At 67.6% G+C, this 115,343-nt stretch carries 98 protein-coding genes and 7 pseudogenes; 36 read left to right on the top strand and 69 right to left on the bottom strand.

Annotated features, from left to right (window positions below; translation table 11 throughout):
* Positions 1-27: 27 nt before the first annotated feature.
* Positions 28-852: a helix-turn-helix domain-containing protein gene (locus tag EU555_RS11100; protein WP_048427923.1), complete on the bottom strand. Its 825-nt coding sequence runs from the start codon at positions 850-852 to the stop codon at positions 28-30.
* A 227-nt stretch (positions 853-1,079) separates the two neighbouring features.
* Here EU555_RS11100 and EU555_RS11095 point away from each other — a divergent pair, with 227 nt between their 5' ends.
* Complete coding sequence (locus EU555_RS11095) at positions 1,080-1,904, top strand: sterol desaturase family protein (RefSeq protein WP_048427922.1); 825 nt, start codon at positions 1,080-1,082, stop codon at positions 1,902-1,904.
* Between the two features lie 20 nt (positions 1,905-1,924).
* Here the strand turns inward: EU555_RS11095 and EU555_RS11090 are convergent, their stop codons facing one another.
* On the bottom strand, positions 1,925-3,640 hold the full coding sequence (locus EU555_RS11090) for a GMC family oxidoreductase (RefSeq protein ID WP_048427955.1): 1,716 nt from the start codon (positions 3,638-3,640) through the stop codon (positions 1,925-1,927).
* Between the two features lie 5 nt (positions 3,641-3,645).
* Positions 3,646-5,034: a UbiD family decarboxylase gene (locus EU555_RS11085; RefSeq protein WP_135414712.1), complete on the bottom strand. Its 1,389-nt coding sequence runs from the start codon at positions 5,032-5,034 to the stop codon at positions 3,646-3,648.
* A gap of 148 nt (positions 5,035-5,182) precedes the next feature.
* Here EU555_RS11085 and EU555_RS11080 point away from each other — a divergent pair, with 148 nt between their 5' ends.
* The 3 genes from EU555_RS11080 to EU555_RS11070 all read left to right on the top strand — a co-directional run bounded on the left by EU555_RS11080 (position 5,183) and on the right by EU555_RS11070 (position 8,326).
* Positions 5,183-6,166, top strand: coding sequence for a LysR family transcriptional regulator (locus tag EU555_RS11080; protein ID WP_244276326.1), 984 nt, complete (start codon positions 5,183-5,185; stop codon positions 6,164-6,166).
* A 133-nt stretch (positions 6,167-6,299) separates the two neighbouring features.
* Entirely contained in the window at positions 6,300-7,757 is a 1,458-nt protein-coding gene (locus EU555_RS11075; protein ID WP_135414711.1) for an aldehyde dehydrogenase family protein, read from the top strand.
* Positions 7,754-8,326 carry a UbiX family flavin prenyltransferase gene (locus tag EU555_RS11070; protein ID WP_060847218.1) on the top strand — a complete coding sequence of 191 codons (573 nt, stop codon included), beginning with the start codon at positions 7,754-7,756 and terminating at the stop codon, positions 8,324-8,326. Before EU555_RS11075 ends, EU555_RS11070 begins: the two co-directional genes overlap by 4 nt.
* 2 nt (positions 8,327-8,328) lie before the next feature.
* Here EU555_RS11070 and EU555_RS11065 read toward each other — a convergent pair whose 3' ends face one another.
* The 16 genes and pseudogenes from EU555_RS11065 to EU555_RS10995 all read right to left on the bottom strand — a co-directional run bounded on the left by EU555_RS11065 (position 8,329) and on the right by EU555_RS10995 (position 25,766).
* On the bottom strand, positions 8,329-8,811 hold the full coding sequence (locus tag EU555_RS11065) for a TIGR02444 family protein (RefSeq protein ID WP_048427917.1): 483 nt from the start codon (positions 8,809-8,811) through the stop codon (positions 8,329-8,331).
* A gap of 94 nt (positions 8,812-8,905) precedes the next feature.
* The gene (locus EU555_RS11060) at positions 8,906-10,252 is read right to left on the bottom strand and encodes an MFS transporter (protein WP_048427916.1); all 1,347 of its coding nucleotides are present in this window, start codon (positions 10,250-10,252) and stop codon (positions 8,906-8,908) included.
* A 139-nt stretch (positions 10,253-10,391) separates the two neighbouring features.
* A complete protein-coding gene (locus EU555_RS11055; RefSeq protein WP_048427915.1) occupies positions 10,392-11,183 on the bottom strand; it encodes an enoyl-CoA hydratase/isomerase family protein in 792 nt (263 codons plus the stop codon).
* Between the two features lie 56 nt (positions 11,184-11,239).
* Positions 11,240-12,790, bottom strand: a complete 1,551-nt coding sequence (locus EU555_RS11050; protein ID WP_048427914.1) for an AMP-binding protein — start codon at positions 12,788-12,790, stop codon at positions 11,240-11,242.
* Entirely contained in the window at positions 12,783-13,307 is a 525-nt protein-coding gene (locus EU555_RS11045; protein ID WP_048427913.1) for a (2Fe-2S)-binding protein, read from the bottom strand. The genes EU555_RS11050 and EU555_RS11045 overlap by 8 nt, the downstream gene beginning before the upstream one ends.
* Entirely contained in the window at positions 13,295-14,134 is an 840-nt protein-coding gene (locus tag EU555_RS11040; RefSeq protein WP_048427912.1) for an FAD binding domain-containing protein, read from the bottom strand. Before EU555_RS11040 ends, EU555_RS11045 begins: the two co-directional genes overlap by 13 nt.
* Positions 14,131-17,088 (bottom strand): xanthine dehydrogenase family protein molybdopterin-binding subunit, encoded by a 2,958-nt coding sequence (locus EU555_RS11035; RefSeq protein WP_135414710.1) that lies wholly within the window; start codon positions 17,086-17,088, stop codon positions 14,131-14,133. Before EU555_RS11035 ends, EU555_RS11040 begins: the two co-directional genes overlap by 4 nt.
* A 269-nt stretch (positions 17,089-17,357) precedes the next feature.
* Positions 17,358-18,215 (bottom strand): AraC family transcriptional regulator, encoded by an 858-nt coding sequence (locus tag EU555_RS11030; protein ID WP_048427910.1) that lies wholly within the window; start codon positions 18,213-18,215, stop codon positions 17,358-17,360.
* A gap of 60 nt (positions 18,216-18,275) precedes the next feature.
* The gene (locus tag EU555_RS36955) at positions 18,276-18,830 is read right to left on the bottom strand and encodes an SLC5/6 family protein (protein ID WP_245524269.1); all 555 of its coding nucleotides are present in this window, start codon (positions 18,828-18,830) and stop codon (positions 18,276-18,278) included.
* Between the two features lie 283 nt (positions 18,831-19,113).
* Positions 19,114-19,530 (bottom strand): annotated as a pseudogene (locus EU555_RS36950) (sodium:solute symporter family transporter); the annotation flags it as partial.
* A gap of 1,474 nt (positions 19,531-21,004) precedes the next feature.
* Positions 21,005-22,081 (bottom strand): adenylate/guanylate cyclase domain-containing protein, encoded by a 1,077-nt coding sequence (locus tag EU555_RS11020; protein WP_135414709.1) that lies wholly within the window; start codon positions 22,079-22,081, stop codon positions 21,005-21,007.
* 160 nt (positions 22,082-22,241) lie between these two features.
* Entirely contained in the window at positions 22,242-22,760 is a 519-nt protein-coding gene (locus EU555_RS11015; RefSeq protein ID WP_135414708.1) for a cytochrome P460 family protein, read from the bottom strand.
* Positions 22,750-23,784, bottom strand: a complete 1,035-nt coding sequence (locus EU555_RS11010) for an alpha/beta fold hydrolase (RefSeq protein ID WP_135414707.1) — start codon at positions 23,782-23,784, stop codon at positions 22,750-22,752. Before EU555_RS11010 ends, EU555_RS11015 begins: the two co-directional genes overlap by 11 nt.
* Before the next feature lie 54 nt (positions 23,785-23,838).
* A complete protein-coding gene (locus EU555_RS11005; protein ID WP_135414706.1) occupies positions 23,839-24,255 on the bottom strand; it encodes an organic hydroperoxide resistance protein in 417 nt (138 codons plus the stop codon).
* Positions 24,256-24,402: 147 nt separating this feature from the next.
* Positions 24,403-25,146 carry an SDR family NAD(P)-dependent oxidoreductase gene (locus tag EU555_RS11000; protein WP_425375106.1) on the bottom strand — a complete coding sequence of 248 codons (744 nt, stop codon included), beginning with the start codon at positions 25,144-25,146 and terminating at the stop codon, positions 24,403-24,405.
* A 53-nt stretch (positions 25,147-25,199) separates the two neighbouring features.
* Complete coding sequence (locus EU555_RS10995) at positions 25,200-25,766, bottom strand: TetR/AcrR family transcriptional regulator (RefSeq protein ID WP_135414705.1); 567 nt, start codon at positions 25,764-25,766, stop codon at positions 25,200-25,202.
* A 156-nt stretch (positions 25,767-25,922) separates the two neighbouring features.
* Here EU555_RS10995 and EU555_RS10990 point away from each other — a divergent pair, with 156 nt between their 5' ends.
* Positions 25,923-27,515: an ATP-binding cassette domain-containing protein gene (locus tag EU555_RS10990; RefSeq protein ID WP_135414704.1), complete on the top strand. Its 1,593-nt coding sequence runs from the start codon at positions 25,923-25,925 to the stop codon at positions 27,513-27,515.
* Between the two features lie 16 nt (positions 27,516-27,531).
* On the opposite strand, the pseudogene EU555_RS10985 reads toward EU555_RS10990, so the two are convergent.
* A pseudogene (locus EU555_RS10985) lies at positions 27,532-28,824 on the bottom strand (sensor histidine kinase).
* Positions 28,821-29,597 carry a response regulator gene (locus EU555_RS10980; protein WP_135414703.1) on the bottom strand — a complete coding sequence of 259 codons (777 nt, stop codon included), beginning with the start codon at positions 29,595-29,597 and terminating at the stop codon, positions 28,821-28,823. The pseudogene EU555_RS10985 and the gene EU555_RS10980 overlap by 4 nt, the downstream one beginning before the upstream one ends.
* A 211-nt stretch (positions 29,598-29,808) precedes the next feature.
* Here EU555_RS10980 and EU555_RS10975 point away from each other — a divergent pair, with 211 nt between their 5' ends.
* Both EU555_RS10975 and EU555_RS10970 read left to right on the top strand, forming a co-directional pair.
* A complete protein-coding gene (locus EU555_RS10975) occupies positions 29,809-31,548 on the top strand; it encodes a redoxin domain-containing protein (RefSeq protein ID WP_135414702.1) in 1,740 nt (579 codons plus the stop codon).
* 720 nt (positions 31,549-32,268) lie between these two features.
* Positions 32,269-32,898 (top strand): tyrosine-type recombinase/integrase, encoded by a 630-nt coding sequence (locus tag EU555_RS10970; protein ID WP_135414701.1) that lies wholly within the window; start codon positions 32,269-32,271, stop codon positions 32,896-32,898.
* A gap of 204 nt (positions 32,899-33,102) precedes the next feature.
* Here the strand turns inward: EU555_RS10970 and EU555_RS10965 are convergent, their stop codons facing one another.
* Positions 33,103-34,257 carry an epoxide hydrolase family protein gene (locus EU555_RS10965; protein WP_135414700.1) on the bottom strand — a complete coding sequence of 385 codons (1,155 nt, stop codon included), beginning with the start codon at positions 34,255-34,257 and terminating at the stop codon, positions 33,103-33,105.
* 161 nt (positions 34,258-34,418) lie between these two features.
* Here EU555_RS10965 and EU555_RS10960 point away from each other — a divergent pair, with 161 nt between their 5' ends.
* Both EU555_RS10960 and EU555_RS10955 read left to right on the top strand, forming a co-directional pair.
* Positions 34,419-35,309, top strand: a complete 891-nt coding sequence (locus tag EU555_RS10960) for a LysR family transcriptional regulator (protein WP_135414699.1) — start codon at positions 34,419-34,421, stop codon at positions 35,307-35,309.
* A 415-nt stretch (positions 35,310-35,724) separates the two neighbouring features.
* Positions 35,725-38,586 carry an ATP-binding protein gene (locus EU555_RS10955; RefSeq protein WP_135414698.1) on the top strand — a complete coding sequence of 954 codons (2,862 nt, stop codon included), beginning with the start codon at positions 35,725-35,727 and terminating at the stop codon, positions 38,584-38,586.
* Positions 38,587-38,598: 12 nt separating this feature from the next.
* Here EU555_RS10955 and EU555_RS10950 read toward each other — a convergent pair whose 3' ends face one another.
* From EU555_RS10950 to nac, 19 genes are all read right to left on the bottom strand, one after another.
* Positions 38,599-39,711 (bottom strand): alkene reductase, encoded by a 1,113-nt coding sequence (locus EU555_RS10950; RefSeq protein ID WP_135414697.1) that lies wholly within the window; start codon positions 39,709-39,711, stop codon positions 38,599-38,601.
* 141 nt (positions 39,712-39,852) lie between these two features.
* Positions 39,853-40,368 carry a VOC family protein gene (locus EU555_RS10945; RefSeq protein WP_135414696.1) on the bottom strand — a complete coding sequence of 172 codons (516 nt, stop codon included), beginning with the start codon at positions 40,366-40,368 and terminating at the stop codon, positions 39,853-39,855.
* A 23-nt stretch (positions 40,369-40,391) separates the two neighbouring features.
* Positions 40,392-42,605, bottom strand: a complete 2,214-nt coding sequence (gene paoC, locus EU555_RS10940; RefSeq protein ID WP_135414695.1) for an aldehyde oxidoreductase molybdenum-binding subunit PaoC — start codon at positions 42,603-42,605, stop codon at positions 40,392-40,394.
* 1 nt (position 42,606) lies between these two features.
* The gene (locus EU555_RS10935) at positions 42,607-43,557 is read right to left on the bottom strand and encodes an FAD binding domain-containing protein (RefSeq protein WP_135414694.1); all 951 of its coding nucleotides are present in this window, start codon (positions 43,555-43,557) and stop codon (positions 42,607-42,609) included.
* Complete coding sequence (paoA, locus tag EU555_RS10930; RefSeq protein ID WP_135414693.1) at positions 43,557-44,183, bottom strand: aldehyde dehydrogenase iron-sulfur subunit PaoA; 627 nt, start codon at positions 44,181-44,183, stop codon at positions 43,557-43,559. Before paoA ends, EU555_RS10935 begins: the two co-directional genes overlap by 1 nt.
* Before the next feature lie 338 nt (positions 44,184-44,521).
* Positions 44,522-45,358, bottom strand: coding sequence for a VOC family protein (locus EU555_RS10925; protein WP_245524245.1), 837 nt, complete (start codon positions 45,356-45,358; stop codon positions 44,522-44,524).
* A gap of 965 nt (positions 45,359-46,323) precedes the next feature.
* Positions 46,324-47,526, bottom strand: a complete 1,203-nt coding sequence (locus tag EU555_RS10920) for a pyridoxal phosphate-dependent aminotransferase (RefSeq protein ID WP_135414692.1) — start codon at positions 47,524-47,526, stop codon at positions 46,324-46,326.
* A gap of 26 nt (positions 47,527-47,552) precedes the next feature.
* Complete coding sequence (locus EU555_RS10915) at positions 47,553-48,401, bottom strand: ABC transporter substrate-binding protein (protein WP_135414691.1); 849 nt, start codon at positions 48,399-48,401, stop codon at positions 47,553-47,555.
* 53 nt (positions 48,402-48,454) lie between these two features.
* Complete coding sequence (locus EU555_RS10910; RefSeq protein WP_281041278.1) at positions 48,455-49,219, bottom strand: amino acid ABC transporter ATP-binding protein; 765 nt, start codon at positions 49,217-49,219, stop codon at positions 48,455-48,457.
* On the bottom strand, positions 49,216-49,965 hold the full coding sequence (locus EU555_RS10905) for an amino acid ABC transporter permease (RefSeq protein ID WP_135414690.1): 750 nt from the start codon (positions 49,963-49,965) through the stop codon (positions 49,216-49,218). Before EU555_RS10905 ends, EU555_RS10910 begins: the two co-directional genes overlap by 4 nt.
* 2 nt (positions 49,966-49,967) lie before the next feature.
* Positions 49,968-50,669, bottom strand: coding sequence for an amino acid ABC transporter permease (locus EU555_RS10900; RefSeq protein ID WP_135414689.1), 702 nt, complete (start codon positions 50,667-50,669; stop codon positions 49,968-49,970).
* A 4-nt stretch (positions 50,670-50,673) separates the two neighbouring features.
* Complete coding sequence (locus EU555_RS10895) at positions 50,674-51,426, bottom strand: SDR family oxidoreductase (protein WP_135414688.1); 753 nt, start codon at positions 51,424-51,426, stop codon at positions 50,674-50,676.
* Between the two features lie 84 nt (positions 51,427-51,510).
* On the bottom strand, positions 51,511-52,287 hold the full coding sequence (locus tag EU555_RS10890; protein ID WP_135414687.1) for a LamB/YcsF family protein: 777 nt from the start codon (positions 52,285-52,287) through the stop codon (positions 51,511-51,513).
* Positions 52,288-52,290: 3 nt separating this feature from the next.
* Entirely contained in the window at positions 52,291-52,695 is a 405-nt protein-coding gene (locus EU555_RS10885) for an acetyl-CoA carboxylase biotin carboxyl carrier protein (protein WP_135414686.1), read from the bottom strand.
* On the bottom strand, positions 52,692-53,678 hold the full coding sequence (locus tag EU555_RS10880; RefSeq protein ID WP_135414685.1) for a 5-oxoprolinase subunit C family protein: 987 nt from the start codon (positions 53,676-53,678) through the stop codon (positions 52,692-52,694). The genes EU555_RS10885 and EU555_RS10880 overlap by 4 nt, the downstream gene beginning before the upstream one ends.
* Positions 53,675-54,370 carry a 5-oxoprolinase subunit PxpB gene (pxpB, locus tag EU555_RS10875; protein WP_135414684.1) on the bottom strand — a complete coding sequence of 232 codons (696 nt, stop codon included), beginning with the start codon at positions 54,368-54,370 and terminating at the stop codon, positions 53,675-53,677. Before pxpB ends, EU555_RS10880 begins: the two co-directional genes overlap by 4 nt.
* A complete protein-coding gene (accC, locus tag EU555_RS10870; protein ID WP_135414683.1) occupies positions 54,367-55,713 on the bottom strand; it encodes an acetyl-CoA carboxylase biotin carboxylase subunit in 1,347 nt (448 codons plus the stop codon). The genes pxpB and accC overlap by 4 nt, the downstream gene beginning before the upstream one ends.
* Before the next feature lie 8 nt (positions 55,714-55,721).
* Positions 55,722-56,180 carry an acetyl-CoA carboxylase biotin carboxyl carrier protein gene (locus EU555_RS10865; protein WP_135414682.1) on the bottom strand — a complete coding sequence of 153 codons (459 nt, stop codon included), beginning with the start codon at positions 56,178-56,180 and terminating at the stop codon, positions 55,722-55,724.
* Between the two features lie 103 nt (positions 56,181-56,283).
* The gene (gene nac, locus EU555_RS10860; protein WP_135414681.1) at positions 56,284-57,219 is read right to left on the bottom strand and encodes a nitrogen assimilation transcriptional regulator NAC; all 936 of its coding nucleotides are present in this window, start codon (positions 57,217-57,219) and stop codon (positions 56,284-56,286) included.
* 211 nt (positions 57,220-57,430) lie between these two features.
* On the opposite strand from nac, the gene EU555_RS10855 reads away from it, so the two are divergent.
* Complete coding sequence (locus EU555_RS10855) at positions 57,431-58,321, top strand: isocitrate lyase/PEP mutase family protein (protein WP_205820882.1); 891 nt, start codon at positions 57,431-57,433, stop codon at positions 58,319-58,321.
* A 169-nt stretch (positions 58,322-58,490) separates the two neighbouring features.
* On the opposite strand, the gene EU555_RS37695 is transcribed toward EU555_RS10855, so the two are convergent.
* The 4 genes and pseudogenes from EU555_RS37695 to EU555_RS10840 all read right to left on the bottom strand — a co-directional run bounded on the left by EU555_RS37695 (position 58,491) and on the right by EU555_RS10840 (position 61,770).
* Positions 58,491-58,883, bottom strand: coding sequence for a lactonase family protein (locus EU555_RS37695; RefSeq protein ID WP_135414868.1), 393 nt, complete (start codon positions 58,881-58,883; stop codon positions 58,491-58,493).
* Between the two features lie 55 nt (positions 58,884-58,938).
* A pseudogene (locus EU555_RS10845) lies at positions 58,939-59,859 on the bottom strand (IS630 family transposase); the annotation flags it as partial.
* A 3-nt stretch (positions 59,860-59,862) separates the two neighbouring features.
* Positions 59,863-60,069 (bottom strand): annotated as a pseudogene (locus EU555_RS37690) (NAD-dependent dehydratase); the annotation flags it as partial.
* 516 nt (positions 60,070-60,585) lie between these two features.
* The gene (locus EU555_RS10840; RefSeq protein ID WP_135414680.1) at positions 60,586-61,770 is read right to left on the bottom strand and encodes an AAA family ATPase; all 1,185 of its coding nucleotides are present in this window, start codon (positions 61,768-61,770) and stop codon (positions 60,586-60,588) included.
* 1,361 nt (positions 61,771-63,131) lie between these two features.
* Here EU555_RS10840 and EU555_RS10835 point away from each other — a divergent pair.
* The 3 genes from EU555_RS10835 to EU555_RS10825 all read left to right on the top strand — a co-directional run bounded on the left by EU555_RS10835 (position 63,132) and on the right by EU555_RS10825 (position 66,939).
* Positions 63,132-64,231, top strand: a protein-coding gene (locus EU555_RS10835) for an IS3 family transposase (RefSeq protein ID WP_135414679.1) whose coding sequence is annotated in 2 segments (ribosomal slippage) — positions 63,132-63,384 and positions 63,384-64,231 — 1,101 coding nt in all. Because the reading frame shifts where the segments join, the coding sequence is not laid out codon by codon here.
* 409 nt (positions 64,232-64,640) lie between these two features.
* Positions 64,641-65,843, top strand: a complete 1,203-nt coding sequence (locus EU555_RS10830; RefSeq protein WP_135414678.1) for an alpha/beta hydrolase family protein — start codon at positions 64,641-64,643, stop codon at positions 65,841-65,843.
* Between the two features lie 247 nt (positions 65,844-66,090).
* Positions 66,091-66,939, top strand: a complete 849-nt coding sequence (locus tag EU555_RS10825; RefSeq protein WP_135414677.1) for an MBL fold metallo-hydrolase — start codon at positions 66,091-66,093, stop codon at positions 66,937-66,939.
* Between the two features lie 56 nt (positions 66,940-66,995).
* Here EU555_RS10825 and EU555_RS10820 read toward each other — a convergent pair whose 3' ends face one another.
* A complete protein-coding gene (locus EU555_RS10820; RefSeq protein WP_135414676.1) occupies positions 66,996-67,928 on the bottom strand; it encodes a LysR family transcriptional regulator in 933 nt (310 codons plus the stop codon).
* Between the two features lie 741 nt (positions 67,929-68,669).
* Here EU555_RS10820 and EU555_RS10815 point away from each other — a divergent pair.
* The 3 genes from EU555_RS10815 to EU555_RS36945 all read left to right on the top strand — a co-directional run bounded on the left by EU555_RS10815 (position 68,670) and on the right by EU555_RS36945 (position 71,400).
* Positions 68,670-70,364, top strand: a complete 1,695-nt coding sequence (locus EU555_RS10815) for a sensor histidine kinase (RefSeq protein ID WP_167858509.1) — start codon at positions 68,670-68,672, stop codon at positions 70,362-70,364.
* Positions 70,361-71,023: a response regulator transcription factor gene (locus EU555_RS10810; RefSeq protein WP_135414674.1), complete on the top strand. Its 663-nt coding sequence runs from the start codon at positions 70,361-70,363 to the stop codon at positions 71,021-71,023. The genes EU555_RS10815 and EU555_RS10810 overlap by 4 nt, the downstream gene beginning before the upstream one ends.
* 146 nt (positions 71,024-71,169) lie before the next feature.
* Positions 71,170-71,400: a response regulator gene (locus tag EU555_RS36945; protein WP_245524244.1), complete on the top strand. Its 231-nt coding sequence runs from the start codon at positions 71,170-71,172 to the stop codon at positions 71,398-71,400.
* 171 nt (positions 71,401-71,571) lie between these two features.
* Here EU555_RS36945 and gstA read toward each other — a convergent pair whose 3' ends face one another.
* Entirely contained in the window at positions 71,572-72,180 is a 609-nt protein-coding gene (gstA, locus tag EU555_RS10800; protein ID WP_135414673.1) for a glutathione transferase GstA, read from the bottom strand.
* A gap of 156 nt (positions 72,181-72,336) precedes the next feature.
* The gene (locus EU555_RS10795) at positions 72,337-73,047 is read right to left on the bottom strand and encodes a TetR/AcrR family transcriptional regulator (RefSeq protein WP_135414672.1); all 711 of its coding nucleotides are present in this window, start codon (positions 73,045-73,047) and stop codon (positions 72,337-72,339) included.
* A 126-nt stretch (positions 73,048-73,173) separates the two neighbouring features.
* Here EU555_RS10795 and EU555_RS10790 point away from each other — a divergent pair, with 126 nt between their 5' ends.
* The 4 genes from EU555_RS10790 (at position 73,174) to EU555_RS10775 (ending at position 77,183) form a co-directional block, all read left to right on the top strand.
* On the top strand, positions 73,174-74,598 hold the full coding sequence (locus tag EU555_RS10790; RefSeq protein ID WP_135414671.1) for an MFS transporter: 1,425 nt from the start codon (positions 73,174-73,176) through the stop codon (positions 74,596-74,598).
* Positions 74,599-74,619: 21 nt separating this feature from the next.
* A complete protein-coding gene (locus tag EU555_RS10785; protein WP_135414670.1) occupies positions 74,620-75,393 on the top strand; it encodes a cyclase family protein in 774 nt (257 codons plus the stop codon).
* Positions 75,394-75,470: 77 nt separating this feature from the next.
* The gene (locus tag EU555_RS10780) at positions 75,471-76,238 is read left to right on the top strand and encodes an SDR family NAD(P)-dependent oxidoreductase (RefSeq protein WP_135414669.1); all 768 of its coding nucleotides are present in this window, start codon (positions 75,471-75,473) and stop codon (positions 76,236-76,238) included.
* A gap of 288 nt (positions 76,239-76,526) precedes the next feature.
* Complete coding sequence (locus EU555_RS10775) at positions 76,527-77,183, top strand: response regulator transcription factor (RefSeq protein WP_135414668.1); 657 nt, start codon at positions 76,527-76,529, stop codon at positions 77,181-77,183.
* A gap of 99 nt (positions 77,184-77,282) precedes the next feature.
* Here the strand turns inward: EU555_RS10775 and EU555_RS10770 are convergent, their stop codons facing one another.
* The 5 genes from EU555_RS10770 to EU555_RS10750 form a co-directional block, all read right to left on the bottom strand.
* Positions 77,283-78,281, bottom strand: a complete 999-nt coding sequence (locus tag EU555_RS10770) for an HlyD family secretion protein (protein ID WP_245524243.1) — start codon at positions 78,279-78,281, stop codon at positions 77,283-77,285.
* Between the two features lie 4 nt (positions 78,282-78,285).
* Entirely contained in the window at positions 78,286-78,501 is a 216-nt protein-coding gene (locus EU555_RS10765) for a DUF1656 domain-containing protein (RefSeq protein ID WP_135414667.1), read from the bottom strand.
* A complete protein-coding gene (locus EU555_RS10760) occupies positions 78,501-80,402 on the bottom strand; it encodes an FUSC family protein (RefSeq protein WP_245524242.1) in 1,902 nt (633 codons plus the stop codon). The genes EU555_RS10765 and EU555_RS10760 overlap by 1 nt, the downstream gene beginning before the upstream one ends.
* Before the next feature lie 296 nt (positions 80,403-80,698).
* Positions 80,699-80,929 carry a hypothetical protein gene (locus EU555_RS36940; RefSeq protein ID WP_135414666.1) on the bottom strand — a complete coding sequence of 77 codons (231 nt, stop codon included), beginning with the start codon at positions 80,927-80,929 and terminating at the stop codon, positions 80,699-80,701.
* A gap of 235 nt (positions 80,930-81,164) precedes the next feature.
* Positions 81,165-81,638, bottom strand: a complete 474-nt coding sequence (locus tag EU555_RS10750; protein WP_135414665.1) for a nuclear transport factor 2 family protein — start codon at positions 81,636-81,638, stop codon at positions 81,165-81,167.
* A gap of 486 nt (positions 81,639-82,124) precedes the next feature.
* Here EU555_RS10750 and EU555_RS10745 point away from each other — a divergent pair, with 486 nt between their 5' ends.
* The 6 genes from EU555_RS10745 (at position 82,125) to EU555_RS10720 (ending at position 92,684) form a co-directional block, all read left to right on the top strand.
* Positions 82,125-83,381, top strand: coding sequence for a cupin domain-containing protein (locus EU555_RS10745; protein ID WP_135414664.1), 1,257 nt, complete (start codon positions 82,125-82,127; stop codon positions 83,379-83,381).
* Between the two features lie 69 nt (positions 83,382-83,450).
* A complete protein-coding gene (locus EU555_RS10740) occupies positions 83,451-85,739 on the top strand; it encodes an FdhF/YdeP family oxidoreductase (RefSeq protein ID WP_135414663.1) in 2,289 nt (762 codons plus the stop codon).
* Positions 85,740-85,741: 2 nt separating this feature from the next.
* The gene (locus EU555_RS10735; protein ID WP_135414662.1) at positions 85,742-87,160 is read left to right on the top strand and encodes a cytochrome ubiquinol oxidase subunit I; all 1,419 of its coding nucleotides are present in this window, start codon (positions 85,742-85,744) and stop codon (positions 87,158-87,160) included.
* A 2-nt stretch (positions 87,161-87,162) separates the two neighbouring features.
* Positions 87,163-88,227, top strand: coding sequence for a cytochrome d ubiquinol oxidase subunit II (gene cydB, locus EU555_RS10730; protein WP_135414661.1), 1,065 nt, complete (start codon positions 87,163-87,165; stop codon positions 88,225-88,227).
* Between the two features lie 171 nt (positions 88,228-88,398).
* Complete coding sequence (locus EU555_RS10725) at positions 88,399-89,574, top strand: efflux RND transporter periplasmic adaptor subunit (protein WP_245524241.1); 1,176 nt, start codon at positions 88,399-88,401, stop codon at positions 89,572-89,574.
* Positions 89,571-92,684, top strand: coding sequence for an efflux RND transporter permease subunit (locus EU555_RS10720; protein ID WP_135414660.1), 3,114 nt, complete (start codon positions 89,571-89,573; stop codon positions 92,682-92,684). The genes EU555_RS10725 and EU555_RS10720 overlap by 4 nt, the downstream gene beginning before the upstream one ends.
* A gap of 115 nt (positions 92,685-92,799) precedes the next feature.
* On the opposite strand, the gene EU555_RS10715 is transcribed toward EU555_RS10720, so the two are convergent.
* Positions 92,800-93,582 carry an SDR family NAD(P)-dependent oxidoreductase gene (locus EU555_RS10715; protein WP_135414659.1) on the bottom strand — a complete coding sequence of 261 codons (783 nt, stop codon included), beginning with the start codon at positions 93,580-93,582 and terminating at the stop codon, positions 92,800-92,802.
* Between the two features lie 100 nt (positions 93,583-93,682).
* On the opposite strand from EU555_RS10715, the gene EU555_RS10710 reads away from it, so the two are divergent.
* Positions 93,683-94,606, top strand: a complete 924-nt coding sequence (locus tag EU555_RS10710; RefSeq protein WP_135414658.1) for a LysR family transcriptional regulator — start codon at positions 93,683-93,685, stop codon at positions 94,604-94,606.
* 522 nt (positions 94,607-95,128) lie between these two features.
* On the opposite strand, the gene EU555_RS10705 is transcribed toward EU555_RS10710, so the two are convergent.
* A complete protein-coding gene (locus EU555_RS10705) occupies positions 95,129-96,400 on the bottom strand; it encodes an alpha/beta hydrolase family protein (RefSeq protein WP_135414657.1) in 1,272 nt (423 codons plus the stop codon).
* Between the two features lie 414 nt (positions 96,401-96,814).
* Here EU555_RS10705 and EU555_RS10700 point away from each other — a divergent pair, with 414 nt between their 5' ends.
* On the top strand, positions 96,815-97,699 hold the full coding sequence (locus EU555_RS10700) for a LysR family transcriptional regulator (RefSeq protein ID WP_167858508.1): 885 nt from the start codon (positions 96,815-96,817) through the stop codon (positions 97,697-97,699).
* A gap of 155 nt (positions 97,700-97,854) precedes the next feature.
* A pseudogene (locus EU555_RS36935) lies at positions 97,855-97,950 on the top strand (DUF4267 domain-containing protein); the annotation flags it as partial.
* A gap of 102 nt (positions 97,951-98,052) precedes the next feature.
* Here EU555_RS36935 and EU555_RS36930 read toward each other — a convergent pair.
* A pseudogene (locus EU555_RS36930) lies at positions 98,053-98,622 on the bottom strand (LysR family transcriptional regulator); the annotation flags it as partial.
* A gap of 160 nt (positions 98,623-98,782) precedes the next feature.
* Between EU555_RS36930 and EU555_RS10690 the strand changes: the two are divergent.
* Complete coding sequence (locus EU555_RS10690) at positions 98,783-99,439, top strand: NADPH-dependent F420 reductase (protein ID WP_135414654.1); 657 nt, start codon at positions 98,783-98,785, stop codon at positions 99,437-99,439.
* Between the two features lie 149 nt (positions 99,440-99,588).
* Positions 99,589-100,551, top strand: a complete 963-nt coding sequence (locus EU555_RS10685) for a DMT family transporter (RefSeq protein WP_135414653.1) — start codon at positions 99,589-99,591, stop codon at positions 100,549-100,551.
* A 389-nt stretch (positions 100,552-100,940) separates the two neighbouring features.
* Here EU555_RS10685 and EU555_RS10680 read toward each other — a convergent pair whose 3' ends face one another.
* A complete protein-coding gene (locus EU555_RS10680; protein WP_135414652.1) occupies positions 100,941-101,534 on the bottom strand; it encodes a TetR/AcrR family transcriptional regulator in 594 nt (197 codons plus the stop codon).
* Between the two features lie 73 nt (positions 101,535-101,607).
* Here EU555_RS10680 and bdcA point away from each other — a divergent pair, with 73 nt between their 5' ends.
* A complete protein-coding gene (bdcA, locus tag EU555_RS10675) occupies positions 101,608-102,321 on the top strand; it encodes an SDR family oxidoreductase (RefSeq protein ID WP_135414651.1) in 714 nt (237 codons plus the stop codon).
* Positions 102,322-102,378: 57 nt separating this feature from the next.
* On the opposite strand, the gene EU555_RS10670 is transcribed toward bdcA, so the two are convergent.
* Complete coding sequence (locus EU555_RS10670; protein WP_135414650.1) at positions 102,379-103,308, bottom strand: LysR family transcriptional regulator; 930 nt, start codon at positions 103,306-103,308, stop codon at positions 102,379-102,381.
* Between the two features lie 90 nt (positions 103,309-103,398).
* Here EU555_RS10670 and EU555_RS10665 point away from each other — a divergent pair, with 90 nt between their 5' ends.
* Both EU555_RS10665 and EU555_RS10660 read left to right on the top strand, forming a co-directional pair.
* Positions 103,399-104,415: an NADP-dependent oxidoreductase gene (locus tag EU555_RS10665; protein WP_135414649.1), complete on the top strand. Its 1,017-nt coding sequence runs from the start codon at positions 103,399-103,401 to the stop codon at positions 104,413-104,415.
* Between the two features lie 27 nt (positions 104,416-104,442).
* Positions 104,443-104,745 (top strand): putative quinol monooxygenase, encoded by a 303-nt coding sequence (locus EU555_RS10660; protein WP_135414648.1) that lies wholly within the window; start codon positions 104,443-104,445, stop codon positions 104,743-104,745.
* Positions 104,746-104,994: 249 nt separating this feature from the next.
* Here EU555_RS10660 and EU555_RS10655 read toward each other — a convergent pair whose 3' ends face one another.
* Genes EU555_RS10655 through EU555_RS10635 form a run of 5 tightly spaced genes read right to left on the bottom strand, consistent with a single transcriptional unit; the run spans position 104,995 to position 108,046 of the window.
* Positions 104,995-105,678 (bottom strand): class I SAM-dependent methyltransferase, encoded by a 684-nt coding sequence (locus EU555_RS10655; protein ID WP_245524240.1) that lies wholly within the window; start codon positions 105,676-105,678, stop codon positions 104,995-104,997.
* A 25-nt stretch (positions 105,679-105,703) separates the two neighbouring features.
* Positions 105,704-106,168, bottom strand: coding sequence for an Rrf2 family transcriptional regulator (locus EU555_RS10650; RefSeq protein ID WP_135414646.1), 465 nt, complete (start codon positions 106,166-106,168; stop codon positions 105,704-105,706).
* A gap of 49 nt (positions 106,169-106,217) precedes the next feature.
* Entirely contained in the window at positions 106,218-106,619 is a 402-nt protein-coding gene (locus tag EU555_RS10645; protein WP_135414645.1) for a nuclear transport factor 2 family protein, read from the bottom strand.
* A 36-nt stretch (positions 106,620-106,655) separates the two neighbouring features.
* Entirely contained in the window at positions 106,656-107,258 is a 603-nt protein-coding gene (locus EU555_RS10640; RefSeq protein ID WP_135414644.1) for an NADPH-dependent F420 reductase, read from the bottom strand.
* A 29-nt stretch (positions 107,259-107,287) separates the two neighbouring features.
* Complete coding sequence (locus EU555_RS10635; RefSeq protein ID WP_135414643.1) at positions 107,288-108,046, bottom strand: SDR family oxidoreductase; 759 nt, start codon at positions 108,044-108,046, stop codon at positions 107,288-107,290.
* Between the two features lie 109 nt (positions 108,047-108,155).
* Between EU555_RS10635 and EU555_RS10630 the strand changes: the two genes are divergently transcribed.
* Positions 108,156-109,085: a LysR family transcriptional regulator gene (locus EU555_RS10630; RefSeq protein ID WP_135414642.1), complete on the top strand. Its 930-nt coding sequence runs from the start codon at positions 108,156-108,158 to the stop codon at positions 109,083-109,085.
* A gap of 200 nt (positions 109,086-109,285) precedes the next feature.
* On the opposite strand, the pseudogene tehA reads toward EU555_RS10630, so the two are convergent.
* Positions 109,286-110,314, bottom strand: a pseudogene (tehA, locus tag EU555_RS10625) (dicarboxylate transporter/tellurite-resistance protein TehA).
* A 193-nt stretch (positions 110,315-110,507) separates the two neighbouring features.
* On the opposite strand from tehA, the gene EU555_RS10620 reads away from it, so the two are divergent.
* A complete protein-coding gene (locus EU555_RS10620) occupies positions 110,508-111,338 on the top strand; it encodes an oxidoreductase (RefSeq protein ID WP_135414641.1) in 831 nt (276 codons plus the stop codon).
* Positions 111,339-111,466: 128 nt separating this feature from the next.
* Here EU555_RS10620 and EU555_RS10615 read toward each other — a convergent pair whose 3' ends face one another.
* The 5 genes from EU555_RS10615 to EU555_RS10595 all read right to left on the bottom strand — a co-directional run.
* Entirely contained in the window at positions 111,467-112,432 is a 966-nt protein-coding gene (locus EU555_RS10615; RefSeq protein ID WP_135414640.1) for an alpha/beta fold hydrolase, read from the bottom strand.
* Between the two features lie 198 nt (positions 112,433-112,630).
* Positions 112,631-113,521 (bottom strand): LysR family transcriptional regulator, encoded by an 891-nt coding sequence (locus EU555_RS10610; RefSeq protein ID WP_135414639.1) that lies wholly within the window; start codon positions 113,519-113,521, stop codon positions 112,631-112,633.
* A gap of 118 nt (positions 113,522-113,639) precedes the next feature.
* The gene (locus EU555_RS10605; RefSeq protein WP_205820881.1) at positions 113,640-114,002 is read right to left on the bottom strand and encodes a hypothetical protein; all 363 of its coding nucleotides are present in this window, start codon (positions 114,000-114,002) and stop codon (positions 113,640-113,642) included.
* A 29-nt stretch (positions 114,003-114,031) separates the two neighbouring features.
* The gene (locus EU555_RS10600; RefSeq protein WP_135414638.1) at positions 114,032-114,496 is read right to left on the bottom strand and encodes a nuclear transport factor 2 family protein; all 465 of its coding nucleotides are present in this window, start codon (positions 114,494-114,496) and stop codon (positions 114,032-114,034) included.
* 92 nt (positions 114,497-114,588) lie between these two features.
* On the bottom strand, positions 114,589-115,343 hold a 755-nt coding region (locus tag EU555_RS10595), incomplete at its 5' end, for a flavin reductase family protein (RefSeq protein ID WP_135414637.1).

Below are 115,343 nucleotides of genomic sequence, written 5' to 3'. Positions count from 1 at the left end.
TCAATCGCGATTCTAACTCAATATCACTTACGGAAGCTCAGCGACGACACGCCTAAACTGACTGGGTATTGTACCGGTATGTTGCTGAAAGAAGCGGGTAAAGTTGGCTGGTGCGCTGAAGCCTAGGTCGTCAGAGACCACGGCAAGGGTCGTGGCGGGGTCTAGGATAGCCGCGACAGCAGCTTCGACGCGCACGGCGTTGGCGTAGACGGCCGGGCTCAGCCCCGTGCAGCGGCGGAAAAGCGTGTTGAAGTGCGGCCGCGATAGACCGGCCGACCTCGCAACGGTGTCGAGATCGCGGGGTACGGCACCCGATTCCCCCATAAGTTGAAGGGCCCGCCGGATGCGGTGATCGGTCAACAGTGCCACACGCGGGGGCTGCCGGTCTCCATAGCGATGCGCCAGGGCGATGATCAGGGCACGGATCCGGTCTTCGAGCGTTGCTGCGTCAGTATCGTGGCAACCTATGCGCCGTACAAGGTCCTCGCGCGCTCTCCACAGGGTGCCGTCGAGTGGCACGCAGGACCCTTCGAAGAAGCGGCCGGCGCCGCAGGGCCGGAACGCGCGATCAATCCCAGCGAGCCAAGCGGGCTCGATGTAAAGGGCGAGGAAGGCCGTCCGCTGCAGCCCACCCCGGTGCAGGTAGCGGTGCGGCTCCCAACTGTTGATCAAGATCGCGGTGTCGTCGCGCACGGGCAGCGCCCGGCCCGCGACGATAAAATCCTGGTCGGGGCCGCTCGCCTTCAGGATCACGTGGCAATGATGGTGCGCGTGATCAACGAGGGAGGTGTCCATGTCGAGGAGCGCCACCCGGCCGAACGCGCCGCGCAGGATTCCGAGAGCCTGGGTCACGATCCGCGATCACCTTCCCTGCCGGCCCGGGCCGGCATCACCATAGTTCCGATTGGGGAGATTAACCCATGCGCACGCCTACAACTCTGGTTGGGCGCGCGAAAAACATCCGGATTGATAAGTCAGCCTCCGGGGTGATCAGGGTTCTGCGCGCGAGCTGCGCCACACTCCACGTCTCGCAAGCAGGTTCCCCGTCCGAGAGGGAAAGCGAGACGAGGAGGAAGCCAATGACACCCGTCTTCCAAAGCCCGGAGCGCGACCGGCGCGAGCAGGAGCGCCAGAGCACTTTTCGCGAACGCTTCGTGGCCGAAACCCCGCCCTGGTACCACGGCGCGATCCATCTCGGCTTCACGCTGCTGATCACCGGCGGTACGGTCCTGTACTGTTGGAACCGAATCGAGGTCTCCTCGGCATGGGAGTGGCTGCTGGTCGTGCCGATCGTGCTTCTCGGCAATTGGTGCGAGTGGGCCGCGCACCGCTACGTGCTGCACCGCCCGGTGCCCGGGCTCACAATGATCTATAAGCGCCACTGCACAGTGCACCATCAGTTCTTCACGCACCATGACCTTGGCTACAGTGGCCACAAGGAATGGCGGGCTCTGCTGTTTCCGCCCTTCGCCCCGATCGGCTTCGTGCTCGCCGCCCTGCCGCCGGCGCTTCTGGCCGGCTGGCTGATCTCGTCGAATGCCGGGTACATCGTCGTGCTCACGATGGCCGCCTACTACCTGCTCTACGAGGGCCTGCACACGCTCTCACACCTCGATGACACGCGGCATCCTTACCTGCGGCACATCCCCCTGGTGAACACCGTGCGGCGAATGCACTACATTCATCACGTGCTCGGGTTCATGCAGACCCGCAACTTCAACCTCACATTCCCGATCTGCGACGCACTGTTCGGCACCAGCGACCTCGACCGATCCCTCGTCGGGACGCTGTTCAACGGCGCATCGCACGATCACATGCGGGCCGACATCCGGTCGGCGGATCCGGATCTGTCGGCGACAAGCATCGAGGAGGCCGAGCGGCGTACGCGGGCTCGCCTCGCCTGACGCCCCGGGTGCCGGCGGCCTCAGGCCCCGGCTCCCAGCTGCGCGACGAGGTGATCGGCGATCTTCTCGCCGATCATGATGGTCGGCACGTTGGTATTGGCACTCGGCAAGCTCGGCATTACCGAGGCGTCCGCGACGGAGAGCCCTTCGACGCCGATCACCCGCCCGGTCGGATCGACCACTGCACCCCTGTCGGTGGAATCGCCCATGCGGCAGGTGCCGCTCGCATGCCACACGCCGAAGACCGTCTCGCGCACGAAGTCCCGCAGGGCTGCGTCGTCGGCAGCGATCCGGCCGAGATCGACCCCGCCGGACACGGCGCGTAGCATCAGCCGGCGCAAGGGGGCAGGACCGTCGAGGAGCCGGGCCAGCAGGGCAGTGACGCGCCGGTTGCGAGGCGTAACCCGGCTGAGCCGCTTGATCGCAGGCGTGAAGCTCGCCGGGAAGATCGCCGCGGGATCCGGGTTGAGCTGCGGCGAGACCACGAGCGCAACGAGGTCGCGCAGGCCCGTCGCCAGCCGTTCGAGATCGCGCGGGTCCGACAGGAGGCCGAGGTCGACGTCCGGACGGCCCGCCGGATCGGCCGGGTCGAGGCGCAGCCGCCCGATCGAGTGCGGCTGGTTCACCCATAGGAAATAGAGGGCGAGGCTCGCCCCGAGCGCGTGCCAGCCGCCGCGGGCGGAGGCGGTGAGGTACATGTCGGAGGGTGTACCGCCCGGCAGGCCGGAGGAGGAGCGCAGGGCGACGAAGCTCGCCCGTCTGTAGCTCAGCGGCAGGCGAAGCCGACGGGGCAGGTACTGCGCGATGGTCAGGGCTGGGTGGTCGCGCAGGTTCTCGCCGACCCCGGGCCGGTCCGCGAGGACGGTCACGCCGCAGGTACGCAGGTGTTCTGCGGGTCCGATCCCGGCCCGCAGGAGCAGGACCGGCGATTGCAACGCGCCTGCGCAGACCACCACCTCCCGCGCCGCCACGCGCTGCTCGCGTCCGTCCGCTTGGCGCAGCTGCGCGCCGACGGCGCGCCGTCCGTCGAACACCAGGTCGGTGACCTGCGTGTGCGCGGCGATGACGAGGTTCCCGCGCGCCCGCGTGGGCGCGTCGAGATAGGCCGCGGCAGAGGAAACCCTGGCGTCATCCCGGTTGGAGAAGGCCGGCGGGAAGATCCCGTCCTCGAATTCGCCGTTCTGATCGAGGCGCCGCGGCAGGCCGGTCGCGTCGAGAGCCGTCGCAACCGCGTGTGCAAACGGCGGCCAGGCCGGTTCGAGGATGCGTCGGATCGGCAAGGGGCCGTCGCGCCCGTGCAGCGGGCCGTCGCAGTCGAGGTCGGTCTCGAGCTTGCGGAAGTAGGGCAGGACGTCGTCCCAGCCCCAGCCCCTCGCCCCGGCCGCCGCCCAGGCGTCGTAGTCGCGCGGGAGACCGCGGTTGGCCGCCTGCACGTTGATGCTCGACGAGCCGCCCATCACGCGGCCCTGCTCGTAGGCCCGGCGCCGGATCCGCCCATCGGCCCCGCGGGTGACGGCCGCGTCGAGGCCGGGCCAGATGTAGGTGTCGCCGAAGAACAGCGGCATCGGGTAGCTGTCGAGGATCTCGGCCGGCACCTGTCCTGGGGGCGTGTCGCAGCCGGCCTCGACGAGAAGCACCCGCCGGTTCGGATCGGCCGAGAGACGTTTGGCGAGGACGCAGCCGGCCGAGCCGCCGCCGACAACGAGCACATCGACCTCATGGGGCAGTTCGCTCATGCGCATCAGCCCCCGAGTACCGCGCGCCAGTCCGCATCCGGCACGACCACGGCCGCGAGGTCGATCTCGGCCTGGCCTGGCACGCAGATGCGGGTGAACTTCATCGGCGGCGCGTCCAGCGGTGCCGTGGCGTCGAGGCCCATCTTGGCGCCCACGCCCTCGCGCGCGGATGGGTCGAGCTTCGAGCCCTGCGAATGCGCGACCACCACGAGGTCGCGGTCGGCCTGGAAGCGGGTAGCGACCGCCCACTCGACCTCCTTCGGATCGTGGATGTCCACGTCCATATCGACGACGACCGCGTGCTTGATGTCGTAATGGGCCGCGAAGGCGCCAAGCAGGACGTTCTTGGCCTCGCCCTCCTGCGTCTTGCGCAGTTTCACGTAGAGATGGTAGCGGCCAACCCCGCCGAGGGAGAGATGGACGTCCTCGACCCCTGGGAAACTACGCTTGAGGGTTGCCAGGATCGTGGCTTCGCGGGGGATTGCCCCAAGCAGCAGGTGCTCGAGTCCGCCTCCGACGATCATGTGGAAGAGCGGCTGCTCGCGGTGGGTAACGGCGTCGACCTGCATGACGTGGCGCTCGGCCCGCTCGCCGTAATATTGCGGGAACTCGCCGAACGGCCCCTCCGGCTCGCGCAGCTCCGGCAGGATTCTCCCCTCGATCACGATCTCGGCTTCTGCCGGCACGCGCACGTCGTTCGTGAGGCACTTCACCACGTCGAGGGGAACGCCCGTGAGCGCACCGGCGATCTCGAGTTCGTCCTGGCCGAGCGGCACGATCGCCTGGGAGGCGAGCAGGCAGGCGGGATCGACGCCCACGACGAGCGCGACCTCCAGGCCGCGGCCGGCGGCTTCGGCGCGGCGGTAGAAATGATCGGTGTGGCGCGGCAGCACGAGAACGCCGATGCGGTCGGGCCCGTTGATCTGGCAGCGCAGGATGGCGACGTTCTGCGCGCCGGTCTCGGGATCGCGCGAGATCATCAGCCCCGCCGAGATGTAGGGACCTCCATCGTGCTCGTTGAGCGTCGGCACGGGCAACAGCCGCAGGAGATCGATGTCGGTGCGGTGGACGATGCTCTGGGCGGGCCCGGTCTCACGCTCGCGCCAGGGCAGCGGCGCCGCACAGGCCTGCTGGACATGCGCGACGAGGCGGTCCTCCGTCGTCCCGAGCGCTTCGGCCATCCAGGCCCGGCTGGAGACGAGGCCCGAGACGATGGTGCCGTCCTGACCGTCGGGGCGGGGAAACAGAGTGGCGCTGCGCCCGTCAAGCCGGTTCGCCACCGCCGCGGCCTCGTGGCGAAGCCCGATGCCCGGCCGTGTCACGCTGAGGCGCCCGCTCTGCCCGAGGCGAGCGAGCCAGTGGCGCAGGGATCGGGTTGGGGCCGGCACGCTCATGTTGTCCTCCCGGTCGCGGCCCGCGCGGGGCGCCGTCGTCCCGTCTCGTTAGGCTGCTGCGGCGACGGACTGAAATAAGGATTGCTGATGGGGCCGATCAGGCGGTCTGAATTGCCGTGGCAGCAGGCTTATGCTCCTGTGATACGGCGTGTTTTCGACGGCCGACCGCCGTACTGGAGCACCGCCGGAAGCCAGGATTCCGCACGTGGATTTGCGCCAGATCTCCTACTTCGTCGCTCTGTTCGAGGAAGGCAGCGTGACGCGCGCGGCGCAGCGGATGAACGTGGTGCAGCCAGCACTCAGCATGCAGATCGCCAAGCTCGAGCGCGAACTGGATCAGCGGCTCTTCGAGCGGCAACCTAAGGCAATGGTGCCGACCGCCGCAGGCCGGCTGCTGCACCGGCTCGTGCAGCCGATCCTACGCGACGTTGCCGAGGCCCGGGCCACGATGGCGCAGCTCTCCCAGAGCGTGTCGGGGCGGGTGACCGCAGGCATCCTGTCGTCGCTCTCGATGAGCGTGGTGCCGAGCGTGCTGGCGCGCTTCGCCGCCACCTACCCGCAGGTGGAACTGTCTCTGGCGGACGGCTATTCCTCGACCTTCATCGACGGCGTTGGCGACGGCAGCCTCGACCTGGCGGTAATCAACAAGCCCAACCGCCGCCTCGGCCTGATGATGGAGCCACTTCTCGATGAAGAGATGGTGGTGGTGGGCGGGAGCGCGACGCCGCTGCCGATCCCCATGCCGGTGCGCACGCGCGATCTCGTCGGACTCGACCTCGTCCTGCCCTCGGCCCGCCACGGTCTACGCCTGGAACTCGACCGGCGGGTCGGCGCGGAGGACATCACCTTGAGCCCCCAGATCGAACTCGACCTGCCCTCCGCGATCGCGGATTTCGTCGCGCGCTCGAACCGCTTCACGGTCCTTCCCAGCATCGCGGTGAGCCGGCAGCTCGTTGAGGGCTCGCTCAAGGCCTACCGCATCGTGGCGCCGCGGATCACCCGCCAGCTCGTCATCATCCATCACCCAAAATACCCGCTCACCCCCGCGGCGATGCGCTTCGTCGAGATCCTTGGCGAGGAGCTGTCGGCAGCAGCGGCCGCGCTCCAGGCCCATATCGTCACGGGTCCCTGACCGGCGAACCGACGTCCCGCTGATCGCCCGCATCATCCATCCTTATTCGACAGGAAAACACCCTCAACCCTACCATTCCGCCCCAACCCGGTGCCCAGGCCCGGGACGCACATCAGAGAGCGGGGAAGCAGGCATGGACGCGGTGGCACGCCACTGGATCGACGGGAAGGCCTACGGCCGGCCGGAGGCGGACAGCCTCGATCCGGCGAGCGGCGAGCGGGTCGGCTACCTCGCGCAGGGTGGCGCCCGGGAGGCTGAGGCAGCCGTCGCCGCCGCGCGACGGGCCTTCGACCGGGGCATCTGGGCGTCGTCGCCTCGGTTGCGGCAAACGGTGCTGCTGCACTGGGCGGCCGCGCTCGAAACCGGCAAGGAGCCCCTCGCCGAACTCCTGACCCGCGACAACGGCAAGCCGCTCGCGCAGGCGCGCGGGGAACTCGCGGGCGCGATTTCCGAGATTCTCTACTACGCGGGCCTCGCCCGCCACATACCGGGCCACGTGCTGGAACCCGAGCCCGGCGTGCTCTCGACCATGCAGCGCGAGCCGGCCGGCGTCGCCGGAATCATCGTGCCGTGGAACGCGCCCGCGGTGCTGCTCGTCCGCTCGCTCGCTCCGGCGCTGGCCGCGGGCTGCACCACCGTCGTCAAGCCCGCCGCGCAGACGGCAGTGTTCAACGCGGCCCTGATGGCGCCGCTCTTTACCGCCCCCGGGCTGCCGCCGGGCGTCGTCAACGTTGTGGTCGAGACCGGGCACGCAGGTGCCCAGCACCTGTCGGTGTCGCACGACGTCGACGTCCTGAGCTTCACCGGTTCGACGGCGACCGGCAAGGCGATCATGCGGGCCGCCGCCGACAGCATGAAGAAGCTCTCGCTGGAACTCGGGGGAAAATCCGCCTGCCTCGTTTTTCCCGACGCGGAGATCGGCGACGTCGCGCGCAAGCTTGCCGCCGCCGCGACGGTCATCTCGGGCCAGCAATGTACCGCTGCGCGGCGCGTCCTCGTCCACCGTGCGGGGCTGCCCGCGATGCGCGACGCTCTGACCGCTGCCCTGGCCGACCTGCGGGTCGGACCGGGCCTCGAGGCTGGCACGCAGATGGGCCCGCTGATCGACCGGGCGAGCCGCGACGCGGTCGCGGCCCGGATGGAGGCAGCCTGCGCAGCGGCCGACCGGGTGCTGCTGCGGGCCACGATTCCCGACGGGGCGCGGGCGCGCGGCGCCTTCCTCACGCCGGCCCTCGTCGCGCACGACGATCCGCATGCGGACTTCGTGCAGGAGGAGATCTTCGGGCCCTTTGTAGTGCTCGAAGCCTTCGACACCGAGGCCGAGGCGGTGGCGCGGGCGAACGATACCGTGTTCGGTCTCTCCGCCAGCGTCTGGACCCGCGACGGGGCGCGGGCGCTGCGGGTGGCCCGGGCGCTGCGCAACGGCACGGTCTGGATCAACGACCACAACAAGCTGTTCGCCGAAGCCGAAACCGGCGGTTACCGGCAGAGCGGCCTGGGGCGCCTGCACGGCTACGACGCAGTCCATGACTTCACGGAACTGAAGCATATCTATCAGGCGCCGGGCCTCGTCGAGGGTACAGTGCCGTGACGAACCTGCCCCTGGTGGTCGGCATCTCGGGGGCCTCGGGCGTGATCTATGGGATCCGCCTGCTGGAGATCCTGCGCGACCTCGACATTCCGGCACATCTCGTGATGTCGCGCTCGGCCGAGGTGACGCTCGCCCACGAGACCGACCTCAAGGTCTCAGAGGTGCGCGCACTGGCCGCCCGGACGTACGCGCAGGCCGATATTGGCGCGGCGATCTCCTCCGGTTCCTTCCGCACCCGCGGCATGGTCGTGGCGCCATGCTCGATGCGCAGTATGGCTGAGATCGCCACCGGCGTGACCTCTGGCCTGCTGACCCGGGCCGCGGACGTGGTGCTGAAGGAGCGGCGCCGTCTCGTCCTCATGGTGCGAGAGACCCCCCTGCATACTGGCCACCTGCGCACCATGACGGCCCTGTCGGAGATGGGGGCGATCATCGCGCCTCCGGTCCCTGCCTTCTACGCGCGGCCCGAGAGCCTCGCCGAGATGATCGACCACACGCTCGGCCGGGTACTCGACCTCTTCGAGATCGAATCCGGGCGGGTCCGGCGCTGGCGCGACGCCAGTTCTTGAGGTCATGCTTCTGCCAAAGCCCGGAGCAGCGCCTCGCGGGGGACTGGCGGCAGCGGCCGGCCGAGATGAACGGCGTAGAGGTCGAGGTATCGGTTTGCCGCTGCGAGGGGCTCGGGAGCGGACGGCTCCGGAGCGGGCGCGCCCACCGCGAGTATTACCAGGGCGAGGCGCTCCGCCTCGATTTCCGAGGCCTTGATCCTGTCCCGTAGCGACTCTGTCGCGAGGCCGGGCAGGAGGGGCGCCTTCATGGCCCTGCGCACGGCTCTGAGCGGTGCGACCACGGCTGCGCGCCACGGCGCGACGGCGGCGTCGGCCGACCGGACCGCTTCTGCATTGAGAGGCCGGCCAGTCTCCGCGCACCAGATCAGGTAGAGCACGAGTGTCACGTCCGCCGCCGCTTCGTCCTGGAGGGCGAGGCAGGCCGGCGCGGCCCCCGGACGGCCATAAAGAGCAAGGGCAAAGGCCCAGAGCGCGTGGGCGTCCATCGCACATACCTTCGGGAACGGGAGTGACCGGCCAGGTATGCCCTGGCCGGTCCCGGAATCAGCGGCAGGTACAAGTCTGCAGAGAAGGGAGCGCTCAGATGCGCTCGAGGTTGCCCCGCGTCTCCTCCGTCATGAAGGCGCCAACGAGGTAGACGGCGGTGACGGCGGTCGTGAAGATCGCGAGCATCATCGGGATCTGGCCGGGACCGTCGACCGCCAGCGACACCAGCGTCGGCAGCATGCCGCCCAGCGCGAAACCGACGTTCCAGGTCAGGCCGGTGCCGGTGGCGCGCAAAGCGGTCGGGAACTTCTCGTTGAGAAAGATCAGCAGCGGGCCGTAGCTCGCGTTGGCGATGAGGGACAGGAGCATGACGTAGACTGTGAGGAGCGCAGTGTCGGTGGTCTGGGCCATGGCGAGGAAGAGCGCCGGGAAGGCCACCAGTCGCACTGCGCCCATGAGCAGGAAGCTCGATCGGCGTCCGATGCGCTGGCTCAGTTCGCCGAGCGCGCAGGCGCCGAATGCGGCGGCGACGTTGGCGGCGATGAGCATCATCGACGCGGTCGCATTCGGAACGCCATTCACGAGCTTGAGGTAGGTCGGCAGGTAGCCGGAGGTGAGATAGTAGGCTGCGCCACCGCCGAACGAGATCAGGGTCGAGACCAGGAAGGCCCTGATGTACTCGGCCGAGAACAGGGCACGCACCGGCGAGGCGACCACGGGTGCCCCGGCGCGACGCGCCGACTTCTCCGCCTGGAGCTGTCGGAAGATCGGCGATTCCTCAAGGTTGCGGAACAGGACCAGGCCGACGGCCGAGGTCAGGAGCCCCGAGAAGAACATCGCCCGCCAGCCCCAGGAGGCGAAGGCCTCGCCGGGTGCCAGCAGGGAGATCACGTAGAAGACCAGCGAGGCCAGTAACCCGCCGATCGCCGCGCCGCCGCCGCCGACTGCGCCCGACATCAGGCCGCGCCACCGCTCGGGGACGGATTCGGTGCCGATCGTGTGCGAGGCCGCGACCACGCCGCCGACGAAGATGCCTTGGATCAGGCGGAATGCGAGGAAGATCGCCGTAGCGGCCCAGCCGATCTGGCCGACCGTGGGCAGGAGCCCAAAGGCCGCGGTCGAGACGCCGACCCCGACCACGGCGATCATCAGCGCGCGCCGCCGGCCGAGGCGATCGGCGTAGGACCCGAACAGGGCCGAGCCGAGGGGACGGATCAGCAGCGTGACGGCGAAGGATGCGTAGGCGCCCGCAAGCGACAGCATCGGCTTGTCGGCGGGGAAGAACAGCGTCCCGATGACGGGAGCAACGTAGAGCAGGATGAAAAGGTCGAACAGGTCGAGGCCCCATCCGAACAGCGAGGCCATGGCGGCGGTGGCGGTCTGGCGGGTCGTCGGCTTGGGCAAGGCCTCGGACACGGGAATCGTGGTGGCGGCGGACATCGGGTTTCCTCCTTTGGGCACGCGGCATCGTTGGCCCGGCCGGTGCGGCCGGGCCTTCCGATGGTCATGAGGGTCGATTTCGGGGCCGCCCGGCCGGCTCTTGGCGCTGGTTCTTGGCGCCGGCTCGGGCGGGGCAGCGCTACGAGCCGCGGAAGCTCGGCTTGCGCTTGGCGTGGAAGGCCTCGACGCCCTCGCGGAAGTCGTCGGACTGGCGCAGGCGGCTGTAGCAGTGGCCCTCGAGTTCGATGGCGATCGAGAGGGTCGAGTCCTCGGTGTCGTTGAGGAGCTTCTTGGCCGTGCGCTGGGCGATGGGCGAGAAGCCGCGCAGCTCCTCCACCAGCGCGTCGACGGCGGCTTCGAGTTCGCCGTCCGGCACGCACTCGGTGGCGATCCCCCATTCCAGCGCCTGCCGGCCGGGAATGCGCTTCGAGCGCATCACGATATCCTTGGTGCGGGTGATGCCGACGATCTTCTGCAGGCGGGCTGAGCCCCCGGAGCCTGGGATCTGGCCGAGCTTCTGCTCGGGCAACGCGTACCGGCAGGTCTCCGAGACGATGCGGAAGTCGCAGGCGAGCGAGATCTCGAAGCCAACGCCGAACGTATAGCCGCGGTTGGCCGCGATCACGGGCTTGGCACAGCGGGCCGGCGCCGCCATGTTCCAGGCGAGCTTGGAGACATGCTCGGGCGAGGCGTCGAGGAAGCCCTTGATGTAGCCGCCGGAGGAGAAGTGTTCGCCCTCGGCGCGCAGCACGATCACGCGGACGCGGTCATCTTCGTCGAGGGCCTCGAACACCTTCCGGATCTGGTCACGTTGGGGCATCTCGATCACGTTCATGGGCGGGCGGGCCAGGATGACGTCGGCGCGCTCGCGGGCGGGGTCGATTTCGACGCGGAAGCCGTCGAGGTTGGAAAGCCGGGGGTCGCTGGTCATAGGGTCACTCTCTCGTTGACCTTGGAGACAAGGCCTTTGGGGGGGAGGGAATTGCCTCAGGCGGCGGCGGAGGGGTCGCTCGCCGCCTCTGCCTCGTACGCGCCCGCGACGAGCTGGCGGCGCAGGAGCTTGCCGACCGGGGATTTCGGGATCGCGGCGACGAACACGTAGGCGCGTGGGAGCTTGTGGCTCGGCAGCCCGGCCGCGCGGCAATGCGCGTCGAGAGCGGCTTCGTCGACGGACGCACGGCGCTTGACGAAGGCGGTGACCACCTTCCCCCAGCGCTCGTCGGGCAGGCCGACCACGGCGATCTCCGAGACGGCCGGGTGCAGCGACAGGCAGCTCTCGATCTCGACCGGAGAGACGTTCTCCCCGCCCGTGATGATCATGTCGTCGACCCGGCCGGTCACGAACACGTCGCCATCGCCGTCCATGAAGCCGGTGTCGCCCGTGAAGTACCAGCCGTCGCGGAACGCCTTCGCGTCGGCCTCCGGGCGGCGCCAGTAGCCCTCGAAGGCCTCGTCGCCGCGCGCGATCACGGCGATCTCGCCCTCCTCGCCTGGGGCGGCGGCCGCGTGCGGATCGGTGGCCGCGAGCGGGACGATCCGCACCAGGGTGTTGAGGCCGGCCCGCCCCGCCGAGCCGGGCTTCACCGCGGCGTCCTGGTTGATCGTGAAGGTGTAGACCTCCGACGAGCCGTAATGGTTGACGAAGAGATCCGGCCGGAACGCCTCGGTCAGCCGGCCGAGGAGGCCGTCCGTCATCGGCGCGCCCGCGAAGCCGAGCTTGCGCACCGACGACGTGTCGGTCGCGGCGAAGTCCGGATGGTGGACGAGGTCGTGGTAGAGCGTCGGCACGAGGTAGAGGTTCGTCACCCGCTCGGCCGCGATCAGACGCAGCGCGCCCGCCACGTCGAAGCGCGGCAGGCACACGAAGGTGCCACCGATGAGCGACATGGCGAGCAGCGAGCGCACCCCCATCGTGTGGTAGAGCGGCATGACGCCGAGGGTCCGCTCGCCGCGGCCATAGAGGTTTTGGGCCACGTGGGCGAGGGCGGCGGCGCGCTCCGTGCGGTGGCGGCGCGGCACGCCCTTGGGTTTCGCCGTGGTGCCCGACGTGTAGAGCATCAGCGAGACCGCCTCGGCATCGGCCCGTGGCGCGACCGGCTCGGCCGGCACGGCGGCGAGGTCGGCAAAGCGCGTCTCGCTGGGCTCGGGCTCCACACCGACGACGATGCGCGGGCAGAGGCGGGCGGCGGCACTCGCCCGCACGCTCGCGGCCGAGACGCCCTCGTAGGCGACCGCCTTCGCCTCCGCGTTCTCGACCACGAAGTCGATCTCGTCGGGATTCGCCCGCCAGTTGACCGGCGTGAGCACAAGGCCGGCGAACTGGCAGGCCCAGTGGAGCGTCGCCGCTTCCAGGCGGTTCTGCAGCACCGTGACGAGGTGGTCGCCGGGCTTAAGGCCGAGCGCGTCGAGGCCCGCGACCACGGAGGAGATCAGCCCATACCACTCCGCGTAGGTGAGGCGGATCTCCCCGTCGACGATGGCGATGCCCCGCGGGTCGCGGGACACGCTCGCCAGGAAGCTAGTGCCAAGGTCAAGCATCGGATGGGGTCTCCTCGGTCGGTTCGCCGCGCAGCAGGGCGGCGGCCTCGACGGCGGCCGCGATGATCGGGGCGTAGCCGGTGCAGCGGCAGAGATGCCCGCCGATCACCTCGGTGAGCTCTCCCTGCGTCGCGTGCGGGCGGTGCCGCAGGTAGGCGTCGAGCGACATCAGGATGCCGGCGGTGCAGAAGCCGCATTGCAGGGCGTGGTGGCGCCGGAAGGCCGCCTGGAGCACGCCGAGCCGGCCGGGTTCCGGCGCCAGCCCTTCGACGGTGCGCACGTCGCTGCCCTCCACGGCGACGGCGAGCGTCAGGCAGGCGCGGGCGGGCAACCCGTCGATGGTGATCGTGCAGGCGCCGCAGACACCGTGCTCGCAGCCGACATGGGTGCCGGTCATTCCGAGGCCGTGGCGGAGCGCGTCGGTGAGCAGCGTCCGCGGTTCGACCTCGACCCGGGCGGGGGCGCCGTTCAGCGTGAAGGCGACCTCGTGGCGTCGCGTCGCGTCTAGCCGTGGCATCGGCGGGCCTCCTCTGCGGCCTGTTCGAGGACCTGGCGGCCGAGGCGGCGCACGAGGTTGCGGCGGTAGCGGGCAGTGGCGTGGACGTCGTCCCCTGCGCCGAGGTCCCAGGCGAGGGCGTTGAGGGCGTCGTCGAGGGCGGCGCCGTCTAGGAGCGGCCAGTCGCGGGCGGTCGGCCGGTCGGCGACGCCGCCCACCGCGAGGCGCATCCGCTGCCCGTCGACCACGGCCGCGCAGGCCACGATGGCGAAATCGCCGTGGCGCCGGGCCATCTCCGCGAAGGCGTAGCCGGAGCCCGGCCTGCGCACCGGCAGGGCGATCGCCTCGACGAGCTCGTCGTCGGCCCGGTCGGTCACCATCATCCCGACGAAGAAGTCGTCGGCACGCACCCGCCGCGCCCGCTTGGCGGAGCGCAGATGCACCTCGCCCTCGAGGGCGACGAGGCAGAGCGGGATCTCGGCGCTGGGGTCGGCATGGGCGACGGAGCCGCACAGGGTGCCCCGGGCCCGGGTCTGGACGTGGCCGACGAAGGGGAGGGCTGCGGCCAGGAGCGGCACCTCGTCAGCGAGGCCCGGCCGGTCGAGCAGGAGCGTCTGCCGCACGCCCGCCGGGATGACGAGGGCGCCGTTCTCGCGGCGGGGCGACCGCAGCGTCTCGATCCGCATGAGGTCGACGATCAGCGCGGGCTTCGTTAGTCGCATGTTCAGCATCGGCACGAGCGACTGGCCGCCCGCGACGATGCGGGCCTCGTCGCGATGGCGGGTCAGCGCCTCCAGAACCTCGTCGAGGCTCGCGGCGCGCAGGTAGTCGAAGCGGGCGGGCTTCATGCGGAGACCCCCAGGCGCGCGAGGAGCCGGCGCAGCAGGCCGGGCCGGGACTCGCCGCCGGCACGGCGCGCGAGGGCGGAGAAGAAGCCGCCGATGATCACCCGGGCCGCCCCGTCGAGGAGACGGCCACCCACCGCCGCGACCTTGCCGCCGACGGAGGCCTCATAGGCGTAGCCGATGCGCGTCCCGCCCCGGGCGTCCGGCGCCAGGGTGATCCGCCCGCTGCCGCCGCCATTGCCGAGCGCCCCCGTCACGGTGCCCGACAACGTCGCGGCCCGGGGCGGATCGAGATCCGAGAGCGTGATGTCGGCCTTGTAGCGGCCCTTCACGGGGCCGACGCCGAGGGTCACGTCGGCTCGGAAATGCGTCTCCGACAGCTTGCGCACGCCATACGCGCCCGGGATCACCGAGGTCAGCACGGCGGGGTCGAGCAGCATCGCCCAGACCGCCTCCGGGGCCGCCGCCACCCGGGCTTCACCCTCGCCGCGCATGGTCCGGTCGCCCGGGCGGGCCTGCGCCTGCACGGTGCGGCCCTGCGGGGGAGCCGGCTCGTCGCTGCGCTCGCTGAGCGCGGCGAGCTTGGCGGGCGTCAGCGGCAGGTCGATGGCGTCGATCCCGAGCGCGTCCGCCACCGCATTGGCGAGGCAGACCGGCGTCGACATGCAGTTGCCCTCGCCCACGCCCTTCGCTCCGAGGGGTGTGAAAGGAGAGGGACTCTCGAGATGCAGGACGACGAGGTCGGGGATCTCGGTTGCGGTCGGCAAGAGGTAATCGGCGAAGGTGCCTGACAGGAAGGCGCCGTCCTCGCCGTAGGCGAGCTCCTCGTACACGGCGGCGCCGAGCGCCTGGGCGAAGCCGCCGCGCACCTGGCCCTCGACCATGCCGGGGTGGAGGATCCGGCCGCAATCGTGCATCGAGACGTAGCGGTCGATGACGAGCTTGCCCGTCGCCCGATCCACCTCCACGCCGCAGAAATCGAAGATGAAGCCGTGACACAGCGAGGAGTTGACGGCATCGCCCTCGTCGGGTGCTGCCAGCTCCGGCGGCGTCCAGAACGCCGTCTCGCGGATGACGGAGCCGACCTCGTCGGGCACGAGGCCCGGCGACCAGTGGCTCGTCGCGGCGACGCGCGCGAAGGGCAGCGCGGCGTCCGGGTTCGTCCGCGACGCTACGCGGCCGCCCGCGAAGACGAGGTCGTCGGCCCGCACGTTGAGCTGGGCCGCCGCCACCTGGGCGAGCCGGTCGCGCAGGCGCGTGGCGGCCTGGTAGGCCACCCCGGCGACCGCGGCGGCGAAGCGGCTCGAATAATTGCCCGAGGCGATCGACCACGCGTCCTTGGCGGTGTCGAGATCCGTGGTCACCCGGACCTGATCGAGCGGGATGCCGAAGACGTCGGCCACGACCTGGGCGAGAACGGTGCGATGGCCCTGGCCCTGCGGCACCGAGGCGACCTGCACGGTCACCGAGCCGACCGGATCGAGAGTGACGGTGGCAGTGGCCTGCGCGCCGTTCTTCGGGCCGGCCTTGGCGCGCTCGGCGGCCGTCAGCACCGTGGTGATGTAGCCCATGTTCGAGACGCTGGGCTCGACCGCGGCCGTGAAGCCGATGCCGTAGAGCCGGCCCTCCGCCCGCGCCGCCTCGCGACGGCGGCGTAGAGCGTCGAGACCGCCATCGCGAACGGCCTCGTCGAGGGCGCGCTGGTAGTCGCCCGAGTCGTACAGTGCCCCGGTCGCGGTGCGGTACGGGAAGGCGTCCGCCGGGATCAGGTTCCGGCGGATCACGTCGAGCGGGTCGAGCCCGAGCGTCGCGGCGATGCGCTGCACGAGGCGCTCGAGAGGGTAGTAGACCTGCGGGCCGCCGAAGCCGCGCACGAGGCCGGTCGGCGTCTTGTTGGTGACCACCACCCGGTTGCGGATGCGCACGTGCCGGATCGCGTAGGCGCCGGTCATGTTGCCGTGCATCCGGTACAGGGTCGCCGGCTCCGGTGCGCGCAGGGTGGCGCCGCAATCCTCGACCTGGTCCCAGTCGAGGGCAGCGATGCGGCCCTCGCCGTCGAAGGCAGCCGTCAGGGTGGTGACGCGGTTCGTCGCCGAGACCGAGGCGGCGAGGTGCTCCATCCGGTCCTCGATCCACTTGACCGGGCGCCCGACCTTGCGGGCGGCGGCGCAGATCAGGACCGCGTAGGGGGCGACGCCCTGCTTCACGCCGAAGCTGCCGCCGGAATCCGGCGGCGTGCGCAGCCGCAGGCGGTTGCCCGGCACCTTGAGGGCGCGGGCCACCACGGCATGGATGCTGAAGGGGCCCTGGAAGTTCGCGAGGAGATCGTAGGAATCGTCGCTCGGGTCGTACTCGGCGACGACCCCGTAGGTCTCCATCGGCGAACCGGTGTTCCGGGGATAGCGGACCGTCACCGAGAGGGTGTGGCGGGCCTGCGCGAAGGCGGCGTCCGGGTCGCCGTACCGGAAGGCGCGGTCGCTGACGAGGTTCTGCCCGACGCCCTCGTGCAGGACGGGCGCGTCCTCGGCCAGCGCTGCCAGCGGATCGACCATCGCCGGGCGGGCGCGGTACTCGACCTCGATCAGGTCGCAGCCGTCCTCGGCGACGTAACGATCCTGCGCCACGACCACGGCGACCGGCTCGCCGACGTAGCGCACCCGGTCGACAGCGATCGCCCGTGCGTCCACGGCGGCGCGGAGCGCCGGGACGAGGGGACCGGCGACGTCGGCGAGATCGTGTCCGGTGAGCACCGCGACCACGCCCGGGAGCGCGCGGGCCGCGTCGGCGTCGAGGCCGAGGATGTCGGCGTGCGCGTGAGGGGAGCGCAGGATCGCCGCGTGCAGCGTACCGGGCTTGTGCCCGAGATCGTCGATGTAGCGTCCGCGTCCGGACAGCAGAGCGGCGTCCTCGACGCGCTCGACCGACTGCCCGACGAAACGGCTGTGCTCGATGCCCAATGCTCGCTTCCTCGTTCGAGGCTCTAGGGAGGCCTCGTGAGTGCAAACTGCATCGACCCCGCCGCGGGACGTGAGACGCCCCCGTCTCACAACTTACCGAAACGTCTCAAAATCCGCGGACCGGCATCGTGACGTCCGGGCGGGCTTGCTGGTGCAGGGGTGCGACCCTTGCTTCTCCGGCGCACGGGACAGGCGAGCGTCGCACCCCGTCCGGCAATGGGCGGCGGTCGTGCAGGCAGGGAGCAGCGCGTGAGTTGCGGCGGGTGGGATCAGGCCGCGAAGCCGGCCGAGCGGCGGACGATGCCGCGGAAGACGCTCGGGGGCACGCTGACGTGGTCGCGGAAGAAGCGCGAGAAATGCGCGGGTGCCGCGAAGCCGAGCTTCGTGCCGAGATCCGAAAGGCTCTCGTCGCCCGCGACGATCGCCTCGACGGCGCGCTCGATCCGGATCGAGTTGAGGAAGACGTGCGGCGAGGCGCCGGTCGTCTGCTCGAACAGGCGGTAGAAATGGGCGCGCGACAGGCCGGCTTCGCGGGCCAGGGCTTCGGCGCTGAGGCCGAGCCCGTCCTCGCCGCGCATCCGGGCCATGGCCCGCTGCACACGCCAGTCTCCCCGCGGGCGCCGCCCTGCTTCGCGCAGGGAGGTTCCGATCTCGCGCCACTTCGTGAACCGCTCGATCAGGGCGATCATCAGTCCCGGCAGCAGCTCGCCCCGGATGCGCGGTGAACCGGGGGTGTAGACCATCTCGGCGGCGAGATCCCGCACGAGACCGCGGATCACCGCGGTGATCAGCCCGGCGGGCTCGTCGAAGAAGCCCGGTGCGGCGCTCGCCGACCAATTGTGCCGGAAGGCGCCGAGCCATGCCGGCTCGATGTACAGCGCGAGGATCATCGACGGCTCGCGGCGCGGATCGTGGACGTAGGCGTGGGTCTCCCACGCGTTGACGAGGACCGCCTGGCTGTCGGTCAGGTTGACCACCCGGTCGCCGACCAGGAACTGCGTGTCGTCACCCTCGACCTTCAGCAGCACGTGGCAGTGCGGATGGGCGTGGCGAACCAACCCGCGATCCATGTCGAGCAGGGCAACGCGGCCGAAATCTCCGTACGTGATTTCGAGAGCATCAGACATGAGAACAGCCTAGCACCCGGTGCCGAACGCAGCCAGCCGTCGCCATGCCCAGCCTCGCTGCTACTTCTGTCGCAGGGATACCGGAACAGAGGCCGGGATGTCCGCGCCTGACCGCTTCAGCAGGTGATCCGTCCCCATCACGACCAGTGGGATGACCAGAGCCACGTAGGCATTGTTGATCCCGAATGGGTCGCCCGCCAGGAACCAGCCGATCGTCAGCACGAGGGACGCGACGATGCTGACGAATGCGGCCCGCGGCCGCGTCACGTGTGGCGCGTAGAAGGCGAACAGGACCAGGACCGCGAGAGTGGTGCGCAGGGACTTGGCGAGGAAGGTAACCTTCAGGATATCCGGCGCGTAGATCGCGAGCGGAATCGGCAGCAGCCCCACCGCGATCGTCGCCGCACGCACGAAGGCGAGCGAGCCGCGTCCTTCCACATCGCCGCGAAGGGGTATGTAGAAATCCTTGTAGAGGAGCGTCGCCGCACCGATGCTGAGCGCCGAGATCGTGCCGAACAGCGAACCGGCGAGGCCCGCGACCACGACCGCGGCAAGGACGTCGTCCATCCGGGCGATCAGCGCCGGCAGCACCCCGATCGGCGGCACGTTCGGCATCAAGGCGCCCGCGCACACGCCGACGAGGGCGGCCAGCAGGCCGAACGGAATCGAGAAGGATTGCGCACCAGAAGCTCGCGGCCTGGGCGGTGCGACCGTCCTCCACGGTGTTGATCGCCTGGATCACGTATTGTGTCGAGAAGACCGCGCCGATCCCGGCCACGAGCCAAGCCAGGATCTGGGACCAGCCGACGGTGTCGACGGCAAACATCCGGGCCGGAACCTGTGCCTGCAGGGACCCGAGGCCGCCGATTTGCGAGACGGCGAAGGCCGCTGCGACCAGGATGCCGACGTACTTGACGACGGCGTGCAGCACATTGGTGGTGATCACGGAGCGCATGCCGCCGATGCCGACGTAGAGCGTCGCCACCGCGCCGGTGATGACGATCGCCGTGGTGCGGTCCATCCCGAGCAGCCCCGCCAGGATGGAGCCGCCGCCCGCGTAGGTCGAGATCGCCACGATCTGCAGGGCGAAGATCATGATGACCGAGGTGGCGAGCTTGGTCGGGCGTCCATAGGCGCGGGCCAGCGCGCCCGAGAAGGTGTTCTCGCCGAGCGTCTTGAAGCGACGGGCCAGGAAGAAGGCGTACAGCATGAAGCCGATGCCGAGGGCCACGATGTTCCAGGCCGCCGAGAGGCCGACCTTCACGGCGGTCTGCGTCGTGCCGACGCTCGCCGCCGTACCGATGAACTCGGACATGAGCAGGAAGCCGATCAGGACTGCCGGGTAACGCGCTCCTCCCGACGTGAAGCTGCCGGCGCTCCTGGCGTGACGGCGCGCGACGACGCTGATCAACCCCATCGCTGCCAAGTAGGCCAACGTGAGCGACAGCACGACCCAGTTCGGCTGCATGATGCCGCTGTCCGTCAGACGTCAGCGAATGTGCACAGGTCGCGGTGATTGGGCATGATTCCTCCGGTTGTTCTTTCGGGCGACCGCGCGTGATGGCGTTCTTGTATGCGCCCAGTCGGAAGGATCGTGCGTGCAGAGCGGTTGTTCATCAAATAGAGAAAAATGATATAGGTGATCATCAGCCATGATGGCTCCGTCCTCCCAGACATGACCAGTCAGTGGCCGACGATACGTGGCGGGGCGCGGAACCGTTGCTGATCCTAAGACGATCGAAGTGGATAGGGATGCTGTCGCAGCGCCTGCGTGATTGGGAACATGTCAAGCATGTGCCGCCGGGCCGGCTGCAGGGGGCGAGCCGGGATCGGTGGAAGCGGGCGCCGCTGCCCTGGCGTAGATCGACTGCAACGACCCCGATGTCCCAGCAAGCCGGCAGCCGCCGCGCAAGCGACTGCGCAGCCCATGGAAACGCCGCCTCCACATGCGGATCGGGCAGTCTTGACAACGGGATAGAGCGCGTCGCCGTACCCGGCCTTGGTCGCACGTACCTTCGAGCGCCAGTGCGCTCGCTTTCGCTATGCCAATGTGAGGCCCCGATCCTTCCGCTGCGATTCCTGCCAAGCCCAATTCTGCAGCATTATAATCTAATCCTTGGCCATGAAGGCCGCTAAAATCGTTAGCTTAGTGGTCGCCGCCAAGAATGCGCCGCTATTTTATATTTGTCGACGACGAGCTATCGCGACCAACTGTTGATGGGGTTTTTCGATAATGGAACTCGCCGGCCTGCGAGAGGTCCGCTATCAGGTGACGAGCTGCCACTTCAGCTGAAGTGATTGAAGGTCGGAAATTGGCGCGAAGCCGAATAAGCGGGAGGAGGTGAACTCCTGACCCCAAGCGGACCCTCAATCCGCCACCACCGAAGGACCGCATGGGGTGGGTAGCGGCTGCTCAGAAGACAGGTGCCGAGCGGCAAGATCACCCCAGGAGCCATATCTGGTCGTTATTAGAAAAGCTGCCTTCGGCCTATCTCTGAATCAATCAAGCATGCCGTAGATTCATGGTTAAGTATCGAAATAACAGAATTTTATATAATAGCAGTTATTCATATTAATTGCTTAAAGCAAATTAGTGCCGCGACCATAGCTACGGCGAACAAATTACTATTCCTAGTCCGTGTCGTAGAAGCGTAACCTGCCCAGCAGGATGGCAGCTTCGAAGCCCAACATGGATACCCTATTTGACGTTGCGCTAGAAAGCCGTACCACCAGAAGCTTAGTGTGGTAAATCATAAATCACTCGGATCTTAACGTCGCTACGTCGAGGATTATGGGGCAATTTTTGCTGACTTGTGGACGTGGACTGCCGCGATCCGCAGCGACTCCTTGCGGCCCCGCAGGGCACGGACACCGAACTCGGATATGCGGATGTGCCCAGGGAGGTCCCCCAGGCGGTCGAGGAGGTCGCCCGAGACGACGATCTCAGCGCCGAGTTCCTTTGCCAGTCCTTCGAGCCGGCTTGTCGTGTTCAGGGTGTCACCGAAGTACGCGATCTTGCGCCGCTCGAGCCCGATCTCCGCCGTCACTACGGGACCGCAATGGAGCGCGGCGCGGAACCTCGGAACCTCGCCAAAGCGGGCGGTCCATCGCCCGGCATCGGCTTCTACGATACGTAGGACGTCGAACACGCATTCAAGGCAGGCCGCGTCGCGCAGACCGCGCTCCATCGACCAGCTCACCATAGCCATGTCGCCGATGTAGTCGTCGATCGAGCCGCTCGCGCGGCGGACCGGCAGAGCGAGCGCGTTGAAGATTGCCCCAAGCCAGGTCTGGGCGGCGAGGTCGCCGTGCTCCTCGGCAAAGCGCGTCGAGCCTGCCACGTCTAGGAAGAGGAAGATGCGCTCCTCGGTGATCGCTCGGTGGTAGCGCCCGACTAACAGGCTGGCAAAGACGCGCGGACCCATCAGGTCGCGCACGCGCAGGACGAAGGTGACCAGTGCCGAGATCCCGAGAGCGTAGGCAAAGCCAGTCTCCGACATCTTCATCGCAACGTGCGCGTTCGCCATGTAGCCGAAGCCGTGATGGAGGATCGTGCCGGCTACCGCGTTGCCGAACACGATCATCGCCACGTAGGTCGCGAGTGTCGCCAGTCCGAAGACCGGCGTCGCGGCGCGACGGCTCCAGTCGCGCCACCGCCGCATCAGCACGCCCCGCTCGTAGAGGAGGACGGGCGCGCCGATGAAGGCGCCGCGCAGGGCGGAGACGAGTGGTTCGATATCGGAGGCAAGACCGTAGATTAGGCCCGCCAGCGCCCCTACGGTAGGCGCCAGGATCCAGAGACCGGAGTGAGAGGATGGCTTCGTATATCGCAGCCCGCCCGATCCGGTTGTCGTACCATCGATCATCGATAACCTACCCCGGTTGCGTTCTCGGAGCCGGATCGGCTTCGGGGCATCCCACCAACTGATGGGTCGCAGGAAATTTCCCGCACGCAACCGTCCCATCGATTGGGGTCCGAGATGATGCTGCGATGCGCTGAGCCACCGCAGCCACGTCGCGCGAAGGTCAACGGGCGTAGCGGGTGAAGACGAAATCGCGCTCCTTCACCCGTGTTTCGTGGCAGGCAAAACAGGTCTGGTGCTGCGCCTCGTCGACCGGCTTGCCGTCGATGAAGCGGCCGAAGCCCCAGCCGCCCGATTGCGGGTAGCGCGCCGCGTCCTTGACCATGACTTGCACGGTCGTGGCGGGGCCCGGCACCGTCGCCGAATCGAACTCGGCGGAGGGCGTGCGCTTCCAGGCGAGCTTAACCAGGACACTGCCGTCCGGGAACGGCAGCGTGCCGGTCCGGTACGCCTGCACGGCGACGTCGTTGCCGAGCACCGCCCGCAGCTCGTTCAGCGGTGCATCCTCAAGGGCCGGGGCGATCAGGCGCCAATCGCGATATCCGTCAGGAACGGTGATGCCGTAGATCGGCGAGGCTGGCTTCGCCTCGTCTCCGAACGCCCGTACCGCGGCCAGGGCGAGGCCGGCGGCGGCACACAGGAGCAGGGCGCGCCGCCCGCTTGCGTGACGATCAAAAGCCATCGACGTCCACCACCGCTTGCGCGAAGGCCCGCGGCGCCTCCTGGGGAAGGTTATGCCCGATGCCGCCGGTGATCGTGCGGTGCTCGTAGCGCCCGGAGAACTTCCTGGCATAGGCCGCGGGCTCGGGATGGGGCGCGCCGTTCGCGTCGCCCTCAAGCGTGATCGTCGGAATTGCGATAGTTGGGAAGGCGGCGAGCTTGCGCTCGGTCTCGTCGAACCGAGCCTCGCCCTGTGCCAGCCCGAGCCGCCAACGGTAATTGTGGATCGAGACCGCGACGTGGTCGGGATTGTCGAAGGCCAGGGCCGAGCGGGCGAAGGTAGCGTCGTCGAACCGCCACTGCGGCGAGGCGAGCTCCCAGATCAGTCGGGCGAAGTCGCGGGTGTAGCGGGCGTAGCCCTCACGCCCCCGCTCGGTGGCGAAGTAGAACTGGTACCACCACTGCAGCTCGGCCTTCGGCGGCAGCGGCATTGCGTTGGCCTGCTGGCTGCCGATGAGATAGCCGCTTACCGAGACAAGCCCTTTACACCGGGCCGGCCACAGAGCCGCGAGGATGCAGGCGGTGCGCGCGCCCCAATCGCATCCCGCCACGAGCGTCCGCTCGATCTTCAGCGCGTCGAGGAAGGCGACCGCGTCGTGGGCGAGTGCAGCTTGCTGGCCGTTGCGCGGAGTCGCATCCGTGAGAAATCGGGTCGCGCCGTAGCCCCGCAGATACGGAATCAGCACGCGATAGCCCGCACCCGCGAGCACGGGGGCAACGTCGACGTAGCTGTGGATGTCGTAGGGCCAGCCGTGCAGGAGCAGGACCGGCTTGCCGTCCGCCGGGCCGGCCTCGGCGTAGGCGACCTCAAGGTCGCCGGCTCGGACCCGCTTCAGCGGTCCGAACGACGCGCGAGGCTCCGGTGACGCACTAGGGGTCGTGCCCTGCGCCGCGGCAGGGACGATCCCGGTGACCGTGCCGGCAGCCAACGCGGTGCCGATGTGCCGCAGTAATTGGCGGCGCCCCAATTCCGATGTCGCGCTCATGTATAGTCTCCGATTGTAAGAATGGTCCGCCTCCGCCATTCGGGCGACCAAGCCTCAGGCGACCATCAGCACGACGTCGATTTGTCCGCGGGTCGCCTTCGAATACGGGCAGATCCGGTGCGCCGCCTCGACGACCTGCTCGGTCAGGGCGCGGTCGAGGCCGGGCACGTCGATCGTCAGGCGGGCACTGAGGAAAAAGCCGTCCTCGCCCTGGTTGAGCCCGATCTCGGCATCGATGCTCGGCGGTTGGGGAAGCGTAACGTCGAGCGTCCTCGCCGCACGTACCATCGCGCCCTCGAAGCAGGCGGACCAGCCGGCCGCGAAGAGCTGCTCCGGGTTGGTTCCCTCACCAGCGCTTCCGGGGCGGGACAGCCGTACGTCGAGCCGGCCGTCCAGGCTGCGCGCCGTTCCCTCGCGCCCTCCCACCGTATGGACATGGGCCGTGTACAGGTTGTTCGCGGTCTTGTTCATGGATCGACGCTCCTCCTGGCCAGCCGGACATCGCGAAGGATGTTCGGCGGAATGGGTCGGTCGCAGTAAGCCGTCAGTTGTTGTGCCGAGTGTGTGCTCGAAGGCCGTTTTTGTAAGCGGATGTACGATGCTCTGACGGGTGAGCGTTCAGAGCGTGAAGCCGCCGTCGATGGTGAGGCTTGCCCCCGTGACGAAGCCGGCCTCGGCCCGTGCGAGATAGGACACGAAGCCGGCGACCTCCGACGGGTCGGCGACGCGTCGCAACGGGCTCCGCTCGGAAAGCATCTCGACGGCACCCGCATTGATGTCGGTGTCCGTCGGACCGGGCTGGACGTTGTTGATGGTGATCCGCCGCGGCGCAAGATCGAGCGCGAGCCCCTTCACCATGCCGGCGACGGCGGACTTGGTGAACTGGTAAACGCTCGCCCCAGGCATGCCGGTCCGGAGCGCCACGCAACTGCCGATGGTGACGACCCGGCCGCCATCGGGAATGTGCGGCAGAGCAGCCTGAATCGACAGGAAGACGCCGCGCACGTTGACGTCGATCATCAGGTCGAGGTCATCGAGAGGCACCGCGTCGATGGTCCCGAGCCTCATCACCCCGGCATTGACCACGACGACGTCGAGGGATCCCAAGTTCTCAGTCGCCGCACGTACGGCGTCGCGGATCGCGGCCGGATCGGCGCTGTCTGCGCAAAGTGCATGGGCTTCCCCGCCCCTGGCGCGAACAGCCTCGCTCAGCGCCTCCGCCGCGTCGGCGCGCGAGGCGAAAGTGAAGGCGACCGCGTGGCCATCCTCGGCGAGTCGCGACACGATGGCTGCGCCAATCCCGCGCGATCCGCCGAACACGAGGGCGGTCTTCCGGGCTCCACGATGGTTCAATATCATCATTCACTCCTCTTTCTGGAACGTTCAGTCCATAACGGAACAAAAAAAAGGGGGCGCTATCTCAGCGCCCGTAACGCCGTGCGGCCCAGGGCCTCCAGCCTGATCACATCAGCTCCGCCCCGGGCGGCGACCCGGATGCCCGCGAAAGCGGCAATGAGAAAGTCGACCACCTCGTCGGGCTGCAGATCCGTCGAGACGTCGCCGTCGGCCTGTGCCTCGCGAATGCGCGCGCCGATGGCCGCGCGGAGGATCCGGTCGGCTGCCGCGTTGATCTTTCCGACTTCCGGCTTGGAATTTCCGAACTCGCAGATGGCGCCGACACCCAGGCAGGGCTTGCGTGCCTCGTCGACGACCCGCTCCATCATCGCGCGCAGCCCGTCGACGGCCCTTGTCGGGGTCCTCAGCGCAGCCACATGCGCGTGCCCCTCCAGGATGTTGTACCGCTGGAGCGCCGCCTGGTAGAGGCGCCACTTGTCGCCGAACGTGTTGTAGAGGCTCTGGCGCCCGATTCCCATTGCCTCGACGAGCATGTCCGCCGATGTGCCGTCGAAGCCGTGTTCCCGGAACACGTCGATCGCCGCGTCGAGCGCCATGTCTGGATCGAATGCCTTCGCCCTTGCCATGCTGGACCCATATCGCATTTTTGAATGAACGGTCAATATCAATCGCGCATATCTCTCGTCGGTCCGACCAGGGACCGACAGCCGGAGCCGCGACGCCGATGAGACAGATCCTGACTGCAATGCCCTCCCGCCTTGCCGCCAGGACCGTCTCACCGCATGCCCGCTCAGCTCTCCCTCCTGAACGTCACTTGGTCCGCGCCTGACGGGCGCATCGTCCTCTCGGATCTCTCCGCCAGCTTCGCGCAGGAGCGGACGGGCGTCGTCGGCCGCAACGGGGCCGGCAAGAGCACGCTGCTCGGCCTCCTGGCGGAGCGGCTGCAGCCTACCTCCGGCCGGATCGTCCGCGGCGGGACCGTCGCGCTTCTCCGCCAATTCGCGTGCCTCAATCCGGACGAGACCGTCGCCGATCTGTTCGGGGCGACGGCGGGCTTGGCGCTGCTGCGCCGCGCCGAGGCGGGGGCAGCCGCAGCCGACGAGCTCGCCGCGGCCGACTGGACACTCGAGGAGCGGGTGACCGAGGCGCTAGCCCGGATGGGTGTGCCGGTAAGCCCTGGGACGACGCTGTCCCGCCTGTCCGGTGGGCAGCGCGCCCGGGCGGCGCTCGCAGCGGCGATCTTCGCGCGACCGGACTTCCTGCTTCTCGACGAACCGACCAACGACCTCGATCGCGACGGGCGGCGGGCAGTCCACGCAGTGCTGCGGGGCTGGCGCGGCGGCGCGGTTGTGGTCAGCCACGACCGATGCCTGCTGGACGCGATGGATGCCATCGTGGACCTCGAACCAACGGGGGCCCAGCGCTATGCGGGCGGCTTCGAGGCCTATCGCCAGGCGAAGGCAGCGCGCCTAGCCGCGGCCGAGAACGACCTTGCGCTGGCCGAGAAGCGGGCGGCAGACTCCGCTCGTCGCGCACAGGAGACTATCGAGCGCCAGCAGCGCCGCGACGCGGCCGGAAGCCGCCGCGCCGCGCGGGGCGACCTTCCCCGCCTCCTCGCCGGGGCACGCCGGGACAACGCCGAACGGACGGCCGGCGGGAGCGCGCGCCTGGCCGAGCGGCAGCGAGCCTTCGCAGAGTCCGACCTGGCGCGGACGCGCAACCGGATCGCGTCGGTGAAGCCGGCCGTCCTCGCAGTCCCGCCGAGCGGCCTTCACGCCGACCGTCAGGTCCTCGCGATCGAGGACGTGACGGCCGGCTACCGGCCGGGGCAGCCTGTCCTGACCGGCCTGTCTTTGGCGATCACGGGACCTGAGCGCGTCGCTTTGGGCGGATGCAACGGATCGGGCAAGTCGACCCTGCTCGCCATTGTCGCGGGCCGCCTCAGCCCGTGGTCGGGACGGGTATCAGTCGGCGTGCGCGCCGCCCTGCTCGACCAGCGCCTCGGCCTGCTCGACCGCGACCGGACTGTGGCGGAGAACTTCGCGCGCCTCAATCCGGGAGAGGACGCGAACGGGTGCCGGGCGGCCTTGGCGCGGTTCCAGTTCCGCGCCGCTGCCGCCGACCGGACCGTCTCGGCTCTGAGCGGCGGCCAGCAGGTCCGGGCGGCGCTAGCCTGCGTGCTTGGCGATGCGGCGCCACCCCAGCTCCTGATCCTCGACGAGCCGACCAACCACCTCGACCTGGAAGCGGTCGAGGCGCTGGAGGCGGGGCTTGCCGGCTACGACGGCGCGCTCCTGGTCGTCAGCCACGACGAGGCGTTCCTCGGGGCCTTGCGGATCACGCGGCGCGTCGGCCTCGACGATCCCGCCGAATGACCTGCGCGAGGCGCGTTCAGGCGAGCGTCACGATGGCTTCGAGACCGCCGCCCGCGCGGTTGCCTAAGGTGAGCTTGCCGCCGAGCGCGGCGGCGAGTTGGTCGGCGATGGCGAGGCCTAGCCCGGTGCCGCCGGTGTCGCGGCTGCGCGACTCCTCCAGTCTCACGAAGGGCAGCAGCACCGCCTCAAGCTTGTCCGCCGGGATGCCGGGCCCCCGGTCCAGCACCGCGATGGCGAGCCGGCCCTCCCTCGCCCGCACGTCGATCTCGGCTCGGCCGGCGTAGCGCAGGGCATTGTCGATCAGGTTCGTGAGGATGCGACGCAGGGCCTAGGGGCGCGTCGCCACCGTGGCGTCGACCAGGGCGGTGAGGGTCACGTCCCGACCGGCGTCCTGGTAATCGAAGACGAGGCTCTCGATGAAGGCGCGCAGGTCGAGGCGGGCCGTCGGCTCGACGTCGCCGTGCACGCTGCGGGCATAGGCGATGCCCTCGCGCACCAGTGCCTCGACCTCGTCGAGATCAGCCAGCAGCCGATCCTGGTCGGGCCCCTCGGCGCCCGTCTCGACCCGCAGCCGCATCCGGGTGATCGGGGTCTGGAGGTCGTGGGAGATCGCCGCCAGGATGCGCACGCGCTCGTCGAGGTGGCGAGCGATGCGAGCCTGCAGCGCGTTGAAGGCTCGTCCTGCGCGCGCGACCTCGTCCGGCCCGGCCTCCGTGAAGCGGGTCGCGGGCCGGCCGGGCTCCAGCCGGTCGGCAGCCTCGGCGAACCGGGTTAGCGGGCGCACCGCCAGCCGGACGGCGAGCCCGACGCAGGCCGCCAGCGCGAGGAGCTGCACGCCCAGGGCCACCGGCAGCCACGACGCGGCCGGCCGCATCGCCGGCCGCACGTCGATGGTGAGTTCCGCGCCGTCGGCGAGCACGGTGTGCCCCTGCAGTCGCTCGGTCGGCGCCGGCACCGTGTCGAACCGAACGGGGAAGCGTGGCGCCAGGGCAATGCGGATCTCGTCCGCGATCATCCGCGCCCGGGACGGGAGGCCAAGCGTTCCGGCCGCGCCGGGACCGAGCTCGTAGCGATAGGTCGGCCGGTCGAGCAGCGGCAACCACCCGGCCCTCTCCTCGGCCGGAAGACGATCCAGCAGGGCGACCGCAACGGCGACGTCGCGCTGGAGCGTCGTCAGCATGACCGCCCGCGCCGACTGGTCCCGTTCCAGGAGCATGATCGCGAAGGCCAGCCCCTGCCCGCACAGGAGCCCGGCGAGCAGGATCAGGAAGAGGCGGCTGCCCAAGCCGCCCGGCAGGCGCGGCCTCATCCGTCGCGCGCCTGCGCGGCGGCAACCGGCCATTCGTCGCGAGCCTGCGCGATGACGACCGGCATCGCCAGCACATAGCCCTCGCTGCGCACTGTCTTGATGTAGGCCGGCTCGCGGGCGTCGTCCTGCAGGCGCTGGCGCAGGCGGCTGACCAGGAGGTCGATCGAGCGGTCGAACAGCTCGGCCTCGCGGCCCTGCGTGAGGTTGAGGAGCTGGTCGCGCGAGAGAACCCGCTGGGGGTGGTCGAGCAGGACGCGCAGCAGTCGGTACTCGGCGCCGCTCAGGGGCACGACTGTGCCGGCTTCGTCGAGCAGGTGGCGGGCGGTCGTGTCGAGCCGCCAGGCGCCGAAGGCGACGAGGCGGCCGGCCTCGGTCACCTGGAGGTTCGGAGGCAGCATCCGGGTCCGCCGCAGGACCGCCTTGATCCGGGCGAGCAGCTCGCGGGCCGAGAACGGCTTCACCAGGTAGTCGTCCGCGCCCATCTCCAGGCCGACGATCCGGTCGGTCTCGTCGCTGCGCGCCGTCAGCATCAGCACCGGCGTCGTCCTGTGCCGGCCCGCTCGCAACTCCCGGCACAGGACGAGGCCGTCGTCCCCGGGCATCATGACGTCGAGCACCACGAGGTCGACCCGGTCCGCCTCGAGGAAGGACCGCATCTGACGGCCGTCGGCGGCCAGACTCACCCGCAGGCCGTTCTTCCTGAGATAGCCCGAGACCATCTCGCGGATCTCGCGATCGTCGTCGACGACCAGCACGTGATCGATGTGCTCCACGGTTCCCGTCCCCCGTTTCGCGCTAGGGATAGCGAGGCGGGGCCCCTCCGGCGAGCCTGTTCCAGTAACGCAATGTAGCCGGCCCAGCCAACATCCACGGGCGGGATCGCGCGGCCGCTACAGAGCAATACAAGGAACGGGGGCGCCGCACACAGGCAGGACATGCGGGGCTGATGAGGAAGGATGCTCGGAACGAAGAAGGAGCTCGCCTGTGATTCTCGCCTTCGCTGCCTATCTAGCGGGCGTGCTGACCCTTTTCAGCCCGTGCCTCGTGCCGGTGCTGCCCTTCGTGCTCGCGCGGGTCGACCAGCCCTTCCTGACAGGCACGCTGCCGTTCCTAGTCGGCCTCGGCGCGGCCTTCGTCGCGGCTGCCGGACTAGCCACCCTCGGGGGTGGTGTCGTGGTGTTGCTTGGCACGGCCGGCCGCGTCCTAGCGTTGGGTGCGCTCGCCGTCTTCGCGCTCACGCTCCTGTCGCCCCGCGCCTCGGCGTGGCTGCACCGACCCCTGGTGCGCCTCGGCGGGATCCTGTCGCGGCGCGCGGCCAAGCCGGGTGCCCGCCTGCCGAACGGGGCCTTAGGCTCGCTCGGGCTCGGCGCCGCCACAGGCCTGCTGTGGACGCCCTGCGCCGGACCGATCCTCGGCCTCGTCCTCACCGGGGCCGTCCTGAACGGGCCGGGCTGGCACACGACCGCGCTGCTGGTCGCCTATGCCTTGGGGGCCGCGACAGCCCTCGCCGCGGCCGTCCGCCTGGGCGGCGCGGTGGTCACCTTGATCCGCCCGCATCTGGGGCTAGGCGAGCGCCTGCGCCAGATCGCCGGGGCCGCGATGATCGTGGTGCTTGCCGCGGTCGCCCTCGGGGCCGACGCGGACCTGCTAGCGCGCTATCCTGCGGCAGCGACGACCGCCGTGGAGAACGCGATCCTGACGGAGCTGCGCATCGATCCCGCTCGGGCCGCTCCGACCCGCGCCCTGACTGCCAGCGATCTCCCGGTCGAGGGTCAGCTGCCGAGCCTCGCGGGCGCTACGCACTGGCTCAACGGCGAGCCGCAGACGGTCGAGGACCTGCGGGGTCGGGTCGTGCTGGTCCATGTCTGGACCTATTCCTGCATCAACTGCATCCGCACGCTTCCCACTCTGCGGGCATGGGCCGAGCGCTACCGGGCGCAGGGGTTGGCCGTGATTGGCATCCACGCACCCGAATTCGCCTTCGAGCACGACGTCGGGAATGTCGCGGCGGCGATCCGGCACTTCGCCCTGCCGTATCCGGTAGCAATCGACAACGAGTTCCGGCTCTGGCGCGCCCTGCGCAACTCGTACTGGCCGGCTTTGTACATCGTCGATGCGCAGGGACGCATCCGTCATCACCAGTTCGGCGAGGAAGGTACCGCGCAGTCGGAAGCTGCCGTCCAGGCCCTCCTGGCCGAATCTGCCGGCGGTCGTGCCTCCGGCGGCGGACCGACGCCAACGCGAGCGGCCGGTATCGAGGCCGCTCCCGACCTCGCTCATCTCGCGTCCACCGAGACCTATCTCGGCTCGGACAAGGCCACGCATTTCGCGTCGCCGGAAGGCGTGTCGCCCTGGCCACGCCTCTACACCCCCGGTAGACCGCGGTTGAACGAGTGGTCGCTGTCCGGACACTGGACCATCGACCCCGAATACGCCAGGCTCGATGCACCGGGCGGGAGCACGACGTACCGCTTCCGGGCGCGCGACCTCCACCTCGTCGTCGGGCCCGGACCTGACGGGCTCCCGGTGCCTTTCGACGTGTCTCTCGACGCCGAACCACCCGGCGCGGATCACGGCGCCGACATCGGATCAGACGGCGGCGGCGTCATCTCGGCGACGCGTTTGTACCAGCTCGTTCGCCAATCCGGCGACGTCCGCGAGCGCACCTTCGTGATTCGCTTTCATCGTCCTGGCGCTCGCGTCTATGCATTTACTTTTGGTTGAGCGTATTGAATAATATGATTTACGTATTTCAAATGGTATTATTTCTTATTTGATTGCATATATATTTTATTTAATACATCAATATCCTATAAAAATGACTCATTTCAGTCTAAATATACTTATTGGCGGTATTTGAGTGTAATTTATATTTATTTCGCAAGTAATAATAAATATTTAGTAATAGCAATTTTATAGATACTTGTCATCTGGGATACCTAACCGGAATGGTAGACTCGGTTGGCCATATACGGTGAAATTATGGCCGCCGCTTTTAGATTATCCTCTTACCGAGTTAATTGCTGGGCCGGCCTGCTCCAAAGTCCGCATGGGTTTGAGAGCAGCGGCTCAGCACCGACCAACCCGATGTCGCCTGATGGCGCATACTGAACAGGCGGCATGCCGGCTGAGGTCACTGTCAAGATTTCAGTTGGCAACCGTCTGCATGTCCGTTGGAGGCATAGTTCTGGTCCACTGACGCATGGTCACGTACCTGCACATGGTTGCGGGCGTACCCGCGGAGCGGAAGGGGAGGGGACCTGGGCAGTCGGTCAAAGGCGGCAAGAGTGCACCCGCCTTCATCGATGCACTATCGGGTCTGAGGTGCTGGACCAGCTTCCGCGACTCTCTTCTCGGCATTTGCAGAACCAAACCGCCATCAGCATTAGGCTCAGCGGCATCGGCAGATGTCTCCTGACTTGCTCCTCAATCCAGGAGCTCGTCATGCAGGAAACCTCAACCATTCCGTCTACCACGCGTGTTCCTTGGAACCGTGGCCGTATTGTCGGACCGAAACCACCCCTGAAGCCCAAGCACATCTGGGCCTTGCGAACACGCCTACAGCTCGCCAACCGTACGCGAGACCTCGCCCTCTTCAACCTTGCCGTCGATAGCAAGCTGCGTGGGTGCGATCTTGTCCGCCTACGCGTAAGCGACGTTCACCTCGGCGATGCAGTCCGCCTCCGCGCGACTGTGTGCCAGCAGAAGACCGGAAGGCCAGTGCCATTCGAGATCACCGAGCCAACCCGCGAGGCTCTTGCGGATTGGCTGGCTTCGCGCAGCCTACGAGCGGGCGACTGGCTGTTCCCGAGCCGCTCTCGGCGTGGTCAGCACCTCACCACGCGACACTACGGTCGGCTTGTTGACCACTGGGTCGCTTTGATCGGCCTGGACCCCGCAGCCTACGGCACGCACAGCCTACGGCGAACGAAGGTCGCACTGGTCTACAAACGTACTGGCAACATCCGTGCCTGCCAACTGCTGCTTGGCCATACCAAGCTGGAGAGCACGGTGCGCTACCTCGGCATCGAAGTCGATGACGCGCTGATCCTGTCTGAGCAGACCGAGATATGAGTTGGACGCCGCGGTCGACTTGACCGCGGCGTTTCAGGAAGGAGGTTTGCTTTCAGGCTTCAAAATTGGCGCACAGCCGACGAGGCGGCGTGCGAACTGCTGATCCCACGCGAACGTGCGATCCGCCACCACCCAGCAACTGCATGGGGTGGGAAGCGGACCCTCAATCGACGGCGCCGGATCCGCCTGCTTGGGGAGACGCGCTTACCGGATGAGGCCGAAGGTTTCCCTTATGTCGTCGACGAACGCGGCCGGGTTTTCCATCGCGGCGAAGTGGCCACCCTTGGTCGGCTCGTTGAAAAAGCGCAGGTCCGCAAATCGCCGCTCGGCCCAACGTCGTGACAGGCGCACTGCTTCGCCGGGAAACATGCTGATGCCGGCCGGTATCGGGATCGGCGCGTTAGACATCCCTTCCGCTCGGTCCTGGGCGTTCTCCCAATAGAACCTGGCAGCACTCGCACCGGCATTGGGAAGCCAATAGAGCATGATGTCATCGATCATGTGGTCGAGCGGGATCACTCGCTCCGGCTCACCATCGCTGTCGGTCACGTCGCGAAATAGCGCATAGATCCAGGCAGCGAGGCCTACCGGCGAGTCCGCCAGCGCGAAAGCGACCGACTGCGGCCGCGTATTCTGCAGCTGCATGTATCCGGAATGCTCGCTCCAGTAGCGCCCTGCATCGGCGAGCATCGCCCGCTCTTCCGCCGTCGCCTCCGCGATTTCCTCGTCGGCGGGACGGAACATGACCATGTTCAGGTGGATGCCTGCGAGTCCCGGGGCGCGCATGTGCGCGAGAGCCGTCACGACGGCCGCCCCCCAATCGCCGCCCTGCGCCATCCAGCCTTCCCCGTAGCCGAGCCGTTGCATCAGTTCGCCCCAGGCCCGTGCGACGCGCACGACGCCCCAGCCCGGAGCGTTCGGCTGGTCGGAGAAGCCGAAGCCCGGCATCGACGGGATCACGAGGTGGAAAGCGTGTCGCGGGTCACCGCCGTGGGCTGCGGGATCCGACAGGGGCCCAATGACGTCTCGGAATTCTAGGACCGACCCCGGCCAGCCGTGCGCCAGGAGCAGCGGCACCGCGTCGGGTTCTGGCGAGCGCACGTGAAGGAAGTGGATGCCAAGTCCGTCGACGGTGGTGCGGCTGCTGCCCCAGCCGTTAAGCAGCGCCTCAGCGGCGCGCCAGTCGTAGCCGCTGCGCCAACGGTCGACGAGCGTACGCACAGCGCCGAGTGGCGGACCCTGGCTCCCGTCCGTGACGGTACCCGTATCGGGCCAGCGGACTCGGGCGAGACGTTGGGCAAGGTCCGCGAGGGTCTCATCCTCAATTCGGATCGGGAACGGCGTGATGGCATCGGTCATGGCACAATCCTCGTCAACCCGCAGAGCCGGGGGTGAGGACGGCGCCCCCGCGTCCTCGTTCATGACCTATCCCCTGCGGATGATCGGGGTGTTATGGCTGGCCCTCACCCCCGTCGTCAGATGGGCGCACCGCGACAGGCTGTTGCCGAACTGGAACGACGATGCAGCTGGATGACCTGCGCGCTTTCGCCCGTATCGCCGACCTGCTAAGCGTGTCGGCTGCGGCGCGCGCGTTGTCCGTGCCGAAATCCAGCATCAGCCGCTCGCTCGCCCGGCTGGAGCGCGATGTCGGAGCCGCGCTGGTCGATCGCTCGACCCGGCACCTGCGCCTCACCGATGCGGGTGTGGCGCTGTACCCGCACGCGTTGCGCATCGCCGTCGACGTGGACGAGGCTGCGGCCGCCCTCGACGGCCTCGCAGGCGTGGCCCGGGGCACCTTGCGGGTCAGCCTGCCGTTCACCGTCGCAGTGGCGCTGGTGTCACCCATGCTGCCCGCGTTTCTCGCCGCCAACCCGGAGGTGCGGGTCGTGCTCGACGTCGAGAACCACTTCATCGACATGCCCGTGGAGCCCGTCGACCTCGTGATCCGGGTCGGAACACTGACCGATAGCGACCTGATCGCGCGTCGCCTCATGAGCTCGGAAACTTGGACCTGCGCCAGCCCCGCCTACCTGACCGCCAGGGGCACGCCCGCCAGTGTCGCTGACCTCGGAGATCATACGCTGATCGCCTATTCCGACCGCGCAACCACCTGGGGGCCCGGTCCGTTCGGAGACGCCGTGGGGCGCGCGGAATTCCTGCCCGGGGTGGTCGTCTCGGACTCCGCGGCGCTGTTGCCGGTGGTCGTGGGCGGCGGTGGCATCGCCCGCCTGCCCGACTTTATCGCCGCCGCCCCGGTCGCGGATGGCAGGCTCGTTCGCCTCTGGCCTGGGCACGGAGGCGATCTGATCGACATTCACGCGATCTACCCCAGTCGTCACAGCCTCTCGGCGAAAGTGCGGGTTTTTATCGATGCCTTGCTGGCCTGGCTTCATGAACCCGACCGGCGCTGAACCCGCGACGCATGATCTGATCTTCCGTCCAGTGAACAGGCGTGGTCGTAGACGGTCGGGATTTCTCTAGGTTGGCATCGCCCATGAACGGCAGTGCTGAAGCGAGTAGCGCTCGATGCTGCGGGACCGCTCAGAGTCAGGAGCGGCGGTTCCGCGCCAGAAGGCCTCAGGTCGGTTCATGCCGCCAGGCGGCAGACGAACTCCTGACCCCAAGCGGACCCTCGCAAGGTCCGCTTCCGGGCAACTTGGCATAGCAACTCTGACTGGGGGAGAGACAAGACCGGAATGGTCTCCCCGAAGCGGGTAGGCCGTACGAGCGGCTGGGACCTTGACGACGTGCTGACGGTGCAGCAACCGACAGCGTAGCAAAATTGCCGTCTCCGAGTTCGAACAGTCAGGCGATAGCGACAGCCGCATGGACGTGCGAGAAGACAGGACCGTTCGCTACATCTTCGGCGATTTCGTCTTGAGCCCGTCCGAGCAGCGGCTTTGGCGAGGTCAAACGGTCGTGCGGCTCGGGGGACGACCCCTGGAGATCCTGACCGCGCTCGTGGAACGCGCAGGACAGGTCGTCAGCAAGGAGGACCTCAACAAGCGTGCGTGGCCGCGGACGACGGTCGACGAGTCCAATCTGAAGGTCAACATCGCGGCGATCCGGCGCGCGCTCGAAGGGCTGGAACCGGAGAAGCGCTTCATCGCGACGGTGAGCGGACACGGATACCGCTTCGTCGCGCCCGTCGACGTCACGCCCTGGCCGACCCCTACAGCACCGCGGCGCCACAACCTTCCGAGACCGACAGACCTGCTTGGCCGATCGGAGGATCTCGCGGCGATCGCCACGAAGGTGCTCCAGCGACCGCTGGTCACGATCACGGGTCCCGGCGGCGTCGGCAAGACCAGTCTGGCCGTGGCTCTGGGGCACGAGGCCGTCGGGCAGTTCCGGGACGGGGTCTGGATGATCGACTTGTGCGTCCTCGACAGCGACCGCTACCTCGCGAGTGCGGTCGCGCAGGAGATGGGGATCGCCATCCATGCGTACGATCCTCAGGCCGCACTGACGGCGGCCCTGGCGGATCGGCAGTGCCTGCTCGTCCTCGATTGCTGCGAGAACTCCCTCGACCAGGCGGCCCGGCTGACCACCCTGCTCGCGACCGCCGCGCCCGGAACCCACGTGCTGGCCACGAGCCGCGAGCCCCTTCGGACGGCGCAAGAGGTCGTGCATCACCTCCGGCCCTTGGCAAGTCCGATGGCGCATGGGGCGCTGACCGCGAGGGACGCTCTGACTTCTCCGGCCGTCGCGCTGTTCGTTGCGCGCGCTTCCGCCGCGGCTCCGGGCTTCGGCCTCCGGGACGAGGACGCGCCGACCATCGTCGAGATCTGTCGTCGGCTCGACGGGCTGCCGCTGGCCCTGGAACTCGCCGCGACCCGGGTCGGGGCATTCGGACTTCGTGGCCTCCTTCGCCTGCTGACCGAGCGCCTGGACCTGCTGGACGATGGCCGCCGGGCAGGTCATCCCCGCCATCGCGGCCTGACCGCGACGCTGGACTGGAGCTACGGACTGCTGTCGCAGGAGGAGCAGGCGCTGTTTCGACGGCTTTCCGTCTTTCACGGCGTCTTCCCACTCGACGCGGCGCTCGCGGTCGGCCGACTGCCTGGCGAGGCCGAGGGCGCGTGCATCGGCCATCTGGCCGATCTCGTCGCCAAGTCGCTGGTCGTCGCGGTCCCCGGGCCGTCGCCCCGATACCAGCTTCTCGACACGACGCGGTACTACGGATTGCAGCGGCTCGCCGAGAGCGGCGAGGGCGATGCGATCCGTCGGCGGCACGCGGAGCACTGCCTCGCGCAATGTCGCGAGGTCTCGGGCCGCAGGAGCGCGCAGCCGGGCTCCGACCGCCCCGAGGATCCGATCGCACTCGTCCACAACGTCCGCGCCGCTCTCGACTGGTGCCTGACCGATGGGCGGGATCCCGCCCTCGGTCGAACGCTGGCGGCCGGGGCGCTCGCGGTATGGGACACGCTCTCGCTGCTCCAGGAGCGGATCGAGACGAGCGAGCGGGCACTCGCGTCGGTCGACCCCTCCGACGGTCCGGAAGACCGGGACGAGATCACGCTGCGGGCGTCGCTCGCTGCCGCCCTGCTGCAGGTCGAGGGTCCGACCCCGCGGATCGCCGAGCTGTGGAGCAGCGCGCTCGACCGCGCCGAACGACTGTCGGACCTCGACGGCCAGCTCAGGGCGCTCTGGGGCCTGTGCGACTTCCAGACCTGGATTGGCGATCACCGCGCCTCGCTCGCCCTGACGGAGCGCATCAGGACGCTGGCGGCCGCCGGCGGCGATCGCGCGGCCGGCGCGGCCGTCGACCGGCCCGCCGCCACCTCGCTGCGCTATCTCGGCCGTCTCGACGAGGCGCGCGAGGCGGCGGAGCGACTGCTGGCCCGTGCGGCGCGCCGGGACGGTCCTGGCCGGCGGCTGGAGGATCACGGCCTGGTCGCGGCGCGCGGCACGCTCGCGAACGTCCTGTGGCTTCAGGGCCGGCCGGATCAGGCCGTCGCGGCGTCGCGGCGCGCTCTCGCCGAGGCCGAGGCCGGCGGCCAGGCCTTCGCCCTCACGAATGCCCTGGCGCACACGGTGATCCCGATCGCGCTCCATGGCGGCGATCTCGACGAGGCCGAGCGCGGCCTCAGCCGGCTCGGCGACCACGTCGCGCGGCACGCCATGCGGATCTGGCGGGTCATCGCCGACGGCCTCGAAGCGATCGTGAGCCTCCGCCGGAGCGATGCGGGTGGGCTGCACCGCCTCGAGGATGCCCTCGCCGAGATGGGGGAGATGGGCTTCCGGATGCGGCGCCCGGCCTATCTGGGCTCGCTGGCCTCGGGCCTCGCGGCGCATGGCCGCCTTCCGCACGCGCTTGCCCGCATCGACGACGCGCTCGCCGCCTCCGAGCGCGGCGGCGAGCTCTGGTGCCGGCCGGAACTGCTGCGCATCAAGGGCGAGATCCTCCTCGCCTCGGACGGCGACGCGGGCATGCCGGACGCGGCGCGGCACTTCCGGCAGGCGATGGATCTCGCCGGCCGCCAGGGAGCCGCGATGTGGCGCCTGCGGGCCGCGACGAGCCTCGCCGCACTGGATGAGCGATACGGCGGCCGGGCCGATCTCATCGCCATCCTCGACGGCTTCGACGAAGCGCTCGACACGCCCGATCTCAGGGCTGCGCAGGCGCGTCTCGCCGGCGAGGCGAGATCCGCCGGCGATGCAGGCCGCCCGGTCTCCCTGGCCTGACGTGGCTTCCGATCAGGCGAGGGCCGCGTGGTCCAGGGTCGGATAGTCGGTATAGCCTTCCGCTCCGCCACCGTAGAACGTCGCCGGGTTGGCCTCCGTCAGAGGAGCGTCGCGGCGCAGCCGCTCGACCAGGTCGGGATTGCCGATGAAGGGGCGGCCGAAGGCGATCATGTCGGCGTAGCCGGACGCGACCGCCTCGATCGCGAGCGGCCGGTCGTAGCCGTTATTGGCGATGTAGGACCCGCCGAACGCGGCGTGCAGCGCCTTGTAGTCGAAGGCGGACGACCCGTTGGGCCCGCGCGTCTGCCCCTCGACGCAGTGGAGATAAGCCAGCCCGAGCTCTCCCAGTCTCCGGGCGAGATGGCCGTAGGTCACCTGCGGATCGCTGTCGAGCGGGGTGTCGCCGACGGCCCGCGTCATCGGCGACAGCCGCAGGCCGACGCGGTCGGCGCCCCAGATCTCCGCCACCGCCGAGACGACCTCGATGGGGAGTCGCGTGCGGTTCTCGATCGAGCCGCCGTAGCGATCCGTCCTCCGGTTCGTGCTGTCCCGGATGAACTGATCGAGCAGATAGCAGTTCGCGGAATGCACCTCGATCCCGTCGAAGCCCGCCTGCTTCGCCAGGGACGCGGCGCGCCGGTAGTCGTCGATCACGCCGGGGATCTCGTTGGTCCGGAGGGCGCGCGGCATGGAGGGGGGTGCCTGCGTGCGGCTCTCGAGGAAGACCAGTTCGCCGGCCTGGATCGCCGAGGCCGAGACGGGCGCCTCGCCGTTCTCCTGAAGGCTGACATGCGACATGCGCCCGACATGCCAGAGCTGGCAGACAATCCGTCCGCCGGCTTCGTGCACGGCCGAGGTCACAGGCTTCCAGGCCTCGGCCTGCGCCTGCGTGTAGATGCCCGGCGTGAAGGCGTAGCCCCGGCCTTGCCGAGAGATGTTGGTCGCCTCGGTGATGATAAGGCCGGCCGAGGCGCGCTGCCGATAATAGTCGACGGCGAGATGCGAATGGACGCCCTCCATGTCCGCACGCGAGCGCGTCAACGGTGCCATCGCGACGCGATTGGCGACGTTGATAGCTCCGATCCTCGTCGGAGAAAACAGTTCACGATCGGCGGTCGTCGGCATGCGCGGAATCTCTCCTCGTCTTACTGACTGTTCTGCTTATTGGGCAGCATCGACACGCTCCTCGTCACTCCGGGCTCCGCTTTCGCGGTCCCGGATTGACAGGCAGGGCGTCCCCTCCGTGGGATCCAATCGAGCAGGCTCTCACTCGGCCCGGGCGGCCGTGTCGCTCCGGTTGGCGTACATGAGTTCCGTCGAGTGGGAGTAGATCTCGATCAGGTTGCCCCAGGGATCCTCGCAATAGACGGCCTTGAATGGCTCTCCCTCGAACAGCGTCCAGACCTTCGAGCGCTGCTTGCCGCCCATCTCGGCGATCCGCCGCGCGAGGCCGTCGGCGTCCGGATCGACCAGGCAGAAGTGAAAGACCCCGGTCTTCCAGTAGCGAAAGTTGTCGTCCACGGCTTCCGACTTCGGCGTGACGAACTCGAACAGTTCGATCCCGACCCCGTTCGCGGTGGCGAGGTGGGACACGTATCCCTCCTCGAACCGATCACCGAAGATCCCCTTGAACACCTCGCCGATATGCGAGCCGTCGTGCCGGATGTGGAGGGGCCCGATGATGTGACGGCAGCCGAAGGCTTTGGTGTACCACTCGGTCGCTGTCTTGATGTCGGTGACGGTCAGGCCGACATGCGTCACAGGAACGGGATGATAGGACATCGCTCTTCTCCGCAGGTGAGGAATCAGGCCGCGTGCGGCAGCCGGTCCAGCAGCTTGTCGAGCGTGACGGGATAGTCGCGCACGCGGATGCCGGTCGCGTTGTAGACGGCGTTCGCCACCGCCGCGGCCGCCCCGCACAGGCCGATCTCGCCGATGCCCTTGGCCTTCATCGGGGATGAGACCGGGTCGGGGTGATCGAGGAAGACGACGTCGAGATGCGGGATGTCGGCATGGACCGGCACCTCGTAGCCGCCGAGGTCGTGGTTGATGAAGAAGCCGTGGCGGATGTCGACGACGAGCGCCTCCATGAGCGCCGATCCGACCCCCATCGTCATGGCGCCGATCACCTGGCTTCGCGCCGTGAGCGGATTGAGCACCCGGCCGGCATCGATGACCGCGAGCATGCGGCGGACGCGCATCTCCCCGGTGAACCGGTTCACCGCGACTTCGGCGAACTGCGCCCCGAAGGTGGCCTGGACGAACTCCTTGTCGAGCTCGCCATAGGTGATCCGGTCTTCTGCCGTCAGCGGCCCGTCCTTCGCGGCGTCGAGGAGAGGCACGCTCCGGCGTCCCGCCGTGACCATCCCGTTCGCGAACGCCACCTCCTCGGCGTTGAAGCCGAGCCGCGCCGCGACGCTCGCCCGCAGCGTCGTGCAGGCGGCGTAGAGCCCGGACGTCGCATTGTTCGCGCCGAACTGCCCGCCGGAACCGGCGGCCTCGGGATAGTCCGAGTCGCCGAGACGGACCGTCACGGCGTCGAGCGGCAGGCCCATCATTTCGGCCGCCGTCTGGGCGAGGATGGTGTAGCTGCCGGTCCCGATGTCGGTCATGTCGGTCTCGACCGTGAGCCGGCCATCCTGTTCGAGCCTGACGCGGGCACCGGACGGCATCAGCAGGTTCTGGCGAAAGCCCGCCGCCATGCCCATGCCGACGAGCCAGCGACCGTCGCTCGCGGAGCCCGGCACCGGGTTGCGGCGTGCCCAGCCGAAGTTTTTCGCGCCGACCTCGAGACACTCGATCAGGTGGCGCTCCGAGAAGGGCCGCTGCGGCTTGCGCGGATCCACCTGCGTGTCGTTCAGGATCCGGAACGCGACGGGGTCGAGGCCGAGCCTCTCGGCCATCTCGTCCATCGCGATCTCGAGCGCCATCAGGCCGGGGGCCTCTCCGGGCGCCCGCATGTCGTTCCCTTCGGCAAGGTCGAGGGTCGCGAGCTTCATGGACAGGTCGCGGTTCGGAGACGCGTAGATCAGCCGCGTCGGCGCGACCGCCGCCTCGGCGAAGGCTCCGGCCAGGTTTCCGTTGACGCTGTGATGAGCGATCGCGGTCAGCCGCCCGTCACGGTCCGCACCGAGGCGGATCCGTTGAATCGTGCCGGCGCGGCGCGTGCCGTTATTGGCGATCAGCGGGCGCTGCAACGCGACCTTGCACGGGCGTCCGACGGCCTTGGCGCCGAGGGCGGCGAGGAGCGCGTCGCTGCGCATGATGAGCTTCGCGCCGAACCCCCCGCCGATGAACGGCGCGTCCAGCCGGAGATCGTCCTTGGCGAGGCCGAGCGCCTGCGCGAGGCTGTTGCGGTGCCAGGACACGACCTGGGCCGAGGTCCAGATCGTCAGCTTGCCGTCGCGCCACGCGGCGGTGGTGGCGTGCGGCTCCATCATCGCGTGGGTCTGGTCGGGGGTGGTATAGGTCTCGTCCAGGGTCACGGGAGCGGCGGCGAGCGCCGCCTCGACGTCGCCGATCCGGTCGACCACGGGGTAGTCCGGTCCGTCGCGATCCGCGATCGGCTCGGCCTTGGGGGCCTCCGCCGCCAGATCGCAGCGCGCCGGCTCGGATTCGTAGTCGATGCGCAGGAGATGGGCCGCCGCGCGGGCCTCCTCGAAGGTCCCAGCCACGACGAGCGCGACGGCCTGGTGATAGTGGCGCACCTCGGCGCCGCCGAACAGGTGGAGCGTGGTCCGGAACCCCGGGGGGGCTGGGTCGTGCTCCAGCGTCGTCAGGACCGCGAGGACGCCCGAAGCCGCGCGCGCGGCCGCGGCATCGATCCGCGTCACCCGCCCGCGGGCGATCGTGGCGCCGACGATCCAGCCATAGGCGGGGTCGGCGACCGCATCGTGCCGCTCATAGGCGTAAGGCGCCGTCCCGGTGACCTTCAGGGCGCCGTCGACGCGCCGGTGCGGCTGCCCGATGATCGCCTGAGCGTCGATGGGGTTCTGCCCGGCAGGCGTATCGAATTGCATGTCACGCCCTCCCTTCGCTCAGCGCCAGCGCGAGCGCACGCTCGGCGAGCGGGATCTTGAAGGCGTTCTCGACCGTCGGCGTCGCGCCCTGGAAAGCCGTCTTCACGACGGCGGCCGGACCGTCCGGCAGGAGCGCCTCCGCGTCCTCGACCCGCCAGGGTCGCGGTGCAACGCCCCCGAACGCGACGCGCCCGGTCCCGTCCTTCTGCAGGACGACGGCGACCGACACGATCGCGAAGGCATAGGAGGCCCGGTCGCGGACCTTGTGATAGTGGTGCGTCCCGCCCGGCGGCCTTGGGAGCGTGACGGCGGTGACGAGCTCGCCCGGTTCGAGCGGGTGCTCGATCTCCGGCCGGTCACCCGGCAGCCGATGAAAATCGCCGATCGCGATACGGCGCTGCGACCCGTCGGGCCTGATGGTCTCGACCGCGGCGTCGAGAACCCGTAAGCCGACGGCCATGTCGCCCGGGTTCTGGGCGATGCAATGGGGGCTCGTTCCCACGACGGCGAGCGAGCGGGTGACGCCTCCGAGGGCCGAGCAGCCCGAGCCCGGCTGGCGCTTGTTGCACGGCAAGCTCGTCTCGTAGAAGTACGGGCAGCGGTTGCGCTGCAGGAGGTTGCCGGCGGTCGTCGCCTTGTTGCGCAACTGCCCGGTGGCGCCGGCCACGATCGCCCGCGCGAGGACGCCGTACTCGCGCTTCACCCGCGGATGGGCCGCGACCTCGGTGTTGGTGGCGAGCGCGCCGATGCGCAGGCCGCCGTCCGGCAGGTCCTCGATCGCCCGCAGGGGCAGGTGACGGATGTCGACGAGGTGGGCCGGCGTCTCGATCTGGAACTTCATCAGGTCGAGCAGGTTCGTGCCGCCCGCGATGAACCGGGCGCCCGGCCGGGCGGCGACGGCCGCCACGGCCGCCTCAAGGCTCGCGGCGCGCTCGTAGGTGAAGGGCTGCATCAGGGCCTCCCCGCCACGTCGACCACGGCATCGGCGATGTTGGAATAGGCGCCGCAGCGGCAGATGTTGCCGCTCATGCGCTCGCGCAGCTCGCCGCTGCTCAGGGTCATCGGCGCCGCGAGGTCGCCGGTGGCATGACTTGGCACGCCCGCCTCGATCTCGGCGAGGACCGCCACCGCCGAGCAGATCTGGCCCGGCGTGCAGTAGCCGCACTGGAAGGCGTCGTGGGCGATGAACGCCGCCTGCATCGGATGCAGCCGGTCCGGCCGGCCGAAGCCCTCGATCGTCGTCACCTCGTCCCCGTCGTGCATGGCCGCGAGGCTGAGGCAGGCGTTGATACGGACCCCGTTCACCAGCACCGTGCAGGCGCCGCAATGGCCGTGATCGCAGCCCTTCTTGGTGCCCGTGAGGTGCAGGTGCTCGCGCAGGGCGTCGAGCAGCGTCACGCGGGTGTCGAGGTCAAGACGCCGATGCTCGCCGTTGACCGTGAGGGATAGGGGAAGCGACCCGGACGAACCTGCCGCCTGTCCGCCGACTGCCGGAGGCAGACCCGCAGCCGCAACGCCGACTGCCGCCGCGGTCACGACCTCCCGCCGGCTGATCTCGTGTGACAGGGGAAGACTCATCGAAGATCCCTTCCTCATCGATCGACGCTGGCGCGATGGCCGAGCCGCACGGCTGAATTGGTAGAGTTCGGGCTCGGCCCCTCTCACGAATCCAAGGCCTCGCGTTCGCGCATCATCACGATCTTCACGTCGCCGGAGTGCGCTCCGGAGCCCCGGCGAACCAGGGCCTAAGCTTGCGGACCGTGTGCCTTGCCGTCACTTGCATATGCGAAGACTTCTCAGGCGACGACAATTCCGTCCGACCGACCTGCCTGGATGGAGCAAGTCGGGTTCTCGGGGGCAGCTCGAACGAGCCTGGGCTACTCTCGTTTTTCAGCTTGCCTCATCGGCCTCCGCCCTCAGCCCCGGTTCGTCGCCGCTCGGCGCGCTTCGGCTGCGTCGGCGAACGTCTTCTTCACGGGGCCGAGCACCTGGACAAATTCGAGCTGCTCGCCCTCGGGCCCCTTGCAGTAGACGATCGACCAGCCGTTCGACGGACCTTCGTGGATCTTGATCGTATTGGTTTCCCGCGGTGCCGCGCGGCGCTCCTGTTCGGAATGTACGGCCACGGTGCGGTTCGCCCTGACCTGCGTCATGCCGCGGCGGGCACACTCGGCCTCAAGATCGGCGATGAACGTGTCGAAGTTCACATCGTCGCGGACGTAGAAGCAGATGTGCATCGAGCGCGGGTAGGCCGGGCTCATGTGGTCGCGCGGCTCGGCCCAGCTGTCGCCGCTGCCCGTCGGCTGCGCGGCATCGCGATACTGCAGGAGTTCGATGACGACGTTCTCGAACTGGACGAAGCGGACATCGAGCCGCTGGGCGCCGCCCTTCAGGTCCGGAACGCCGATGGTGCGAGGATCGACGCGGCGCTCGCGGGCCACGATCTCCTGGTCGGCCATCAGCGTGTAATGGACCGGCGCCCCCTTGAAGTCGCCATCCCGCATGACTTCGGTTCCGCCGAGAACCTCGGTGTAGAAGGCGAAAGCCCGGTCCATGTTCTGAACCGTGACGCCGAAATGCTGCACGCCTTGCAGGCGCGCGCCGAGTGGAGCGTCGTCACGCCCGCCCGGCCGCGCGGTCTGCCCGGAGGCTGCATTTGCTCCCAGGAGACCTGTCGCCGCAGCGGCCCCGGCAACCTGTAGGATTGCACGGCGATGCTGTCCGCCTTGCTCGTCGTTGCTCTGTTGGCTCATCACGATACACCGGCTTGAAGCTCTTACCCGGAGAGATACGCGGGCCACGAGCTTCACGCCGGTAAAAAAAGGTTAAAATCGATCGAGCGCCGATGCCCCCCGATGCGATCCGAGATTGATTGAGACTGACGGGATGACCCGTTCCGGTGCTGGTGCCGGCGGTAGAACTCGCTCGGGCAGTCGAGCGGTTCATGGGTCGATCCTGGGGTGAGTGGGCAGGAGACGGCGACCGGCGTTACCACGCAAAGCGTTGTCTAGCGCGTCTACGGTCTCCGACACCCTGAACCGCCGCTTCATCGATTCCCGGGTATCGCGGGCCCAGAGCAATATCGTCGGGTTGGAAGCACGGCTCCGGCCACAGCCGGCACCGTGAGCGAGCCCCGGCATAAGCTCCGACGCGGACATGAGAATGCCTGCCGATCAACAATCTGCACGACTCAGCTGGGCACAGCACCGAAGGTCTGCTTCCTGGCCAGGTGCAAAAGGCCGGTTGTGGCGCGAAGCCGATCGAACCGAGGCGTGGCCTCCGACATCATGCGGGCGTTTCGGCCGAAGCCTACGAAGGACTGCGTCGGATGCATGCTCCTGTTTCGCCGCGACATGGTCACGGTTCTGCGGACAGCGGCCGGATACCTGCCGGGGTAGGGGAGGGGGCCGAAGACGATAAGAGGGTCCGGCAGACAACGACCCCCAGCAGACATCCATGACGCCGACAAAAAATGTCCGGTTGAGAGTGGCGAGCGGCCCTCTGAATAACGACGCCAGCCGAAACTCGATGTCATGGCGGAGCCCGACCGCCCTGTTATCGGATGCTGATCCAGGTCATTGATTTTGTAGCAGAATCTTCGACGAATCGGAGTTCGCTTCGCCGGGAGATGATCCAGTTCAGGATTTTTCCGAAAATACTGTCTGCGACGGAATGCGCCGACGTAGCGGCTGGGGATGCCCAGAGGCCCGTAAGGGCTTTAGGTCAGGTCACGGCAGAATGCCTCGATGCGCCGGCAGCCTTCGACCAGGGTGTCCATGTCGGTCGCGTAGGACAGCCGGACGTACGGACTCATCCCATAGGCACCGCCCGGCACCGCCGCCACGTGCGCCTCGGTGAGGAGCGCGGCCACAAAGTCTGCATCGCTATTGATCCGGCGCCCGCCGGATGTGGTGCGGCCAAGGCAGTCTGCGATGTTCGGAAAGACATAGAACGCCCCGTTGGGCGTGTGGCAGCGGATGCCCGGGATTGCGTTGAGCATGGCGACGACGCGGTTTCGCCGCTCGCCGTAGAGCGCGGCCCGCTCCATCAGGACATCCTGCGGCCCGTCGAGGACTGCGACCGCGGCCGCCTGCGACACTGTCGTGATACCACCGGTCGACTGGAGCTGGATGTTGCTCATCGGCGCGATCAAGCCTCGCGGGCCGCCGCAATAGCCGACGCGCCAGCCCGTCATCGCATAGGCCTTCGAGGCGCCGTTGACCGTGAGCACCCGCTCCTTCAAGTGCGGCGCCACCTGCGCCAGGGTACAGAAGGTGAAGTCGTCGTAGACGAGGTGCTCGTAGATGTCGTCGGTCAGGACGAGCACCTGCGGGTGACGCTCGATGACCCCGGCGAGGGCCCGCATCTCGGCGGCGTTGCAGGCCGCCCCAGTGGGATTGTTCGGGAAGTTGAGGATGACCCAGCGGGTGCGCGGGGTGATCGCCGCGTCCAGATCCTCCGGGCGGAGCTTGAACCGGTTGTTCTCGGGGCAGGCCACCGGCACCGGCCTGGCGCCCGCAAGGGCGACGATGTCGGCGTAGGTGATCCAACCCGGCGCCGGGATCACGACCTCGTCGCCGGGATTGCAGGTCGCTAGGATGGCATCGAAGATGATCTGCTTGCCACCATTGGCGACCAGGATCTCGTCGAGCGCGTAGTCGAGATCGTTGTCCCGCTTGAACTTGCGCTGGATCGCGGCCTTGAGGGCCGGCGTGCCGCCGAGCGGTGGATATTTGGTGTCCCCGTCGAGGGCGGCCTTGTGGGCCGCCTCGATCGCGTGGGGCGGCGTCGGGAAGTCGGGCTCGCCCGACGACAGGCTGACGACCGCGATGCCCTGCTGGCGCAGCTCGCGCGCCTTGTCGGTCATCGCGGCGGAGGCGGAGAGCGTGACGTTCGCCAAGCGGTCAGCTGTGCGGATCATGGGACGTCCTTGCACGAGGGAGGCACTTAGGGGATCGGCTCGAATTTCAGCTCTGCGAGCGGCGTCACCTTCTCGGTGCGTGTCAGCTTGAACTCGGTGTCGGGGCCGAGCCATTTCTTCCAGGCCGCGTCGATCTCGCCCGCGGCATCCATCGCCCGCAGGGTCTCATTGACCTTGGCGAGCAAAGCCGGCTCGCCCTTCTTCATGCCGACGCCGATCGGCTGGTAGACCATCGGCTCGTCGATCATCTTGAGCTTGACGCCGCGGGTCTGCGATTCGTTGACGAGCTTGGTAATCGTCATGGTGTTGGCGACCATGCCGAGCGACTTGTTCTGCTGCACCGCCATGAAGGCCGAGCCGGTATCCTGGAAGGTCAGCGGCTCGGAGCCGTTCATGCGGATCGCCAGCTCGGAGGTCGAGCCCTTGGTCGAGGACAGGCGCTTGCCCTTGAACTCCGCCTTGGTGGTCGCCGGGTCGCTCGCCTTCACGGCCAGCATCTCCTTGGCGAGGTAGTAGGGATCCGAGAACTGGATCTGCTCGGCGCGGCCCAGCGTGTAGGCGAGGTTGGCGATGGTAAGGTCGACGCGGCCGAGCTTCACCTCGGGCACGCGGGCCTCGACCGAGAGCGGCGTGATCGCCGCCTTCACGCCCCAGCGTTTGGCGACGTCGCGGCACAGATCGACGTCGAACCCGACCATCTCGCGGGTCTTCGGGTCGGGGGCCGCGAAGGGCGGCACGTCGGCGAAGGTGCCGCAGCGCAGCTCCCCGCGGGCCATGATGTCGGCGAGCTGATCGGCGCGTGCCGGAGCGGCCGCTACGAGCAGGGCGGTGCCCAGCAGCGCCGTGGCGCTCATGGCGAGGGTCTTCGATCGCATCGGGGGCTTCTCCTTGCGAAAATCTGCTGGGCGAGGATCTATTTGGCGAAGGTCTAATGGCGCAGGTCGAAGAGGAACTTCTTCGCGCGCGGGTGCTGCGGGTCGGAAAAGAACGCGTCCGGCGTCGCGGTCTCGAGGATGCGTCCGGCATCCATGAACCAGACCCGGTCGGCGACCTCGCGGGCAAAGCCCATCTCGTGGGTGACGCACATCATCGTCATGCCTTCGGCCGCGAGGCCGCGCATCACGGCGAGCACCTCGCCGACCATCTCCGGATCGAGGGCCGAGGTCGGCTCGTCGAACAGCATCGCGGGCGGCTCCATCGCGAGCGCCCGGGCGATCGCCACCCGCTGCTGCTGGCCGCCCGAGAGCTGGGCCGGATACGCGCCGGCCTTGGCGGACAGCCCGACCCGGTCGAGGAGCGCCATGGCGCGGTCCCGCGCGACCTCGCGCGTCGTGCCGTTGACCTTGACCGGCGAGAGGGTGACGTTCTCGAGCGCCGAGAGGTGCGGGAACAGGTTGAAGCTCTGGAACACGAAGCCGATGCGGCTGCGCAGGCGGTTGAGCGTCGCCGCCTTCAGCGGCCCGTGCACTCTCTCGCCGTCGAAGGTGAGGGTGCCCGACGCGATCTCCTCGAGCCGGTTGACGGTCCGGATCAGGGTGGACTTGCCCGAGCCGGACGGCCCGCAGACCACCACCACCTCGCCGCGCCCGACCTCGGCCGTGACGTCGTCGAGCGCCTTGTACGCCCCATAATACTTCGTGACGCTCGCGAAGCGGATCATGGCGGCGTCAGTCGTCGCGATCTCGGTCATCATGGCTCGGCCGTGAGTTGGCGGACGGGGAGCGGCGCGGGGGCACTGGCCGGGCCGGCGCGGCGGCGGGCGATGCGCCGCTCGAGCCGGACCGCGAGGGCCGTCAACGTCCAGCACACGGCGTAGTAGATGACCGCGAGCAGGAAGAAGACCTGGAACGGCTGCGTCAGGATCTGGTTGTTGATCTGGTTGGCCGCGAAGGTCAGCTCCGGCACGTTGATAACGTAGCCGAGGGTCGTCTCCTTGATGGTCGAAACGAACTGGCTGATCAGGCTCGGGATGACGTTGTAGAGCGCCTGCGGCAGGACGACGTAGAGGAGCGCCTGCGGGTAGGAGTGGCCGAGCGCGCGGGCGGCCTCCATCTGGCCGCGCCCGAGCGCGACGATGCCGCCACGCACCACCTCGCTCAAGAAAGCGCCTTCATACATGACCAGGGTCACCAGCATGGTGACGAAGCCCGGGACATTGGCGCCGAGGAGCAGCGGCACCATGAAGTAGACCCACAGGATCAGCATCAAGAGCGGCACGCCGCGGGCGAGATAGACTAGCGCCGACGAGGGCCACAGCAGCAGCGGATTGCGCGACAGCCGGGCGAGCGCGATCAGCACGCTCAGCGGGAAGGCCAGCGCGATCGAGAGCGCCGAGAGGATCAGGGTGGCGGCAAAGCCCCCGAGCGGCCCGTTCGGGTACTGGCCGATGAGGAGCAGCAGCCAGTTGTCGCGCAGGATCGTGAGAATGTCGCCGATCATCGTCAGCGTGCCCCCATGACCTGCCCGCGCCATTGCAGCGCGGCGCCGATGCCCATGATGACAAGCGAGACGGCGAGGTAGGCGATTGTGGCGATCAGGTAGGTCTCGAAGGTGCGGAAGCTCAGGTTCTCGACCTCCTTGACCGCGTGGGTCAGCTCCGAGACGCCGATCGCCATGGCGAGCGAGCTGTTCTTGAACAGAGAGACCGAGTGATTGACGAGGGCGGGCAGCGCATTGCGGATGGCCTGGGGCATCAGCACGTGGCGCAAGGCGCCGACGAAGCCGTGGCCGAGGGCCCGCGCGGCCTCCATCTGGCCGGTCGCCACCGCGCGCAGGCCCGAGCGGAGGTCCTCGCTGAAATAGGCGGCCTGGCACAGGCCGAGGCCGACGACGCCGTAGACCGCCTCGGCGCCGTGGTCGTTGAGCCAGGTCTGGACCGGGTCCGGCAGCAGGCTCGCGATGCCGAAGTACCACAGCATCAGCTGCACCAGCGTCGGCACGTTGCGGTGGTAGGAGACGTAGGCGGCAACCACCCGGTCGCCGATCCGGCCGGGCGCGAGGCGTAACGAGAGCAGCACGAGGGCGAGCCCCATCGCGAGGCACCACGAGCCCGCCGCGACCACGAGGGTCACCAGCGCGCCGCTCCACAGCATCCCGGCGAAATCCGGGTTGGACAGGACGGCGAGGAGGTCGAACCCGTGCACGGCGTCAGGTCCTCGGATCGCCGGGACGGGCGGTCTGGAGCCCGCCCATCACCTGGAGGGTCGGGGTGATCTCCATGTGACCGATATTCATCGCGCGGGGTGCGGCGACCGCGAAGGCGACCGCCTCGGCGATGTCAGCGGCCTCGGGCAGTTCAAACCCGTCGATGAAGCGGGCCCGGACCTCCGGCGTGTCGCCGTGGACATGGGCGAAGATGTCGGTGGCGACGCGGCCGGGGCAGATCTCGGTCACCCGCACCCGGCGCCCGAAGGTGTCGAGGCGCAGCTGGTTCGACAGCATCGCCACCGCCGCCTTGGTGGCGTGATAGGTCGAGTTGCCGCCGAAGTTGTAGTTCCCGGCGATCGACGAGACGTTGATCACGTGGCCGCGGTCGCGCGCCGCCATGCCCGGCACGATCAGCCGGCACAGGTGAAGCACCGCCCGCAGGTTCACGTCGACGAGCAGGTCGATGTCGGCCTCCCGCGCGTCGAGAAGCTTGCGGGGCGTATCGACGCCGGCATTGTTGACCAGGATGTCGAACGGCACCTTGGCTGCCAGTTCGGCGAGCGCGGCGGTATCGGTCACGTCGATGACGTGCGGCACGCAGTTGGTCCGGGCGGCGAGCGCCTCCAGCGGCTCCCGGCTGCGGGCGACGGCGTGGACCTCGAGCCCCTCGCGGCGGAAGCGCTCGACGATTGCCGCGCCGATGCCGCCCGAGGCGCCGGTCACGAGAGCTTTTGTGTAATCGGAGAACGGCATGGCAGATCCGTGACGATGACGAACGTTAAGGGACGGGGTTGCCGCTTGGGAAAGACGGATTGTCTGTGCCGCGATAAGACGATGTTATGCGGGCGCCGCGCCCTGGCGGGACAGGGGCACGATCTCCCCTCCGGCCTCCGACACCGCTTGGCGCACGGCCCGGGCGAGCGCGAGGGCGCCGGGCGTGTCGCCGTGGACCAGGATCGTGTCCGGGCTCAAGGACAGGCGCTCGCCCTCGTGCGTGACGACGACGCCGTCGGCGAGGAGCCGGCGCACCCGCTCCAGCACCTGCGCCTCGTCGTGGATCACCGCGCCCGGGAGCCGGCGCGGCACCAGGAGCCCGTCGCGGTCGCAGGCCCGGTCCGCCAGGAAGGTCTTGGCCACCCGCAGGCCGTGAGCGGCGGCGGCGTCCTCGATCGCCCGGCTCGGCGAGGTCAGCACGGTCAGGCCGGGGTCGAAGCGGGCCACCGCCGCGACGAGGGGCGCGGCGAGGTCCGGATCGGCCGCTGCCATGTTGCCGAGCGCGCCGTGGAAGCTCATGTGGGTCATGCTCGCACCCTGCGCCCGGGCAATTCCGGCGAGCGCGCCGAGCTGGTAGACGACCATCGCGCACAGCTCGTCGCGCTCGACCTGCATCACCCGGCGGCCGAAGCCCTGCCGATCCGGGAAGCCGACATGGGCGCCGATATCGACGCCGCGCGCCGTCGCGAGGCGGACCGTGCGTTCCATGATCAGCGGATCGCCGGCATGGAAGCCGCAGGCGATGTTGGCCGAGGACAGGACGTCGAGGAGGCCCTCGTCGTCTCCCATGCGCCAGGGGCCGTAACCCTCGCCGAGATCGGCGTTGAGGTCGATCCGCATCGCTCAACCCTCCGGCTGGATCTCGACGAGCGAGTCGCCGTAGCCGACGAGCGCGGCCTCCTGGGCGACGACCCGGATGACGGTCGCGGCGACCGGCGCCGTGACGATCACGAGTAGGTCACCGACCCGCAGGAGGCCGACCGGCTGCCCAGCGGCGATCCGGTCGCCCGGACCCACGAGCGGTTCGGGGCGCAACGGATGGGCGCTGAGAAAATGGCCGACGCCCGGCGATCGGACGACGTCGCGGGCGGGCCCGGCGGGCGGCGCGGGAGCGGCCGCCGTCACGGCGTCCGCGCGACCGCGCACGAGGCGGACATGTCCGGCCGGTCCCCGGAGTTCGAGCTCCGCGAGCCCCGAGGCGGCGAGCCACGCGGCAAGGTCGGGGATGTGGGCGAGGGGCGAGGTCATGCGGTGCTCCGCGCACGGAGGTAGGACAGGGCGCGGCGGGCGGCGGACAGCCAGCCGTCGAGCGCATCGCGGGCGGCGAGGGCGCCGTCCCAGTCGGTCTCGATGAAGCGGATCCGGGCGCCGATCGGCGCCTGGGCGAGGCGCCAGAGGTCGGCCTCGATGACGGTGCCGATCTTCGGGTAGCCGCCGGAGGGCTGGGCGTCGCACATCTGGACGATCGGCTGACCGCCATGCGGCACCTGGATCGTGCCCGGCACGATCCCATGCGAGCGCAACTCCAGAGGCTCGAGCGGCGTCAGGGTCGGGCCGGAGAGGCGGAAGCCGTATCGGTCGCTTTGCGGCGTCACCCGCCACGGCTCGCCCCAGAACGCCGCGCGCGAGACGGGCCTGTAGCACTCGTACTCGGCGGCCGGCAGCACCCGCAGGGCCGGCAGGCCGTCGACCGCGAGCGGCAGCGCGACGACCGGGGGGACCAGCCCGGTCCCGGCCACCGGCGGAGACAAATCTGGGCTCCCAAGGGGCAGTTCGTCGCCGGCCTGCAGCGACCGGCCCTGGTGGCCTCCGATAGCGCCGCGCAGCTGCGTCGCCCGCGAACCGAGCACCACCGGCACGTCGATTCCGCCAGAGACGCAGAGGTAGGACCGCGCCCCCCAGGCCTGGGGGCTTGCCCGCCGCGCGAGGCGAAGGACCGCCCCGGCCCTGGCCCGCGCCCCGGTCCAGGGCAGGATCGGAACCCCGTCGAGCATGAGGGCGCAATCGGCCCCGGTGACCGCGAAGGTGGTCGCGACCTCGAAACGGATCTCGAATGGCGGCACCTGGATCTCGATCCCGGCCGCGTCATCCGGGTTGCCAACGAGAAGGTTGCCGCCAGCGAGCGCCAGGGTGTCCATGGCGCCGGCCGTTCCGACGCCCCAGCGCAAGGCCCCGAGCCGGCCGCGATCCTGCACGGTGGCGAGCGCGCCGCAGGCGAGGAGGCGAATCATCTTACCACCCCGGCGATGCGGAAGCGCAGGCTGTCACCGGGCTGGAGCAGCGCCGGCGGCGTGCGGGCGGCGTCGAAGAAAATCATGTCGGTCGACCCGATGGTGTTCCAGCCGCTCGGCCCGGGCGAGGCCGAGACCCCGGTCTGCGCGCCACCGATCGACACCGCGCCGCCGGGAATGCGCAGGACCGGCACCTTGCGCCGCGGCGTCGCGATCCGCGGGTCCATGCCGCCCAGGTAGCAGTAGCCCGGATGGCTGCCGAGCGCGTAGACCGGGTAGAGCGGGGCGGCGTGGATCTCGGCGATCTCGTCCGGGGACAGGCCGGTATGCGCGACGACGTCGGCCATGTGCGGCCCACCCTCACCGCCATAGACCACGGGTAACTCGACGGTGCGGCCCGCGAGCGCGAGGGGTGGAGCCGCCTTCCAGGCGGCGGCGAGGCGCCCGGTGATCGCTTCGAGGCGGCGGGGCGGCTCGCGCCACGTCACGAGCAGGTTGTTCACTCCCGGCACCGCCTCGCGCACCTCCGGCCAAGTATCGGCCTCGCGGGCGAGCGACCAGATCCGGGCTTGTGTCTCGAGACACGTCTCGCCGGGCGCCTCGAACAGTAGGGCGGTAGTGCCGAGGAGGCTGATGCACGGCGCCAAATCCGGCGCCTCGGCGTGCGGGGGAAGCGGGATCGGTCGGTTCATGCCGCGCGCCCCAGCATCGCCTCGAGGTGGTGGATGTCGACCCCCCCGGCCGCGAAGACCGCATCGGCGAGGATGCGGGCGTGCAGGGGCAAGTTCGTCGCGATGCCCTCGATCCGCGTCTCGGACAGGGCGACGCGCAGGCGCGCCAGGGCCTCGCCGCGGGTAGGGGCGTGGACGATCAGCTTGGCGATCAGCGAATCGTAGTGCGGCGGCACCACCGTGCCGGCACCGGCGTGGCTGTCGACGCGCACGCCCGGGCCGCCCGGCACGTCGAAGCGGGCGATCCGCCCCGGGGCCGGCGCGAAGGTCACGGGATCCTCGGCGTTGATCCGGCACTCGAAGGCGTGGCCGCGGGTGACGATGTCGGACTGGCGCAGGCTCAGGGGCTCGCCGCGGGCGACGCGGATCCCCCCCGCCACGATGTCGAGGCCGGTGACCATCTCGGTCACCGGATGCTCGACCTGCACCCGGGTGTTCATCTCGATGAAGTAGAAGCGGCCGTCCTCGTAGAGGAACTCGAAGGTGCCGGCACCGCGATAGCCGATGCGGCGGCAGGCCTCGGCGCAAGCGTCGCCGACCTCCGCCACGCTCGCCGGATCGAGGCCGGGGGCCGGGGCCTCCTCCAGCACCTTCTGATGGCGACGCTGCAGCGAGCAGTCGCGGGTGCCGAGCCAGACTGCGTTGCCCTGCCCATCGGCGAGCACCTGGATCTCGACATGGCGCGGGGTGGGGAGATACGCCTCGACGTAGATCGCCGGGTTGCCGAAGGCGCGCCGCGCCTCCTCGCGCACCAGGGCGAGGGCCTCGAGGAGGGCGCCCTCCTCGCGCACGACCCGCATGCCGCGCCCGCCGCCGCCGCCAGCCGCCTTGAGAAGGACGGGATAACCGGTCTCAGCGGCGATGCGGCGCACGGCTTCCGGCTCGTCGGGCAGGGCACCGTCCGAGCCGGGCACGCAAGGAACGCCGGCCGCGCGCATCGCCGCCTTGGCGGCGACCTTGTCGCCCATCGTGTGGATGCAGGCGGCGTCCGGGCCGATGAAGACGAGGCCGGCTTCCGCCACCCGCGCGGCGAAGTCGGCATTCTCGGACAGAAAGCCGTAACCGGGATGGATCGCGCCCGCTCCGGTGGCCTGGGCGGCGAGCAGGATCGCGGTGGCGTCGAGGTAGCTGCGCCCGGCCGCGGCCGGGCCGATGCAGACGGCGATGTCGGCGTGGCGCACATGCGGCGCCTCCCGGTCGGCCTGCGAGTAGGCCGCGACGGTGCGCAGGCCGAGCGTCCGGCAGGCCCGCTGGATGCGAAGGGCGATCTCGCCGCGGTTGGCGATGAGGACGGTGTCGAACATGCCGGGCCTCACGTCAGGCGCAGGAGCGGCTGGCCGCCCTCGACCTCGTCGCCGGAGGCGATGAGCACGGCCGCGATCGACCCGGCGCGCGGGGCCCGGACCTCGTGGAAGGTCTTCATCGCCTCGACGGTGCAGAGCAGCGCACCGGCCTCGACGGCCTGGCCGAGAGCGACGTAGGGCGGCGCCTCGGGGGCGGGTGAGAGGTAGGCGAGGCCCGCGAGCGGGGCGCGCACCTCGTCGGCAGCGGGCGCGCCCGGGACGGGGGAGGGGACATCGGCGGCGCAAGCCGCGGTGACCGGGAACGCGGGTGCTCCGGAGGCAGGACGCGACGCCGGATCGTCGGCGCTGCGGGCTCGGTGGATCTGGCGGGCCAGCCGCAGGGTCCAGCCGTCCTTCGCCACCTCCATCTCGGCGAGGTCGGACGCGGCCATCGCGTCGATCAGCGCCTTGATCTCGTCCAGGGTCATCGGGGTGCCATCCACCGGCCGCAACGGCCGCTTCGGATGAGCACGCTAGTGGCGCAATCAGCCGGCCGCCAAGACGGATCGGGACTGCGCCGATAAGCACTGTTTATGACGGCGCCGGCGCGTTCCGGACGGGGAGCGGGGCTCGCGGCCAGTCGCGCACCAGCCCGAGAAGCAGTGCCCGCACGGCCTGCGCCGGCTCGGAGAGCGGCAGGTGATCGGACTGGCACAGGGCAAGGGGCGCCTCGATCGCCGGCTCGACGATCCGGGCGCGCCAGGACGGCGTCGAGGCGGTCACCTCCCGGGCCATTGATTCCGGCAGGATCGTCGCTCCGAGGCCCGCGGCGATGACCGCCTTCAGGGTGCTGGCGGACTCGATCTCGGCGACGACCCGCGGCGCGAGGTCGATGCCCGCGCAGGCGCCGTCGATGAGCTTGCGCACGACGTTGTAGGGACGCGGCAGGTAGAGATCGAGGCCGGCGACGTCGCGCAGCGGGACGGGATCGGGACACGGTGTCAGGCCGGCCGGGCCGACGAGGTAGAGCGGCTCGCGCAGGAGCGGCAGGAAGCTCAGGCCGTGGACCTCCACCGTCCCGCCATACAGGACCGCGAGATCCATCCGGCCGTTCATGACGAGTTCGGAGAGCGTCGTACCGTAGGTCTCGTTGAGGTAGGGCACGATGCCGGGATGGTGCGCGCGCATGGCCTGCAGGAGCGGCAGAGCCAGCCCCGCCGCAGCGGTGCCCGGCGCGAGGCCGATCGAGACCGCGCCAGACAGTCCTGCGCCCGCCGCCCGCATGTCGACCCGGGCCTGGTCGCACTGGCGCATGATCGCCTGGGCGTGGCGGTAGAGCACCTTTCCCGCTTCGGTTGGGGTGACCCCGCGGGTGGTGCGCACCAGGAGCTGCTGGCCGGTCTCCGCCTCGAGGGTTGCGAGCTGCTGGCTGAGCGCCGGCTGCGCCACATGCAGCACGTCGGCAGCCTGGGTCATGCTGCCGATGTCGACGATCTTCAGGAAGTACTGAAGGCGCTTGAAGTTCATCGGTTCGGCTTCATGGGCGTGGCCTCGCGGCCCGGGGGCATAGGGAAACGCTATCAAGCCAGAGCGAACCCGTCTTGGCTACGGGCAGACAGTTTCCGCTAGACCTCGCAGCCGACACCGTCGGCGCGGCTCGAGCCGGCGATCGCCACCGGCACTTGCCCGGGGCCGAACCCTCCGGGACGAGCCGAAACGAGTAGGCCCGGCCGGACCGATGCGAGGAGCCCACGCCATGACACTTCACGTTATTACCCCGCCCGACCGTCTGCGCGCCCTGCTTGTCCAGCCCGATTTCATCGTCATGCCGGCAGTCTGGGACGGTTTGACCGCCAAGCTCGCGTCCGAGGCCGGGTTCGCGACGGCGTTCCTGTCGGGTTCGTGCGTGGCGGCGTCGCGGCTCGGGGGGCCGGACCTCGACCTGATCTCGTTTGGCGAGATGCTGAACTCGCTCGAGATGGTGCGAGGCGCTGCCCCCGGCACGCTTGTGCTGGCGGACGGCGACCACGGCTACGGCAACGCGATGAATGTGCAGCGCACCGTGCGCGCCTACGGACGGGCTGGAGCCGCCGCCGTGCTGATCGAGGACAAGGTCACGCCGCGGGCTCTCACTGCCGCTGGCAAGCCCTGCCTGCCGCGGGACGAAGCGCGCTTGAAGGTCCGCGCCGCGGTCGAGGCCGCCCGGGATTCAGGGATCCTGGTGATGGCGCGCACCGATTGCCGTCCGACGCAAGGCATCGACGAGGCGATCGCCCGCGTCGAGATGTTCGTGGAGGAAGGGGCCGACCTCCTGTTCCTCGACTCACCCGCCGACGAAGCCGAGATCCTGCGCGCCGTTGCGGCGAGCGGCGGCCGCCCGCACTTCGCCGTGTTGTCCCCCGGCGCGCCGCGGGAGACGCCGACCCAGGCGCGAGCGGCAGAGCTCGGCCTCAAGATTGGCACCTACCCGACAGGTCTCCTGTCCCCGGCCGTCGCGGGGATCCGCAGCGGTCTCGCCGCCCTCGCCGAAGGCCGCTCGGCCGCCGAAAGCGCGCTGCCTCCGGCGGAGCTGACCGCGACGCTCGGTTATGGGGCCTACGAGGCGGCCGCCAGGCAATTTGCGCTCTGAGCGAAGCCCCGCGCGCAGAACTGAAGCGCGGCGCTGGCCGTCCTCGCCGGGAATGGTTCAGACCAAAACCGATCTCGGCATCGAGCAGAAACGCGCGAGCAAGTCGCGGCGCCTATCGTAAATGTCCGATCCTGCGCAAAACACGGTTTTTGCACCTTCACGGCAGGCGCTATGCGAACAGGATGCAGGTCGGACTGCCCGTGTGCGCCACGATCGTCCCTTCGGATAATCTGCCGGCCGCTTGGTCGCGTGAGAAGCCGACGATCGTGTCGCTGTCCTCGTTCGCGGCAAACAGGCGTTGGCTCGGCGGGTCCAGCGTGAAGAAGCGCGGCGTTCTCCCTTCCGCGGCAATCCAGCCGACGGGCGCGAGACGACCTGTGCCATCGTCGACCGCGAACGCCGCGACGGAATCGTGTCCGCGATTGCTCACGTAGACGAACTGGCCGTCGGGCGTGATGTCGATCTCGGAGGCTCGGCTGAACCCGATGAACGTATCCGGAAGGGCGGAGACTTCCTGATACGGCGTGATCGCGCCGGTCGCCGGGGCGTACCCGCACGCCATCACGGTCGAGGATAGCTCGTTCAGGACGAAGACTTGTCTCTGGCTCAGCTTCGAGTGCACGCAGGCAAAAGCGTTTGACGCTGGCGAGGATCGCGTCGGCCGACTTCACCCACCGGAACGGTTTCGGATCGGCATTCGTGGCCTCGATGAAGGCGCGAATGTCGCGTTCAAGCTCGTCCACCGAGCAATGAACGCCTCGCCGGATCGCCCGCTCCGTCAGCAAGCCGAACCACCGCTCGACCTGGTTGATCCATGAAGCAGAGGTCGGCGTGAAGTGCACGGGATAGTGCGGGCGCTTGGCTAGCCAATCGCGGATCAACTTGGTCTTGTGCGTCGCCGAGTTGACGAGCACCAGATGCACGTCGAGGTCGACCGGGACCGCCGCCTCGATCTCGTCCAGGAAGCGGCGGAACTCGCTGGCACGGTGACGCGGATAGCACTGCCCGATCACGGTCCCGGCCTTTACATCGAGAGCGGCAAACAAGCTGGTGGTGCCATGTCGGGCATAGTCGTGCGTGCGCCGCTCCACCTGTCCGGGCCGGAGCGGCAGCAGCGGCTGCGGGCGATCGAGCGCCTGAACCTGGGACTTCTTGTCCACGCAGAGAACCAGGGCGCGGGCGGGCGGAGCCAGATAGAGCCCCACGATATCGCGCACCTTCTCGGCAAACAGCGGATCGGTCGAGAGCTTGAAGGTCTCGGCGCGGTGCGGCTGCAGGCCGAACGCCCGCCAGACCCGCCCGACCGTCGCGCCCGACACCCCGCTAGCCTTGGCCATGCTGCGCTGGCTCCAGTGAGTGGCACCCTGGGGCTGCTCGCAGAGCGTGCGGTCGATCAACTCGGCGACCTGCTCGTCGCCGATCCGGCGCGGGGCTCCCGAGCGAGGTTCATCCAGCAGGCCATCCGTGCGTTCGCGGGCAAACCGTTCGCGCCACTTGCCGACCGTGTGCTTGCCGGTGCTCAGTTCCGCCGCGATGGCCGTCTTCCCGACATAGGCCGAGACGCCCTTCCGGCGGGCCAGGTTGACCAAGTAGGTGACGAGCCCCTGCTTGACCCTGTCATGCACCCGGGGGAGCCGCACGACCGACACGTTGACGCCCGCCTCCAGCCGCGCGGCGCCTTCCAACTCGGAGGCGATGCGAGGATTCGGATGCTCTGCGTTGAAGACATCCTCCGTCACCAGCGGGCCTGAGGCGCGGAATATTTCTAGGTTAACCCAATTTCAATTAAAAACAAATATTTCAGATGCAGTATCATCGGATCTTTTGGAGCAATTATCTCTGTTTCGAATTGAAATTGCATAGTTCCCAAAGTGCAGGCGCCATAGTCTCGTATGATGCATTTTCCAGATCGCCTATCACATACCCTTTATTGCAGACCGCAAGCCATCCTACAGGATTCCGATACTGGAATTTTGGACGCTTCCAACCCTGAGTTTGGTAACATGTAAATCTATCATTGCTAGATAACTCAAGTACTAGTCCTTCAGATGGCAATCCGTCGATACTCTTAAGCTCATAGCCTTTACACGGTCTATATCTTAATACTTCAAATAGGTAGCTTCCTGTCACAAGCTTGTGGAGGATTGGTTCTACCCGCCTCAGCTCACATAAGAAAATATCGCTAGGGCGTGATTGGTTTCTTGCTAGTCGCTTCATATCGGTCCTCGGATTTTGCATTACTGAAAGACATCACGGGGTATTTTTTACAGCTTACCACTTGCGCGCAATTCTGTTTGCGCGCGCTGTACAGCAGATTTACTTAGACCAAGGCCTGCGGCAATCTCTCGAACGCTAGCGCCGGCCTGCGTATGTTCGATTATTTTTGATGTGCTGTCGTCATCAATGCTACTCCAAGTCCACATCGCTTTTCCATTTGAAACATTCAGCTGAGCCTCGAAAGGCTCCGCATCGGGCCCAGCTATACCCCGTGCCTTTGTTAGATGGACCTGGAATCTCGCGCCTTGTTCCATCCGGTAGTCGTCTGGACGTTTCAGCATGACGACGGTGTCGAGCACGTCCTCTCGCTTGGATGTTCCTCGAGCATGATCGCCTCTGCCGGTGTGATGAACCAGTAAAACGCTCACTCCGCGTCTGCGAAGCTGTAACAGCCAAATCTGCATAACATCCCAGCTTGCCGCGTCATTTTCCTTGCCTCCCTTCACAAGAGTAGAAATATTATCGATAACTAGTAAGTCGCCGTTTTTTAATAATGATTCAATTTCAGCTTGATGGACTGGATTTGCAAGATTTATATTTCGGCCTAATTTCTGCCTATCCATAGACAGAATCGTAAAACTTAGATCTAAGGGTATGTCTGGATTATGTGCTGCTTGAAGTGCTCGAGCCCGTTCCTGCAAAGTCTGCTGCGGCATCTCGCCATCTACATAAAGCACTCTACGTGCCGTTGGGGCTCGCCAACGCAAGAACTCTCCTCCCGCTGACACCGCAAAGCTTATTCCAAGTGCAACATGGGTCTTCCCGACGCCACGGCCAGCGTATAGCATTGCAAGACCACGTTCCGGCAAGAGTGGATGTAGCACGAATTGTCTCTCTGGCAGATTTTCTTCAATAAAGTCTTGCAACTCTACAGTAATGAAGAATGTTTTATTATCTTCTGTTGTTAATTCGGGGGATGTTTCTAGTATAACACCAACATTTGATAACTCTGACTGATCGTCTATCACATCATCGCCTTCTGTCATGCCTTCGAAAGTAGGATCACCGAAGATGTCCCACTCTGACAAACCCATCATCGAATATTCCGGAATTTGACCCATGGTTGATTTTGTCACCGTTGCGTGCTCGCAAGTGTATTCAGACTCATTTGTCGTCTTTTCTTTCGGTCTATCAATCATTTTGTAATCATCCCCCGGCAGATCATATGTCATTGTGTCATTTAGCTCATTGATAGCTCCTTGTTTTATAGATCAGGCCTAGCGATATAATCAATAGATTTTTTTGATTTCCGACATTCAAATAGTTCTTTATTTGTAACTTTGTCGATAATTGAATTCGATAACGCAGAGTCGCCCTTATATATGTTGGTCGACGCATCAATCGTGTTCACCGTCTCATGTCTCCAAAATTTTCGACACGGATTAAATCATTATAATATATCTTTATATCAATCATATGCTTCCAAAATGCGTTCTTCTAAGCTGGTTCAATCTGATTTTTTCGGCAAGTTTAGTGCATTGAATCCCTCGTTCGTGCAGCTCAATGCTCGAGCTTATCAGAGCGAGATAGCACGGACCTGTCGCCCACCAAGGGGGTTTTCGCTCGTTTGAAGGATTCGTCCATAAGCTAATTTGAGAAGATATAATCGATCTATCTGTATGAGCGTCAAGAGTCCGAGCGAGGCGTGTCTGCCAGCCTGGAAGATCTTTCTTGCCATCTATTGTTGCTGCAATTTCCATGAGTTCTTCTGCGGATAGCGGTTCGGGTTTTGCAAGTGATACTGCCACGCTGCGTTCTCCACGGTAGCGAACGTTAGAGCCTCACTGAGTCTGGTTTCTTATCGCACAACCATTCTTGCGAAACAAGCATAAAAATGGCATTTCGTAAGAAATTTTCGATGTATAAGTCTTTGGCAGGCGATGTGTGGGTTTTGCGTAGTAGACGCGAGGTAGCGCCCGTCCTTCGAGAAGGTCGGTGGTGCCGTTTGCGAGCAGATCCTGACGCCCTAGGCAAGGCGTGTTCGGCCTATTGCTATGAAGATTCGCTGCGAGAACGAGTGCACGCTGGTCATGCCGACCAACCAGCCCGGCGCGCACCGCAAGGCCGATCGCAGGATCCCGTGCGGATGTGGTCAGCCCCCAGCGCAATTGTCCGCCCTTAAGTATGGCTCTGAGCCGACGGAGGACGGACGCGATGGGAACGAATACACATAGCCGCCACTCTGCAGCAGTCTCTCAATCCGTCCGGTCTGACATGCCGCCGAAGTCGCGATTTGCCGTCTGGGTCGATGCTGTCCCACCGTCCCGCGCTATAAGGCCGGGACGCATGGGACAGAGGACGTGAGTGAGTTAGGTAATCCGCGATGATAGCATCACGATGGTGCTGTCCATTATTCCAGCCCTCACAGGTGTTGACGCCCCTGACGTCCCCCTGGTCCTGACCCCGCGAACTGGTCCGGGCCGAGCGCAAGTTTTTCGGGCATTCTGAACCCTTTGACGTCCCCCCATCGCTTTGATCCAGCCAGAGTGCGAGTTTTCCGGTTCTGTAAGACCCCGACGGGAGGAGCAGAGCCGTGAAGAAGAGCAGGTTCACCGAGGAGCAGATCGCCTTCGCGCTCAAGCAGGCCGAGACCGGAACGCCGGTGGCGGAGGTGCTGCGCCGGCTGGGCATCTCCGAGCAGACGTTCTACCGCTGGAAGAAGCTCTACGGCGGCCTCGGCACGGGAGAGCTACGGCGCCTGAAGCAGCTGGAGGAGGAGAACCGCAAGCTCAAGCAACTCGTGGCCGATCTGAGCCTCGACAAGCATATCCTGCAGGACGTGCTCGCAAAAAAGCTCTGACGCCTGCTCGGCGACGCGAGCTCGTGCACCAAGTTCAGGAGGCGCACGGGGTGAGTGAGCGGCGCGGCTGCGTCGCGCTCGGCGTCGGTCGGTCGAGCATTCGTTACCGCTCGACCAAACCCGATCAGGCACCGCTGCGGATGCGCATCCGTGATCTCGCCAAGAGCCGCGTGCGCTACGGCTACTTCCGGATCTACATCCTACTGCGCCGGGAAGGCTGGCGGGTAAACCACAAGCGGGTCCACCGGCTCTACAAGGACGAGGGCCTGAGCCTGCGGCTCAAGCGGCCGCGCCGGCACGTCAGCGCGGCCCACCGGGAGTGTCGGCCTGTCCCGGTGCGGCCCAACGAGCGATGGTCGATGGACTTCGTCTCCGACGCGCTCTTCGACGGCCGCCGGCTACGAGCCTTGACGGTGGTGGATGCCTTCACGCGCGAGGCTCTGGCGATCGAGGTGGATCAGGGCATCAAGGGCGAGCAGGTCGTGGCTGTCGTCGCCCGCTTGGCACTCCTGCGCGGAGCACCGGGCACGATCCAGGTCGACAATGGGCCTGAGTTCGTCTCGAAGGCGCTCGACCGCTGGGCCTACGAGAACAGCGTCGCGCTGGATTTCTCGCGGCCAGGCAAGCCGACCGACAACGCGCTGGTCGAGTCGTTCAACGGGCGGCTGCGCGACGAGTGCCTGAACGCGAACTGGTTCTTGTCGCTGGCCGACGCCCGGGCCAAGATCGAGGCGTGGCGGCGGCAGTACAACGAGAGCCGTCCTCACACAGCCCTGGGGTGGCGGACGCCCCAGGAATTCGCCTTGGCGGCGGCCCGAGAGGCTGCCGAATGAGATCTGGAGGCTCACCCTTCGGCCGGACCAAAATCCGGGGGACCGTCAACAGCCCGAGAACTTGCATAGGCCGCGGACCACAAACCGGGGCAGGACCATGAGATCCGGAGGCTCACCCTTCGGCCGGACCTAGATCAGGGGAGCCGTCATTCCGCGAATTTTACGTCGGATACGGCAGCATCGAAATCATAGAAATCAATGATGTTATCTACTGCAATCGAACCACATATTTGAGCCGCGGCGCGATGGGCGACTCGCGGCATGCAACCGCTTCCGCTCCCAACGCCCCACCTTGCGGAATGCCGGTCGCTGCCCGGGAGCGGAAAGCCGATCGCGAGTCACGCGCCCGACCCAAGGTGCGCTGACAATCAATCTGACCGACCAACACCCGAAGACGGAGAGCTAACGGATGAAAGTCGTTTTCAAGGACGATCATTTCGCCTTCGAACTCGTTCGAAATTTGGGTTTCATGTACTATGGGGGCTCGGATCTGGGTGAGATGGTCGCGACGGCAGAGCAGATCGTCGAAGGAGACTTCGAAGACTGGTTCGCAAAATGGGATGCGCGTGCGCGCCGAACCCTGTCTCGTGCGGATGAGAGTTTGACTGGTGGACATTTGGTGAGTGCCCGGCAAGCCTATCTGCGGGCTTCCACGTATTTCCGCATGTCGGAGTTCTACCTTCACGGCAATCCTGACGACCCGCGGATCCTGGCGTCGATGCGGGCCTCCCAGAAGGCCTACACCAAGGCAGCCGAACTCACGGGTTCGACCTGGGAGCACGTCGAGATCCCCTACGAGGGGACGACTCTTCCGGGCTACTTCTACAAGCCGGATGATTCCGGCAAGCGCCGGCCGACGGTCATTTTCCACGGGGGTTACGACTCGAGCCTCGAGGAACTCTTCTACTACGGAGGAGCACCTTCGATCCTCCGCGGATACAATTGCCTGACCTTCGACGGCCCCGGACAAGGTGCGCCGATGCGCGAGCAGAAGCTGCCGTTCCGCTACGATTGGGAGAAGGTCGTGACGCCCGCGGTGGACTACGCCCTGACGCGGTCGGACGTCGACGGCGACAATCTGATCCTAATCGGCATGAGCCTTGGCGGCTATCTCGCCGCGCGCGCGGTCGCCTTCGAGCACCGTTTCAAGGCCGCTGTTTTTTTCGACGGCGTCTACGATCTCTATGACAGCATGCGCAAGCTACTCCCCGCGGAGGCAATCTCGGCTTACGAAGCCGGTGACAGAGACGCGTGCCAACGGATCGTCGAAGTGGAGATGCATAAGAATACGCCCTTGAAATGGAATATCAACCAGGGCACATGGTCATTCTCTGTGCCAGATGCGGCGGGCATATTAGACACATCCAAGCAATACACTCTTCGCGATATCGCGAACCAGATCCAATGCGCGTGCTTGGTGATGGAAGCGGAAGACGACATCTTCTTCACCGGCCAGCCGGAACGCGTCTATGACGAGCTGAAGGCGCCGAAGACTTTCGCGCGCTTCACCGCTAAGGATGGAGCCGAGAATCACTGTCAATCCGGTGCACTGTCCTACAAGGACGAGGTGGTCTTCAACTGGATCGACGCCACACTTAAATCACCAAGATAAAGATATATTAATGCATAGTCCCAAGACGATCTGAGTGACTGCGCCGCACTCGTCACTCGACCAACCAGGAACGCTCGACCGGATAATTTGAAAGTGGGGGAAAAAGCTTGGCGAGTTCACGTTGCTGCCATACGGCACACAGAGAAGCAGGACTAGTGAAGCTTGAACAGGCTGGCGGGCGGCAAGAACGCACCTCTGCGTCATCCATGAACGTCGATCTCAGCCATTGATTGCGACGGAGCCTCAAGTGGTCGAACGAATTTCGATCGAACACGCGACTTTCGGCCTCCTCGGGCCGCTGTCGCACACGCCGACGCGCACAATGTCGGTCCACTGCGTGATCATCCTGATCGGCGACAGGGTTATCCTCGTCGACACAGGCTTCGGTACCCGCGAGATGCTGGAGCCGAACCGCTATCTGGGGTCGGACGCGCTCTTGAGCCTCGGCATCGTGGTAGACGTTCGCCTGACGGCTCTCCATCGCCTTGCTGCACGCGGCATCCGCGCCGAGCAGGTCACGGATATCGTGCTCACGCATCTCGACGCCGACCATGCCGGCGGCCTCCACGATTTCCCTGGAGCGACGGTTCACCTTTCGGCGGAAGAATTGGCTGCCTACGACGAACCGCAGTCCAGGGGGTCTTATCATCCGTATCAAGTGTCCCGCCAGACGAACTTGACGACGTATGGTCCGACTGACGAGCAGTGGTTCGGTCTGCCAGCCCGGAGCTTGCCCCTGCCTCAGGGTCTCGACGCAAAGTTGATACCGCTTCCCGGGCATTCCAAAGGTCACTGCGGCGTCGCCTATCGGGAGAACGGGCAATGGACACTGCATGCCGGCGACGCCTACTTCGATGCACGGGTCAACTTTCTGGATACTCCTCCGGGCCTACCGCTCGAAATCGCAATGCAAGCCGACCCCTGCGAACGCGTCGCAAGCTTGTCTAAGCTGAGGGAATTACGAAGCAGGTATGGATCCGAAATAGCCATGTTCTGCGCTCACGACCACCAGGAATATACAGGCTGGACGGAAGGTCGTGGCAGGACGGATCCGGTTGATGTTTTCGGTAGAAACCTACCACAGTCGTCGACTTGAAGCGCTTGCCCAGTGACGGCCTCGCTCGATTGCTCCCCAGTTGCGAGCGAGGCCGTTCATTCGCCGCCACCGCCGATATTACAGGTTGACGACCTGTTACCGCTACGCGTACGAAACACGCCCGCCAGCCAGTCGATGAACACCCTCACGCGCACCGACAGGTGCCGACTGCGTGGATAGAGCACCGATACAGGCATTGGAGCCGGCGGGAAGACCTGCAGGATCGGCACCAGCAGCCCCGCCGCGATCTGGTGCTCCACGCGGTAGCGGGGGACCTGGATGAGGCCGAGCCCCGCGAGACCGCTCGCCGTGTAGATTTCCGCTCCGCGTACGACGATGTCGTAAGGCAGCGAGATCTCCCGCACCTCGCCTTCCATCCTGAAGTCGAGCGGATAGGGCTGTCCTGTCGTTGAGGCGGCGTACGCAACCATCCGATGGCCGTCGAGATCGTCCGGCGTCGCCGGCGTGCCGTGGCGTTCGAGATAAGCCGGGCTCGCCAGAGTGACCTGATCGAACACGGCGATGCGACGCCCGATCAGGGACGAATCGGACATATCGCCCGACCGCACGACGCAATCGACGCCCTCGGTGATCAGGTCGATCATCCGATCGCCTTCGCTGAGGCTGAGAGAGATCTCGGGGAAGCGCGCCAGGAACTCGGGCACAGCGGGCAGAACGTAGTGCCGCGCCACGGTGCCCTGCATGTCGACGCGAAGCGGACCCTTGGGCTTCGCGCTCCTGAAGACGCTCTCGACTTCGTCCAAGTCCGCGATCAGTCGGACGCAGCGCTCGTGGTACAGCGACCCGTCGAGCGTCGGTCTGACCTTCCGGGTCGTCCGTTCGAGCAGCCTGACGCCGAGATGCGTCTCCAGGCGCTGGATCGCCTGAGTGGCGGTGGGACGCGGCACTTGCAGGTCCCGGGCGGCCTCGGCGAAGCTCCCGCGTTCGACGATCCGCACGAACAGCCGCATGGTGTCAAAGCGATCCATAGCTACCAGCCGCCGATTGTTATGTGATGTGAAACAGTGATGTTGATCACGGCATACTAGTTCGAGAGCGAACAACAGCTAGCTTCCTACCCGAAATCGGCAGTAGGGGAAGGCGAAATGGCGGAGCGGCGGCAACCGGTGACCCGAGGCACGAACGGCGACGTTGGCCTGCAAGTGTCGTCGCTCGTGCGGTTCTACGGGGTCGCAGCACCAAACCCCTGTACGCGTCTCCGCGCCGCCTAGTACCTCGCCGGTCCTGAGGTCTCGTCGCGCCACCGATCTCCCCGGCGGCCTCCGTTCGATCAACCTGTGCACCGCGCTTCAGGATCTGACTCCGGCAGCAACCCGGCGGAGGAACCGCACCTATGAACACGACGGAAAGGGTTGCAACCATCACGGGAGCGTCCCGCGGCATCGGAGTCGCTTTCGCCCGCCGGCCCACCTGCGACGGCCGTGCGGTTATCGTCATCCATGCAGGCCGCGCCGACGCGGCCGCTGGAGCACCGTTCGGTCGCGCTGCTATCGGGCGGTACTTTAGATTTTTGATTTTGCTGCATTATCCGGGACGAGCCGGCATCCGCTTTATCGGACAATGCGTGAGTCGCGGATGCACTCAACCGATCGGCGACGATCGCAGCGACGTCATCAAGAGCCGGCACGCCCGGCACCATCGACATGCCTAAACAGAGGCTATCCCCGGCCACAAGGGGATTCCTGTCGCCGCCGGGATCCATCGTTCCCGTGGTCGGGGCCGCTGCAAGTCTCGTTGTCTTCTGGCATGCCGGCGACTTAGTCGCACCCGTGCATCTTGAGGCGGACCTCCGCGCCTGGCTGCTTTTGCTGATTGCGATCTGTGCAGGAGCGATCATCTCCTATATCAATAGAATTCGTGCCTCGACGAAAACAATCAGGGCCGAGTTGAACGTCGTCGGGCAGGCGCTGCAGTACCACCAACGGCTGATCGATGCTCTGCCTACTTTGATTTGGGCGACCGACCAGGACGGCGCAATCATCTTCCTCAATCGACGCTGGCTCGACTATACCGGGGTGAAACGCGAGGACGCGGCCGAAGGCGGCTGGCTCGGCGCCGTCCATCCCGACGATCGCGGCCGTCTACTTGCCTACCAGCGGTCTTTTCTCGCTGCCGACTTGCCCGCCGAAACCGAGGCGCGGATGCGACGAGCCGACGGTGAGTATCGCTGGTTCCTCTTCAGGGGCGAGCCGTTCCGCGATCCGTCCGGCATCGTCCAGTGGTTCGGAAGCTCGACCGACATCCACGACAGTAAGGCGGCACAAGAGACGCTGCAACGAGAGACCTTGCAACGGACGGCCCTGAGGGAACGCGAGCGCGCGTTACGAGGGGTCGCAGGTACGGTTCCGGCGCGTATGGACCTCGTCGTCGGTGTCAGCCTGCCGAACGACACGAACAGCGGGATCCAGCGCGTCGGCATCTCCTTCCACAAGCTGCAAGAGGCGGACGGCGCGCAAGCTGGGGCTGTGCTCGAAGGCTACGTCCACTCGGACGAAAAGGCACTCGCCGCGGCCGCCCCGGAACTGCCATACGCGACTGGCGAGCCCTTCATCGGGCGCGACCGCACTGACGGTGTAGAGGGGGAGCTGGGAGGGGTTGACGGGTGGATCCACCCTCGTCGGGACGATGCCAGCAAGGTCGGCAGGTCAAACGGTTTGATGAACGGGGTCAAGGCCCAGGAGAACCTTCGCGCCGCTCAGCGAAAGCTGTCCCGCGCTTCCCAGTTCGCGAGTCTCGCGGAACTCTCGGCCTTGATCGCGCACGAGGTCAAGCAGCCCCTCGCCGCCGTAGTGTCTAACAGTCAAGCCTGCCAGCGGTGGCTGTCGAGCGAGACGCTCGATATCGGCCGACTCCGCTCGATCCTGGATCGCATAGTCCGCGACGCCAACGCCGCGGCGGCCACCGTGACGAGCGTCCGGGCGCTCTACGTCAACGCGGCGACCGCGCGTGCGTCGATCGACGTCAACGACGTCATCGAGGAGGCGCGACTGCTGCTGGCGGACGATCTGTCGAGGACCGGGACGATGGTGCGCACCGAGCTGGATCGCCATGTCCCGCAGGTGTCGGCGGATCGGATCCAGATCCAGCAGGTGCTGGTCAACCTGCTCCGCAACGCCATGGAAGCCGTCGTGGCGAACGCCGCCGGTTCGCGGATGATCGTTGTCCGGTCGATGGGCCGGGACGGAGAGGTTCGCGTCGAAATCTGCGACAACGGCTCGGGAATCGAGGAGCCGGACCGGATTTTCGAGCCACTTTTCACCACGAAGGCACGAGGCATGGGCCTAGGCCTCGCCGTGTCGCGATCAATCATCGAGGCGCATGGCGGGACGATTGCGGTGGAGGCCGCAACGCTGCGGGGCACCGTGTTCTCGTTCGGTCTTCCCATCCCGGCGAGCGCTGCGTGAGCCCGCCGGGCGGAGATGGCATCGTCTACGTCGTCGATGACGACTGGCGCATCTGCGAGGCGCTCGACGAATTGATGGCTGCGAGCGGGCTCTCGGCCCGCACCTTCCAGTCGATGGGCGCCTATCTCGCCCACAACCAAGCCAACCTGCCCGGCTGCCTGGGCTTGGACGTCGATCTGCTGGATACCAACGGCCTCGACGTCCAGGAGCAGATCGCGGATGACCATCCGCCGATCGTATTCATCACGGGACACGGCGACAACCCTTTCTTCGTCAGGGACATCAAGCGCGGCGCGGTCAACTTCCTGACCAAGCCGTACGGCGATGCGGAACTGCTCGCGCCGATCCGCAAGGCGATTGAACTGGACCGAGCCGGTCGTGCGCACTGGGCGGAACTCCAGATCCTGCGATCTCGCTACAATCGTCTCACCCCGCGCGAGCGCGAGGCTCTTCCCCTGTTCGTCAGCGGCCTCCTGAACAAGCAGGCGGCCGCTGAGTTGGGGAGCAGCGACGTGACCATGCAGATTCATCGAAGCAAGATTATGCACAAGATGGATAAATATTCTCTCGCCGACTTGGTCCGCATGGCCGGCAAGCTGAAGATATCGATCAATCACTCCCGCGCAGGGAAGCGCCCCTTCCATGGCGACCACCCGTAGAGCGTACGTCGCAGTCATCGACGACGACTTCCGCGTACTCGAGGCGATCACGGAACTGCTGGAATCGGATGGTCACGCCGTCCGCTCGTTTGCGTCCGCCCAGGCATTCCTGGACGCGCGCCCTGTCGGAGGTCGACTGCCTGATCATGGACCTCGTGATGCCGATCGTGGACGGCTTCGATCTGCGCCGACGGGCCCGCGCCGAGCGCCCGGACATCCCGGTCATCTTCGTCACCGCGCGGGACAAGGAGACGGATCTAACGCAAGCCGAAGCCGACGGACATGACGGCTTCTTCCGCAAGCCATTCGACGGAGACGCACTGCTGAGCGCGGTCGCCGAAGCGGTCGCCCGGGACGGCCGAACGAGACAGGGATGACCGTGAAGGCGTCTCGAGGAAGCGACTGTTGCCGTTGCCGGCCGATGCCAACTCGCCTCGTTTCCTGCCCGCAGAGGCCTGTGGCAGGACGACCGGATGGGGTCGGGCGGGAATGAGACCCGGGCACCGCCCACGCACCGGCAGGGCCGTACCGGCGACGCTTCATGCCGCCTACGACAACCCCTCCGCAGCGAGTGCGTCCCGCACTGCGTCACGGGCGACGATGCGTTGCCTGAGCGCGTCGAGGCGCGGCCAGCGGGCAATGTCCACGCCGAGGTCTATCGCCCAGCTCAGCATCACGAACAGGTAGGCGTCCGCGACCGTGAAATTCGGCCCAGTGAGGTAGGGGCGCCCGTCGGAGATCTCCTCGTCGATCACGCCCAGCTTGCGCCCGAGATCGGCCAGCACCGCAGCGCGCGCCTCTGGCGACAGCGTCGGGCCGAACAGCGGCTGAAAGACCTTGTGCACCTCAGCCGCGATGAAGTTCAGGTGTCCGTTGAGTCGCGCGCGCTCGACCGTGCCGGAGACGGGAGCGAGGGTGCCGGGCGCATGCTTGTCGGCCAGATACTGCACGATGGCCGCGCCCTCGGTCAGAACCTCGCCGTCGTCGAGTTGCAGCGCGGGGACGTAGCCCTTCGGATTGATGGTGGTGAAATCGATCCCGGATGCCGTCATCTTGTTCGTCAGATCGACGACTTCGAGCTCGACGGGAAGGTCGAGCTCGCGAAGAACGATGTGCGGCGAGAGCGAACAGGCGCCGGGGCTGTAGTACAGCTTCATGAGACCTCTCTGGTTGCGGTGTGCTCGAAGTGCTAACGGGCCTCGCCACTGCGTCAAACCCGGTAGATCGCGGGGACGGCCCCATGTATGCGCGTGCGGAAACGCACCAAAGTCGCAACAGCTGTTCTACCGAATTCCCTACGCGAGACGACCCGGCTACGACCGAGCGCGCCGGCCGCTCTTGATCGTCGCGCGCGGACCCGCCGGCGGGGACGTCCTGGCAAATTGCGAGAAGCCCGCAAGGAAGAACGCGACGCGGCCGCGCACGAGGCGGGCACGGTCGTCCATGACGGGCAACAGCCAGACGTGCTTGCGCACGAGGCCCCACACGAAGGACGATTGCAGATCCCAGACGCGCTCGTGGAGATCGTCGTCCTCCATGATGTCCGACGTTATGCCGAACTCGTGCCGGACCTCCTCCATGACGCGGCCGATCTGCGCCTCCACCCGCGCCGACACGTAGCGCCGCGTCAACTCGTTTCCAGCAAGCCCGGATTGCATGACGATCCTGATCCAAACCGGATCGTCGATGGCGTCCAGATAGGCCTCGTAGAAGACAATGAGCCGGAGTTCGAGCGGATTGGAGCGATCGGCGAGCGCGTCCAGCCAGCGCTCGTCCCATCGGGACGTGTAGACATGATCGTAGACGCGATCCAGCAGTCCCTGCTTGCTGCCGAAATAGGTGAAGATCAACGCCTGCGAGATGCCCAGAGCTTCCGCGAGGTCTTTAAGCTGGCCGTCGAAACCTCGTGTGGCGAAAAACGCCACCGCCCCTTCCACGATCATCTGCACGCGCGCCTCGGGATCGAGACGACGGCGGACGGCATGGACGCTGTCTGACCTGGTTCGGATTCGGGCGGCGGCCATCCCTCAGCCTAGCTCGCGGCCTTGTTGAGCGCAACTTGAATATCTCTTGACATTCGCCGCGAGCCTTATTCAAATTCGACTCAATAACTGGTCCGTCATCGGACGGCGCCTCTGGAGCAGGCAACCATGTTCGAAGCTCTCGACGACCAAGCCAGGCTCAGCCGCAATCAGGTCCGTCTGATCGCTGCCACTATGGCGGGCAACGTCCTCGATTTCTTTGACCTCTTCCTGATCGGGTTCGTGCTCGCGCTCGTGGCGGGGCCCTGGAGCTTGACCTTCGGCCAGTCGGCCTCCGTGCTGCTCGCCTCGGGCCTCGGTGCCACTGTCGGTGCGATCTTCTGGGGCTGGATGGCCGACCGGGTCGGCCGCCGCCCAGTCTTTACCGCCACCATCGCGACGTTCGCCTCGGCGACCGGTGCCCTCGCCCTGGTTCCGGAGGGGGGATGGGTCTGGTTCGTGGCGTTGCGCTTCGTCGTCGGCTTCGGTGCCGGCGGCCTCTATTGCGTCGACCTGCCCCTGGTACAGGAATTCGTCCCGACGCGTATGCGGGGCCGGATTGCAGGCTTGGTGACGGCCGCCGTGCCGGTGGGGCTGCTGCTCGCCTCGCTCGCCACCGCCACGCTGGCGCCCATCATCGGCTGGCGCGGACTGTTTCTCCTCGGCGCGGCCCCGGCACTCGTCCTTCTCGCCGTCAGGGCCTGGGTACCGGAATCGCCGCGCTGGCTGATTATGCGGGGACGTCCCTCCGAAGCGCGCCGGAGTGTCGCCTGGGCCCTCGCTGTGCCTCCCGAGACGTTGTCCCTCCCGGTGCCAACCGCCACCGGCCCGAGCGCCTACGGTTTCGGCGCATTGCTGCGTCACCCGCGCAGCCTCGCGGTCTCCTGGTTGACCAATCTCGGCATACAGACGGGCCATTACGGGGTGACGATGTGGGCTCCCACCCTCCTCGTTCTCATTCTCGGGGTCACTCCGGCGACCGCGTCCTGGTACATGGCCGTCGTCGGCGTGGCCGGGCTCGCCGGGCGCTTTCTCTGCGCCTGGCTCTCCGATCGGATCGGGCGGCGGGCCTGCGGCGTCCTCTTCGGGGCATCGGCCGCGACGGCGCTCCTGGCGGCCGGGCTGCTCAACAGTGCCGTCCTCGGCGGCATCTCCGTCTTCTGGCTGCTTCTGGTGGTCGGCAACGTCTTCGTGGATGGTGGCTTTGCCGTCGTCGGTCCGTATGCCGCCGAGGTCTGGCCTTCGCGATTGCGGGCGACCGGTCTGGGTTCCGCCTACGGGTTCGGCGGAATCGGCAAGATGCTCGGCCCCCTCGGCCTCGCGCTGATCGTCGGCACTGTGAACGTCGTCGCTCCGCAGGCGACCGTCGACGCCGTACCGCTCGCCTTCGCCTACTTGTCGGCCTGGTTCGCCCTGATGGCGATCGCGTTCGGCGTGTTCGGCTTCGAGACGCGCGGTCGATCGATCGAAGAACTCGACGCCGCTCTCGAGGGCGCCGACAGGCCGTCGCGTGCGTCCGCCGCTCCGGCGCCCGCCGAGGTCAGCTCTCGTTAGATCCCGACAAGGAGGCTTATTATGGCGCGACGCATCGTCGACATCTCCATCGCCCTGGATAACGAAACACCCGTGGATCAGCCCGGCTTCGGGCCGCGGATCGATTACCAGACGCCGGCCGGCAATACGGGGGAGATCCTCAAGTTTTTCCCCGGCCTGAGGGTCGACCAGTTGCCGGGCGGCGATGGCTGGGGGAATGAGACGGTGACGCTGCGAACGCATAGTGGGACCCATCTCGACGCCCCCTATCATCACCATTCCACCATGGATCGCGGCAAGCGGGCGATCACCATCGACGAGGTGCCGCTGGATTGGTGCCTGCAGCCGGGGGTCAAACTCGATTTCCGGCACCTGCCCGACGGTCACGTCGTGGCCGCTGCGGAGGTGGAAGCAGAACTCGTCCGGATCGGGCACCAGCTGCGTCCCCTCGACATCGTGCTGGTGAATACCCGCGCGAGCGAGCGCTACGGGCATGACGACTACATCGACACCGGGATCGGCATGGGCCGCGAAGCGACGCTCTATCTCCTGGAGCGCGGAGTCCGTCTGACGGGAATCGACGCCTGGGGCTGGGACGCGCCCTTCTCTCACATGGCGCGACGCTTCGCCGAGACGGGCGACCCCTCGATCGTCTGGGAAGGCCACCGCGCCAGCATGGAGATCGGCTACTGTCACCTCGAGAAGCTGATCAACCTCGAACAACTGCCCGATTCGGGTTTTCAGGTCTGCTGCTTTCCCGTGAAGGTCAAGGGCGGCTCGGCCGGCTGGACGCGCGCCGTCGCGATCCTTGACTGACCCGGCCCCGGCGCCCTCTCGCAGCGAAACGCTCTGCCCTGCACCGCCTGAAGGAACAGAGTCGACGAGGAGAGACCATGTCCGATCTCAATTTATCGAGCGTAGCTCGCAGCCGGGGAGAGCAACTCGCTGGGCTCATCGCACTCGTGACGGGGGCGGGCCGCGGCATCGGCAGGGCGTGCGCGCTGGCCTGCGCCGCAGCCGGCGCCGAGGTGATCGCGGTCGCCCGGACGGAGGCGGACCTGGCTGCGTTGGCGGCTGCGCATCCACGCATCCGTCCCATGATCGCCGACGTGGCGGCGGACGAGTTCCCGGCGCGCATTCGCGCCCTGCCGCATCTCGATATCCTGATCAACAACGCCGGCACCAACCGGCTCCAACCGCTGCCGGAGGTCGACGTCGCCACTCTCGACCACCTGCTGCATCTTAATGTTCGCTCAGCCTTCTTGGTCTCGCAGGCGGCTGCCCTTCGCATGCTGGAACTTGGGCGCGGCGGCAGCATCGTGCATATCTCATCGCAGATGGGCCATGTCGGCGGCCCCAAGCGCGCCGTCTACTGCATGACCAAACACGCCATCGAAGGGCTGACGAAAGCGATGGCAGTGGAACTCGCCTCGGCCGGCATCCGCGTCAACGCCGTCGCCCCCACCATCGTCGAGACGCCGATGACCGCCCCATTCTTCGAAGATCCGGCATATCGCCAGTTCGCCCTTTCGACGATCCCGATGGGCCGCGTGGCTCAACCCGAGGACGTGGCCGAGGCCGTCGTCTACCTGGCTTCTCCGGCCGCAGGTCTCGTGACCGGCACGAGCCTGCGCGTCGACGGCGGTGCCACCGCTCAGTAGCCAAGTCCTCGAAAATCGCCTGGTCTCCGGAGCGTATCTTGATTGACCTTTCTGAACCAAATTTCGCCGCCGAGTCGCGACGTGCCTCCGGATGAATTTTAGGTCTCTGGTCCCGAGCGCGCGGCTGACCTGTCCGGCCGTTATTCGGGAGAGCGCCACGCTCAAAGAACGCACCCACTCGGCGGCTCATGGAGGCGAACCCGCGCTCGCCACACCCCACCTTGCCGTCCCAGCCGGACTGAGGGGTGCTGTGGTCGTGTCCGAGCCTTCCGTGCGGGAGGCCGCGGTATGAGCCCGAGCCGGGACGGCATCGTTTATGTCGTCGACGACGACTGGCGGATTTGCGAAGCGCTTAATGAGCTAATGGCGGCGAGCGGCTTGGCGGCACTCACGTTCCAGTCGATGGCAGACTATCTTGCTCAAAGCAGAGTCGACGCGCCCAGCTGCCTAGTCCTGGACGTCGATCTTCCCGACATCAACGGCCTCGACTTCCAGGAGCAGTTCAAGAACGCACACCCGCCGATCGTCTTCATCACGGGATACGGCGACATCCCGTCCTCGGTTCGGGCGATCAGGCACGGGGCGATCAACTTCCTGACCAAGCCGTACGACGACGCGGAGCTGCTGGCCTCTATCCGCACGGCGATCGAATTGGATCGGGCCGATCGTGCGCAACGCACGGTCCTGCAAGCCCTGCGGGAGCGGTACGAACGTCTCACGCCGCGAGAGCGCGAGGCTCTTGCGCTCATCGTCAGCGGCCTGTTGAACAAGCAGTCGGCCGCGGAGCTGGGCATCAGCGAAGTGACCATGCAGATCCACCGAAGCAAGATCATGCAGAAGATGGACGCATCATCACTCGCCGATCTTGTCCGCATGGCAGATAAGTTGCAAATACCAATCAATCATTCGCGCTCTGGGAGGATCTTGTTCCGCGACAATCATTGAATAAAATATTGTGCAGAGTAATTATGTAGAAATAAAGTAAGATCCGATCGATCGCGACCATCCGTGGTAAGGGGCAGGCGCCAAGCGAGGGACGTCGGTCTACTGCCGACCTTTCCTTCCCACCACCCGTCCCTGTCCGCAAGGAAACCCCGCCTCCAATCCGATCCTCGGGCGTCCGTCTGGAGGCGGAGCCCCGGGAGCCTTCGTGTCGAGGATCGAGACGTTCGCGGTCATGCCCGCAGCGATCACGATCGGGCAGGGTACGTCGTCGAGCTCGATCCGGATCGGTACGCGCTGAGCGAGTCGCACCCAGGTGAAGATCGGGTTGACGGTCGGCAAGCCCTGAACCCCCGGGGTCGCATTGCTGACGCTAATGCCGCGCCCTAGCCCTGTGACGTGACCGCGGATCGGCGTGCGCGGCCACGCCATCAGGGTGACGTGTGCCGCATCCCCGTCGGCGATCCGGGGGAATTGCGTCTCCTCGAAGTAGCCTTCGACCCAGAAGCTGTCGGCGTTCACCAGCGTCAGAGCCGGCTGGCCCATCGTGGCGAAGCCGCCCTCCTGAAGAAGGAGGTTCGTGACCCAGCCGTTCACAGTCGCGCGCAGCGTCGTGCGTTCCAGGTTTAGCTGCGCCTGCGCGAACGCACCCTGCATCTGGACGATCGTAGCGTTCGCAGCGTCGGCCTGGCCGCGCGTCGTCTGCCTCTGCTGCGGGGTGGCGGCGAGGTCGGTAAGTCGGCTGGTCCGGTCGGCGATGCCGGTGAGATAGCTCGCCTGAGCCTTGGCGGCGTCGAGTGCGCCCTCGGCTTGTGTGACCGCGTTGCGGAACGTGCCGGGATCGATCTCGAACAGGATGTCGCCCTTGCGGACGAACTGGTTGTCCTTGACGTTCAGCCGAACGACCGTCCCGGAGACCTCGGGGGCGACCTGCACGGTGTAGACGCGCACCCGGCCGTCCCGGGTCCAGGGTGTGTCCGCGTAATAGAGGTAGGCCAGATACGCGAGCCCGAGCGAAGCTCCCAGCATGATCAAGGTGGCGGCGAAGTTGAACGCCGCCGGGGGTTGCCAGATTAGAAGCTTTGGCTGGGTCGAAGGCACGGCGTCAGCGTCCCGGAATGCGCAGCAAGAGAACCAGGAGGGAGGTCGTGGCGATCAGGATGGCGAGATCGAACAGGGCCCGGTTGTAGACGAACCGGTTGATGCCGATCCGGTTCAGCGCCCATTGCAGGCCGGCGGTCGCCGCGAGGGCGGCCAGAAGGCAGATCACCGCGGGCTCGACGTAGACTCCGAGCAGGTCGACGGCCTGAAGGGCGATCATCACGCCGTCTCCGGAGCGTCGAGATCCGCGACGAGCGCCGCGATGGCGCCGACGCGCTCCGCTGCGAGCACCGTCAGGCCCGGGCGGCCGGCGATCTCTCGCAGCCGCATCCCGGCCGCTCGTCCACGGGACGCGCCAGGTGTGATCGCGGGCGCGACGATCCGGCCGACCTCTCGACCGAGGCGGGCATTCTCCCTCCGGAGCATCATCATGAGGAGCCCGACGAGGAGCAGCGTTTCGCTGCCGTGGGCGGCGTCGGGATCCCCCTGGACGAGAGCGAGCCGACCGAAGGTCCGGGCGAGCCAGCGGTCCGGCGGGGGGAGGAACAACGGGTTCCGCAGGGCGGTGCGGCGCACCCCTGCGACGAGCCGGCGGCGCGCCCGCAGGCGCAAGGTGGCCTCGCCGGTCGGCGGCACCAGGGTGGTGAATGCGATGACCGTCGCGCCGATGCCGAGCAATTCGGCCAGGGCCTGGTTCAGCGAGGCGGCCAGATCGTACGTCATGACGTTCGTCGGCTCGACGACGGCCAGCACGAAGAAGGCGAAGCCGCCGCCGGCCGGCGCACGCATGTCGGACCAGCCGAGCGCGGCCAGGATGCCCAGCGGCAGAAGGATCGCCGCCAGCAGCATGAACTCGCCGGTCTGCGTCAGCAGCGTGTAGCGGACGACGATGCCGACGACCGCGGCCATCAGCGTCCCGACCAGGAAGTTGCGGGCGTCGGCGGCCGGGTCCGGATGTGAGGCGAACAAGGCGGCCAGCACCGCTCCCCAGATGACGGCGCTGGAGCCGTCGGTCCAGCCCGTGACGTACCAGAACGCGTTCAGCAGCGAGACTGTGACCGCGGTGCGCACGCCGTTCTTGACCGCGTGGCGGCCGTCCCAGTCGTAATCGTTCCAGAGCAGCAGGTGCAGCGGCAGGGACGCCGGTCGTCTCCCGATCCGGCCCCCGCTCCGCAGGAGGCGTATCGCGATCCGAACTCGCCCGATCTGCCTGTCCGCCCGGCTCTCGCCGTCTCCGATCAGAACCGAGGTATGCGATCCCGTCCGGTCGCCGAGACGGGCTCGCAACAGTTCGGCCGCGAGCATCCATCGCAGGCGCGGGGCCGCGTCCCGGAATGCATGACCGCCCCACCAGAGCGACGGCTGCTCCGCGAAGGCATCCCGCACGGCGTCGTCGAGCATCAACACCGCCCGGGCCGGCATCTGCCCCGGGCTGCCGCCGCTCCTCGTCGCCTCGACCCATCGTGCACAGCCATCGGCCACGGCCTGCATCCGGTCGGCGAGCGCGCGACGTACGGCGGGCACGCCGGGCGCCACGAAAACACTGGACGCGTAGGCGCAGGCGAGACCGAGCAGGATCGTCGAGCAGCGATCTATGCCGGTGTCGAAGACGATCCTCGGATCTTGCACCGAACCGAGGGCGACAAGCGGCACGGTGTAGCCCATTAGGGCGAAGCCGTATGATCTTTGGCCGCTCTCGATGCTGGAGGCTGCCGTGAGCAGGCCGAGCCAGAGGGCCAGGGCGACGTCGAAGGCCAGCGTCGCCTGGGCGAAGTTCGCCACCAGCACGAGGGCGACCATCACGCCAACGATGGTGCCCAAGGCGTACCATAGGCTTTTCTGCAGTGACGCCGCCCGGGTGGCGAGGTTGACGGAGATGACCGTCACGGCCGCCCAATGCGGCAGCGTCAGCTCGAACCACATCGCCAGCCCTATGGCGGCGATGACGGTCAGGGAGATGCGCATCGCTTCCATGGCCTCCCGCGGCCACAGCCATGCGAGAGCACCGAGACGCGGGCCGACCGGCCCCCACGCGCTCTTGATCTCCGACATCCCGGTCATGGCGCGGCAGATCGGAAAACTGCCCGATGCGACGGATCCTGCTTCCGCTTCGTCGAGCAAAGCTCTCGTGCGCCGATGCCGCCATTACGTCGTTCAGCATCGCCGATCGGCTGCGGGGACGGCATGAGCTGCTTCGCCGGTGCAAAGGGGACAGGATCGGGGATCACCGCCGCCGGTGCTGCCCTGCCGGGAGCGTCGATGGTGCGTCCGAACCGATGGATCGCACCTGCGTACCGGCGATTCCGGCAGCGTGAAATCATGGGTTTCCATGATTGCGTCACCGGTCATGACTGGAAGCGTCGCCCGCCAAGCGAGGATCCGCGGCGGGACGAACATCGATCTTGTTCGGAATGACGCTACCAGCCGCCCTGACGGATGCGGCAATATCCGGGCGCGACCCGGCGGTAGCCGGCCGGGCAATGCCGGACGCACGCGCCCGCCGCATATTTGAGCGGGGGAGGGCAGGCGTGCCTGAACCGCTTCAGACCGAACTCGTAGGATTGGGCAGGTCCCTGCGCGGCTGCCGGTACCGGCGAGAGCCCGAGGACGGTCAGGAGCAGAGCGGCGCATGTCAGTCGGTCAGACATCGGGTCTCTCCGATGGGGAGGGCAGGGGGATGGTCAGCCGGCGACGCCTGGCGTCGAAGCCGGATCACGGCTCCAGACCAGATCGTGATCGTCGCCGGCCTGGGTCGGGGCCCGTGCCGGCGACGGTCGCGGGCAACGACGCGGTCGCCGTCGTCGAGGAAGAATGGCGACTGAGCGTCCCGGTCCTCGGGGACGCGCCGCCAGCGGCGACTGACCATGATCGGCCGACCCCGCCTCACAGGCCCAGGTCGGAGAGGCCGGGATGGTCGTCCGGCCGCGGCCCCGAGCGATCCCAATGGAATCTCCGCTCGCTTTCCCGGATCGGCAGGTCGTTGATGCTGGCGAGGCGCCGCGTCATCAGCCCGCCGGCGTCGAACTCCCAATTCTCGTTCCCGTAAGAGCGGAACCAGTTGCCGGAATCGTCGTGCCACTCGTAGGCGAACCGGACAGCGATGCGCGCGTCGGCGAAGACCCAGAGCTCCTTGATCAGCCGGTAATCGAGTTCCCTCCGCCACTTGCGCGTGAGGAACGCGACGATCTCCGCCCGGCCGTTGATGAACTCGGAGCGGTTCCGCCAAGAGCTGTCCGGGCTGTAGACGAGCGACACTCGTGATGGGTCACAGGAATTCCAGACATCCTCCGCACCGCGGATCTTCTGGATCGCCGTCTCAGGGGTGAAGGGCGGAAATGGGGGGCGGCTCTCGTCCATGCGAACGCTCCCTTCGTGATACTTGCTCTACGGAACCCGAGATGTTCGTGCATCCCAATGGCGGATGTGCGCTCGTAGTTCAAAGGGCAATCTTGGTCAAATCTAGTCTTCGTCGTCCAGAAATCACATCATGGATTTCCATGATGATGCCCGAACCGGAACGGCTTTGCCGACCACGGCGTCGATGGTTAATAGAATTGGGCCGCGGCTGCATGCCTCAATCGTCCAGGCTTGCTGCCGGAAAGGCACGATCGGTGATAGGTGGTCTTCGCTCTCCGGCCGTCAAGTCACGCGTTCCAATGATTTCGTCCGATGTGAAACGGCCATACCAATTGAGCTGCCGATCCGCCGGGCGTCGACCGTAGTCGCGATGGGGACGAATTGCTGAACGCATCGAACGTGCGAGTGCGCGCTCCGAAGCCTTGGCGGATGCCTCTCCAACTCGACGGACGACGCGCACTAGCGACCGCACCCGGGAACATGCGCATGGACGAGATGACGAGACGAAGCATTCTGGCCGCGGGCAGTGTCGTCGGTGTCGCGGCCGCGGCAACGCACACCGTGGCGGCCACCTACGGCAATCCCGACGAGCCGCCGCAGGGTGCGGTCAACGCGAAGGATAATCCCGCCAGCCTCACGATACCCGGACCGCACAACGATACGCTAACGGGATTGTTTCCGACCTCCGTCAGCCCGCCGCCGACCGATGTCGGATCAATGCCGCAATTCTGGGCGACCTTCAACAACGCCCAGCGACGGATCCAGAACGGCGGTTGGGCCCGGCAGGTCACACAGGAGAACTTCCCGATCTCCACGACCATCGCGGGCGTCGACATGCGGCTGACGGCTGGGGGCATCCGCGAGATGCACTGGCATCAGGCGGCCGAGTGGGCCTTCGTGACCTACGGCACCTGCCGCATCACCACGCTCGACCCGCAGGGCCGTGCGTACGTGGCCGATGTCGGACCGGGTGATCTCTGGTACTTCCCGGCCGGTTATCCGCATTCCCTGCAGGGGCTCGGCCCGGACGGTGCCCAGTTCCTCCTCTGCTTCGATAACGGTAATCAGACCGAATTCGACACCCTGCTCTTGAACGAGTGGTTCACCCACACGCCGCCCGAGGTGCTGGCGCTGAACTTTGGCGTGCCGGCCGACACCTTCAAGAACATCCCCCTGCACGACCTGTACATCCTCCAGAGCCAGCTTCCCGGCGCGCTCTCCGCCGACCAGATGGCTGCCCGCGGGTCGGCGGGCGCGCCGCCGAACCCGTTCACCTTCAAGATGGCGGGCGGACCGGCAACCAAGCAGACGAAGGGCGGGAAGGTCCAGGTCGTCGACAGCACCACCTTCAAGGCCTCGAAGACTGTCGCGGCCGCCCTCGTCACCGTCCATCCCGGCGGCATGCGCGAGATGCACTGGCATACCAACGCAGACGAGTGGCAGTATTATATTCAAGGTAACGCTCAGATGACTGTGTTCAACACTGGCCCGAATGCCTCCACGACCAATTTCGGCCCCGGCGACATCGGCTACATCAAGCGCAATCTCGGGCATTACATCAAGAATGTCGGGGACACTGATCTGGTGTTTCTCGAGGTGTTCCGCGCGCCCGAGTACCAGGACGTCTCGCTGTCGGATTGGCTGACGCACACGCCGCCGCTGATGGTGACCTCGCACCTGAACATCCCGGCCGAGGTCATCGCGAAGTTCCCTCAGACAAGCGTCGGCGTCGTGCCGGTCTGAGACGATCATCTGAACCTGCCCGGTCAGCCTCGTGCCCAGTCCCGGCTTCGCTGAGATGGAGATCCCCGCGTGTCGAAGTCCCGTATTCGGCCCTACAACAGCCCGGCTGGCGGCTGGGACTCGCTCGAGGCGACCGGCCGCGCCCTCGCTGTGCAGGGGATCGCCGTCTCCGGCACCGCCACGCTGCTGCGCATGAACCAGCCGCAGGGCTTCGACTGCCCCGGCTGCGCCTGGCCCGATCCCAAGCACACCAGCAGCTTCGAGTTTTGCGAGAACGGCGCCAAGGCGATGGCTTGGGAGGCGACCACCAAGCGCTGCACGCCGGATGTCCTCGCCCGGTACACGGTCGCCGAGCTCGAGACCTGGAACGACTACGACCTCGAGATGCTCGGTCGCCTGACTCACCCGATGCGCTACGATTCTGCCAGTGACCGCTACCTCCCCGTGTCCTGGGAGCACGCCTTCGCCGACATCGCGCAGATCCTTGGCGGGCTCGACAGCGCCGATCAAGCCGAGTTCTACACCTCGGGGCGCGCCTCCAACGAGGCCGCGTTCCTGTTCCAACTCTTCGCACGCGCCTTCGGCACCAACAACTTCCCGGATTGCTCGAACATGTGCCACGAGCCGACGAGCGTCGGCCTGCCGCAGAGCCTCGGCGTCGGCAAGGGCACCGTCCTGCTCGAGGATTTCGACAAAGCCGACGCGATCCTGATCTTCGGCCAGAACCCGGGCACCAACAGCCCCCGGATGATGACCCCACTGCGCGACGCTGCTCGGCGCGGCGCGGCGATCCTGAGCTTCAATCCGTTCCGCGAGCGCGCCCTGGAGCGCTTCCAGTCGCCGCAGAACCCGGTCGAGATGCTCTCCCTTACCTCGACCCCGATCTCGTCGCGGATCTTCCAGGTCCGGGTCGGCGGGGACGCGGCCGCCATCAAGGGCATCATGAAGGCCTGCATCGCGATGGACGATGAGGCGCTGGCCGCCGACGAGGCGCGTGTGCTCGACGTCGACTTCATCAAGGGCCACACTACCGGCTACGAGGCCCTGGCCGAGGACATGCGGGCGACGCCCTGGCCGGCGATCGAGCGCGCCTCCGGGCTGACCCGCACCGACCTCGAAGGCGCGGCCCGGACCTACCTGCGGGCCGAGAGCGCCATCCTGGTCTACGGGATGGGTGTCACCCAGCATCGCCGCGGTACCGAGAACGTCCGGCTCCTCACCAACCTCGCGCTGCTGCGCGGAAATGTCGGCCGGCCCGGCGCGGGGATCTGCCCGGTGCGCGGCCACTCGAACGTCCAGGGCAACCGCACGGTCGGCATCACCGAGAAGCCGACGACCGAGTTCCTGGACCGGCTGCGCGCCGTCTTCGGCTTCGAGCCGCCGCGCCACCACGGCCACGACGTCGTCAAGGCGATCGCGGCGATGCAGGCCGGCCGGGTCCGCGCCTTCCTGGCGCTCGGCGGCAACTTCGCCACCGCGGTCCCCGACACGACCCGCAGCCAGGAGGCCATGCGCCGCCTCGACCTGACGGTCACGATCTCGACCAAGCTCAACCGCGGGCACCTCGTCCACGGACGCGAGGCCTACATCCTGCCCTGCCTGTCGCGCAGCGAGGTCGACGTCCAGGCCGGCGGGCCGCAATCGATCACTGTCGAGGATTCGATGTCGATGGTGCACGCCTCGGCGGGCCGCAACCCGCCGGCCTCCGAGCACCTGCGCAGCGAGACCGCGATTGTCGCCGGTCTCGCGCGGGCGGTGCTCGGGACGAAGCCCGACATCCCATGGGAAGACCTAACGGCGGATTATGACCGGATCCGGGACGCCATCGAGCAGGTCTTTCCGATCTTCCAGGGCTACAACGCGCGGATCCGCGTTCCCGGCGGCTTCCACCTGACATCGCTGGCGCGCGAGCGCATCTGGGCGACGCCCTCCGGCAAGGCCGAGTTCGCCGTCTACGAGGGCCTGGAGGAGGATCCGCACCAGGACGACCCGGAGGCGCTGTGGCTGACCACCATGCGCAGCCACGACCAGTACAACACCACCCTCTACAGTCATTCCGACCGCTATCGCGGCGTGTTCAACCAGCGCATGGTGGTGTTCGTCAACGAGGCCGAGATGGACAAGCGCGGCCTGCGCGCCGGCGAGCGCGTCGCCCTCGAGACGATCTCGACCGACGGTGTGCGCCGCGCCGTCGGAGGCTTCAAGGTCGTCCCCTACCTCCTGCCGGACGGCTGCTGCGGGGCCTATTATCCCGAGGCCAACCCGCTGGTGCCGCTCTACGCCCACGATCCGCAGAGCGGCACGCCCTCCTACAAGGCCGTGCCGGTGCGCATCCGCCGCATGACGCAGGGAGGCTGACCATGGACGCGCTCGTCCTCTCCCGCATCCAGTTCGCCTTCACGGTCGGCTTCCACATCCTGTGGCCGGCCTTCACCATCGGCATCGCCTCCTTCGTGGCGTTCCTGAGCTTCCTCACCTGGCGCACGGGTGACCCGGTCTACCGGGCGCTGATGCGCTTCTGGATCCGCATCTTCGCGCTCGGCTTCGGAATGGGCGTGATCACCGGGATCGTGCTCGGCTACCAGATCGGCACCAACTGGAGCGGGTTCTCGCGCTCGGTCAGCAACGTGCTTGGCCCCTTCTTCATGTACGAGGTTCTGTCGGCTTTCTTCCTGGAGGCCGGCTTCATCGGCATCGTGCTGTTCGGCGAGCGGCGGGTCGGCCCCGGCCTGCACTTCTTCGCCTGCCTGATGGTGGCGTGCGGCACGCTGATCAGCGCCGGCTGGATCCTGGCCTCGAACAGTTGGATGCAGACGCCGGCCGGTCACGTCGTCGATGCCGACGGCGTCTTCCACGTCACCGACTGGGCGTCCGCGTTCTTCAACCCGTCCTATCCCTACCGCCTGATACACATGGTGTGCGCGAGCTACCTGACCGGCAGCTTCGTGGTGGCCGGCGTGTCGGCCTGGCACCTCTGGCGCGGCACGCACGTGAAGGCCTCGCGCGTCGCGTTCTCGATGGCGATGTGGGCCAGCCTCCTCCTGGCGCCGCTCCAGGCGTTGCTCGGCGACGCCCACGGCCGCAACACGCTCGTGCACCAGCCGACCAAGGTCGCCGCCATGGAGGGCCTGTGGGACACCGGCCGCGCGGTGCCGAGCCTGATCTTCGCCTGGCCCGACATGACGCAGGAGCGGAACCTGTATGCGATCGAAGTCCCGATCAAGGGTTTCGCCAGCCTCTACCTGACCCATTCCTGGACCGGCGAGGTCCAGGGGCTGAAGGCGGTCCCGGCGGCCGACCGGCCCTACGTGCCGTTCGTGTTCTTCGCCTTCCGCATCATGGTAGGCATCGCGCTCCTGCTGATCGCCCTGGCATTCACCGGCGCCGTCTTGCGCTGGCGCGGGCGGCTGTTCACGACGCGTTGGTTCCAGCTCGCCTGCGTGGCGGCGATGCCGCTTGGCTTTGTCGCCATCATCGCCGGCTGGACCGTGACCGAGACCGGACGCCAGCCCTTCGTGGTCTACGGCCACCTGCGCACGGCGGACGCCGTGACGGTGCAGCCGGCCGGCGCAGTCCTGTCGTCGCTGATCCTGTTCTTCGTTGTCTACAACCTGCTGCTGCTCGCCTTCTTCTGGTACGGCGCACGGGTGGCGATGCGCGGGCCCGAACCGCTCTCGGACGAGACGCCGAACGCGGTGCGCCCCGGCCTGGAACAGGCCGGCCCCGCCCTCGCGGGCGGGGCTCCCGCCTATTCCCGCTCCCTGGCCCCCGGAGAGTAGTCGTGGATCTTCCCCTTCTCTTCGCGCTGGTGGCCGCCGGCGCGGTCGCCCTCTACGTCATCGCCGACGGGTTCGACCTCGGCATCGGCATCCTGTTCCTGATCGCCCCGCGGGATCGCGACCGCGACCTGATGATGCAGAGCGTCGCCCCGTTCTGGGACGGCAACGAGACCTGGCTGGTGCTCGGCGGAGCGATGCTCTGGGCGGCCTTCCCGATGGCCTACTACGTTCTCTTGCCGGCCTTCTACCTGCCGATCATGGCGATGCTGTTCGCCCTGATCCTGCGGGGCATCTCGTTCGAGTTCCGCTTCCAGGCCACGCGGCTCCGGCGGGTCTGGGACTTTGCCTTCGCGGGCGGCTCGCTCGTCGCCGCGATCTGCCAGGGCCTGATCCTGGGCGGCTTCATCCAGGGCGTGGTAGTCGAGAACGGGCGATTCGCCGGCGGCCCGTTCTCGTTCCTGTCGGTCCTGGGCCTGCTGTGCGCGGCCGGCATCGTCGGCGGCTACGCCCTGCTCGGAGCCGGCTGGCTGATCTGGCGCACCGAAGGAAAGACCCAGCTCTTCGCCCGCGAGGTCGCCCATTCCGCCCTGCTCCTCGCGATCGGTATGATGGCCGTGGTCAGCGCCTGGACGGCATTGACCGAGCCGCGCGTGGCGGCGCGCTGGTTCGCATGGCCGGCCAACCTGTGGCTGGACCTCTTTCCGCTGGCCGCCATGGGCGTGGCGATCCTCCTCTGGCGCAGCCTGTGGGACCATCACGACAGGCGGCCGTTCCTGCTCGCCGTCGTGCTGTTCCTGCTTGGCTATGCCGGCCTCATCATCAGCATCTGGCCCGACGTCGTGCCTTACCATGCCAGTATCTGGCAGGCCGCCGCCGACGTGGAGACGCTGAAATTCGCCCTCCTGGGGATCGTCGTCGTCCTGCCGCTCGTGCTCGCCTACACGGCGCACGCCTACAGGGTGTTCCGCGGCAAGACCGTCCTGGACGCGCACGGGGCCGATGCCGAGGCTTACGGCCATGCCGGCCGGCGGACCGCGGCGCTCAGTACCGATCTCCACCTCTCCTGATCCGCGCGCCGGCGAGCGTCGCCGGCCGCGGCTGCGGGGGGGCCAGACACAGCGCAGGCCGGCCCGCGCCGCCATCACCGCCGATGTCCGGCACACGAAACGCCGTTGCGGATCGTCTGCATCCCTCACGGCATCGATCTCGCTCCGCAGCGACCAGGAGGCTCGCGATCCATGACACGCAGGTCCGGCCGCGGCGCAGTTACATCGGTCCTGATCCTGGGGTCCCTCGGCCTGGGCTTCGGGTTCATGCGCCACCGCGAGAACGCCGCCCCTGAGAAGCCGGCAGCCCCTCCGCCCCCCGTTCCGGTCGTCACCGCGACGGTCAAGCAGGAGGACGTGCCGATCATCCTCAAGGGCATCGGCACGGTCCAGGCCCTGAACCGGGCGGCGATCCGCAGCCAGGTCACCGGCTACCTCGAGAGCGTCGCCTTCACCGAGGGGCAGAGCGTCCGGCGCGGCGACGTCCTGGCCCGGATCGATCCGCGCATCTACCAGGCCAGGCTCGGCACCGCGCAGGCCCAGCTCGGGCGCGATCAGGCCCTGCTGACGAACCGGCAGACCAACCTCCAGCGCAACGAGCCGCTGCTGCAGCGCGGCTACGCCACCGAGCAGTCGGTCACCGGCGAGAAGGCCCAGATCGCCCAGTCCGAGAACGCCGTGAGGGGCGACCAGGCCGCCATCGACTATGCCAAGACGGAGCTCGACTTCGCGACCTTGCGGGCTCCGTTCGACGGCGTCACTGGCATCCGGCTGATCGACATCGGCAACGTCGTCCAGCCGTCCGACCCGGGTGGCGTCGTGGTGCTGACCCAGGTCCAACCGATCAGCGTCATCTTCACCCTGCCGACGGACGAGATCCCGCAGGTTCAGGCGGCCTTGGGCCGCGGCCCCGTTCCGACCGCCGTCTACGATCAGGCCGGCACCCGGAAGCTCGACACCGGCTCCCTGCTGCTGATCGACAACGAGGCCCAGCCGAAATCAGGCACGGTCAGGCTCAAGGCCAATTTCCCCAATGCCGAGCGCCAGCTCTGGCCGGGGGCCTTCGCGAATGTCGAGATCACGACCTCGATCGTCAAAGGCGCGCTAACGGTCCCGACCGACGCCGTCCAGCAGAACGACAAGGGACCGTTCGTCTTCGTCGTCGGGGATGACCACGCGGCGGCGATCCGTCCGGTGCAGGTCGGTCAGCGGGTCCGCGGCGTCGCGCTGATCTCGGAGGGGCTGAAGGCCGGCGAAATGGTGGTGGTACAGGGCCAGTACAACCTCGTGCCGGGCACCGCCGTGGTCGCGGCCGGCCCCGATCAGGTACCCGACACCACGACCGCCAGCGCCGGGATGCTGCCATGAACCTCTCGGCCGGCTTCATCACGCGCCCGATCGCCACCGCCCTGATGATGGTCGCGGTCGTGGTGCTGGGCGCGATCAGCTACACGCTCCTGCCGGTCGCGGCCCTGCCCAACATCGACTCGCCGACCTTCCAGGTGACGGCTCAACTGCCCGGGGCCGACCCGAACACCATGGCCTCCTCCGTCGCGACGCAGCTCGAGCGGCAGTTCGGCCAGATTCCCGGCCTCACACAGATGACGTCGAGCAGCGGCGTCGGCTTCACGTCGATCACGCTGCAGTTCAGCCGCAGCCGTACCGTCGACTCGGCCGCCACCGACGTGCAGGCCGCGATCAACGCGACGCAAGGACTGCTGCCGGCGAGTCTTCTCTCGCAGCCATCCTATCGCAAGACCAATCCGGCCGACGCTCCGATCCTGCTCATCGCGCTCAGCTCGGACGTGCTGCCGATCATGACGGTCAGCGATTACGCCTACTCGATCCTGGCGCAGAAGCTCTCGCAGATGCCCGGGGTCGGTACCGTCGCGGTCGGCGGCCTGCAGCAGCCGGCTATCCGCATCCGGGTCAATCCGGCGCTGCTCGCCGCGGAGGATCTCGACTTCGAGACCGTCCGCACGGCCTTGTCGAACCTCACCGTTCTCCAGCCCAAGGGCCAGCTCTACGGCCGGCAACAGGCCGTGGCCCTGGAGACGAACGACCAGTTGATGACGCCCGCCCAGTTTGCGGAGGCGATCGTCGCCTACCGCGAGGGCGCGCCCATCCTGGTGCGCAACATCGGGACCGTGGTGAAGGCGCCGCAGGACGTCACCCAGGGCGGCTGGAGCGGGCAGAAGCCGGCGGTCATCCTGGCGATCCAGCGCCAGCCCGGCGCCAACGTCGTCTCGACCGTGGACGACATCAAGCAGGCCCTGCCGCGCTTGCGCGCCTCGTTGCCGCCCGGCATCGACCTCGCCATCGTGTCGGACCGCACGGTGACGATCCAGGCGAGCATCAGCGATGTGCGCTTCACGCTGCTCCTGACCATCGCACTGGTGGTCGGCGTCATCGCGCTGTTCCTGCGCCGGCTCTGGGCGACCGCGATCCCGGCGATCTCCGTACCGATCTCGATCGTCGGCACCTTCGCGGTCATGTCCGTGCTGGGCTACAGCCTGGACAACCTGTCGCTGATGGCGCTCTCGATCGCGATCGGCTTCGTGGTCGACGACGCCATCGTCATGGTCGAGAACATCGTCCGCCACATCGAGGCTGGTGCCACGCCGCTGCAGGCGGCGCTCGACGGGGCCGGCGAGATCGGCTTCACCATCCTGTCGATCTCGTTCTCGCTCGTGGCCGTGTTCATCCCGCTGTTCTTGATGAGCGGCGTCGTCGGCCTGCTGTTCCGGGAATTCGCCGTCACGGTGGCGGTCTCGATCCTCGTCTCGGTCGCGGTCTCTCTAACCCTGACCCCGATGCTCTGCGCCAAGCTTCTTCCGGCCGGGAACGCACGGCCGCCGAACGGGGTCTCGGCCGCGCTCGAGCGGTTCTTCACCTGGCTGAACGAGCGCTATGACGGCGGCCTGACGATCGCGCTGCACCACCGCCTCCTCACGTTGATGACGTTCCTCGGCACGGTCGCCCTGACGGGCTACCTGTTCTGGGTCATCCCGAAGGGGTTCTTCCCGCAGCAGGATACCGGCCTGATCATGGGGATCAGCGAGGCGGCCCAGGACGTCTCGCCGGAGGGCATGAAGCAGCGCCAGCGGGCCGTGCTCGCCATCGTCGGCCGCGACCCTGCGGTCGCCAACGTGGTTGGCTATATCGGGCCCGGCGGTCCGACCGTGACCGAGAACGACGGCCGCGTGTTCATCCAGCTGAAGCCGGAGAGCGAGCGCGACGTGACCGCTGACCAGGTCATCGCGCGGCTGTCCGCGGCTTTGCGGCAGGTCCAGGGCATGACGCTGTACATGCAGGCGGCCCAGGACATCACCATCGGGGCGCGGCTGTCGAAGACGCAGTACCAGTTCACCCTGACCGACGTCGACAGCGACGCGCTCGCGCGGTTCGCCCCGAAGGTCCTGGCAGCGCTGAAGACGCTGCCCGAGCTGGCCTCGGTCGCTAGCGACCGGCAAGCGGCCGGCCGGATCCTGACGGCCGAGGTCGACCGGACCGCCGCCTCGCGCCTCGGGATCGACCCCTCGATTGTCGACGCCACGCTCTACGACGCCTTCGGCCAGCGCCACGTCGCCCGCATCTTCACGGCCCTGAACCAGTACTACGTCATCCTGGAGGTCGACCCGCGCTACCAGCTCGGACCGGACGCCCTGCAGCGAATCCACGTCCGCTCGCAGAACGACACGTCGGTCCCGCCCAGCCAGATCGCCCGGCTCGTGCCGGGGGTCGCGCCGGTGGCGGTCAACCACCAGGGCCAGTTCCCCGCGGTGACCATCAGCTTCAACCTCGCGCCGGGCGCCACGATCGGCGCGGCGGTCGCGGCCGTGGAGAAGGCGGTCGCCGACTTGCATCCGCCGAAATCCCTCGCCAGCGGTTTCCAGGGCAACGCCCAGGCGTTCCAGACCTCGCTCGGCTCGACGCCGCCACTGATCCTGGCGGCCCTGTTCGCGGTCTACATCATCCTCGGCATGCTCTACGAGAGCACGATCCATCCGTTGACCATCCTGTCGACGCTGCCCTCGGCCGGCCTCGGCGCACTCGCGACGCTGATGCTGACGGGGCGGCCGCTCGACATGATTGGCATCATTGGGATCATCCTGCTGATCGGCATCGTCAAGAAGAACGGCATCATGCTGATCGACGTCGCGCTCGAAGGGCAGCGGGAGCGCGGCCTCGACGCCGAGAAGGCCGCCCACGAAGCGTGCCTGCTGCGCTTCCGGCCGATCCTGATGACCACGATGTGCGCGCTGCTCGGCGGCGTCCCGCTGATGGTCGGCACTGGCACGGGCTCGGAGCTCCGGCAGCCGCTCGGCTACACTATCGTCGGCGGACTGCTCGTGTCGCAGGTGCTGACGCTGTTCACCACCCCGGTGATCTACATCTACATGGACAAGCTCTCCGCCCTGCTGTCCCGCCGCAAAACGGAAACGAAGCAGGGCACGACGGTGGCGCAGCCGACCTGAGTTCCGCCTCCGCCGGCGGGCTGTCGCGTCGGAGGGACGACCGCGGGACCGCTCCGCCGCCCCGTCCGACAGCCGCGCGTGCCGACCGAACCGGCACGCCGTGTTGATGCGACGATTATCGAGCGCCGGCGATGTTGTAGCCTCCATCGACGAGGAGGCTCTGCCCGGTCACGAAGCGTGCGCCGTCCGTACACAGCCAGACAGCCGCATCTGCGACATCGTCGGCCTCCGCGACCCGCTTGAGCGCCGTATGTGCGGCGAACGCGGTGAACAATTCTGCGGGATAACTGGCTGTCATGGGTGTCCGGGTAAGGCCCGGGCTGACGTTGTTGATCCGGATCCCGTCGCCCCCAACCTCGATCGCGACATGACGAATCATCGCATCGAGCGCGCCCTTGCTCGCACCATAGATCGAGAGGCCAGCATTGCCTCCAGTCGCTGCGATCGATGAGGTATTGACGATCGCGCCGCCATGTCCCAGCGCACGCATGGCGATGACTTCCTGTCGGATCAAATTCCAAACGCCGCGGACGTTGGTCGCCATAACACGGTCGAAGTCTGCCATCGTCAGTGTTTCGATCGGGCCACCGTTGCTGGTGGCCGCGTTGTTGAACGCCGCATCCAGGCGGCCAAACCGCTCGACCACTTCCTTGATCAGGGCTGTGACGTCAGCCTCGTCCGAGATGTCCGTCGTGATCGCCTCGGCTCGGCCGCCGGAGCTTTCGATCTCGCCGACGACGGCATCGAGCTCCGCCCGCCGACGTCCGGCGACCACGACGGAGGCGCCCTTCGTCGCGAACGATCGTGCCGCAGCACGGCCGATGCCGGTGCCGCCACCCGTCACCAATGCGACTTTCCCGGAGAGTTCCGTCACGCCGTTCTGCTTGTCATTCAACATCGTCGATCCTTGGCTGTGAGATCACAATGGACATGTGCCAGTTGAGATTGATCGCAACAATGCAGTATGATTTTGATTGGCTGTTGAGCAGGATGCAGCAATGATACGCGGAACGGAGTTCGCGGAGTTGAGGGCCTTTGCCGCTGTTGCCCAGGAGCGCAGCTTCCGAAGAGCCGCCGCCCGCCTCGGCGTGACCCCGTCCGCGCTCAGTCATGTCATCCGCGCGCTGGAAGAACGGCTGGGCGCGAAACTTCTCCACAGGACCACGCGTAGCGTCGCGCCGACGGAAGCGGGCGCCGCACTGCTGGAGCGCCTCGTTCCGGCGGTGGCGGAGATCGAGCAGGCCGTCAGTGAGGTCGGCGCATTCAGTGATCGGCCACGCGGCCGGCTGCGCCTGAACTTGCCTCGGCTCGCTGCGGAAGCCGTGCTCATCCCCCGGCTTGGGCAATTTACGCAACTTTACCCGGACATCGTCTTCGACCTAATGATCGATGACGGCATGGCCGACATCGTCGCAGAGGGCTTCGATGCCGGCATCCGGTCCGGGTCACATGTTCATGGCGATATGATCGCCGTACCGTTGACGCCGCATCTGCGCGTGGCGGTGGTCGCATCTCCCGCATACGTGGCATCGCGAGGCTCACCTGCGACGCCCAGTGACCTGCGCGAACATCGATGCATCAACTATCGCTGGGCGCGTGATGGGGCAGTCTACCGTTGGCGGTTCGAACGCAGTGGCGAAACTGTAGAGATTAGGGTCGATGCTGTGATCACGGTCAATGACACGAACTTGATCATCGGGGCGGCACTGGCCGGAATCGGCTTCGCATACATCCTCGAAGATGTCGTTTCGGAACACATCGCGGCCGGCCGCCTGGTGCGGGTGCTGGACGAATGGTGCCAGCCCGTTACGGGCTTTCACCTCTACTATTCCGGACGTCGGCATCTGTCCGCGCCGCTGCGGGCACTGATCGAGTTTTTCCGTTTCGGAACACCTTCCGCCCATTTATTCATCGCGCAATAGCGCACTCATCGAGAGCTCCGGCGTTCGAGATTAAGAGATCCGCATCGACACGCTGCTCAAAAGGAAAAAATACTCTACTTTCGCGACCACCTGACTGCAGCCTCGATTTTCGACGCCTTCACCTAATTATCTTTCGAAAAATTCAAGCTCACCGACGTGCCTCACTGTAGCCACGCTGGCGCTACCCAAGTCTTGTGAGCTCAATCGATTTGAGGTTAGACGTTATATAATTGAACAATAACAGGGATTCAGCAAAGCTGACAGTGCTCCGCAACATGGACATCATGAGCCGGCTCCCTCGCCGAGGCCGGCTGAGCTGGCGGATGACGGCCGACACAACCCATCACGGGTGCCCGCAGCGAGCCAGGAACGTGGCGTCTGCGTCGTCGATCACGACCGTCTTGCTAAGGACACCGCCGGAGAGTCGTTGGCGGGCTCGCTTCGACTGCGCACCGTCACACAGTTCGGTGTCCATGGGGGGATATCCAAGCGCTGACAGTCCCCTCGTATGGTGGAGATGCCTCAGGGCCTGCCGGCGAGCGCGTCGTCGATCCACCGGTACAGGATCTCCTCGGTACCCGGGTTGCCCATGTGCATGCGGTCGCCCCGCGCAACGAGGTCCTTGCCCGTGCCCTGCGTCGCGACGATGAAGCTGTCCTCAATGGGGAAGATGGAATCCTCCATGCCGTTGATGACGAGCATCCGGCACGCAGGCGTTCCGACGATGCCAGCCTCGACCAGGCTGAACTTCCGGCCCTCGGCCGCGTAGCGCTCGACCGCGGCTGCCGGGTCGGCGTCGCAATAGCCGAACTTGTAGGCGAGCGCCTCGGCCAGGGCGAAGGGATACTCCATCTGGTCCTGGGCGCGGATCCAGACCGGGTCGAACATGTGATGGCAGCCGCCGCCCTGGGCCACGACGGCAAGGAGCCGGTCGGCGTGGGTGTGCGCGATGCGGAAGGCGTAGTAGCCGCCCGTGCTGATGCCGCGCGCCACCACGCGCGACGGGTCGAACCCGTACGCGGCGGCGTTCGCCGCGACCCAGTCGAGGATGCTGCTCATGAGCCGGTCCGGCGAGGACGGGTCGTTGGGCGCCGCCGGGCAGTCGCCGGTGCCGGGGATCTCGAAGCTGAGGGTGGCGAAGCCGCGCTCGACATGTTGCTGGGTGCGTGGCGTGTGGTCGGTCCGGTAAGCGTCGAGCCCGCAGATGAAAAGGAGCACCGGCCAGCCCGCCGCGGGCTTGCTGCCCTTCGGCAGCCGCAGGTAGGCCGGGATGTCGACCGGCGTGTCCCCGGCCGAAGCATTGGCATGGGTAAAGGGGATGACCACGGGCGTGCTAGGCGGATCGAGGAGCGCCCCGGCTTTCTCGTAGGCCGCCTTCCCCTTGGTCCACGCCCCCTGGCCCAAGGGCGAGCGGTTGATCGGGAACCGGGCGATCCGGTACACCGCCGCGGCCCGCAGGAAGAGGTCGCGCGCCTCCTCTGTCCTGCCGCCCGACGCCGCATCCTCCGCTTGGTCAACGAGGCGCCGTCCCGCCGGAAGGAACGGTGCGGCGTAGTCGTCAGGCCTGTACAGGATGGCCGGATCGTCCCCCGAGACGGCAATCAGCTCCGCGAAGATAGGGCCGAAGTCGGCGACGTGCGCGTCCGTGAATGGGTAGATGCCGGCCGCGCAGGGCGCGCGCCACTTTCTTGACCACAGTACCGAGACGGCATCGTGGTGGCTGAAATACGGGAAGCCGTCGCGCATTAGCTGGGCGGTCGACTGCACGTGGTAGGGCGGGACGTTCAGGTTCATGGGCTACCAATCGCGGTCATGCGGTTCGCGGACGGCCGACCTGCCGTGAGGTGGGCGATACGGCAGGTCGGCTGCCGACCACTTCCGCCATGGGCGGATGCGGTTCCGGGGAAAGGGTTCCTCGTCGCATCGGGCCCCGTGCGCCCGCCGAGGTGGCGTCGGCGTTCACGGAACCACGAAGCGACCGCCCGAGCGGTTGGCTGACGAAGGCATCGAAGCGTCGGCATGGCAGACAAGTCATGACCTTCGGGCGTCCAGCGGCGTGATGCAGGGTTGTAACTTGGCCCGGTTGCGCCCGGTGTCATCCGTGCAAAAATGAATGTCGCTCTTTCGCTTCTGCAACGCCATCCCCGTATCCTTCCGCCACCCCGTTAGGTAACGACCGGCTTGCTCGCCTCCCGGAGGACGTCAGCATTGGACTGGGACGACCTGCGCTTCTTCCTGGCGGTAGCGCGTAGCGGCACCCTGGCAGGTGCGGCGTCGGCGCTCTCGTCCAGCAGCGCCACCGTCGGGCGGCGCATTCAGTCGCTTGAGCGCGCCCTCGGCGCGACCTGCTTCGTTCGCCTTCCCACCGGCTACGAGCTGACCGAGGCCGGACGCGCCCTCCTCGCCGACGCGGGCCGGACCGAGGAGACGGTCCGCGGTCTTATCGGACGGCACGGCGGTACCAACGCCAATCCCTTGGGCGAGGTGCGCCTGGCCGCACCGCCGGAGTTCGCCGAGTACCTGCTGATCCCTCTCTTGCCAGCGCTCCTCGACAGTCATCCCGGCCTCCGCCTGGAGCTCATCACGGGCGTCGAGTTGACTAACGTCAACCGGATGGACGTGGACCTGGCCTTCCGTTCGGTTCGGCCGGAAGGCGGCAGCCACGTGCGCGTCCGCCGCTTGGCAGACTTCCCCTTCTCACTCTACGGGAGCCGCGGCTTCGCCGAGCGGCACTGCCCGACCGGGACGTCGCTCGAACAGTTGCCCCTGATCTCGCGCTCGCCCGCGCTGGAACGGCTTCCGGCCCAGCAATGGGTGCGCAGGAACCTATCAGAGGCCGAGACCGTCCTGCGGGTTACGACGCTGCGGGAAGCTGTTGCGGCGTGTCGCCTCGGCATTGGCGCGGTCGTTCTGCCCGACTTCATTGCTGAACGCGAGCCGGACCTCATCCGACTTGGCTACTCGCCCGCCTTCCACGTGCCAAAGTGGCTGGTGATGCACAGCGGGGCAGCCGATGCGGCGCGCGTGCGAGTCGTGATCGATTGGTTGGCCGAAGCCTTCCCATTCAGGTCAGGAAGCCGCGGGCGTAGCTAGGCAAACATGCACTTCCCGACTTCCCATCCCGAGATCCGGCCGACCGAGATGCACCCATAGTCCGGCAGCCCGACTCGGTCGTAGGAGATTGTCGGATGTCCTAGTTCTCGCACGGTGTCGCCTTGTCTGCGCTTGGGATCCTCGTCATCGGCTTGATGTACCTCTTCAGGACCTGGGACGCGGCACGGAGTTTCGGCCTCCCTCTGCCCGAACCCGGTGCCAACGTCGCCCGGTGGCTCCGTCTCAAGGGCGTGCGCGACGTCGTGGCGGGGACGGTGGTGCTGGCGACGACGATTTGGGGCGGACCCCGTATCGCCGGCCCTTTCGAGCCGCCAGTCCAGCCACAACGCCCCGGTCCACCATCGATAGGCGAGGCAACGATGCCGGGCGATGTCCTTCGGCGCTTCCACTGGATCGGCCGAGGCGAGGTAGTCCGGCGCGGCACAGAGCGTCAGGCAGTAATCGGCGAGCCGACGCGATATCAGGCTGCTGTCCGGCAGGTCTCCCAGCCGCACCGCCACCTCCACGCGGCTGCGGACGAGGTCGACCGGCTGGTCCGACAGTGCAAGGTCGAGCGGCACCTTCGGATGCAGCATTAGGAAGCGGTTGAGGAGCGGCATCAGCACCGCTGCCCCGTACGTGTCCGGCGCGGAGACCGTGAGCTCGCCCCGAACCTCGTCGTCGCCCTCCCTGCCCACGGCCTCCGCGGCGGCAACCTCAGCTAGCACGACCCTGCATCGTTCGTAGTAGCTCCGACCGACTTCCGTGAGGCTCTGCGCCCGGGTGCTGCGATGGAGCAGCCGGACGCCGAGCCGCTCCTCCAGGGCCCGGACATGGGCGCCGACCATCTGGGCCGAGATGCCGAGCCCCTTGCTCGCGGCCCGGAAGGACCCGGCCTCGACGGCTCGGACGAATACATCCATGCTCGTCAGTCGGTCCATGGATCCATCCCGATTGCAAAGCAGCGCTTTGCATCGTCGCATCCGGTCGCGCTCTAATCCAGTCGCCCAGGCAACGACATCTTCTCCGTCAGTAGCTCCAAGCCGTTGCGGCTGGGAAGGTCACGACCGATGGAGGACCAACATGAAGATCGGCATACTGGGTGCGGGCCTGATCGGAAAAGCGCTTGCCAAGCTTGCGGTCGACCGTGGACACTGTGTGATGCTCAGTTCACAACACCCGGAACAGTTGAGAGTGCTTGCCGCGCGCATCAGCTGTGAGGTCGGCAGCGTGGACCAGGCGCCGGAGTTTGGGGAGATCGCTGTTCTCGCCATCCCCTTCGCGGCCTGGAACCACCTTCCGGGGAAGGTCCTCGCGGGCAAGGTCGTCATCGATGCGATGAACTACTGCCCGGAGCGCGACGGCCCGGTGGCGGAACTGGACGCGCGCACCACGACCACGAGCGAGCTCGTCGTAGCCGAGTTGCCCGGTTCCCGCCTCATCAAGGCGTTTAACGCCATCCTCGCCCGCGACCTGCCGGAGGACAACCGCCCGCCGGTCCCTTCGGGCCGACGCGCCCTTCCCATCGCTGGGAACGACCCCGAGGCGAAGGCCGTGGTCGCAGGCCTCCATGAGGCGTTCGGGTTCGAAGCCTTGGATGCCGGCGGTCTAGCAGGGAGTTGGCGGTTTGAGCGCGCCAAGCCGGCCTACTGCATCCCGTTGGACCGGAATGGCCTCGAACAAGCCCTCCACGCCGCGACCCGCGAAGGCGAGCTGCCGCACGGCTCCTGGCGGAGGTGACCCACGGCCGCTTGCCGGTCGCCAAACCGTGGACCGAGACCCTCGACTGCTCCGCGTCGTTCGGCAAGATCTAGGAGGGCCGCAAGGAAGGCTTCCGCCTACTCGGCACGCCGTCCGGCATCGCCCCGGTCCGAGCGGAAGGACATGCCATGGACGGCGCCACGGGCGAGCAAGGTCGATGTGAGATGACGATGACACCAAGCACGATGGCCCGGGCGCGTGCTCCCTCGGCCCTGGTTGCGATTGGCCTCACGGTCCTTGCCGGCCTGCTCTACGTCTTGGGATACGCCCTGTCGAAGAGCCTTGTCACCGGCAACGGGCTCAGCCCGCTTCAGGTCACCTTCCTGCGATGCGCCGTCATCCTCGTCGTCGGCATGTGCGCGGCGGCTTGGCCCGGAAGTCCGTTGACGTGGCGCCGCCTCATGCGCCCCGACAAGGCCTGGGAGCAACGTGCCGCTGCGGCGGCGCTCGTCGCGTCCAACGCCCTTGCGGTGCTGGCTTACGCCCTGATGCCGGTCACCGCCGCTTCGGCGCTCGGCTTCACCGCTCCGTTGATGCTGACCCTGCTGAGCGGCCTGCTGCTCCGTGAGCGCGTGCCGTCCGGCCGCTGGCTCGGTACCCTGCTCGGCTTTGCCGGCATGCTGCTGATCGTGAGACCGAGCGGGGAGGGGAGCGCGCTCGGGATCGCGGCAGCTTTCGGAGGTGCGGTCACCTACACCCTCTATCAGGTGCTGATCCGACGCCTCCGCGATGCGGCCACGACCCTCGACACGATCCTGCAAGTCGCCTTGGTTGGCGTCGTCCTACTGGTAGTGCCGGTGGCCGCGGACTGGCGGCCAGTCAGTTCCGGGGCTGCAGCCCTCGTCTTGCTGGTAACGGTCGTCCAAACGGCCGCCCTGGCTTGCATCGCGGCGGCGCTGCATCGGGGAGAAGCGTCGCGGCTTGCACCGTGGCAGTTCTCCGGCCTGCTCTGGGCCATGGCTCTCGACGCGGTTCTTCTCCATGCCGTCCCGACGTACGGCGGCTTGGTGGGTGGAGCTCTCGTCATCGGCGGAGGCGTGCTGGCTCAGATGGCGGGTCGGTCGCGAACAGCCGGAGCCCCCTCGCCCTGACGACGAGCAAAGGCCTCTTCCCGCCCCCAGAATCCTTCCGCACGGCCGAGCTGCTGGGGTTGTAACCCCCTGGCCAGCAGGACCCGACGAGCGCGGTGTGGACCCGGCTTCAGGTCGCAATCGCCGGCCCTTTCCGCAGTCCTGTGCCCACGCGGCCTCCCAACGCCGCGCCGAGGACGTGCCGGCATTGGGACCTCAGATGGTCGGCCCGGAAGGTGACGTGTCCATCCGGTCGTCCGCGCTATATCGGCCAGCACCCGCGCCCGGGCGCAGGCTGGCCGAGACACGTCACAGGGCGGCGGGGCACACTCGCGCGCCTCCGCACCTACCGTGCAAGGCACGCCCAGCACGCGCCGGATCCGCGCCGCCCCGGCCAAGCTACGCCAGGGTCATCCGGGGAGTGCGGACGCGATGGCGGAGCCGGCTAGGCGTGCGGTTGCGAGGAGCTTGCCAAACCCGTGCCCTGCGCGCGCCTTCGCGGAGAGGCCGAACATGGTCGTCGCGACGAAATCCGTAACGCGCTCGGCGTCTTCCGGGTGGCGCGCCGCGACGTAGTCGCGGATCAACGCTTCCGCGGCGACATTGTAGGCGCGGGCCGCCTTGCGAGCCTCCGCATCGTCGCAGCGGGTGCCTTCCACCACCATGCAACCGGCCGCCGCCGGATCGGCGACATAGCGGCGGGCTGCTTCCTCCAAGAGCGTTGCTAGGCATTCGGCCACGGGGCGGTCCGGTCGCAAGATATCCGCGAAGGGGAGGGCGCCCGTGTCGGCGTAGCGCTCGAGGACACGGGCGTAGAGCCCGAGCTTGCTGCCGAAGGCGGCGTAGAAGCTCGGCGGGTTGATGCCGAGCGCCTCGGTCACGTCCGTGACACTGACGGCGTCGTAGCCGCGAGCGTGGAAGAGCTCCCTGGCGGCGGTGACGGCGTCGTCAGGGTCGAAACGCCGGGGCCGGCCCCTTGGGCGACCGCTTTTTGTACTGGCCATTATAAAAATCGTTGACCGCTACCGTGGCCCGCTTTATGTAGCGGCTCGTAAATTAATCCTCAAGGAGGCTGCCATGGGGACGTTCAAGGGAAAATCGGTGCTGGTCCTGGGCGGGAGCCGAGGGATCGGAGCGGCCATCGTGCGCCGTTTCGCGGCGGAGGGCGCGTCGGTCACCTTCACCTACGCTGGATCGCGCGAGGCGGCGGAGCGCCTGGCCGACGAGACCGGCGGCAAGGCGATCCGGACCGACAGCGCCGACCGGGACGCAGTCATCGCGACGGTGCGCGAGAGCGGGCCCCTGGACGTCCTCGTGGTTAATTCGGGCTTCGCGATCTTCGGTGACGCCCTGGAGCAGGACCCGGACGAGATCGACAGGCTCTTCCGGGTTAACGTCCACGCCCCCTACCACGCTTCGGTCGAAGCGGCCCGGCGGATGCCGGAGGGCGGGCGGATCATCGTGATCGGCTCCGTGAACGGCGACCGCATGCCGGTTGCGGGAATGGCGTCCTACGCGCTGAGCAAGTCCGCCCTCCAGGGCCTGGCGCGGGGCTTGGCACGGGATTTCGGGCCCCGCGGCATCACGGTCAACGTCGTGCAGCCCGGCCCGGTCGATACGGATGCCAACCCCGAGAACGGGCCGATGCGGGAGCTGATGCACGGCTTTATGGCGATCAAACGCCACGGGCGGCCCGAGGAGGTTGCCGGGATGGTGGCCTGGCTCGCCGGTCCGGAAGCGAGCTTCGTGACGGGTGCGATGCACACCATCGACGGTGCCTTCGGCGCCTAATGGACGGCCCCCCGGAAGCCGGCGACGGCGGCCGGAACGGCGACCGTGAGGTGTGCCTCACGTGGTCGCCGCCGCCATGCGCTCCCGGAAAGTCTCCTGCAGCGTCGCGAGGAACGCTCGGACGGCGGGGTTGGTGCGACGGCTTGCCGGCCAGAGCGCCGTGACGTTGTCGCGCGGGACGGCGAAGCGCGACAGGACCGGTATCAGTTCGCCCCGCGACACGTAGGGTGCCGTGACGAAGGTCGCGGCCATCCCGATGCCTCCGCCCGCGGCGAGCACAGCGACCAGCGCCTCGCTGACGTCGACCGACAGCCCGGTCGGGGGCGTCATCTCCACCACCTGGCCCTCGATGCGGAACGGCCAGTGCAGCACCTGGCCCGTGCTCTGGTAGCGCAGAACGACCGTCTCGTGGCCCACGAGTTCGTCGGGATGCCGCGGTGTGCCGCGGGCGTCGAGATAGGCGGGCGAGGCGAAGCAGCACATTCGATGCGGTGCGAGCCGGCGCGACAGGAGCCGCGTGTCGTCGAGTTCGCCGATCCGCACCGCGACGTCGATTCCCTCGTCCACGATATCGACCATTCGGTCGCTCAGCCGGAGGTCGACGCTCACCCGCGGATGGCTGCGGCGGAAGGCCGGCAATGCGGGGGCGATCACGTGCACGCCGACCGGCAAGGACGCCGCGACCCGCAAGGAGCCCGCCGGCTCGGACCGGGCGGCTATCGCGGCCTGCTCGATCTCCTCGGCCTCGCGCAGCAGCCTGACCGCCCGCTCGTGCAGGTCCTTCCCTTCGGCGGTCAGCGTCAGGGAGCGCGTGGTGCGCGTGAACAGCGCCACGCCGAGATGGGCCTCCAGGCGCTGGATGCTCTTGCTGACGGCGGACGGCGAGATCGACAGGGCGTGGGCTGCGGCCGTGAAGCTCCCGAGGGAGCCCGCGCGTGCGAAGGCCGCCAAGCCCGCCAGCCGCTCCAGTGCCATCTGTTCCTTCATGGCATGATTGAACTGCCGTCCGGCCTGATAATCAAGGGAATGCCCGGGGGCTAAATCGACGTCGCGTTCGATGACGTGATGGAGGGTTCGATGAGCGACATGATGAAAGTTGTCCGCTTGCATGCCTTTGGGGGCCCCGACGTGCTGCGCTACGAGGATGCGCCGGTGCCGGCGGTGGCCGCCGGCGAGGTGCTGGTGCGCGTGCGCGCGGTCGGCCTCAACCCGCCCGACTGGTACCTGCGCGACGGCTACCGCGCCCTGCCGCCCGAATGGCAGCCCCATCCCGACTTTCCCCTGATCCTCGGTTCGGACATCTCGGGCGTCGTCCATGGGCTCGGGGCGGAGGTGGCGGAGTTCGCCGTCGGCGACGAGGTCTACGCCATGGTCCGCTTCCCCGAGGACGCGATGAAAGGCGGCAAGGCCTACGCGGAATACGTCAGCGTGCCGGTCTCGGAACTGGCGCCGAAGCCGGTCGGGATCGACCACGTCCGGGCCGCGGCGGCGCCCATGTCGCTGCTCACCGCCTGGCAGTTCCTGGTCGATTTGGGCCACGACGCGCCGAACCCGTTCCAGTCCTCTCCCCACGCGCCCGTGCCGCTCGCCGGCAAGACGGTGCTGGTCAACGGTGCCGGGGGCGGCGTCGGGCATCTCGCCGTCCAGCTCGCCCGCTGGCAGGGGGCGCGCGTGATCGCGGTCGCCTCGGGCAAGAACGAGGGACTGATGCGCGACCTCGGCGCCGACGCGTTCATCGACTACGCGAAGGCGGCGGCCGACGAGGTCGTCCGTGGCGTCGACGTCGTGCTCGACGCGGTCGGCGGCAAGGCGGCGTCGCGCTTCCTGAAAACCCTGAAGCGGGGCGGCGCCCTCTATCCCGTCTTTCCGCTCGGCTTCGACGCGTACGAGGAGGCCGGCCGACTGGGCGTCATCGTGTCGACGACGCAGGTCCGCTCCAGCGGTGACCAGCTCGCGCAGGCCGCCCGCCTCCTCGACGATGGCACCGTTCGGGTCGTCATCGACAGCACCTTTCCGCTCGCGGAGGCGGCCCGCGCGCATGAGCGCGCCGAGACTGGCGGCATCCAGGGCAAGATCGTGCTGACCGTCGCGTAACCGGCGGCCGGCCAGGGGAGGACATCCATGCTGATCGTGACCGGATACGTTCTTGTCGCGCCGTCGGATGCGGCAGCCTTCGTCGCCGGCATGGCTGCGTTCGCGAGGACGGCGCGCGCCCGCGACGGCTGCCTGTTCTTCGCCGTCGCGCCGGATGGGATCGAGGAGGGCCGCATGCTCGTCATCGAGCGCTGGCGCGAACAGGCGGCGCTCGACGCCCATCTGGCTGCCGGGGACACGGTGGCCTTCGTGGAGCGATGGCAAGGGCGGATGACGGGCGACGTTGCCAAGTTCGATGCCGCGAATGAGCGTGCCCTCCTGGACCCGTGAGGGGAGGGGCCGTCGACCGAAGCACCGGCGGAATCCGTGGTCCTGCGCGCGGAGTGCGTCGACTTGAGACGGAATGGCTCCAGGTCTTGATCCAACCGTTGCCACCCTCTCGACGTTATCCGATGGACGACCTCCCGTCGCTTCGGCGAGGTCGAGTTGCCGGCTGCGTTCCGTCCCCTCGTCAAGGATGCGTTCCCGAGCCGATGACCTCGTCGGCAACCGTCTTTGCGCAGAGGCCTGAGCCGTGGGTCACCCCTTGTCCTGGCATGCCCGCCCGATCCATCCGCGCCACGTGAAGGCGGCGAAGAAGAGCTCGACGTCCCGGAAGCCGCCCGCCCGGAGCACGGCGGCATCCGTCTCGGGCGCGAGGGTGTGCAGGTGGGCCTCCACGGCGCTCCGCGCCTTCGCCGCCTGGTCTCGGTCGGCGCCGGACGCGACCGCATAGGCCTCGTACCGCGCGATCCATCGCGAGCGGCTGTCGTCCTGCGGGAAGCTTCCGTGCGCCGCAACGAACGGGGCGCCCGGCTTCAGGCGCCGGTGGATGGCTCGGACCGTGTCCTCGCGCGCCGCCGGGTCGAGGAAGTGCAGGGTGAGCAGGCAGGTCGCCGCGTCGAAGGGGCCGTCGGGCGCGTCGTCGATGGTGCCCTCGACGAGAGTGACCCTGTCCATCAGCGACCCGAGTGTGCGCTCTGCTTGGCGGAGCATCTCCCGGGCGGGATCGACGCCGACGAACGTCCAGCCGTGATGCGCCTCGGCCAATGCCCGGAGTTCCAGTCCGCCTCCGGCCCCGAGCACCAGGATGCTCGCATCGGCCGGCGCGTGTTCGGCCAGCAGGATGCCGGTCATCCTGTGCAGCGCCTCGAAGCCCGGTACGAAACGGGGCGGTCCGTCGGCATACCGTGCGACCGCCTCCGGGTCCGAAAAGGCAGCCACGAAGTTGGTCGGTTCAGGCTGCGCGCTATGCGTCATCGGATGGGGCCTCCTGCCCGCACGGTCCGCGGTTGGCCAAGCGCGCGTGGAAATCGGCGCTGAGACGGGCCAGCGTGACGTCACCCAGGCGCGAGAGCAGCAGTGCCTCGGCATCCCGAAATGCGTCCGCGAGGGCCGCGTTGACGGCCTGCTCGACGAGGCAGGTCGGCTCTTCGCTCCGGTGTCCCATCGCGAACACCTCCGGGGAGCCGAGCGCGACGTAGACATCGTGCAAGGTCACCCGGGCGAGGTCGCAGGCAATGGTCCAGCCGCCGCCATGCCCCTTCCCGGAAGCCACGAGCCCCAGGTCGCGCAGGCCCGCCATCGTCCGGCGCACCACGACCGGGTTGGTCCCCATCATCATGGCCAGCCGCTCGGACGTCACCGGGCCGTCGGCCTCGGCCATGTGGAGGAGGACGTGCAGCACGCCCGACAATCTGCCATCTCGTCTCATGCAACTTCATTAGTTGCTTGAAAGGACTTCTGTCAACCGGGGCCTGGCTTCATGCGGCGGGCGGGTTCAGGAGCACCCAGAGACGAACGATCCTTCCGTCCATGATCTCGGCCACGTCCGTGCCGGTGACCGCGACGGGACCGCCTTCCGGACCCGCCTGCCAGGTTAAAGAACCGAGTCCATGGTGCCCGACCGCGCGACCGACCGGGGTGAACCGAAATGTCGGTCCGAACTGGTCGAGCAGATTGCCGGCAACCGTCGAGATGGCTTGGCGTCCGTGCACGACCTCGGTCGGCTCGTACATGACCGGCTCTTCGACGAAGAGTTCGGCCAAGGCCGTGGCTCGCTTGTCCGCGTCGCGCTCGTTGAAGACGCGCTCCAGGTTCGCCCGGAGCAGCTTGTCGTAATCAGGCTCCGCCGCTCCCCGGGTGGTCGATGTGGTTTCCGACATGGGATGTCTCCTTTAGATGACGACCGGGTTGGCGGATCAGTCGAACTTGACGAGGTCGAGCGCGGGCAGGGGCCCGCCCGGGAATTGGACGAGGCGGCTGCCCACGGCAAGCGAGCCCAGGTCGATGCCGAAGAAGCCGAGCCGGTCGATCAGGGCCCCGATCTCAGCCTTCGCCCGTGCGTCGTCTCCAGAGTAGAACAGCACGCGGCGGCCGCCGCGGTCGGCCGGGTCGCCGGAGACGAGGCTCGGCCGCAGATGGTTGAACGCCTTCACGACCCGAGCTCCGGGAACCAGGCCTGCAAACATCTCGGACGACGAGCGGGAGCCCAGGTCGAACGGCTTGAACAGCGGCGCCTCGATGGGGTTGTTGGCGTCGACGACGATGCGGTCGGCGAAGTCCGGCAGGTCGGCAAGGGCCGCGTCCAGCTTCGACCAGTTCACGGCGACGAAGACGATGTCCTTCGAGGCGGCCTCCTCGCGAGTGCCTGCCGAGATGGTCTCGCCGAGTTCGGCGATGGTTGCGGCCAAAGTCTCCGGCCCGCGGCTGTTGGCGAGCGTCGCGGGAACGGCGTGGCGTGCGAGCGCCGCCGCGATGGCGCGGCCGATCTGTCCGGCGCCGATGATGCCGATGGAGGTCATGCGCTGTCTCCTTGATAATGGGTCGAGGGTCAGGCGGACTGACCGCCGTCGACGTTCAGCGTGGCGCCGGTGACGTACCCGGCGTCCGGCCCGGCTAGGAAGGCGACAGCCCCCGCGATGTCCTCCGGCTGGCCGTAGCGGCCGAGGGCGGCGAGGCCCTTCAGCGTCTCGGCGAAGGGTCCGTCCTCCGGGTTCATGTCGGTGTTGATCGCGCCGGGCTGGACCACGTTGACGGTAATGTTGCCGGGGCCGAGGTCGCGGGCCCAGCCGCGGGTGTAGGCCGCGACCGCCGCCTTGGTGGCGACGTAGTCCGCGGCGCCGGCGAACGGTACGTGGACCGCACCGGTGGTCCCGATGGACACGATGCGACCGCCGTCCGTCATCAGCGGCACCGCGGCGCGCACCGCCGCGGCCACGCCCTTGACGTTCACGTCGAGCTGCCGGTCGAACGGGGCGCGGTCGGCATTGGCGTCGTCGACCATGCCGGTGACGAACACGCCCGCGGAGTTGACCAGGATGTCGAGGCGACCGAGCGCGGCGTGCGCCCCCCGCACGAGGGACTCGACCTCCGTGGCGATGGCTTGGTCCGCCTTGATCGCGACCGCCCGCCGGCCGAGCGCCTCGACCTCGCGGACGACGTCCTCGGCCCGCTCGCGCGAGGCAGCGTAGCTGAAGGCGACGTCGGCGCCGTCACGGGCAAGGCGGCGGACGATGGCCGCCCCGATGCCGCGCGATCCGCCGGTCACGAGCGCCACCTTGCCGGCGAGGGGGTGGGATACCTGGGTCATGTCATTGCTCCGTCGCTTGTTCGACGCGGATGAGGATGGCCCGGGAACTCCTCCTGGTTTAGCCTTGAGTGAGTTGTTAGGCTTTCAACGGATCGTTGAAGGCGCCGGCATGGAAACCTTGGCCAACCTCGAAGCCTTCGTGCGCAGTGCCGAGTGCGGCAGCTTCTCCGAGGCCGCCCGGCGGCTGTCGCTGACCCCGGCGGCGGTGAGCCGCAACGTGGCCATGCTGGAGCGCAACCTCGGCGTACGGCTGTTTCACCGCTCGACGCGCAAGCTCACCCTGACCGAGGCCGGCGAGGGCTTCCGCCAGGCCATTGCCGGTAACCTGGAAGGCTTGCAGGCCGCGATTGCCAGCGTTTCCGCGGACGGCGGCGAACCGGCCGGCACGCTCAAGGTCAGCCTGGCGCCGACCTTCGGAGTGAGCCACGTCCTGCCGCTCCTGCCGGGCTTCCTTGCCCGCTATCCGCTCATCCGGCCGGAATGGCACTTCGAGAACCGTCAGGTCGACCTCATCGCAGAGGGGTACGACGCCGCCATCGGCGGCGGCTTCGCGCTGTCATCCGGCATCGTGGCCAGGACCCTGGCCCCCGCCCACATCATCGCGGTGGCGTCGCCGTCTTACATGCGGGGCCGGGTGCCGCCCTCCGACCCGGAAGGGCTCCAGGCGTTCGACGGGATTGTCATGCGGTCGCTCCAGACCGGCCGCATCCGACACTGGGCGATGCGCGACGTAGGCGGTAGCGAGGTGGTGGCCCGGCAGCGGGAGAGCATCATCGTCAACGACGCCAATGCGATGCGCGAGGCGGCGCTGCTGGGTCTCGGCATCACGCTCGTCGCGGTCCCCGACGTGCGCCCCGACCTGGACCGGGGCGACCTCGTGCGCCTGCTGCCGTGCTGGTACGCCGATGCCGGCGCGATCTCCCTCTACTTCGCCTCGCGCACCCACCTGCCGGCGAAGACGCGAGCCTTTGTCGATTGGGTGAGCGAGGCGTTCAAGGTGGGGCGTCTGGCGGAGCGGTTTGCCGGGAGCTTAGGGTGAACTTCGCGGCCACAGGCCAGGCAGACGAAGGCCAGGCTACGTCCGTTGCTAATGTGCCCGGACCTGCTCGGCAACGAACCGCCGCCGAAGCAACACGAACAAGAATGCTCCGCCGTGATCAGCGGTTGGTTCAACAGCGAGGCACTTAACAACCGCTTGGAAGCAGTCGTCGGGTTCCTTGATGGCATGCCCAGGCGCGGTCACGTCCGGGCTTGGCTGACTGCCGTCGGTGCAGCGAACATCTTGCCCCGCAGCAGTAGCGTCACGGTCATGATGGCGAGGCCGAGGACGAGGCCGTTCGCGGCCAGGAACAGCGCCGGAGCTAGGACGGAGAGCGCTCAGGCATCGCCGTGGGCGACCAGGCGAACCGGGGCCGTGGCCATGGCAGTGGCACCGAAGCTGAAGGCCCAGAGCCCAGGGACAGCGCCAGCCTTCGCGATCCAGGGCGCAAGCCGGGCCAGGACCAGGACTTGGAGCATGCCGTAGCCGATCAGGGCATGCGCGAAGAGGTCCGGCGCCCCGCCCCCGACCGAGAGGTAGGCCACGGCACCGACCGGCGCCGGCGCCAACTGTATGCCCAGCGTCGGACGCAACGCGGCGGGCTTCTCGGTCCCGGTAAGCAGGCGGTGGAGCAGCACCGATTCCATCGCGAGCCAGGAGAACAGGCCGGCGCCGAACGCGAGCTGGCCCCAATCGGCGAGACCGAGGGCAGCGCCCACCGTAGCCGAGACGAAACTGCCAGCCACGGTCGGCAGATACAGCACCGCGGTCGTGGCACCGTGGTCCCTACCGCCTTGCCAGAGGCCGCCCGTCCGCCAGACCGCGAAGCCCAGCGTGAACAGGAAGCCGAGGCCGAACAGGACGGTTGCGGCTCCGGCCGAGTAGGGGATGAGCCCGCCCGCGACGAGCATGGTTGCAACGCCGGCGAGGCCGATGAAGCAGCACTGGACCGCATGGGCCGCCTCTGCCGCCAGCTTGTCGGGAGCGAGGACGGCCTTGAGGGCATAGAGGACGACGAGCACGGCCCAGACTGCGCCGGCGAGTACGTAGACCGCCTCCCCTACGACCGTGGGCAGGTGCCACGCGAGCGCGGCCGCGCGCCAAGCGCCGCCGAGGCCGGACAGCCCCAACACTATGCCGAAGTAGGCGGCCGGCGTGTTCGCAGCGACCTCCCTGAGGCGCTGCGCGAGGTGGAGGCGGGAGCCGCCGACGAGTGATAGTGTGTTCATGATCACCTCCTGCGGAGTCGGGATGTCGTCGGGGGGCGCTGCGCCCGCCACTTCTCGACCAGGATGATAATGGACGGCGGTTCCCGCCTCTATTCCTCTCTCAGCAATAGAGAGGTTCGCGACGCGATGCTTGAGGGCAGACTCGCGACCACCGATTTCGGCGAAGTCGAAGCATGAACAAGCGGTGGTAGAGATGGACAGGACCTGGTTCGTTACGGGCTCGTCGCGGGGCCTCGGCCGGGCGTTGGCCCGGGCCGTCGTCGCGGCGGGGGAGCGGCTCTGCGCGACGGCGCGCGATCCCGCCGCGCTCGCGGACCTCGTCGAGGCCGGCGGCGAGCGCGTGCTAGCGGTGCCCCTCGACGTCACTGACAAGGCAGGCGCGCGCCGGGCGGTCGAGGCCACGGCGGAGCGGTTCGGTCGGATCGACGTGGTCGTCAACAATGCCGGGTACGGCGACCTCGCGCCCATCGAGTACACCGACCTCGCCTCGTTCCGGGCGCAGGTCGAGACGAACCTGTTCGGCGTAGTCAACGTCACCAAGGCGGCCATCCCGCTGTTCCGGGCGCAGCGACGTGGCCACTTCCTGCAGGTCTCCTCCATCGGGGGGCGAACCGGCGCGACCGGGCGCGGCCCGTACTCGGCCGCGAAGTTCGGCGTGGAGGGGTTCTCCGAGGTTCTCGCCATCGAGATGAAGCCCTTCGGCGTGCACGTCACCATCGTGGAGCCTGGCGGCTTCCGGACGGACTTCGCGGGATCGTCGACGCGCATCGCGGAAGGCAGCCCGGCTTACGCCGAGACCGTCGGCCAGGTCGCCGCCATGCAGCGGGCCTACGACGGGAAACAGCCCGGCGACCCAGAGCGCGCCGCCCGGGCGATGATAGCCGTGGTCTCGGCAAAGGCCCCGCCGCTGCGCCTGGTGCTGGGTAGCGACGCCTACGCGCGGGCCGAGGCTGGCGACGAGGCGCGGCTGGCCGAGCTGCGTGCCTGGCGCGAGATCAGCCTCTCGACCGACTTCCAACCTTGACGCAAGGTCTCCCCCGCAGATGCTCCGCTCTCACGGTCATCGAAACGCGGCGAGATTGCCAAGGACCGCGCCGCCCAAGAGAGGGGCGCGGTCCGCGTCGCGCCTACCAGCCAGGCCCGTCAGAAGGGTCAGCGCTTCGCCACCTGCTTGTCGAGGAAGCCGCGGATGAGGGGCGCCATCTCGTCGAGCTTGTCCTCCAGCGCGAAGTGGCCCGTGTCGAGGATGTGCATTTCCGCGTCCGGCAGGTCCCGCAGGTAGGGGGGCGCCCCTTCCTCGGGGAAGATCTTGTCGTTTTTGCCCCAGACGATCAGCGTCGGCGGCTTGCGCTCGCGGAAGAACGCCTGGAATTGCGGGTAGAGCGGCACGTTCGTCCGGTAGTCGTAGAACAGGTCGAGCTGGACATCCTTGTTGCCGGGCCGGTCGAGCAGGGCCTGGTCGTGGACCCAGTTGTCCGGGCTGATCCTGGAGACGTCCCTCACGCCGTCCGTGTACTGGAAGATCGTCGTGGGGAGGGTCACCAGGCCCGACAGCGCCTCGCGGCTCTTGGCCGAGCCGTCGGCCCAGTAGGCCTTGATCGGATCCCAGAACTCGCGCAGCCCCTCGTCGTAGGCGTTGCCGTTCTGGACGATCAGGCCGGTCACCCTCTCAGGGTGCCTGAGGGCGAGGCGGTAACCGACCGGCGCGCCGTAATCCATCACGTACATCGCGTAGGACTTGGAGCCGAGCTGGCCGAGCAGACCGTCCACGAGGTCGGCGTAGTGGCCGAAGGTGTAGGCGAACTGGGTGTGGTCGGGCGCGTCGCTCTGGCCGAAGCCGGGGTAGTCGGGCGCGATGACGCGGTAACGGTCCGCGAGCGTCGGGATCAGGTTGCGGAACATGTGCGAGGAGGTCGGGAAGCCGTGCAGGAGCAGCACGACCGGGCCATCGGCCGGGCCGGCCTCGCGATAGAACACCTTCACGCCGTCGACCGTCGCGGAACGGTAGTGGACCGTCGCCGGTGCCTGAGCGGCGACCGGGGCTTGCTCCGCCTTGGCATGAGGGGGAAGGACGGTGCTGGCCGTCGTGAGCATCAGGGTAAGCAGAAGGTGTTTCATCGGTGTCTCCTTTCGTGGGGGCGTAGAGGACCTCGCCGCCTCATGGAGACATCATCGGTGTTCAGCTTGCAGGCGTTAATCAGCGTCGTGTGGAAGGCATTGTTGTCGCCTGCGGAATAGATAGGATCGCTTGGTGCCTTTTACCTCGGCCGGGTCGAACAGACCCGGATTGAGGCCTCGCATCGACCTTGCGCCCGCTCAGTTGAGCAGGCGGTTGGCCCGCAGCCGCGCCACGGCCAGGTCGACGAATGTCCTCACCTTGGCCGGCGCCTGCCGCCCCTCGGGGTAGACTACATGGATGGGCAGCGGCTCCTCCTCGTAGTCGGCGAGCACGACCTGCAGGCGGCCTTCCAGCAAGGCAGAGCCGATCTGGTAGTGCAGCACCCGAGTCAGGCCCCAACCCGCCAGGGCAGCGGCGATGCCGGCCTCGTTCGTGTTGCTCATCAGGGCGGGATGGACCGTCACGCGCTGATCCTGCGCGAAATGCCACTCCGTCGAGGCCCAGGCGCCCGTGGACATGGCGACGCGATGGTCCCTCAGGTCCTGCGGTGTCTGCGGGACGCCGTGCCGCTCGAAATAGGCCGGCGAGCCGCAGACAACGCGGCGCACCGACCCAACCCGCGCGGCTGTAAAGCCGGAATCCGAGAGGTGGCCGATGCGCACGGCGACGTCGATGCCTTCCTCAACGATGTTCACCTGCCGGTCAACGAATAGCGTCCGTGCCGCCATGGTCGGATAGGCGTCGAGGTAATCGGTCACGATGGGCAGCACATGCATGTGGCCGAACAGGACCGATGCTGTCACCGCGAGGGTTCCGGACGGCGTCGCGTAGGAACCTGCGGCGGCGGCCTCGGCCTCGACGATGTCGGAAAGGATTCGCCGGCAATCCTCGTAGTAGCGGCCACCGGCCTCGGTGAGCTTCACCGAGCGCGTGGTGCGCACGAACAGCCGGGCGCCGATGGTCTCTTCCAGCGCGGCGACGGCCCGCGTCACGGCCGGCGGGCTCATGTGCATCAGGCGCGCGGTCTCCGCGAAGCTCGCCGTCTCCGCGACCTTCGCGAAGATCCGCATGGCCTGCCAGCGGTCCATGTCCCTGCTCCCCCGTCCCCAGCGGCCCGGCCATCATGGCTTTGACGAATACAGCTGTTCGAGCGGGCGCGCCGCCAAGCCGTCGCGCCATGGTGAACGGCATGCCGGGCCAGGAAGCCTAGCCTTCGCGGGCGACCGTGGGTTCGGGGTCCGGCGCCGCTCCGTCGCCGGCGAGCTTTATGGCGAGGCTCTCGATCTCGCGGCAGACCTCGGCGGGGATGCCAGACCACAGCGCCCGCGCACGCTCCTCGTGAAGGCGCCTGCCGTCCCGCGAGGCCGCCGCCAGGGCCAGGGCCAGCGCCCGCGACGTGCGCGCGTCGAAGCTCCGGCCGCGACGCGCGGCGTCGACCTCGGCGCCGCACATCCCGAGCCCACGGGCCTCCGCTTCCCGCCCTGGAGAAACGGGCGGGTCGCGGCCGTCGTCGGTCAGGGCGAGCGCGACGGACAGGCGCACGCGCCCGTCCAGGGTGAAGGAAGACATGGCCGGGCTCCTGATATTGGAAAGGCGGTTCAGAAGCCGAAGTGGCTGAGACCCCGATGGTCGTCAGGGCGGCGCCCCAGCGGCCAGCGGAACTTGCGGTCCTCCTCCCGGATCGGGTGTTCGTTGATGCTGGCGTGGCGGGCCCGCATCAGCCCGTCCTCGGCGAACTCCCAGTTCTCGTTGCCGTAGGCCCGGAACCACTGGCCGCTGTCGTCGCGGTACTCGTAGGCGTAGCGAACCGCGATGCGGTTGCCGGTGAAGGCCCAGAGCTCCTTGATCAGGCGGTAGTCGAGCTCGCGGTTCCACTTACGCGTCAGGAAGGCCTGGGCCTCCTCCCGGCTCGTGACGAACTCGGCCCTGTTCCGCCAGCGGGTGTCGGTCGTGTAGGCCAGGGCGACCTTAGCGGGGTCGCGGCTGTTCCAGCCGTCCTCGGCGAGGCGGACCTTCTCGATGGCGCTCTCCTCGGTGAACGGCGGCCGCAGGGGACGGGACATCAACTTCTCCTCGGGGTTTTCCGGGTGGAGGCTTGTCGGGAGGGAGGGAGGGCGGCAGGCCGGCGGGACGTGACCCTCGGCATCGCCTTCGGTCAGAGGGCGAGATGGACGGGCCCACTGCCCGCGGCCGGGGTGGCCGAGCAGATCAACACCTCGTCGTCGGCGTGGGGCGCGCTGGGGGCTTTCGCGTAGGTGACGGCACCTCTCAGGAGCTTAGTCCTGCAGGTGCCGCAGGTCCCGGTCCGGCAACTGAATTCCGGGCTGAGGCCGCGGGCCTCGGCAAATTCGAGCAGCGTTCCGGCTCCCGGCGTCCAGCGCGCCTCCTTAGACGCGTTCAGGAAGGCGACCGGGACCGGCTCCGTCGACGCAGGCGGCAGCTTGGCCGCCTCGGCGTCCGCTGGCACGCTCCTGACCAGCGACGAGGGGCCGAAGGTCTCGGCGTGGATGCGGTCGTCGGCGACGTTCAGGTCGCGCAGCCCGTCGTAGAGCGCCTGCGTGAAGGCGGTCGGACCGCAGAGGTAGAAGTCGTAGTCGCCGAACGGCAGCACGCGGGCGAGCAGCGCCATGTCGATCCGGCCAGTGACATCGTAGTCGACGCCCGCCACCGCATCCCCGGGCGCGCTCAGCACCCGCACGACCTTCACCGCGCCCCCGGCCGCGGCGGCGAGCTCGGCCACCTCCCTATCGAAGGGACGCTCCTCCTTGGAGCGGGCCGCCTGGACCAGGGTGGTCGGCCGGATGCCCCGGGTGCGCAGGCCCTCGTAGACGATGTGGCGCAGCATCGCCAGCAGCGGCGTGATGCCGATGCCGCCGGCGAGCAGCACGGCCGGCCGCTTGGCATGGGCGT

It is taken from the genome of Methylobacterium nonmethylotrophicum (assembly GCF_004745635.1).
In the GTDB taxonomy this organism is placed as follows: domain Bacteria; phylum Pseudomonadota; class Alphaproteobacteria; order Rhizobiales; family Beijerinckiaceae; genus Methylobacterium; species Methylobacterium nonmethylotrophicum.
The sequence above is the reverse complement of the archived record's forward strand: the minus strand, read 5'-3'. Positions and strand labels throughout refer to the sequence as shown.

Coding starts and splice junctions, on each gene's coding strand:
- EU555_RS11095 (WP_048427922.1), top strand. CDS start 1,080: ATGACACCCGTCTTCCAAAGCCCGGAGCGCGACCGGCGCGAGCAGGAG.
- EU555_RS11090 (WP_048427955.1), bottom strand. CDS start 3,640: ATGAGCGAACTGCCCCATGAGGTCGATGTGCTCGTTGTCGGCGGCGGC.
- EU555_RS11085 (WP_135414712.1), bottom strand. CDS start 5,034: ATGAGCGTGCCGGCCCCAACCCGATCCCTGCGCCACTGGCTCGCTCGC.
- EU555_RS11075 (WP_135414711.1), top strand. CDS start 6,300: ATGGACGCGGTGGCACGCCACTGGATCGACGGGAAGGCCTACGGCCGG.
- EU555_RS11065 (WP_048427917.1), bottom strand. CDS start 8,811: ATGGACGCCCACGCGCTCTGGGCCTTTGCCCTTGCTCTTTATGGCCGT.
- EU555_RS11060 (WP_048427916.1), bottom strand. CDS start 10,252: ATGTCCGCCGCCACCACGATTCCCGTGTCCGAGGCCTTGCCCAAGCCG.
- EU555_RS11055 (WP_048427915.1), bottom strand. CDS start 11,183: ATGACCAGCGACCCCCGGCTTTCCAACCTCGACGGCTTCCGCGTCGAA.
- EU555_RS11050 (WP_048427914.1), bottom strand. CDS start 12,790: ATGCTTGACCTTGGCACTAGCTTCCTGGCGAGCGTGTCCCGCGACCCG.
- EU555_RS11045 (WP_048427913.1), bottom strand. CDS start 13,307: ATGCCACGGCTAGACGCGACGCGACGCCACGAGGTCGCCTTCACGCTG.
- EU555_RS11040 (WP_048427912.1), bottom strand. CDS start 14,134: ATGAAGCCCGCCCGCTTCGACTACCTGCGCGCCGCGAGCCTCGACGAG.
- EU555_RS11030 (WP_048427910.1), bottom strand. CDS start 18,215: ATGTCTGATGCTCTCGAAATCACGTACGGAGATTTCGGCCGCGTTGCC.
- EU555_RS36955 (WP_245524269.1), bottom strand. CDS start 18,830: ATGCCGAACGTGCCGCCGATCGGGGTGCTGCCGGCGCTGATCGCCCGG.
- EU555_RS11020 (WP_135414709.1), bottom strand. CDS start 22,081: ATGATCGATGGTACGACAACCGGATCGGGCGGGCTGCGATATACGAAG.
- EU555_RS11015 (WP_135414708.1), bottom strand. CDS start 22,760: ATGGCTTTTGATCGTCACGCAAGCGGGCGGCGCGCCCTGCTCCTGTGT.
- EU555_RS11010 (WP_135414707.1), bottom strand. CDS start 23,784: ATGAGCGCGACATCGGAATTGGGGCGCCGCCAATTACTGCGGCACATC.
- EU555_RS11005 (WP_135414706.1), bottom strand. CDS start 24,255: ATGAACAAGACCGCGAACAACCTGTACACGGCCCATGTCCATACGGTG.
- EU555_RS11000 (WP_425375106.1), bottom strand. CDS start 25,146: ATGATGATATTGAACCATCGTGGAGCCCGGAAGACCGCCCTCGTGTTC.
- EU555_RS10995 (WP_135414705.1), bottom strand. CDS start 25,766: ATGGCAAGGGCGAAGGCATTCGATCCAGACATGGCGCTCGACGCGGCG.
- EU555_RS10990 (WP_135414704.1), top strand. CDS start 25,923: ATGCCCGCTCAGCTCTCCCTCCTGAACGTCACTTGGTCCGCGCCTGAC.
- EU555_RS10970 (WP_135414701.1), top strand. CDS start 32,269: ATGCAGGAAACCTCAACCATTCCGTCTACCACGCGTGTTCCTTGGAAC.
- EU555_RS10965 (WP_135414700.1), bottom strand. CDS start 34,257: ATGACCGATGCCATCACGCCGTTCCCGATCCGAATTGAGGATGAGACC.
- EU555_RS10960 (WP_135414699.1), top strand. CDS start 34,419: ATGCAGCTGGATGACCTGCGCGCTTTCGCCCGTATCGCCGACCTGCTA.
- EU555_RS10955 (WP_135414698.1), top strand. CDS start 35,725: ATGGACGTGCGAGAAGACAGGACCGTTCGCTACATCTTCGGCGATTTC.
- EU555_RS10950 (WP_135414697.1), bottom strand. CDS start 39,711: ATGCCGACGACCGCCGATCGTGAACTGTTTTCTCCGACGAGGATCGGA.
- EU555_RS10945 (WP_135414696.1), bottom strand. CDS start 40,368: ATGTCCTATCATCCCGTTCCTGTGACGCATGTCGGCCTGACCGTCACC.
- paoC (WP_135414695.1), bottom strand. CDS start 42,605: ATGCAATTCGATACGCCTGCCGGGCAGAACCCCATCGACGCTCAGGCG.
- EU555_RS10935 (WP_135414694.1), bottom strand. CDS start 43,557: ATGCAGCCCTTCACCTACGAGCGCGCCGCGAGCCTTGAGGCGGCCGTG.
- paoA (WP_135414693.1), bottom strand. CDS start 44,183: ATGAGTCTTCCCCTGTCACACGAGATCAGCCGGCGGGAGGTCGTGACC.
- EU555_RS10925 (WP_245524245.1), bottom strand. CDS start 45,358: ATGAGCCAACAGAGCAACGACGAGCAAGGCGGACAGCATCGCCGTGCA.
- EU555_RS10920 (WP_135414692.1), bottom strand. CDS start 47,526: ATGATCCGCACAGCTGACCGCTTGGCGAACGTCACGCTCTCCGCCTCC.
- EU555_RS10915 (WP_135414691.1), bottom strand. CDS start 48,401: ATGCGATCGAAGACCCTCGCCATGAGCGCCACGGCGCTGCTGGGCACC.
- EU555_RS10910 (WP_281041278.1), bottom strand. CDS start 49,219: ATGATGACCGAGATCGCGACGACTGACGCCGCCATGATCCGCTTCGCG.
- EU555_RS10905 (WP_135414690.1), bottom strand. CDS start 49,965: ATGATCGGCGACATTCTCACGATCCTGCGCGACAACTGGCTGCTGCTC.
- EU555_RS10895 (WP_135414688.1), bottom strand. CDS start 51,426: ATGCCGTTCTCCGATTACACAAAAGCTCTCGTGACCGGCGCCTCGGGC.
- EU555_RS10890 (WP_135414687.1), bottom strand. CDS start 52,287: ATGCGGATCGACCTCAACGCCGATCTCGGCGAGGGTTACGGCCCCTGG.
- EU555_RS10885 (WP_135414686.1), bottom strand. CDS start 52,695: ATGACCTCGCCCCTCGCCCACATCCCCGACCTTGCCGCGTGGCTCGCC.
- EU555_RS10880 (WP_135414685.1), bottom strand. CDS start 53,678: ATGATTCGCCTCCTCGCCTGCGGCGCGCTCGCCACCGTGCAGGATCGC.
- pxpB (WP_135414684.1), bottom strand. CDS start 54,370: ATGAACCGACCGATCCCGCTTCCCCCGCACGCCGAGGCGCCGGATTTG.
- accC (WP_135414683.1), bottom strand. CDS start 55,713: ATGTTCGACACCGTCCTCATCGCCAACCGCGGCGAGATCGCCCTTCGC.
- EU555_RS10865 (WP_135414682.1), bottom strand. CDS start 56,180: ATGACCCTGGACGAGATCAAGGCGCTGATCGACGCGATGGCCGCGTCC.
- nac (WP_135414681.1), bottom strand. CDS start 57,219: ATGAACTTCAAGCGCCTTCAGTACTTCCTGAAGATCGTCGACATCGGC.
- EU555_RS10855 (WP_205820882.1), top strand. CDS start 57,431: ATGCGAGGAGCCCACGCCATGACACTTCACGTTATTACCCCGCCCGAC.
- EU555_RS37695 (WP_135414868.1), bottom strand. CDS start 58,883: ATGGCGTGCGGGTACGCCCCGGCGACCGGCGCGATCACGCCGTATCAG.
- EU555_RS10840 (WP_135414680.1), bottom strand. CDS start 61,770: ATGACATATGATCTGCCGGGGGATGATTACAAAATGATTGATAGACCG.
- EU555_RS10830 (WP_135414678.1), top strand. CDS start 64,641: ATGAAAGTCGTTTTCAAGGACGATCATTTCGCCTTCGAACTCGTTCGA.
- EU555_RS10820 (WP_135414676.1), bottom strand. CDS start 67,928: ATGGATCGCTTTGACACCATGCGGCTGTTCGTGCGGATCGTCGAACGC.
- EU555_RS36945 (WP_245524244.1), top strand. CDS start 71,170: ATGGACCTCGTGATGCCGATCGTGGACGGCTTCGATCTGCGCCGACGG.
- gstA (WP_135414673.1), bottom strand. CDS start 72,180: ATGAAGCTGTACTACAGCCCCGGCGCCTGTTCGCTCTCGCCGCACATC.
- EU555_RS10795 (WP_135414672.1), bottom strand. CDS start 73,047: ATGGCCGCCGCCCGAATCCGAACCAGGTCAGACAGCGTCCATGCCGTC.
- EU555_RS10790 (WP_135414671.1), top strand. CDS start 73,174: ATGTTCGAAGCTCTCGACGACCAAGCCAGGCTCAGCCGCAATCAGGTC.
- EU555_RS10785 (WP_135414670.1), top strand. CDS start 74,620: ATGGCGCGACGCATCGTCGACATCTCCATCGCCCTGGATAACGAAACA.
- EU555_RS10780 (WP_135414669.1), top strand. CDS start 75,471: ATGTCCGATCTCAATTTATCGAGCGTAGCTCGCAGCCGGGGAGAGCAA.
- EU555_RS10775 (WP_135414668.1), top strand. CDS start 76,527: ATGAGCCCGAGCCGGGACGGCATCGTTTATGTCGTCGACGACGACTGG.
- EU555_RS10765 (WP_135414667.1), bottom strand. CDS start 78,501: ATGATCGCCCTTCAGGCCGTCGACCTGCTCGGAGTCTACGTCGAGCCC.
- EU555_RS36940 (WP_135414666.1), bottom strand. CDS start 80,929: ATGTCTGACCGACTGACATGCGCCGCTCTGCTCCTGACCGTCCTCGGG.
- EU555_RS10750 (WP_135414665.1), bottom strand. CDS start 81,638: ATGGACGAGAGCCGCCCCCCATTTCCGCCCTTCACCCCTGAGACGGCG.
- EU555_RS10745 (WP_135414664.1), top strand. CDS start 82,125: ATGGACGAGATGACGAGACGAAGCATTCTGGCCGCGGGCAGTGTCGTC.
- EU555_RS10735 (WP_135414662.1), top strand. CDS start 85,742: ATGGACGCGCTCGTCCTCTCCCGCATCCAGTTCGCCTTCACGGTCGGC.
- EU555_RS10725 (WP_245524241.1), top strand. CDS start 88,399: ATGACACGCAGGTCCGGCCGCGGCGCAGTTACATCGGTCCTGATCCTG.
- EU555_RS10720 (WP_135414660.1), top strand. CDS start 89,571: ATGAACCTCTCGGCCGGCTTCATCACGCGCCCGATCGCCACCGCCCTG.
- EU555_RS10715 (WP_135414659.1), bottom strand. CDS start 93,582: ATGTTGAATGACAAGCAGAACGGCGTGACGGAACTCTCCGGGAAAGTC.
- EU555_RS10710 (WP_135414658.1), top strand. CDS start 93,683: ATGATACGCGGAACGGAGTTCGCGGAGTTGAGGGCCTTTGCCGCTGTT.
- EU555_RS10705 (WP_135414657.1), bottom strand. CDS start 96,400: ATGAACCTGAACGTCCCGCCCTACCACGTGCAGTCGACCGCCCAGCTA.
- EU555_RS10690 (WP_135414654.1), top strand. CDS start 98,783: ATGAAGATCGGCATACTGGGTGCGGGCCTGATCGGAAAAGCGCTTGCC.
- EU555_RS10685 (WP_135414653.1), top strand. CDS start 99,589: ATGGACGGCGCCACGGGCGAGCAAGGTCGATGTGAGATGACGATGACA.
- EU555_RS10680 (WP_135414652.1), bottom strand. CDS start 101,534: ATGGCCAGTACAAAAAGCGGTCGCCCAAGGGGCCGGCCCCGGCGTTTC.
- bdcA (WP_135414651.1), top strand. CDS start 101,608: ATGGGGACGTTCAAGGGAAAATCGGTGCTGGTCCTGGGCGGGAGCCGA.
- EU555_RS10670 (WP_135414650.1), bottom strand. CDS start 103,308: ATGAAGGAACAGATGGCACTGGAGCGGCTGGCGGGCTTGGCGGCCTTC.
- EU555_RS10665 (WP_135414649.1), top strand. CDS start 103,399: ATGAGCGACATGATGAAAGTTGTCCGCTTGCATGCCTTTGGGGGCCCC.
- EU555_RS10660 (WP_135414648.1), top strand. CDS start 104,443: ATGCTGATCGTGACCGGATACGTTCTTGTCGCGCCGTCGGATGCGGCA.
- EU555_RS10650 (WP_135414646.1), bottom strand. CDS start 106,168: ATGAGACGAGATGGCAGATTGTCGGGCGTGCTGCACGTCCTCCTCCAC.
- EU555_RS10645 (WP_135414645.1), bottom strand. CDS start 106,619: ATGTCGGAAACCACATCGACCACCCGGGGAGCGGCGGAGCCTGATTAC.
- EU555_RS10640 (WP_135414644.1), bottom strand. CDS start 107,258: ATGACCTCCATCGGCATCATCGGCGCCGGACAGATCGGCCGCGCCATC.
- EU555_RS10635 (WP_135414643.1), bottom strand. CDS start 108,046: ATGACCCAGGTATCCCACCCCCTCGCCGGCAAGGTGGCGCTCGTGACC.
- EU555_RS10630 (WP_135414642.1), top strand. CDS start 108,156: ATGGAAACCTTGGCCAACCTCGAAGCCTTCGTGCGCAGTGCCGAGTGC.
- EU555_RS10620 (WP_135414641.1), top strand. CDS start 110,508: ATGGACAGGACCTGGTTCGTTACGGGCTCGTCGCGGGGCCTCGGCCGG.
- EU555_RS10615 (WP_135414640.1), bottom strand. CDS start 112,432: ATGAAACACCTTCTGCTTACCCTGATGCTCACGACGGCCAGCACCGTC.
- EU555_RS10610 (WP_135414639.1), bottom strand. CDS start 113,521: ATGGACCGCTGGCAGGCCATGCGGATCTTCGCGAAGGTCGCGGAGACG.
- EU555_RS10605 (WP_205820881.1), bottom strand. CDS start 114,002: ATGTCTTCCTTCACCCTGGACGGGCGCGTGCGCCTGTCCGTCGCGCTC.
- EU555_RS10600 (WP_135414638.1), bottom strand. CDS start 114,496: ATGTCCCGTCCCCTGCGGCCGCCGTTCACCGAGGAGAGCGCCATCGAG.